Source organism: Microbispora sp. H10670, assembly GCF_014161385.1.
GTDB lineage: Bacteria > Actinomycetota > Actinomycetes > Streptosporangiales > Streptosporangiaceae > Microbispora > Microbispora triticiradicis.
The window spans coordinates 1-113889 of record NZ_JABBWW010000015.1 but is presented as its reverse complement, the minus strand read 5'-3'; the positions used below and the strand labels follow the sequence as shown (position 1 = coordinate 113889).

105 protein-coding genes, 1 tRNA gene, 1 other RNA gene and 1 pseudogene are annotated in these 113889 nt (G+C 71.6%); 46 read left to right on the top strand and 62 right to left on the bottom strand.

Going from position 1 to position 113889, the window contains the following annotated elements:
• Positions 1–245 precede the first annotated feature (245 nt).
• From ssrA to HHX33_RS21355, 3 genes are all read left to right on the top strand, one after another.
• Positions 246–630: a transfer-messenger RNA gene (gene ssrA, locus HHX33_RS21365) on the top strand.
• Between the two features lie 180 nt (positions 631–810).
• On the top strand, positions 811–2931 hold the full coding sequence (locus HHX33_RS21360; RefSeq protein ID WP_182876164.1) for an NACHT domain-containing protein: 2121 nt from the start codon (positions 811–813) through the stop codon (positions 2929–2931).
• Positions 2932–2940: 9 nt separating this feature from the next.
• Positions 2941–3576 (top strand): GntR family transcriptional regulator, encoded by a 636-nt coding sequence (locus HHX33_RS21355; protein WP_182876163.1) that lies wholly within the window; start codon positions 2941–2943, stop codon positions 3574–3576.
• Here the strand turns inward: HHX33_RS21355 and HHX33_RS21350 are convergent.
• Together HHX33_RS21350 and HHX33_RS21345 are read right to left on the bottom strand one after the other, a co-directional pair.
• On the bottom strand, positions 3549–4592 hold the full coding sequence (locus HHX33_RS21350; RefSeq protein ID WP_310741464.1) for an adenosine deaminase: 1044 nt from the start codon (positions 4590–4592) through the stop codon (positions 3549–3551). The genes HHX33_RS21355 and HHX33_RS21350 overlap by 28 nt on opposite strands.
• Before the next feature lie 92 nt (positions 4593–4684).
• Positions 4685–5764, bottom strand: a complete 1080-nt coding sequence (locus HHX33_RS21345) for a S1C family serine protease (RefSeq protein ID WP_182876162.1) — start codon at positions 5762–5764, stop codon at positions 4685–4687.
• A gap of 136 nt (positions 5765–5900) precedes the next feature.
• Between HHX33_RS21345 and HHX33_RS21340 the strand changes: the two genes are divergently transcribed.
• The 6 genes and pseudogenes from HHX33_RS21340 to HHX33_RS36300 form a co-directional block, all read left to right on the top strand.
• Positions 5901–8204 (top strand): acyl-CoA dehydrogenase, encoded by a 2304-nt coding sequence (locus HHX33_RS21340; protein WP_182876161.1) that lies wholly within the window; start codon positions 5901–5903, stop codon positions 8202–8204.
• A gap of 49 nt (positions 8205–8253) precedes the next feature.
• Positions 8254–10014, top strand: coding sequence for a hypothetical protein (locus HHX33_RS21335; protein ID WP_182876160.1), 1761 nt, complete (start codon positions 8254–8256; stop codon positions 10012–10014).
• Positions 10015–10025: 11 nt separating this feature from the next.
• Positions 10026–10154, top strand: coding sequence for a hypothetical protein (locus HHX33_RS36305; protein WP_259402704.1), 129 nt, complete (start codon positions 10026–10028; stop codon positions 10152–10154).
• 10 nt (positions 10155–10164) lie between these two features.
• Positions 10165–10992, top strand: a complete 828-nt coding sequence (locus HHX33_RS21330) for a glycosyltransferase (protein ID WP_182876159.1) — start codon at positions 10165–10167, stop codon at positions 10990–10992.
• Positions 10970–12121, top strand: coding sequence for a glycosyltransferase family 4 protein (locus HHX33_RS21325; protein ID WP_182876158.1), 1152 nt, complete (start codon positions 10970–10972; stop codon positions 12119–12121). The genes HHX33_RS21330 and HHX33_RS21325 overlap by 23 nt, the downstream gene beginning before the upstream one ends.
• Positions 12118–14124, top strand: a pseudogene (locus HHX33_RS36300) (alpha-(1->3)-arabinofuranosyltransferase family protein); the annotation flags it as partial. The gene HHX33_RS21325 and the pseudogene HHX33_RS36300, both read left to right, overlap by 4 nt.
• A 2091-nt stretch (positions 14125–16215) precedes the next feature.
• Here HHX33_RS36300 and HHX33_RS36295 read toward each other — a convergent pair.
• Positions 16216–17442, bottom strand: a complete 1227-nt coding sequence (locus HHX33_RS36295; protein WP_259402703.1) for an acyltransferase family protein — start codon at positions 17440–17442, stop codon at positions 16216–16218.
• A gap of 206 nt (positions 17443–17648) precedes the next feature.
• On the opposite strand from HHX33_RS36295, the gene HHX33_RS21315 reads away from it, so the two are divergent.
• Entirely contained in the window at positions 17649–18590 is a 942-nt protein-coding gene (locus HHX33_RS21315; RefSeq protein ID WP_182876156.1) for a DUF3068 domain-containing protein, read from the top strand.
• Positions 18587–19348: an aspartate/glutamate racemase family protein gene (locus HHX33_RS21310; RefSeq protein WP_182876155.1), complete on the top strand. Its 762-nt coding sequence runs from the start codon at positions 18587–18589 to the stop codon at positions 19346–19348. The genes HHX33_RS21315 and HHX33_RS21310 overlap by 4 nt, the downstream gene beginning before the upstream one ends.
• 8 nt (positions 19349–19356) lie before the next feature.
• On the opposite strand, the gene HHX33_RS21305 is transcribed toward HHX33_RS21310, so the two are convergent.
• Positions 19357–20514 carry a S1 family peptidase gene (locus HHX33_RS21305; protein WP_182876154.1) on the bottom strand — a complete coding sequence of 386 codons (1158 nt, stop codon included), beginning with the start codon at positions 20512–20514 and terminating at the stop codon, positions 19357–19359.
• A gap of 115 nt (positions 20515–20629) precedes the next feature.
• The gene (locus tag HHX33_RS21300; protein ID WP_111699443.1) at positions 20630–21589 is read right to left on the bottom strand and encodes a LysR family transcriptional regulator; all 960 of its coding nucleotides are present in this window, start codon (positions 21587–21589) and stop codon (positions 20630–20632) included.
• 149 nt (positions 21590–21738) lie between these two features.
• Here HHX33_RS21300 and HHX33_RS21295 point away from each other — a divergent pair, with 149 nt between their 5' ends.
• On the top strand, positions 21739–22968 hold the full coding sequence (locus tag HHX33_RS21295; RefSeq protein ID WP_182876153.1) for a damage-control phosphatase ARMT1 family protein: 1230 nt from the start codon (positions 21739–21741) through the stop codon (positions 22966–22968).
• On the opposite strand, the gene HHX33_RS35070 is transcribed toward HHX33_RS21295, so the two are convergent.
• The 5 genes from HHX33_RS35070 to map form a co-directional block, all read right to left on the bottom strand.
• On the bottom strand, positions 22953–23123 hold the full coding sequence (locus HHX33_RS35070) for a hypothetical protein (protein ID WP_220502038.1): 171 nt from the start codon (positions 23121–23123) through the stop codon (positions 22953–22955). The two genes, HHX33_RS21295 and HHX33_RS35070, sit on opposite strands and share 16 nt — an antisense overlap.
• A 252-nt stretch (positions 23124–23375) precedes the next feature.
• A complete protein-coding gene (locus HHX33_RS35065; protein WP_220502037.1) occupies positions 23376–23579 on the bottom strand; it encodes a hypothetical protein in 204 nt (67 codons plus the stop codon).
• Positions 23576–24277, bottom strand: coding sequence for a VC0807 family protein (locus HHX33_RS21285; RefSeq protein WP_220502036.1), 702 nt, complete (start codon positions 24275–24277; stop codon positions 23576–23578). The genes HHX33_RS35065 and HHX33_RS21285 overlap by 4 nt, the downstream gene beginning before the upstream one ends.
• 132 nt (positions 24278–24409) lie before the next feature.
• Positions 24410–25048, bottom strand: coding sequence for a LysE family translocator (locus tag HHX33_RS21280; protein ID WP_182876152.1), 639 nt, complete (start codon positions 25046–25048; stop codon positions 24410–24412).
• A gap of 111 nt (positions 25049–25159) precedes the next feature.
• Complete coding sequence (gene map, locus HHX33_RS21275) at positions 25160–25927, bottom strand: type I methionyl aminopeptidase (protein WP_182876151.1); 768 nt, start codon at positions 25925–25927, stop codon at positions 25160–25162.
• Positions 25928–25980: 53 nt separating this feature from the next.
• Between map and HHX33_RS21270 the strand changes: the two genes are divergently transcribed.
• Positions 25981–26259: a helix-turn-helix domain-containing protein gene (locus tag HHX33_RS21270; RefSeq protein WP_138460285.1), complete on the top strand. Its 279-nt coding sequence runs from the start codon at positions 25981–25983 to the stop codon at positions 26257–26259.
• 169 nt (positions 26260–26428) lie between these two features.
• Complete coding sequence (locus tag HHX33_RS21265; RefSeq protein ID WP_182876150.1) at positions 26429–26995, top strand: hypothetical protein; 567 nt, start codon at positions 26429–26431, stop codon at positions 26993–26995.
• Here HHX33_RS21265 and HHX33_RS21260 read toward each other — a convergent pair.
• From HHX33_RS21260 to HHX33_RS21250, 3 genes are read right to left on the bottom strand one after another with little or no spacing between them, the layout of a single operon-like run.
• Positions 26899–27885: a LysR family transcriptional regulator gene (locus HHX33_RS21260; protein ID WP_182876149.1), complete on the bottom strand. Its 987-nt coding sequence runs from the start codon at positions 27883–27885 to the stop codon at positions 26899–26901. The genes HHX33_RS21265 and HHX33_RS21260 overlap by 97 nt on opposite strands.
• Positions 27882–28655: a creatininase family protein gene (locus tag HHX33_RS21255; RefSeq protein ID WP_310741463.1), complete on the bottom strand. Its 774-nt coding sequence runs from the start codon at positions 28653–28655 to the stop codon at positions 27882–27884. Before HHX33_RS21255 ends, HHX33_RS21260 begins: the two co-directional genes overlap by 4 nt.
• Positions 28652–29377 (bottom strand): GTP cyclohydrolase, encoded by a 726-nt coding sequence (locus tag HHX33_RS21250; RefSeq protein ID WP_182876148.1) that lies wholly within the window; start codon positions 29375–29377, stop codon positions 28652–28654. The genes HHX33_RS21255 and HHX33_RS21250 overlap by 4 nt, the downstream gene beginning before the upstream one ends.
• Before the next feature lie 237 nt (positions 29378–29614).
• Here HHX33_RS21250 and HHX33_RS21245 point away from each other — a divergent pair, with 237 nt between their 5' ends.
• The 3 genes from HHX33_RS21245 to HHX33_RS21235 all read left to right on the top strand — a co-directional run bounded on the left by HHX33_RS21245 (position 29615) and on the right by HHX33_RS21235 (position 34764).
• Positions 29615–32299: an alpha-L-rhamnosidase gene (locus HHX33_RS21245; RefSeq protein WP_182876147.1), complete on the top strand. Its 2685-nt coding sequence runs from the start codon at positions 29615–29617 to the stop codon at positions 32297–32299.
• Complete coding sequence (locus HHX33_RS21240; RefSeq protein ID WP_182876146.1) at positions 32296–33738, top strand: FAD-dependent monooxygenase; 1443 nt, start codon at positions 32296–32298, stop codon at positions 33736–33738. Before HHX33_RS21245 ends, HHX33_RS21240 begins: the two co-directional genes overlap by 4 nt.
• Positions 33739–33816: 78 nt before the next feature.
• Positions 33817–34764 carry a threonine ammonia-lyase gene (locus HHX33_RS21235; protein ID WP_182876145.1) on the top strand — a complete coding sequence of 316 codons (948 nt, stop codon included), beginning with the start codon at positions 33817–33819 and terminating at the stop codon, positions 34762–34764.
• A gap of 103 nt (positions 34765–34867) precedes the next feature.
• Here the strand turns inward: HHX33_RS21235 and HHX33_RS21230 are convergent, their stop codons facing one another.
• Both HHX33_RS21230 and HHX33_RS21225 read right to left on the bottom strand, forming a co-directional pair.
• Positions 34868–35620 (bottom strand): hypothetical protein, encoded by a 753-nt coding sequence (locus tag HHX33_RS21230; protein WP_182876144.1) that lies wholly within the window; start codon positions 35618–35620, stop codon positions 34868–34870.
• 29 nt (positions 35621–35649) lie between these two features.
• Positions 35650–37479: a substrate-binding and VWA domain-containing protein gene (locus tag HHX33_RS21225; RefSeq protein WP_182876143.1), complete on the bottom strand. Its 1830-nt coding sequence runs from the start codon at positions 37477–37479 to the stop codon at positions 35650–35652.
• A 402-nt stretch (positions 37480–37881) separates the two neighbouring features.
• On the opposite strand from HHX33_RS21225, the gene HHX33_RS21220 reads away from it, so the two are divergent.
• Both HHX33_RS21220 and HHX33_RS21215 read left to right on the top strand, forming a co-directional pair.
• Positions 37882–39246, top strand: coding sequence for a cellulose binding domain-containing protein (locus tag HHX33_RS21220; RefSeq protein WP_182876142.1), 1365 nt, complete (start codon positions 37882–37884; stop codon positions 39244–39246).
• Between the two features lie 323 nt (positions 39247–39569).
• Entirely contained in the window at positions 39570–40811 is a 1242-nt protein-coding gene (locus HHX33_RS21215; protein WP_259402702.1) for a pectate lyase, read from the top strand.
• A 181-nt stretch (positions 40812–40992) separates the two neighbouring features.
• Here HHX33_RS21215 and HHX33_RS21210 read toward each other — a convergent pair whose 3' ends face one another.
• Positions 40993–42345, bottom strand: a complete 1353-nt coding sequence (locus HHX33_RS21210; RefSeq protein ID WP_182876140.1) for a M20/M25/M40 family metallo-hydrolase — start codon at positions 42343–42345, stop codon at positions 40993–40995.
• Between the two features lie 248 nt (positions 42346–42593).
• On the opposite strand from HHX33_RS21210, the gene HHX33_RS21205 reads away from it, so the two are divergent.
• Positions 42594–43976 (top strand): aspartate aminotransferase family protein, encoded by a 1383-nt coding sequence (locus HHX33_RS21205; protein WP_182876139.1) that lies wholly within the window; start codon positions 42594–42596, stop codon positions 43974–43976.
• A 67-nt stretch (positions 43977–44043) separates the two neighbouring features.
• Positions 44044–45159: an alanine dehydrogenase gene (gene ald, locus HHX33_RS21200; RefSeq protein ID WP_182876138.1), complete on the top strand. Its 1116-nt coding sequence runs from the start codon at positions 44044–44046 to the stop codon at positions 45157–45159.
• 32 nt (positions 45160–45191) lie between these two features.
• Here the strand turns inward: ald and HHX33_RS21195 are convergent, their stop codons facing one another.
• The 4 genes from HHX33_RS21195 to HHX33_RS21180 all read right to left on the bottom strand — a co-directional run bounded on the left by HHX33_RS21195 (position 45192) and on the right by HHX33_RS21180 (position 49140).
• Entirely contained in the window at positions 45192–46643 is a 1452-nt protein-coding gene (locus HHX33_RS21195; protein ID WP_182876137.1) for a tetratricopeptide repeat protein, read from the bottom strand.
• Between the two features lie 39 nt (positions 46644–46682).
• Complete coding sequence (locus HHX33_RS21190) at positions 46683–47822, bottom strand: sulfite exporter TauE/SafE family protein (RefSeq protein WP_182876136.1); 1140 nt, start codon at positions 47820–47822, stop codon at positions 46683–46685.
• Between the two features lie 2 nt (positions 47823–47824).
• Positions 47825–48025: a hypothetical protein gene (locus HHX33_RS37305; RefSeq protein WP_167521623.1), complete on the bottom strand. Its 201-nt coding sequence runs from the start codon at positions 48023–48025 to the stop codon at positions 47825–47827.
• 212 nt (positions 48026–48237) lie between these two features.
• Positions 48238–49140, bottom strand: a complete 903-nt coding sequence (locus HHX33_RS21180) for a MurR/RpiR family transcriptional regulator (protein ID WP_310737979.1) — start codon at positions 49138–49140, stop codon at positions 48238–48240.
• Positions 49141–49378: 238 nt separating this feature from the next.
• On the opposite strand from HHX33_RS21180, the gene HHX33_RS36290 reads away from it, so the two are divergent.
• Positions 49379–50830 carry an anhydro-N-acetylmuramic acid kinase gene (locus HHX33_RS36290; RefSeq protein ID WP_310741462.1) on the top strand — a complete coding sequence of 484 codons (1452 nt, stop codon included), beginning with the start codon at positions 49379–49381 and terminating at the stop codon, positions 50828–50830.
• Between the two features lie 20 nt (positions 50831–50850).
• On the opposite strand, the gene HHX33_RS21165 is transcribed toward HHX33_RS36290, so the two are convergent.
• From HHX33_RS21165 to HHX33_RS21155, 3 genes are read right to left on the bottom strand one after another with little or no spacing between them, the layout of a single operon-like run.
• The gene (locus HHX33_RS21165) at positions 50851–51756 is read right to left on the bottom strand and encodes a MerR family transcriptional regulator (RefSeq protein WP_182876134.1); all 906 of its coding nucleotides are present in this window, start codon (positions 51754–51756) and stop codon (positions 50851–50853) included.
• Positions 51757–51799: 43 nt separating this feature from the next.
• On the bottom strand, positions 51800–52465 hold the full coding sequence (locus tag HHX33_RS21160; protein WP_182876133.1) for a response regulator transcription factor: 666 nt from the start codon (positions 52463–52465) through the stop codon (positions 51800–51802).
• Positions 52462–53658 (bottom strand): sensor histidine kinase, encoded by a 1197-nt coding sequence (locus HHX33_RS21155; protein ID WP_310741461.1) that lies wholly within the window; start codon positions 53656–53658, stop codon positions 52462–52464. The genes HHX33_RS21160 and HHX33_RS21155 overlap by 4 nt, the downstream gene beginning before the upstream one ends.
• 171 nt (positions 53659–53829) lie before the next feature.
• Here HHX33_RS21155 and ggt point away from each other — a divergent pair, with 171 nt between their 5' ends.
• Complete coding sequence (ggt, locus tag HHX33_RS21150; protein WP_182876132.1) at positions 53830–55611, top strand: gamma-glutamyltransferase; 1782 nt, start codon at positions 53830–53832, stop codon at positions 55609–55611.
• A gap of 85 nt (positions 55612–55696) precedes the next feature.
• Here the strand turns inward: ggt and HHX33_RS21145 are convergent, their stop codons facing one another.
• On the bottom strand, positions 55697–55870 hold the full coding sequence (locus HHX33_RS21145) for a hypothetical protein (protein WP_165900670.1): 174 nt from the start codon (positions 55868–55870) through the stop codon (positions 55697–55699).
• Positions 55871–56028: 158 nt separating this feature from the next.
• On the opposite strand from HHX33_RS21145, the gene HHX33_RS21140 reads away from it, so the two are divergent.
• Together HHX33_RS21140 and HHX33_RS21135 are read left to right on the top strand one after the other, a co-directional pair.
• Complete coding sequence (locus HHX33_RS21140) at positions 56029–56826, top strand: SURF1 family protein (RefSeq protein WP_138462640.1); 798 nt, start codon at positions 56029–56031, stop codon at positions 56824–56826.
• Between the two features lie 56 nt (positions 56827–56882).
• Positions 56883–57227 carry a DUF3817 domain-containing protein gene (locus tag HHX33_RS21135; RefSeq protein ID WP_225311071.1) on the top strand — a complete coding sequence of 115 codons (345 nt, stop codon included), beginning with the start codon at positions 56883–56885 and terminating at the stop codon, positions 57225–57227.
• Between the two features lie 64 nt (positions 57228–57291).
• On the opposite strand, the gene HHX33_RS21130 is transcribed toward HHX33_RS21135, so the two are convergent.
• Together HHX33_RS21130 and HHX33_RS21125 are read right to left on the bottom strand one after the other, a co-directional pair.
• Positions 57292–57486: a hypothetical protein gene (locus tag HHX33_RS21130; protein ID WP_111700734.1), complete on the bottom strand. Its 195-nt coding sequence runs from the start codon at positions 57484–57486 to the stop codon at positions 57292–57294.
• 98 nt (positions 57487–57584) lie between these two features.
• Positions 57585–58178, bottom strand: coding sequence for a hemerythrin domain-containing protein (locus HHX33_RS21125; protein ID WP_259402700.1), 594 nt, complete (start codon positions 58176–58178; stop codon positions 57585–57587).
• A gap of 270 nt (positions 58179–58448) precedes the next feature.
• Between HHX33_RS21125 and HHX33_RS21120 the strand changes: the two genes are divergently transcribed.
• Entirely contained in the window at positions 58449–59138 is a 690-nt protein-coding gene (locus tag HHX33_RS21120; RefSeq protein WP_111700733.1) for a response regulator transcription factor, read from the top strand.
• 28 nt (positions 59139–59166) lie between these two features.
• Positions 59167–62691, top strand: a complete 3525-nt coding sequence (locus HHX33_RS21115) for a DUF4153 domain-containing protein (protein WP_182876131.1) — start codon at positions 59167–59169, stop codon at positions 62689–62691.
• Positions 62692–62907: 216 nt separating this feature from the next.
• On the opposite strand, the gene HHX33_RS21110 is transcribed toward HHX33_RS21115, so the two are convergent.
• Together HHX33_RS21110 and HHX33_RS21105 are read right to left on the bottom strand one after the other, a co-directional pair.
• Positions 62908–63774: an alpha/beta fold hydrolase gene (locus tag HHX33_RS21110; RefSeq protein ID WP_182876130.1), complete on the bottom strand. Its 867-nt coding sequence runs from the start codon at positions 63772–63774 to the stop codon at positions 62908–62910.
• A gap of 129 nt (positions 63775–63903) precedes the next feature.
• Positions 63904–64545, bottom strand: a complete 642-nt coding sequence (locus HHX33_RS21105; protein ID WP_182876129.1) for a tetratricopeptide repeat protein — start codon at positions 64543–64545, stop codon at positions 63904–63906.
• A gap of 110 nt (positions 64546–64655) precedes the next feature.
• On the opposite strand from HHX33_RS21105, the gene HHX33_RS21100 reads away from it, so the two are divergent.
• Positions 64656–65852 carry a hypothetical protein gene (locus HHX33_RS21100; protein ID WP_182876128.1) on the top strand — a complete coding sequence of 399 codons (1197 nt, stop codon included), beginning with the start codon at positions 64656–64658 and terminating at the stop codon, positions 65850–65852.
• Between the two features lie 29 nt (positions 65853–65881).
• Here HHX33_RS21100 and HHX33_RS21095 read toward each other — a convergent pair whose 3' ends face one another.
• Positions 65882–66469, bottom strand: coding sequence for a TetR/AcrR family transcriptional regulator (locus HHX33_RS21095; protein WP_220502035.1), 588 nt, complete (start codon positions 66467–66469; stop codon positions 65882–65884).
• Positions 66470–66562: 93 nt separating this feature from the next.
• Here HHX33_RS21095 and HHX33_RS21090 point away from each other — a divergent pair, with 93 nt between their 5' ends.
• Positions 66563–66901 carry a rhodanese-like domain-containing protein gene (locus HHX33_RS21090; RefSeq protein WP_182876126.1) on the top strand — a complete coding sequence of 113 codons (339 nt, stop codon included), beginning with the start codon at positions 66563–66565 and terminating at the stop codon, positions 66899–66901.
• Between the two features lie 15 nt (positions 66902–66916).
• On the opposite strand, the gene HHX33_RS21085 is transcribed toward HHX33_RS21090, so the two are convergent.
• The gene (locus HHX33_RS21085) at positions 66917–67912 is read right to left on the bottom strand and encodes a LacI family DNA-binding transcriptional regulator (RefSeq protein ID WP_111700726.1); all 996 of its coding nucleotides are present in this window, start codon (positions 67910–67912) and stop codon (positions 66917–66919) included.
• A 75-nt stretch (positions 67913–67987) separates the two neighbouring features.
• Entirely contained in the window at positions 67988–69370 is a 1383-nt protein-coding gene (locus HHX33_RS21080) for a GH1 family beta-glucosidase (protein ID WP_182876125.1), read from the bottom strand.
• Positions 69371–69578: 208 nt separating this feature from the next.
• Here HHX33_RS21080 and HHX33_RS36285 point away from each other — a divergent pair, with 208 nt between their 5' ends.
• Complete coding sequence (locus HHX33_RS36285; RefSeq protein ID WP_182876124.1) at positions 69579–72365, top strand: glycosyl hydrolase; 2787 nt, start codon at positions 69579–69581, stop codon at positions 72363–72365.
• A 153-nt stretch (positions 72366–72518) separates the two neighbouring features.
• On the opposite strand, the gene HHX33_RS21070 is transcribed toward HHX33_RS36285, so the two are convergent.
• Positions 72519–73466 carry an AraC family transcriptional regulator gene (locus HHX33_RS21070; RefSeq protein WP_182876220.1) on the bottom strand — a complete coding sequence of 316 codons (948 nt, stop codon included), beginning with the start codon at positions 73464–73466 and terminating at the stop codon, positions 72519–72521.
• Positions 73467–73547: 81 nt separating this feature from the next.
• On the opposite strand from HHX33_RS21070, the gene HHX33_RS21065 reads away from it, so the two are divergent.
• Entirely contained in the window at positions 73548–74060 is a 513-nt protein-coding gene (locus HHX33_RS21065) for an anthrone oxygenase family protein (RefSeq protein WP_182876123.1), read from the top strand.
• 318 nt (positions 74061–74378) lie between these two features.
• The gene (locus HHX33_RS21060) at positions 74379–75776 is read left to right on the top strand and encodes a glycoside hydrolase family 16 protein (RefSeq protein WP_182876122.1); all 1398 of its coding nucleotides are present in this window, start codon (positions 74379–74381) and stop codon (positions 75774–75776) included.
• 46 nt (positions 75777–75822) lie between these two features.
• Here the strand turns inward: HHX33_RS21060 and HHX33_RS21055 are convergent, their stop codons facing one another.
• Positions 75823–76509, bottom strand: a complete 687-nt coding sequence (locus HHX33_RS21055) for a DUF5666 domain-containing protein (RefSeq protein ID WP_182876121.1) — start codon at positions 76507–76509, stop codon at positions 75823–75825.
• Between the two features lie 486 nt (positions 76510–76995).
• Positions 76996–77385 (bottom strand): response regulator transcription factor, encoded by a 390-nt coding sequence (locus HHX33_RS21050; protein ID WP_244302343.1) that lies wholly within the window; start codon positions 77383–77385, stop codon positions 76996–76998.
• 128 nt (positions 77386–77513) lie between these two features.
• Between HHX33_RS21050 and HHX33_RS21045 the strand changes: the two genes are divergently transcribed.
• Positions 77514–77588 (top strand) — tRNA-Arg (locus HHX33_RS21045).
• Between the two features lie 128 nt (positions 77589–77716).
• On the opposite strand, the gene HHX33_RS21040 is transcribed toward HHX33_RS21045, so the two are convergent.
• The 17 genes from HHX33_RS21040 to HHX33_RS20960 form a co-directional block, all read right to left on the bottom strand.
• Entirely contained in the window at positions 77717–79087 is a 1371-nt protein-coding gene (locus HHX33_RS21040; RefSeq protein WP_182876120.1) for a tyrosine-type recombinase/integrase, read from the bottom strand.
• Between the two features lie 14 nt (positions 79088–79101).
• Positions 79102–79296, bottom strand: a complete 195-nt coding sequence (locus HHX33_RS21035) for a helix-turn-helix transcriptional regulator (RefSeq protein WP_259402698.1) — start codon at positions 79294–79296, stop codon at positions 79102–79104.
• Positions 79297–79625: 329 nt separating this feature from the next.
• The gene (locus tag HHX33_RS21030; RefSeq protein WP_220502034.1) at positions 79626–81260 is read right to left on the bottom strand and encodes a hypothetical protein; all 1635 of its coding nucleotides are present in this window, start codon (positions 81258–81260) and stop codon (positions 79626–79628) included.
• Positions 81257–82153, bottom strand: a complete 897-nt coding sequence (locus HHX33_RS21025; RefSeq protein WP_182876119.1) for a bifunctional DNA primase/polymerase — start codon at positions 82151–82153, stop codon at positions 81257–81259. The genes HHX33_RS21030 and HHX33_RS21025 overlap by 4 nt, the downstream gene beginning before the upstream one ends.
• A gap of 254 nt (positions 82154–82407) precedes the next feature.
• Positions 82408–82686: a hypothetical protein gene (locus HHX33_RS21020; protein WP_182876118.1), complete on the bottom strand. Its 279-nt coding sequence runs from the start codon at positions 82684–82686 to the stop codon at positions 82408–82410.
• Positions 82683–85004: a DNA translocase FtsK gene (locus HHX33_RS21015; RefSeq protein ID WP_182876117.1), complete on the bottom strand. Its 2322-nt coding sequence runs from the start codon at positions 85002–85004 to the stop codon at positions 82683–82685. The genes HHX33_RS21020 and HHX33_RS21015 overlap by 4 nt, the downstream gene beginning before the upstream one ends.
• Complete coding sequence (locus HHX33_RS21010; protein ID WP_182876116.1) at positions 85004–85384, bottom strand: hypothetical protein; 381 nt, start codon at positions 85382–85384, stop codon at positions 85004–85006. Before HHX33_RS21010 ends, HHX33_RS21015 begins: the two co-directional genes overlap by 1 nt.
• Before the next feature lie 26 nt (positions 85385–85410).
• Complete coding sequence (locus tag HHX33_RS21005) at positions 85411–85728, bottom strand: hypothetical protein (RefSeq protein ID WP_182876115.1); 318 nt, start codon at positions 85726–85728, stop codon at positions 85411–85413.
• Positions 85728–86048: a hypothetical protein gene (locus tag HHX33_RS21000; protein ID WP_182876114.1), complete on the bottom strand. Its 321-nt coding sequence runs from the start codon at positions 86046–86048 to the stop codon at positions 85728–85730. Before HHX33_RS21000 ends, HHX33_RS21005 begins: the two co-directional genes overlap by 1 nt.
• Positions 86048–86380, bottom strand: coding sequence for a hypothetical protein (locus HHX33_RS20995; protein WP_182876113.1), 333 nt, complete (start codon positions 86378–86380; stop codon positions 86048–86050). The genes HHX33_RS21000 and HHX33_RS20995 overlap by 1 nt, the downstream gene beginning before the upstream one ends.
• A gap of 1 nt (position 86381) precedes the next feature.
• Complete coding sequence (locus HHX33_RS20990; RefSeq protein ID WP_182876112.1) at positions 86382–87389, bottom strand: hypothetical protein; 1008 nt, start codon at positions 87387–87389, stop codon at positions 86382–86384.
• Complete coding sequence (locus HHX33_RS20985; protein ID WP_182876111.1) at positions 87389–87640, bottom strand: hypothetical protein; 252 nt, start codon at positions 87638–87640, stop codon at positions 87389–87391. The genes HHX33_RS20990 and HHX33_RS20985 overlap by 1 nt, the downstream gene beginning before the upstream one ends.
• Positions 87637–88101, bottom strand: coding sequence for a hypothetical protein (locus HHX33_RS20980; protein WP_182876110.1), 465 nt, complete (start codon positions 88099–88101; stop codon positions 87637–87639). Before HHX33_RS20980 ends, HHX33_RS20985 begins: the two co-directional genes overlap by 4 nt.
• Positions 88098–88322, bottom strand: coding sequence for a helix-turn-helix domain-containing protein (locus tag HHX33_RS20975; RefSeq protein WP_111700267.1), 225 nt, complete (start codon positions 88320–88322; stop codon positions 88098–88100). The genes HHX33_RS20980 and HHX33_RS20975 overlap by 4 nt, the downstream gene beginning before the upstream one ends.
• A 154-nt stretch (positions 88323–88476) precedes the next feature.
• Complete coding sequence (locus HHX33_RS20970) at positions 88477–88614, bottom strand: hypothetical protein (protein WP_182876109.1); 138 nt, start codon at positions 88612–88614, stop codon at positions 88477–88479.
• Positions 88611–88766 (bottom strand): hypothetical protein, encoded by a 156-nt coding sequence (locus tag HHX33_RS20965; RefSeq protein WP_182876108.1) that lies wholly within the window; start codon positions 88764–88766, stop codon positions 88611–88613. Before HHX33_RS20965 ends, HHX33_RS20970 begins: the two co-directional genes overlap by 4 nt.
• The gene (locus HHX33_RS20960) at positions 88763–88927 is read right to left on the bottom strand and encodes a hypothetical protein (RefSeq protein ID WP_182876107.1); all 165 of its coding nucleotides are present in this window, start codon (positions 88925–88927) and stop codon (positions 88763–88765) included. The genes HHX33_RS20965 and HHX33_RS20960 overlap by 4 nt, the downstream gene beginning before the upstream one ends.
• Before the next feature lie 283 nt (positions 88928–89210).
• On the opposite strand from HHX33_RS20960, the gene HHX33_RS20955 reads away from it, so the two are divergent.
• The 5 genes from HHX33_RS20955 (at position 89211) to HHX33_RS36280 (ending at position 94671) form a co-directional block, all read left to right on the top strand.
• On the top strand, positions 89211–89750 hold the full coding sequence (locus HHX33_RS20955; RefSeq protein ID WP_182876106.1) for a GntR family transcriptional regulator: 540 nt from the start codon (positions 89211–89213) through the stop codon (positions 89748–89750).
• Positions 89747–90490 carry a GntR family transcriptional regulator gene (locus HHX33_RS20950; protein ID WP_310741460.1) on the top strand — a complete coding sequence of 248 codons (744 nt, stop codon included), beginning with the start codon at positions 89747–89749 and terminating at the stop codon, positions 90488–90490. The genes HHX33_RS20955 and HHX33_RS20950 overlap by 4 nt, the downstream gene beginning before the upstream one ends.
• Positions 90491–91502: 1012 nt before the next feature.
• Positions 91503–92477, top strand: a complete 975-nt coding sequence (locus HHX33_RS20945; protein WP_182876105.1) for a PIN domain-containing protein — start codon at positions 91503–91505, stop codon at positions 92475–92477.
• A 140-nt stretch (positions 92478–92617) separates the two neighbouring features.
• Positions 92618–93292, top strand: coding sequence for a hypothetical protein (locus tag HHX33_RS20940; RefSeq protein ID WP_182876104.1), 675 nt, complete (start codon positions 92618–92620; stop codon positions 93290–93292).
• Positions 93293–93972: 680 nt separating this feature from the next.
• A complete protein-coding gene (locus HHX33_RS36280; protein WP_310741459.1) occupies positions 93973–94671 on the top strand; it encodes a hypothetical protein in 699 nt (232 codons plus the stop codon).
• Between the two features lie 76 nt (positions 94672–94747).
• On the opposite strand, the gene HHX33_RS20930 is transcribed toward HHX33_RS36280, so the two are convergent.
• The 5 genes from HHX33_RS20930 to HHX33_RS20910 form a co-directional block, all read right to left on the bottom strand.
• Positions 94748–98527: a type I polyketide synthase gene (locus tag HHX33_RS20930; RefSeq protein ID WP_310741458.1), complete on the bottom strand. Its 3780-nt coding sequence runs from the start codon at positions 98525–98527 to the stop codon at positions 94748–94750.
• 16 nt (positions 98528–98543) lie between these two features.
• Complete coding sequence (locus tag HHX33_RS20925; RefSeq protein ID WP_182876102.1) at positions 98544–99620, bottom strand: ketoacyl-ACP synthase III family protein; 1077 nt, start codon at positions 99618–99620, stop codon at positions 98544–98546.
• 18 nt (positions 99621–99638) lie between these two features.
• Positions 99639–99890: an acyl carrier protein gene (locus HHX33_RS20920; protein WP_111700718.1), complete on the bottom strand. Its 252-nt coding sequence runs from the start codon at positions 99888–99890 to the stop codon at positions 99639–99641.
• Positions 99887–100939: a ketoacyl-ACP synthase III family protein gene (locus tag HHX33_RS20915; protein WP_244302346.1), complete on the bottom strand. Its 1053-nt coding sequence runs from the start codon at positions 100937–100939 to the stop codon at positions 99887–99889. The genes HHX33_RS20920 and HHX33_RS20915 overlap by 4 nt, the downstream gene beginning before the upstream one ends.
• 355 nt (positions 100940–101294) lie before the next feature.
• The gene (locus HHX33_RS20910) at positions 101295–102617 is read right to left on the bottom strand and encodes a cellulose binding domain-containing protein (RefSeq protein ID WP_182876101.1); all 1323 of its coding nucleotides are present in this window, start codon (positions 102615–102617) and stop codon (positions 101295–101297) included.
• A 639-nt stretch (positions 102618–103256) separates the two neighbouring features.
• On the opposite strand from HHX33_RS20910, the gene HHX33_RS36275 reads away from it, so the two are divergent.
• Positions 103257–103385, top strand: a complete 129-nt coding sequence (locus HHX33_RS36275) for a hypothetical protein (RefSeq protein ID WP_259402696.1) — start codon at positions 103257–103259, stop codon at positions 103383–103385.
• Between the two features lie 597 nt (positions 103386–103982).
• Entirely contained in the window at positions 103983–104369 is a 387-nt protein-coding gene (locus HHX33_RS20900; RefSeq protein ID WP_310741470.1) for an RNA-binding S4 domain-containing protein, read from the top strand.
• Between the two features lie 33 nt (positions 104370–104402).
• On the opposite strand, the gene gap is transcribed toward HHX33_RS20900, so the two are convergent.
• The 3 genes from gap to HHX33_RS20885 form a co-directional block, all read right to left on the bottom strand.
• Positions 104403–105401: a type I glyceraldehyde-3-phosphate dehydrogenase gene (gene gap, locus HHX33_RS20895; protein ID WP_182876098.1), complete on the bottom strand. Its 999-nt coding sequence runs from the start codon at positions 105399–105401 to the stop codon at positions 104403–104405.
• Positions 105402–105551: 150 nt separating this feature from the next.
• The gene (locus HHX33_RS20890; RefSeq protein WP_182876097.1) at positions 105552–106499 is read right to left on the bottom strand and encodes a GlxA family transcriptional regulator; all 948 of its coding nucleotides are present in this window, start codon (positions 106497–106499) and stop codon (positions 105552–105554) included.
• A gap of 101 nt (positions 106500–106600) precedes the next feature.
• The gene (locus tag HHX33_RS20885; protein WP_182876096.1) at positions 106601–107572 is read right to left on the bottom strand and encodes a helix-turn-helix transcriptional regulator; all 972 of its coding nucleotides are present in this window, start codon (positions 107570–107572) and stop codon (positions 106601–106603) included.
• A 46-nt stretch (positions 107573–107618) separates the two neighbouring features.
• On the opposite strand from HHX33_RS20885, the gene HHX33_RS20880 reads away from it, so the two are divergent.
• From HHX33_RS20880 to HHX33_RS20870, 3 genes are all read left to right on the top strand, one after another.
• Positions 107619–107774, top strand: coding sequence for a hypothetical protein (locus HHX33_RS20880; protein WP_182876095.1), 156 nt, complete (start codon positions 107619–107621; stop codon positions 107772–107774).
• On the top strand, positions 107771–108223 hold the full coding sequence (locus HHX33_RS20875) for a hypothetical protein (RefSeq protein ID WP_182876094.1): 453 nt from the start codon (positions 107771–107773) through the stop codon (positions 108221–108223). Before HHX33_RS20880 ends, HHX33_RS20875 begins: the two co-directional genes overlap by 4 nt.
• 123 nt (positions 108224–108346) lie before the next feature.
• Positions 108347–108841 (top strand): NUDIX domain-containing protein, encoded by a 495-nt coding sequence (locus HHX33_RS20870; RefSeq protein ID WP_182876093.1) that lies wholly within the window; start codon positions 108347–108349, stop codon positions 108839–108841.
• A gap of 35 nt (positions 108842–108876) precedes the next feature.
• Here HHX33_RS20870 and HHX33_RS20865 read toward each other — a convergent pair whose 3' ends face one another.
• Positions 108877–109440, bottom strand: a complete 564-nt coding sequence (locus tag HHX33_RS20865; protein WP_182876092.1) for an ArsR/SmtB family transcription factor — start codon at positions 109438–109440, stop codon at positions 108877–108879.
• 79 nt (positions 109441–109519) lie between these two features.
• Between HHX33_RS20865 and HHX33_RS20860 the strand changes: the two genes are divergently transcribed.
• A complete protein-coding gene (locus HHX33_RS20860) occupies positions 109520–110959 on the top strand; it encodes an alpha/beta hydrolase family protein (RefSeq protein ID WP_220502032.1) in 1440 nt (479 codons plus the stop codon).
• A 13-nt stretch (positions 110960–110972) separates the two neighbouring features.
• On the opposite strand, the gene HHX33_RS20855 is transcribed toward HHX33_RS20860, so the two are convergent.
• Positions 110973–111389, bottom strand: a complete 417-nt coding sequence (locus tag HHX33_RS20855) for a hypothetical protein (protein WP_111700706.1) — start codon at positions 111387–111389, stop codon at positions 110973–110975.
• Positions 111390–111468: 79 nt separating this feature from the next.
• Complete coding sequence (locus tag HHX33_RS20850; protein ID WP_182876091.1) at positions 111469–112182, bottom strand: TetR/AcrR family transcriptional regulator; 714 nt, start codon at positions 112180–112182, stop codon at positions 111469–111471.
• A gap of 325 nt (positions 112183–112507) precedes the next feature.
• Between HHX33_RS20850 and HHX33_RS20845 the strand changes: the two genes are divergently transcribed.
• Positions 112508–113539 carry a 3-oxoacyl-ACP synthase III family protein gene (locus HHX33_RS20845; RefSeq protein WP_138462660.1) on the top strand — a complete coding sequence of 344 codons (1032 nt, stop codon included), beginning with the start codon at positions 112508–112510 and terminating at the stop codon, positions 113537–113539.
• Entirely contained in the window at positions 113539–113769 is a 231-nt protein-coding gene (locus HHX33_RS20840) for an acyl carrier protein (RefSeq protein ID WP_138462661.1), read from the top strand. Before HHX33_RS20845 ends, HHX33_RS20840 begins: the two co-directional genes overlap by 1 nt.
• Positions 113770–113889: the final 120 nt, after the last annotated feature.

Sequence of the window (113889 nt, the reverse complement as noted above, 5' to 3'; positions counted from 1 at the left end):
CATCTCGGGGGGAGCCCTGCCATCCGGACCGGCTCGACCCTGCCGGTCGGCCCCCGGGGCGCCGCGTTTTCACGCCGCGCCCCGGGGGCCTCGGCGTCCCGGCGGGTCCGGGTGAGGCGCGGCGGGTTCCGGCGGGAGGAATCGAAGTCGCGTCGCGGCTGTTGTCATGAGTAAGCTTGTGGTGCCGGGCTCTCGGGTCCGGCTCGACAACCAGGCGGCTGGACGACCGTCCAGCTGTACGACCAGGGGGTGACCGGTTTCGACTTCGGCATTGCAAGTCAGGAGAAGCGGGTCGGGGACTGCGGACATAACCCCGTCAACACTGTGACCGCGACAATTAAGTGCCAATAAGAAGAGCACTGAGGTGAGCCAGGCTTCCCTGGCTCTCGCCGCCTAAGCAGCGAAAAACCTCTGTCAGCCCGGGAGTGCCTCCGGCCCGGAACTGACATCGCTAGGAGGCTCAACCGTCCGACCCGGTCACGGGGCCGTACGGGAAAACAAACAGTGACTGAGCCCGTCGGCGACTCGCCTGTGTGATCGCCGGGGCTGAGAAAAGCACAACAGGCTGCACCCGGAGAAGTCCTGTCTTGGTGTTGAAGGACGCGGGTTCGATTCCCGCCACCTCCACCGGACACGAGGGCCCACGGCCGCGAGCGGATGCTCGCTCCCGTGGGCCTTCGTGTTGTCCGGACGTCTTCTGTGCTGGCCGGCCCTGTTTCGGGCGGCCGAATTACCGCCTGGAGTATCCGGATGGTAACGGTTAGTGCCGATCGGCGGATCCGTCCACCAGGGGATCGCCATCATGTGCGGGTGAACCGGCGCAGATCGTGGATCGTGCTCCCGGCCGCCGCGCTCAGCGTGGCCGCCCTGGGCGCGGCCGTCGTCGTCGTGGTCAGGGCCGTGTCCTCGAAGGAGTCGCCGAACGTCGCCGACGCGGTGGCGGTCGCGCTGGCCGCCGTGACCTCGGGGGTGGCGGTGCTGGGATGGGCGCGGAACCGGGCCGCGCCCCGGGCGACCCGTCCCGATCAGGTGTCCGCGGCCAAGGACACCCTCGTCGCCCTGGTGCGCAACGCGTGGCGGGCCGAATCGATGATCCGCGGACTGGAGCCCGACCCGATTCCGGTGGTCTGGCGGCTCACCGACGACACCGGCCTGCTGCACCACCGGCACCTGATCGGCGAGGGGAGCCTCGAAGGCGTCGGCAACGCGGTCGCGGAACTGGCCGGAGACTTCCTGAAGCTCCGGCGGCGTCGTCTGGTCATCACCGGCGGTCCCGGCGCCGGCAAGACCACCCTGGCCATCCAGCTCCTGCTGGAACTGACGGGGAAGGGGCGCGACCCGGCCGATCCCGTGCCGGTGCTGCTGTCGCTGTCGAGCTGGGATCCCGCGGCCGGGGACCTGCACTCCTGGCTGACCAGGAGCCTGGAGCGCGACTACGAGGCCCTGGGCTCGGCGGAGTTCGGCTCCGGGGTCGCCCTCGAACTCGTCAGGGGCGGCCACATCCTGCCCGTCATGGACGGCCTGGACGAGTTGCCCCGCCCGCACCGGGCCGCGATCGTCAGGGCGCTCAACGCCTCCCTGGACGCGGCCGAGTCGTACATCCTCACCAGCCGTACGGAGGAGCTGGCCGAGGCCGTCGAGGACGCGAAGCAGCCGTTGCCGTCCGCGGCCGTCATCGCGCCGGCGCCGCTCACCCCGGCCGACGCCGAAGGGTACCTGCGCACCTGCCTGCCGCCGGCGCCCGGCCCGGTCTGGGAGAACGTCCTGGACGGCCTGCGTACCGGAGAGCTGAAGGGGTTGTCACAGCTGACGGCCGCCCCTCTCGGCCTGTGGCTCCTGCGCGCCGTCTACATCGACCCCCAGGCCGATCCGGCCCCGCTGACCGGGCGGCTGGGGCAGGATCCCGACGAACTGCGGGGCCATCTGTGGGACGGCCTGATCCCGGTGCTTCTGGCCGCGCGTTCGCCCGGTGCGTCGCCGGCCGGCCGCGCCGGTCCGCCCGAACTGACGCCGAGGCACGTGTGGGACGCCGGCCAGACGCGCCGCCACCTGAGCTACCTGGCCCGTGTGCTCAGCAAGAACGGCACCCGCGACCTGGCCTGGTGGCGGCTGGGCGGGCTGGTGCTCGACGCCGACGAGCGCAGGCGGGCGGCCACCACCACCTGCCTGGTCGTCGGCGTGGTCTTCGGCATGGTCGCCGCGTTCGCGGGCCGGCTCCATCCGCTGGTCACCCTTCCGGTGGGCTTCAGCGCGGGACTGGGGGTGATGACCACCACCCTGCGCGGGTTCACCGGGACACCCGGTCACGTCAGCGTCGAGTTCCGCGGCAGGGTGCGGGATCTGGCACGGCAGATCACGATCGTGCTCCTGCTCAGGATCCTGATCGGGATGGTCAGCGTCACCGGCGCGGCGCTCGTGGCGGACGCGCAGCCCGGACTCGCGATAGAGGCCGGGATCTGGGCGGGCCTCGCGCTCGGCCCGGGCCTCGTGCTCATCCAGTGGATGCAGCAGCCCACCCCTCTCACGGCGGCGACCACGCCGTACCACGCCTGGCGGGCGAGCCGTACGCTCGCCGTCCTGTGCGCCGCGGTGCCGGGAGCCGGGGGCGGGGTGGTCACCGGCCTGGTGAGCGGGCTGGCGGACGGACCGTGGTTCGGGCTCAGGCTCGGCGTCCTGTCCGGAGCCTTCCTGGCGCTCGGGCTCGGGCTCACCATGCTCCGCCACAGCGCGTGGCCCGCCTACCTGATCACCACCCGGCACCTGGCCGAACAGGGGAAGTGCCCGAGAGACCTGATGGACTTCCTGGACGACGCGCACCGGCTGGGGCTGCTGCGGGTGGTCGGCCCGGTCTACCAGTTCCGCCACGCCGACCTGCAGGACCACCTCGCCGCCGGCACCCGGGTGCCCGCGCGGCCGCGCGGAGGGGCCTAGAGTCGTGGCGTGCGTGGGAGGGAGTCCCACGTCAGGAGCCAGGAGGGGAAGCAGGTGGGGGAGCGGTTGGCAGAGCCGGGCGCGGAGCGTGCGGGGGAGCCGCGGGTGGTGGTGCGAAGGTCACTGCCGTCGCAGCCCGCCGTACGGGCCTCGGCCTCGCTGTTCCTGACCGAGGCCGAGCGGCAGGGGGTGCGGGCCGGCCGCACGATGCTGTACGTCGGGCCGGAGCCCGCGCCGGCGCATGTGGCGGCGGGCCTGCGGGTCGAGCCCGGGACGCCGGTGCTGGCCCGGCGCAAGCTGCTGCTCGCCGACGAGGTGCCGGTGCGGGTGGCCACCAGTTTCCTGCGGCTCGACCTGTTCGGCGGGACGCCACTGGTGGAGCCCGGTTTCCTGCGCCCCAGCCTTCAGGCGGCGATCGAGGGCCTGGGACACCGCTTCGGCCGGGCGGAGGAGCATCTGGTCGCCCGGCCGCCGGAAGGGGAGGAGGCGGTCACGCTCGATCTCGGCCCCGGTGAATGGGTGGTCCGGATCGTGCGCGCCGCCTACTCGGCCGACGATCTCCCGATCCACGTGCTGGAGACCGTCTGCGCCGCCTCTCGCCACATCTTCGAGATCACTCAGGTGAGCGGCGCCGACGAGTTCTGAGCGACATAGGCGTCGATCTCCGCGAGCAGGGCCGACCTGCCCGGGCCGTCGAGGAAGGACGCCCGGACGGCGGTGCGCGCCAGGTCGGCCACCCCGTCGGCGTCCAGCGAGAGCAGTTCCGCCGCGACGGCGTACTCCTGGTTGAGATCGGTGCCGAACATGGGCGGGTCGTCGGTGTTGATAGTGACCGGCACCCCGGCCGCGACCAGCGCGGGCAGCGGGTGCTCCGCCAGGTCCGGTACGGCCCCCGTCCGGACGTTGGAGGTGGGGCAGACATCCAGCGTGATGCTGTTTTCGGCCAGGTGGTCCAGCAGCGCCGGGTCCTGCACGCTGTGGATGCCGTGCTCGATCCGCTCCGCGCCGAGATCCCGTATGGCGTCCCAGACGCACTGGGCGTCGGTGACCTCGCCGGCGTGCGGCACCGAATGGAGCCCCGCGGCACGGGCCGCGGCGAAGTGCGGTGCGAACCACGCCCTGGGCACGCCGTTCTCCCCGCCGCCGAGCCCGAAGCTGACCAGCCCGTCCGGCCGCTGGTCGAGCGCGATGGAGAGCGTCTGGTCTGCGGCCGGGATCCCGAAGTCGCCGGGGATGTCGAAGCACCAGCGCAGCACGATGCCGAAGTCCGTCTCGGCCCGGCGCCTGGCGTCCTCGATCACCTCGCAGAACTCCTCGGGCGCGAAGCCGCGGGCCAGATGGGGATACGGGGTGATCGTCAGCTCGGCGTACCGCACCCGCTGGGCGGCCAGGTCGCCGCCGACGCCGTGGATGAGCGTCCACAGGTCCTCGGGCTTCCTGATGAGGTCCACGACCTGCAGATAGACCTGGAGGAAATGAGCGAAGTCGCGGAAGTCGTAGAACTTCTCGACCAGGGCGGGATCGGCGGGCACGGGCGTCGAGCCTTCGTAGCGCGCTGCGAGGTCGGCCACGATGTGGGGTGACGCCGCGCCGACGTGGTGAACGTGCAGCTCTGCCTTGGGCAGACCGGCGATGAACCGGGTGAGTTCGGGGGAGATCACGCCCCCGACCGTAACAACCGCGCGGAGGCTCGCTCCAAGCGATTTCCCGGTATCTCACACCACTTTGTCAGGATCGCGGCTTGGGTTGCGGCTTATTGTCCGGCGGGCAGTTCGCTGAGTACGGCCGAGACCGTGCTTCTGGTGCCGTCCGGGTGCAGGATCTCGACCCGCGCGCTGTCTCCCGGCCGGAGCGTGGCCATGATCTGCGACAGCGCGGTGGCGGTGGGGGTCGCGGTGCCGTTGACCCGCACGATCACGTCACCGGGGCGGATGCCCGCCTTGTCCGCGCCGCCTCCTGGGGTCACCGAGCCGACCACCACGCCGATCGGGTCGCCGTTCGCGTCGACCGCGGTGCCGACCCGTACGCCGAGGGCGGCCCGGCGGGTGTTGACGACCCGGCCGTATTTGATGATCTGCCGGGCGACGTCGGTCGCGGTGTCGCTCGGGATCGCGAAGCCGAGGCCGGGCGCGGTGCCCTGCTCGGGGTCGACGGCGGCCAGCGTGGGGATGCCGATGACCTGCCCGGACAGGTCGACCAGGGCGCCGCCGCTGTTGCCGGGGTTGATGGGCGCGGAGGTCTGCACGGCGTTGGTGATGGTCGCGGCCCCGCCGCCGGCGTGCCGCTCGCCCGTCACGGTGCGGCCGAGTGCCGACACGATGCCGTCGGTCACGCTGCCGGAGAAGCCGAGGGGGTTGCCCATGGCCAGCACGATCTGCCCGACCTTGAGGTTCGCGGAGCGGCCGAACGTCGCGGGTGTCAGCCCATGGGCGTCCTCCACGCGGATCATCGCGAGGTCGCCCGCCGGATAGCTGCTCACGAGCCGGGCCTTCCTGGGCTTGCCGCCGGTCGCCAGCGTGACCCGGAACTCCGTGGCGTTACCCACGACGTGGGCGTTCGTCAGGATGCGTCCCTCCGTGTCATAGACGATGCCGGAGCCCAGCGCCTGCCCGGTGGTGATCTGCACGGTCGACGGAAGGACCTTCTTGATGACCTGCTCGTAGGCCGACTCGAGCTCCACCGCCCGAGTGGGCGCGAGTGGGGTGCTCGGCGCCGTCCCCGCCGGAGGCGGGGTGGTCTCGACGCCGGGGGTCCGCGGCGCGCACCCTCCGACGACCAGCGCCGCCACGGCCGTGCCGGCGGCCGTACGGAGGACCTTCCGTGAGAGCTGCATAGCCCCTGTCTACCTGCGGTGATCGTGGCCGCAAGGCGGCGCGCCGCCGTGCGCGCAGGTCATGACCGGCCCCGGACCCGTTGACGAATATTCCTCTAGAATATGGTTCTACGCGGAGTCGGAGCTGGAGGATCACATGGCGATCGGGCTGAACGAGGAGCATGAGGCGCTCCGCGAGTCGGTGACCGGATGGGCCGAGCGGGCCGTGCCCGCCGACGTCGTACGGAACGTGGTCGGCGTCCTCGCCCAGCCGGGAGCCCAGCCGGGAGCCCGGCCTGGAGCCCGGCCGGGAGCCCAGCAGGGCGCGGAGCCGGGTGCCGAGCCGGGAGCGGAGGAGCGTCCCGCCTTCTGGTCCGCCCTCGCCGGCCAGGGGCTGCTCGGGCTGCACCTGCCCGAGGAGTACGGCGGCTCCGGCTACGGCCTGCTGGAGGCGGCGGTGGCGGTCGAGGCGCTGTCGGAGCGGATGACTCCCGGCCCGATGGTGCCGACCATCCTCGCCGGCGCCGCGATCCTCGCCTCCGAGGCCAAGGGGCGGGCGGATGTGCTGCCCGGCCTCGCGGACGGGTCGCTGACCGGCGCGCTGGCCCTCGACAGCGAGATCACCGGAGAGATCACCGGCGGGGCGACCGGTGGGAGCGAGGGGGGCGGGCTCACGATCAGCGGAACCGCCGCGCACGTCCTCGGCGCGGGGGTGGCCGACGTGCTGGTGCTCCCGGTGACCACGAACACCGGGGAGGAGTGGGTGGCGATCGACGCCGCCCAGGCGAAGATCACAGTGGTCCGGCCGCTCGACCTCACCCGCGGCGTGGCCATGGTCGAGGTGTCCGGTCTCGAGGTGCCCGCCGAGCGCGTGCTGACCGGTCTGACCAGGAACGAGGTGCTCACGACGGCCGCGATAGTCCTCGGCGCGGACGCTGCGGGGGTGGCCGCCTGGTGCGTGGCCGCCGCGGCCGACTACGCCAAGGTGCGGGTGCAGTTCGGCCGGCCGATCGGCCAGTTCCAGGGCGTCAAGCACAAGATCTCCCGCATGCTGGTGGCGTTGGAGCAGGCCCGCGCCACGGTCTGGGACGCCACTCGGGCCGAGGGCGCCGAGCGCGACTACGCCGCCGCGATCGCCGCGGTCATGGCGCCCGACGCCGCCGTGCAGTGCGCCAGGGACGCGATCCAGATCTTCGGGGGCATCGGCTACACCTTCGAGCACGACGCGCACCTGTACTACCGCCGCGCGCTGACGATCCGCGCGCTGCTCGGCGCGTCCTCCGAATGGTCCGATCGGGTGGCCGCGCTGGCGCTGAAGGGCGTCACCCGGGAGATGGAGATCGACCTGCCCGAGGAGTCGCGGCCGTTGCGCGAGGCGATCCGGGCGGAACTGGCCGGGATCGCCGCCCTGGAGGGCGCCGAGCAGAGGAGGGCCCTCGCGAAGGCCGGGTTCGTCATGCCGCACCTGCCCCGCCCCTGGGGCCGCGCGGCCTCACCGCTGGAGCAGGTGCTCATCCACCAGGAGGTCAGGGCGGCCGGGATCAAGCCACCCCAGATGATCATCGGTGCGTGGGTGGTGCCGTCGCTGGTCACGTACGGCACGCCGGAGCAGCAGGAGCGCTTCCTGCCCGCCACGCTGAGCGGTGAGCTGGTCTGGTGCCAGCTGTTCTCCGAGCCCGAGGCGGGGTCCGACCTCGCCTCGCTGCAGATGAAGGCGGAGCGGGCCGAGGGTGGCTGGCGGCTCACCGGCCAGAAGATCTGGACCTCGGTCGCGCACGTCGCCGAGTGGGCCATCTGCATCGCGAGGTCCGACACCTCCAGGCCCAAGCACGACGGCATCACCTACTTCCTGGTGGACATGAAGGCGCCCGGCGTCACCGTACGGCCGCTGACCGAGATGACCGGGGAGAACCTGTTCAACGAGGTGTTCCTCGACGACGTCTTCGTGCCGGACGAGATGGTCGTCGGAGAGGTCAACGACGGCTGGCGGGTGGCCCGGAACACGTTGTCGAACGAGCGGGTCAGCCTGTCGTCCGGCTCGGGCGGCACCGGGGCGTCGGTGCCCGACCTGCTCGGCCTGGCGGGCCGGCTCGGCCGCGAGCTCACCCCCGCCGAACGGCAGGACCTCGCCGGGGTCGTCTGCGAGGCGCACTCCATCAACGCGTTGTCGTTGCGGGTGACCCTCAGGCAGCTCGCCGGCGACGAGCCGGGCGCCGACGCCTCGGTGCGCAAGCTGCTGTCCACCGCGCACGCCCAGCACGTGTCGGAGGCGGCGGTGTCGCTGATCGGCCCGGCCGCCGTCACCGCCGCCGACTGGAGGCTCGGCGACGCCGGCTACTGGAACCGGGCCGTGCTCGCCACCCGCGCGATGACGATCTACGGTGGCACGACCGAGGTGCAGCTGAACATCATCGCCGAGCGCCTGCTGGGCCTGCCCCGCGATCCCGAGCCGGGCAAGTAGTCCCTGTCGTCCGGCCGCTACTGGAACGCCGCTACTGGAACTGGGAGACATGTCTTTCTGGGACGCGGCCGGACGCCGCTGGCCGATCTGGGGCGGGTTGCTGGTCGGCGTGCTCGCTCTCGGCCCGGCGCTCGGGCCCGGGTTCACGCTGGCCTACGACCTCGTGTTCGTCCCGGAGCCGGTGTTCGGCGCGGCGGCCTTCGGGCTGTCCGGCACGCTGCCCCGCGCCGTCCCCAGCGACGCGCTGGTCGCGGCGCTCGGCCTCGTCCTGCCCGGAGCGCTGGTCCAGAAGGTCGTCCTGCTGGGGATCTTCGTGCTGGCCTGCTGCGGCATGGCGGCCCTGACCGAGCGGTGGCCGCCCACGGCGCGGGTGGCCGCCGCCATGTTCTACACCTGGAACCCCTTCGTCGCCGAACGGCTGCTGCTCGGGCACTGGGCGCTGCTGCTGGGGTACGCGGGGCTGCCCTGGGTCGTACGCGCCGTGTCCGGCGGAGAGAGGCGGGCAGGGCGGCGGGCGATCGTGGTGGCGCTGCTGCCGGCGGCGGCCGGCGGCTTCATGGCGATGATCATCACGCTCGTGACCGCCGCGCCCGTGGCGGCGTACGCGCGTGACAGGGCCCGTGACGGAACACCCTGGAAACCGCTGCGCGTGTTCGCGGTGTCGTGGGTCGTGCTGAGCCTGCCCTGGCTGGTGCCGAGCCTGCTGCGGCCGGGAGGGGTGCCCGGCGACCCGGCGGGCGTCGACGCGTTCGCGGCCCGCGCGGACACGCCGTTCGGGACGCTCGGCAGCCTCCTCGTGCTGTCCGGGATCTGGAACGCCGAGGCCGTGCCGCCGGGGTACGGCGCGATGCTGCCGCAGATCCTGCGCCTGGCGGCGGTCGTCGTGACGCTGACCGGTTTCGCCCTGGGGAGAGGGGTTCCGGCGCGGCCGGGTCTGGCGGTGGCGGCGGTGGCGGGGTTCGCCGTGGCCGCGCTGGGCGTCACCGAGGCGGGGCGGGCGGCCCTGCGCGTGCTGGTGACGCACTGGGCGGGGTTCGCCGTTCTCCGGGACGCCCAGCAGTACGTGGCTCCGCTCGCGCTGGCGCAGGCGCTCGGCCTCGGGGCGGTCGCGGCCCGCTTACGTGGGACGCCGACGAGTTCGGTGGCCGGTGTGGTGACGAGTGTGGTGGCGGCGGGAGCTCCGCTGTTACTGCTTCCCACGCTGGCCCTGGGCGGTCTGGGCAGGCTCGCGGCGGTGCCGTACCCGCGGGATTTCGACGAGGTGCGTGCCCGGGTCGCCGCCGACCCCGTCCCGGGGGACGTGCTGCTGCTGCCGTGGGAGGCGTACCGCGCCTACGACTGGAACGCGCGGCGCTCGGTGCTCGACCCGCTGCCCCGCTATCTGACCCGGCGGGTGGTGTGGAACGACATGGTGCGGGTGGGGGACAGAGGGAGAGACGGCGCGGGAGGCGGGGTGGTCGGCGCCGAGGACCCGCGTGCCCTGGCGCTGACGCCGCTGGTGCGGTCGGGGGCTCCGCTGACCGAGGGGTTGCGGCGGGCCGGATTCCGCTTCGTCGTGCTCGACGGCGACCGGTCGAACTGGAACGGGTTCCACTCGCGGCTCCGGGGCGCCCGGCCCGTCTACACCGGCCGGTACGCCGCGCTGTACCTCATCGACGCCCCTGAGCAGGCGCCCGATACGGGCCCGCCCGCCTTCATCGTTATCCTGGGCTGGTTTGTCTCTTTTTCGTATATCTACCTTATGGTAAGAGAATCTGGTTCTAGTGTCGTCAGGCGTCGATCGTCAGACGTCGGTGAAACGGTCGAGTGAGGAGCCCTTCCATGCGCGTGCTTCTGGCGGTGGCCGTCGGCGGTCTGCTCGCCGTGGGTGCCACGGTGGGCCTGGTCAACGTGGCCGACACGGCTCCGAGCCCGGTGAACAAGCCCCTGTACAACTACGGCAGCCGCTGACCGCCCCGCCGTGCCCGCTTCCCAGCCTCGGCAGGAGGCCCGTCCCCTGCTGGAGATCGTGGTCCCCGCCCGCAACGAGGAGGCGCGGATCGCCAGAGGACTGACGGAGCTGTGCGAGAGACTCGCCGCGCTGCCGTACCCCGCGCGGATCGTCGTCGTGGACAACGCCAGCACCGACGCGACGCCGGACGTCGTGCGCGTCCTGCCCCCGCGTACGACGCCGATCCGGCTGATCCGCTGTGAGACGCGCGGCAAGGGCGCGGCGGTCCGGGCCGGGTTGCTCGCCACCACCGCACCTCTCATCGGGTTCTGCGACGTGGACATGGCCACCGACCTCGCCGCCCTCGACACGGTGGTCCGGCTGCTCGGCGCCGGGCAGCCCGCGGTCATCGGCTCCCGCGCCGCGCCGGGCTCGGTCGTCGAGGCGCGGCACAGCCGGGTGCGCAGGCTGGGCGCCTGGGTCTTCCGCGCCCTGGCCCGCCGGGTCACCGGCCCCATCGGGGACACCCAGTGCGGCTTCAAGTTCTTCCACGGCGACCTCGGCCGCCAGGCCGCCCGGCGACTGCGCACGACCGGATTCGCCTTCGACGTGGAACTGCTGGCCCACGTGCACCTGCTCGGGGCCGGCGTCCGGGAGATCCCGGTGGCCTGGAGGGATGTCGGCGGCTCGACGTTCTCGTGCTGGCGGCACAGCTGGGGGGTCTTCCTGCAGATCGCGGTCATCTGGGTCAGGACGCGGCCCGGCGGCCGCGCGGCCCGCCCCCGTCTCTCCCTGTCCTTTGATCACACAGCCTCCGATCACGCGTCATCCGATCATGCTTCCTCCGTCACCGCCTGACCCCTGCCGCGCCGGCCTGCGTGTCGCCCTCGTCAACTGGCGCGATCCCTGGCACGAGCGGGCCGGGGGCGCCGAGGCGTACGCCTGGGAGATCGGCAGGCGGCTCGCGGAGCGGGGGGCGGACCTCACGTTCCGCACCGCGCGCGGCCCCGGGCAGGCGGCCGCCGAGAGCGTGGCGGGGATCAGGATCGTCCGCGGTGGCGGCACCTTCACCGTGTACGCCCGCGCGGCGGCGTGGCTGTGGCGTCACCGCCGCGAGTTCGACGTGGTGATCGACTGCCAGAACGGAATCCCGTTCTTCACCCCGCTGTTCGTGCCACGGTCGGTGCGGGTGCTGTGCGTCGTGCACCACGTCCACGACGCGCAGTTCGGCGTGCACTTCCCCGGCTGGCTCGCCCGGCTGGGGCGGTTCCTCGAAGGCCCGGCGGCCCGCCGGGTCTACCGGCGGCACCTCTGCGTGGCGGTCTCCCCGTCCACCGTCGAAGCCATGCGGCGCAGGCTCGCCTGGACGGGGCCGATCACCGTCGTGCCCAACGGCGGGCACCCGCCCCGGCAGGCCCGCCACGAACGGACCGAGCGGCCCTCCCTCGTCTGCGTGGGGAGGATGGTGCCCCACAAGCGGATGGAACTCGTCGTCGGACTCGCCGAGACGCTGCGCGCGGAGTGGCCGGATCTCACCGTCGACCTGGTCGGCCGGGGTCCCGAACTCGGGCGCCTCACCGCCCTGGTGGCCGAGCGCGGGCTCACCCACGTCGTACGGCTGCACGGGCACGTCCCGGAGGAGGAGAAGGAGCGGCTCGTCGGCCGGGCCTGGGCGCATCTGTCCGCGTCCCAGGGCGAGGGCTGGGGGCTGAGCGTGCTGGAGGCGGCGGCGCTCGGCGTGCCGACGGTCGCCTTCGACGTCGACGGCCTGCGCGACGCCGTACGCGACGGGCGTACGGGCTGGCTGGCGGGGGAGGGCCGGTCGCTGGCGAAGGTGACGTCGGAGGCGCTCGCGCTGCTGTCCGACCCCGCGCGGGCGGCCGATGTCGCGCGGGAGTGCCGCGCCTGGGCGGCCGGGTTCACCTGGGACCGCAGCGCCGCGATGTTCGCCGGGCTCCTGCCGGACGCGCCACGGAAGGGCCGATGAGCAGCCCTCCTAACAGCCACCCGAGCAGCCCCGTGAGCGGCGCCCGGATGCGGAACCGGCTGCGTCTGCTGGCCGCCTCGCTCCTGCTCGTCGCACTCGTGTTCCGCACCAGGCCCGGTGAGCTGCTGGCCGACACGAAGATCGACCTGACGGTCGCGCCCGCGGCGTTCCTCGGGCGGGCGCTCGGCCTGTGGGACCCGGCGCAGTTCGGCCAGTTGCAGAACCAGGTCTCCGGCTATCTCTTCCCGATGGGCCAGTTCTTCCTGGGCGGGAAGCTGCTCGGGCTCGACGGGTGGGTGGTCCAGCGGCTGTGGATGGCGCTGCTCGCCGTGACGGCCTTCGCCGGGATGAACCGGCTCGCGGCCCGGCTCGGGATCGGGACGCCGGAGACCCGCCTCGTCGCCGCGCTCGCCTTCGCGCTGGCGCCCCGCGCGGTGTCCGACCTCGGGGTGCTGTCGGCCGAGGTGCAGCCGATGGCGCTGCTGCCCTGGATCCTGCTGCCTCTGGTCACCGCCGCGCGTGGCGGCAACCGGATGGTCTGCGCGGCCCGCTCGGCGTTCGCGGTGGCGTTGTGCGGCGGGGTCAACGCGGTCGCGGTGGGCGCGGTCCTCGTCGTCCCGGTGCTGTTCGTCGCCACCCGCGACCGGGAGGTCCGGCGGGTGCGGCTGCTGGCCTGGTGGCTGGCGGGGGTGGCCGCGGCGACCCTGTGGTGGACCGTCCCGCTGCTGCTCATGGGCAGGTACGCGTTCTCGTTCCTGCCCTACACCGAGAGCGCGGCGACGACCACCCAGGTGACCTCGCTGCCGAACATCCTGCGCGGCACCGCGGACTGGGTGGCCTCGATCACGGGCGGCGCGGGCCCGGGAATGCCGGTCGGCTTCGAGCTCACGCACGCGACCTGGGCGGCCGTGGCGACGTGCCTGCTGGCCGCGATCGGGCTGGCCGGCGTGCTGCGGGCCGACGTCCCGCACCGGCTGTTCCTGACGCTGACGCTGCTCACGGGCCTGCTCGTCATGTCGGCGGGTCACCTGGGCGCGCTGGAGTCGCCGCTCGCCCCGGCGGTCCGCGAGCTGATCGACGGTCCCCTCGCGCCGCTGCGGAACCTGCGCAAGTTCGACCCCGTGGTGCGTCTGCCGCTCGCCCTCGGCATCGCCCACGCGCTCGCCGCCGTACGGCGTCCCGAATTCAGGGAACAGTTCAGGGCGCGGCTCCTCATGGCCGGAGTGGTGGCCGCGCTGGCGGGGATCACGCTGCCCGTCCTCCAGCTCGGGCTGGCCGGGCCGGGGACGTTCCGGGAGATCCCCGGCTACTGGCACGAGGCCGCCCGATGGCTGAACGGACGGGCCGGCGACCAGGCGGTGCTGGCGCTGCCCGGGTCCGCGTTCGGGGAGTACACCTGGGGACGGCCGCTCGACGAGCCCATGCAGCAGCTGTTCACGGTGCGCTGGGCCGAGCGGCAGATCGGGGCGGCGGGCTCGACCGGGCTCACGAGGGTGCTCGACGCGGTGGACCGGCAGGTGGCCGCCGGGCGCGGGTCTCCGGGCCTGCGCGAGGTGCTGGCCCGCCTCGGCGTCCGGTTCCTCCTGGTGCGCAACGACCTGGACCGCCGCGCCATGGAGGGCACCCTTCCCGCCCGCGTGCACCAGGCGCTCGCCGACACCGGCGGCATCGCCAGGGTCGCCTCGTTCGGCCCCGACGTCGGGTCGAGCTGGGACATGGACGACGCCGTGCTGGGCCAGGACCCGGCCTACCCCGCGCTGGAGGTGTACGAGGTCGGCGGCGCCGCCGGCGTCGTCTCGCTGCTCCCGGCCGGTGACCTGATGCGCGTGTACGGCGCTCCGGAGGGGCTGCTCGACCTGGCCGACCACGGCCTGCTGAGCGGGCGGCCCACCGTGTTGAACGCGGACCCCGGCGACGCCCGTGAGGCCGTCGTCACCGACTCGCTCCGCCGCAGGCAGCGGCACTTCGGCACCATCCGGAGGGGCGTCTCGCCGACGCTCGCCGACGGGGAGTCGCCGCCGAGGACCGGGGTCGTGGACGACTACCTGGAGCCGGGCTGGGCGCCGTTCTCCGCCACCGCCGCCTACACCGGCATAGCGGGAGTGTCGGCCTCCTCGTCGGCCTCCGACCCGGGAACGATCGCCATGCCGCAGTCGCCCGGCCGTCTCCCGTACGCCGCACTCGACGGGAACCCCTGGACGATGTGGCGGTCGGGCGGCACGGACGGGCCGCTCGGCCAGTGGATCAGGATCGACTTCGAGCGGCCGCTGCGGCTCACCCGGATCGGGGTGCGGTTCGTCACCGATCCGGTCCTCGGGCCGCCGCCCGTCCGGGTCGCCGTGGAGACCGCGGCCGGCCGCGTCGAGCAGGACCTCGCGGATGTGTCGGAGACCGGTGACGCCCAGAGCCTGCGGGTGCCCGACGGGCCGTCGTCCTGGCTGCGGCTGCGCGTCCTGCGGCTGGCCGACCAGCCGGAGGACGCGTCCGGCACCCCCTTCGGCAGCTCGGTCGGCATCGCGGAGATCACCGTTCCCGGCCTCGCCCCCGGCCGGACGTACCGGTCGCCCGACGTGTCAGGGCGGACCGCCGGGACGCCCACGACGTACGTGATGACGCGGGCGGCGGGAGAGGAGCCGCCCTGCGTGCTCGGGCCGGTCCGGTGGCTGTGTCAGCCGTCGGCGGAGCGGCAGGGAGAGGAGGGCTACACCTTCGACCACACCGTCACCGTCCCCGCCGCCGGCTCTCCGACGTTGACCGGCCGGGCCGTGCTGCGGGACGCCGCCGCTATCGACCGGTACGCGCGACTGACTGAATTTCCGCGGGTGAGCGGGTCGAGTGTGGCCGTCGACCAGCCGGTGGCGGCGGCCAGGTCGGCCTTCGACGGCGACGCGCGCACCACCTGGATCAGCGGTGAGAACGACCGCCATCCGGAGCTGTCGATCCGGTGGGCGAAGGCCAGGACGGTCGGCCGGATCGTCGTCCAGCGCCCCAAGGGAGCGCGCCCGTGGACGTCGGTGCTGCTCACGGCGGGCGACGGCAGCGTGCGCGGCGGCTGGCTCGACGACGAGGGCGAGGTGCGGTTCCGCCCGGTGAAGACCGACCGTCTGCGCATCCAGTTCTCCCCGGCGGCCCCGCCGCTGCAGGTCACCGACGTGCTGGTCGACGGGGGGCTGAACACAGTCCGGCCGCTGCCGGACATCGCGGGGGTTCCGTTCACACTCGACTGTGGCTTCGGGCCGGCGCTGACGATCGGCGGCGAGCGGGTCGCGACCCGGGTCGAGGGCGTCTACGGTGACGTGCTGACCGGGCGCCCGCTGCGCTTCACCTCCTGCGGCGAGGTGCGCGTCGCCGCGGGCGCCAACCGCATCCGGGCCGTGCCGCTGGACCCGTTCCGGGTGGACTCCGTCGTACTGGACCCCGCCGTACTGGACCCCGTCATACTGGACTCAGCACCCCCCACCGTTTCGAAGCCCTCCGGAAGGGTCTCGGTCGAGTCCTGGGGCGCCTCGCGCCGCACGGTGTCCGTCTCGGCGGAGGCCGACGCCTACCTGGTGGTGGGGGAGAACTTCAACCCGGGCTGGACCGCCACCGTGGCGGGGCACGCCCTGACGGCCGTGCGGATCGACGGCTGGCGGCAGGCGTGGCGGGTCCCCGCGGGCACGTCGGGGGTCGTCCGGCTCGACTACACGCCCGACCGGGTCTACCGCGTCGTGCTGGTCGCGGGCCTCGCCGGTCTGCTCCTGGTCGTGTGCCTCGCGACGCGTCCGGTCCGGCTGCGCGCCCCGCGGGCCGTACGGACCCGGGCGGGGGCGGTGGACCAGCGGCTGCTGCCCGCGGCGGCGGCCGCGGCGGGGTGGTGGATCGCCGGTCCCGTGGGCCTCACGGTGGTCACCGGTTGCGTTCTCGCCGCCCTGTGGGGAAGACCGGCGCTCGGCCGTCTCCTACGGTCGCCGCTGCCGGCGGTTTCGCTGCCTGTGGTGTCGCTGTCGGTGGTGTCACTGCTCGTGCCCGCCGGAGTGCTGGCGACCCTCTCGTGGGGCGACTCCTGGCAGCAGCGGGCCGCGCAACTGCTCTGCCTTCCCGTTGTCGCGGCGCTACTGGTCGCGCTCGCGGCGGCCGAGCCGAAGACCGAGTCGCCGGGCGGGCTGCTCGACGAGGAAGTGGCTCAGGACGGCGACCAGGACCGAGACGGGCACGACCACGAGCAGCACCGGCCAGAACCCGCCCGTTAGGGGCTTCATGTCCGCGAGCCGGTAGAGGACGGCGATCACCAGCACGTGCCACAGGAACAGGCTGTAGGAGACACGGCCGAGGAAGCGCATCACCGGGTTGCCCAGGGCCCGGTCGGCGAAGCTCGCCCGTCCGTCCGAGAGCGCCAGGGGCGCGACGAGGAAGACCGCCGTGATCCCGTAGAGCGCGGTCTTGAAGCACGAGGCCCAGAACGTGTCCCCGCTCAGGGTCCTGGGACCGGTCAGCTCGGTGCTCGCGACGACGAAGGTCAGCGCGGAGATCAGCCAGCAGGCGCCGGCGGAGGACCCGAGCGCGCGGCACAGCACGCTCACCCGGCCGCTCGGCCGCGCCTGCGCCCAGGCGGCGAGCAGGGAGACGGCCATGCCCAGGGAGAACCACAGCAGGTAGCGCGGCAGGTGCATGCCCATCGTCGGCTTCCAGCTGGGCCAGAAGGTCAGGGCGATGTAGGCGAACGAGACCGAGCCGAGGAGGGCGAGCGCCACCAGGGCGCGGGAACCTCTCCGGTCCACGTCACCGTCCTGGCGCGTCGCGAGGTACGCGACCCCCGCGCCGAACAGCGGGAGCGCCAGGTAGAAGGTCGCCTCCACCGGGAGGGTCCACATCTGGTAGAGCCCCTCGGGGCCGGTCCCGGTCCACCACGGGTCGGGATCGTAGATCGAGAGCAGACCGAGCCATTCGATCCACGTCCGCACCGAGCCCAGCCGCGCGGAATGGAACGCGACCAGCCCGGCGATCACTGCCACCCAGTAGGCCGGAAGCACGCGGAGCGCACGCCGCCACAGGTAGACGCGTACGTCGGGGCGTCGCCCCGAGCCGAGGAGGGCGGCCGCCCAGGGGCGGTAGAGAAGCAGGCCGGAGAGCACGAAGAAGATCGCGACGCCCACGTCGCCGTGGGCGACGAGCCAGGAGAACTCCGTGTCCCCGTACATCTCCCCGGTGACCGAGGCGACGTGCAGCGTCAGCACGAGCAGCGCGGCGACCGCCCGGATTCCGTCGAGGGAGTTCAGATGACCGCCGTCGCCGGGGACCGGTCCCGCGGGCGTGTCGAGGTCGACCTGCGTGGCGGTCAAAACTGATCACTCCGGCACATAGGCGTACGATCGGCACACTTTATCTCAGGCCCGGCGCCGCAGACGTCCGTAAATAGAACGTGTTCTTATCGATTTGGCGGCCGTCGCTGGCGGCGGTCACGAGCCCGCACTACGATACGCGGGCCAACCAGACGAATTCGGCATAACAGGTTCCAGGCCGTACTGGGGAGATCCCGGAGGACTTGATGAGACGGACCGGTGGACTCGTTCTCCTCGCGCTAGGGGTGTTCTTCGTCGTGCTGGCCCCGCTGCTCCGCTTCTGGGCGGCGGACCGGCTCGTGCACGCACCCGCGGACCAGGACAGCACGACGGAACTGAGCGCGCCGAACGCCCGTTACTTCAGCGTCGCCGACATGAAGGTCCTCACCGGGAACCTCGCCATCACCGTGACCACCCGCGGCGACACGGCGGAGTCGGCCGGCGACCACGTCGTGTGGGACCAGTTCACCAACGTCAACGACGTCACCAACGAACGCCGCGGCATCTCCTTCAGCCTGTTCCGCAGCGCCTTCAACAAGTACGACGGCACCGGGGTGAACTGCTGCCAGGTCAACGTGGACAAGACGCCGGTGCGGCTGCAGGGGCAGATCTTCCTGTTCCCCTTCGGGGTCGAGAAGAAGACCTACCCGGTCTACAACCCCGCCGCCAAGCAGGCCTTCCCGGCGGAGTTCGCCGGGGAGGAGGTGCTGGACGGGCTGCGGGTCTACCGGTTCGTGCAGAAGATCCCCCCGACCGTCACCGACACGCTCAAGGTGCCCGCCACCGTGCTCGGGATGAAGGGGAAGGGGGACAAGCAGGCCGAGCGCGTGTACGACGGCACGACCACCTTCTGGGTCGAGCCCGAGACCGGCCTGCCGGTGAAGCAGGAGCAGCGGCGCCACGAGGTGCTGAAGACCGGCGACGGCGTCGAGCGCACCCCCGCCCTCGTCGGCACCGCGACCTACACTCCGGAGACGGTCGGCTCGCTCGTCCGCACGGCCAGGGACAACATGAACCAGATCGCGCTGCTGAAGACCACGATCCCGCTGGTCTCGCTGATCGTCGGTCTCGCGTTCCTCCTCGTCGGTGGCTGGCTCATGCGACCGGAGCGGCCGGAGCGGTTCGAGTATTCGGAGCAGCCGTCGTGAGACATCTCGGCGTTCTCGCGCACAGCACGGGAGGAGCCGCCCTCTGCTTCCTCACGTTCTGCGAGGAGGGCTTCCACCGGACCGGCCGCAACGAGCATCCCGACGTCACCCTGGACTACATCGCCTTCGGCTACAGCATGCCCGCCTGGGAGGCGGGGGACCACGCGACCGTCCGCGCCACCCTGGCCAGGAGCGCCGATCGGCTCGCGCGGGCCGGCGCCGACTTCTTCGTCTGCCCGGACAACACCGCCCACCTGGCTCTGGAGGCGCCGGGACCGGACCTGCCGCTGCCGGGCCTGCACATCGCCGAGGTCGTCGCGGACCAGGCGGCGGCCGAGGGGCGCACGCGCGTCGGCGTCCTGGGCACCAGGTTCACGATGGACGGCCCGCTGTATCCCCGTGCGCTCGCCGCCCGCGGGATCGCCGCCGAAGTGCCGGACGCCGGCGACCGCGACCTGGTCGACAAGGTCATCTTCACGGAACTGGTGAACGGCGTGATCAGCGAGGCGTCGCGCCGGGAGTACCTCCGGGTCATCGAACGGCTGGCCGCCCGTGGCTGCGACGCGGTCGCCCTCGTCTGCACCGAGATCCCGTTGCTGATCACGCCCGAGGTCTCCGCCCTGCCGACCCTGGACTCGACCCGTCTGCTGGCCCGCGCGGCCTACGAGGTCGCCGTCGGCGAGCGGCCGATGCCCGTCTGGCGCGGCGGCGGAACGCGGGAAGGCTCCCCCGCCGGTCGGGCGGGGGAGCCTTCCTGAGCTGGCGATCAGCCGGTGACCAGGGTGAGGCCGTAGACGGAGAGGATCTCGTTGACAGGCTGGAAGTAGGTGGTGCCGCCGCTGGAGCAGTTGCCGGAGCCGCCGGAGGTCACGCCCTGGGCCTGGCTGCCGGAGATGAACGAGCCGCCGGAGTCGCCGGGCTCGGCGCAGACGTTGGTCCGGGTCAGCCCGCTGACCGTGCCCTGCGAGTAGCGGACGCTGGCGTTGAGCTGCTGCACGGTGCCGCAGTGCCAGCCGGTGGTCGAGCCGGACCGGCAGATCGAGGAGCCGACGGCGGCCACGGACGAGCCCTTCACGACGACGTTGCCGCCGCTGTAGTTGTTCACCCAGGGCCTGACGGTCCAGTTGCTGTTGACCGCCGCCCAGGAGTAGTCGTTGCCGGGGAACGAGTAGCCCTGGAAGGTGCCCATGAGGACGTGGTTGTAGCCGTACACGGTGCTTCCGGCGGTGGCGCAGTGCCCGGCGTCGACGAACCCGGGCGTGCTGCCCTTGCGCACGGAGAAGCCGATCGAGCAGCGGGCCGAGCTGCCGATGTAGTAGGCGTCGCCGCCGCGGACGTCGTAGAAGGTCTGCGGCGCCTCGCCCGACCGCTCGACGCGTACGGCCGACTTGTCGGCGCCGCTGGCCGCGACGAGCCTCTCGGCCGCGGCGGTGTCGGAGGCCAGCACGACCACGCTGTTGGTGCGCACGTCGACGTACCAGAGGGAGGCGGCGGAGGCGGGCGCGCCGGCGGCGGCCTTGTCCAGCGCGGCCGCGGTGGCGTCGAGGGCGCCCAGGTTGCGGGAGACGACGGTCGGCTGCGCGCCCGCGGACAGGATGGCGCCCGCCTTCGAGGCGTCGGTGGTGGCGACGATCAGGCTGTCGGAGGTGACGCCGGAGACCCAGGATCCGGCGTAGGCGTCGCCGAGCGTGGCCCGGACCTTGGCGTCGGTGTTCATGGCCTTGGCCTCGTTGGCCAGGCGGGCGTTGGCCTGGTCGGCGCTGAGCCCGAGGTCGCGCTGCATCGCCTCGATCATGCCGGGCGACGGAGTGCCGATGGAAGAGGCGGAGGAGTTGCTCGGCTCGGCCAGGGCCGGGGTGGCGACCGTGGCGAGGGCCGTGACGGCCAGGGCGCATGCGGCGGTTACCGTGCGTCTGCGGAGCATGTGGGGCTCTCCTTGTCTTCGGGGGGTGCCGTCAACGTAACCGACCATCCGCGTCACGCGGATCTATCAGTTCGCCCCTATCACGGCGTTATGGAAAGCTCCTCCGCGAAGGATGTCACGGCACGGCACCATAGTCAGGATTGGTGACGAGCCAGTCCGCGTAGCGTGAGCTGCGCCTGACGGCGTCAGCGTACGCGGCTCGTGCCTGGGCCGCCACCACCGGCGCGGCCCGCGCGCCGATCGATCCCGAGTGCCAGCCGAGCAGGTGCCGCCAGCCCAGCGGAGCCCCCGCCAGCGGCATCATCACGAGCCCGGACGTGAGCTGGAACGTGGCCTGGCACAGGGCGACGGCCTTGCCGACGCCGACCAGGTGCAGGCAGGTGCCCACGTCCGTCTCGTAGATGGACTCGGGCACGAACCCGGCACGCGCGCAGGCGGTGGCGAAGCAGTCGGAGAAGCACCCGTCCCCCGGGGCCACCACCCAGCGTTCGTCGGCGAGGCGGGACAGCTCCAGTTCCTTCTCCCCGGCGAGGGGGTGCTCCTCGCCCAGGAGCACGAAGACCGGGTCCATGCCCACCGTGGTCCAGCTCATCGCGTCGGCCGGAGGCGGAGGGCTGTCGCCGCACCTGCCGAGGAGCACGAAGTCGAGCCGCCCGGCCGCGGCCAGCCCGGTCAGCTCGTCGGCCGACCAGGAGGTGCGGGTGGTGATAGGGATCCCGGGCTGCGCCGCGGTCAGCCGTTCGACGAGCCCGCCGAGTATGGGGCCGTGCGTGGCGCCGAGCCGGTAGCCGGGCAGTTTGACCGATGTGTTGGCGAACCGTACGGCGTCCTCCTGGAGGTCGCGTACGGCGGGCAGCAGCACCCGCGCGCGGGCCAGCACCATCTCACCGAGGGGAGTGGGGCGGGCGCCGTTGCGGTCGCGTTCGAACAGCGGCCCTCCGAGTGAGCGTTCGATGCGTTTGAGCTGGGCGGTGAGGGATGGTTGGGCGAGGCCTAGCCGGGTGGCCGCCTTCGTGACGCTCCCGGCTTCGGCTACCGCGTGCACGATCCTGAGGTGGCGGATCTCCAGATCCATACCGGGAAACTACGGCGACAGTGGTATGGCCGCAATCCCACATTGTCATGAAATTTGACTTTAACGCGTGAGCAGAGGGGGCGGTGCGGCTCGTGCGGCGCCCTGCGCTTTACTGACGGTGGAGTGTCACGAGCGGGGGAGGACGCCGGATGAGCCGTGCCCTGGACGATGCCCGAGACGATGCCCGGGACGAGACGCCGGACGCCGCGCCGATCCTCGGCAACGTCCCGGGCTCGTACGCGCTGAGCGTGTTCCGGGAGCGGCATCCCGTCCTGATAAAGCAGGTCAGGGAGGCGTTGCCGTACACACCGGACCGGCGGCGCGCGCTCGACCGGCTCCTCGGCGAGGTCGAGCGCGACGTCATGGAGCCGCTGGAGCCGTCCGCGCACGACGGCGCCTCCTGGGCCGAGTGGGGCCGCGGCAAGATCGGCGGCCGCTGGGTCGACGCGCCGTTCCTGTGGGCCGAGAGCTACTTCTACCGGAAGCTGCTGGAGGCCACCGGATACTTCGGCGACGGCCCGTGGCGGGGGGTCGACCCGTTCGGCCCCCTGAAGCAGGCCGAGCTCGACGGGCCGGACGTGGACGGAGAGCTCGCCGCGCTCGACGAGACCGCCGCGCTGTCCCCGGACGAGCGGGCCGAGGCGCTCCTGCTCGGCTCACTCTGGGGCAACCGCGCGGACCTCTCCCACGGCGCCACAGGCGCCGGCGGCGGCGAGCGGGCCACCGGCCTGGTCGTGGACGACGGCCCCCTGCTCCGGGCGCTGCTCGGCGACCTGGCTCCGGCGAGGATCTGCCTGGTCGCCGACAACGCGGGGCGGGAGCTGCTGCCCGATCTCGTGCTGGCCGACCATCTCCTCGCCCACGGGCAGGCGAGGGAGGTCGCGCTGCACGTCAAGCCGGTTCCCTACTTCGTGTCCGACGCCACGCCGTCCGACGTGCTCGCGTGCCTGCGGCGGCTCGCCGCGGCCCCCGGCCGGGCGGGGGAGGCCGGCGCCCGGCTCTGGGCGGCGACGGAGGACGGGCGGCTCACGCTGCGGGCGCATCCGTTCGCGTGCGCCCCGCTGCCGTACGCGGACATGCCGGACGACCTGCGCGGCGAGTTCGCGGCGGCCGACCTCACGATCATGAAGGGCGACCTGAACTACCGCAGGCTCACCGGTGACCGGATGTGGCCCCCGGCCACCCCGTTCGCCGCGGTCACCGGCTACTTCCCCGGTCCCGTCGTCGCGCTCCGCACGCTGAAGTCGGACGCGCTCGTCGGCGTGCCCGAGCACACCGTGGCCGAGCTGGACGCGACCGGCCGCTCCTGGCGCACCAGCGGCACCCACGCCATGATCCAGGGCCGCGGCGCTCACAAGGTGGGTCAGGAGGCGGCGTAGGCGGCGACGAGCGCCCCGAAGACCTCCTTGGGCTCCCGGCGGCCGTCCTCCAGCACGCGGACCACCCCGTAGGAGGCCAGGTCGAGGTCCCGGCGCGGATCCGGGTGGTGCGGCAGGTTGTAGCCGGCGAAGGTGAACCAGAAGGCGCTGTCCACGCCCTTCCTCGAACACCGTGAGAAGTTCGCGCAGGTAGCGGACCTGCTCGCCCTCGTCGCGGAGGTAGTCGCCGTTCAGCCGGGGCGGCTGGGCCGTGTCGTCGACGATGGCCCACGCCATGCCGCCACGTGCGCCTGCCCCTGTGTAGGCGCACGTGCCGAACTCGGTGACGGCCACCGGCCTGCCGTGCCGGAACCGGGAGCGGAGATCCTCGCGGTAGGTGCCCGCGGTGCGCTCGTCGCGGCAGACGTTCACCGCGACGACGTCGAACGGGCCCCAGTCGACGTCCTCCCAGTCTCCGGAGGCGCGCCGCCCGTGATGCGTACGGCGGTGCAGTTCAGCTCCCCGGCGACGACCCGCATCTCCTCCCGGACCGTCTCCGGGTCGAAGCTCTCCCGCGAGGTGTGCCCACCAGGGAGGAAACCGGTGTCGTAGTTGATGCCTCTGCCTCTCATCGCCCACTCCCGGCCTCAATGCCGACCATCCCCATGATCGGCCCGGAACCGAACGCGCCCGCGAGCACAAGCCCCAGCGCGATGGCGGCGATCAGCAGCACGTTGGACAGCCAGATCATCGTGGCGACCGGCAGCGTGAACGCGCCTGCCAGCCGGACCACGCACTCGGCGAGCAGCACGCCGCCCCAGATCGCGCTGAACCTCCGCTCGGCCCGGCGGAACCGGGCCGAGCCCTCCGCGAGCCGCTCCCAGGCCGCCTCCTTCGCCGCGTTCCCCCTCGTGACGAAGGGGCGCATGCCCGCGGTCATCACCGGCCGCCGCGTGAACGCCGAGAGCAGGATCGCCAGGCTGAGCACCCCGCTGAGACCGGAGTCCTTGGCGATCATCATCCGGGCGTCGCCGGTGAGGAAGCTCAGCGCGATGCCCGCCACGTTGACCACGAGCGTCAGCGCGGCCATGCCGTTAAGGGTCCGTTCGCGGACGATCCCGGCGACCACCCGGACGGCCGGGATCACCCCGCTCACGGCGAGCGCGGCGACCTCGCTCAGCCCGAACGCGCCGTGCAGGACGTAGTAGCAGGCGAGCGGCGCGGCGATGTCCAGCGCCAGCGGGACGAGCATCCGGCGGAGGTTGCTCTGCGGCTGAGCGGCGTCCGGCGACAAGGCCGCGGGGGCAGGGGAGGTCAGGGTCTGCGTCATCGGCGCGGCTCCTCCGGGGGTGGGCGCTGCTGTCTTCCTGCGCCTCAAGCCTCCCGGAACCCGGTTCCGCCGGACAGATTCGCCGATCCCGACTCCGGCAGTACAAATGTCCCGGGTCGTACGACCGGCGGGTCAGGCCTTCGCGCCGCCCTCGCGGGCCAGGGCGGCGACGACGCCGAGACCGAGGTAGACGACGCCGCTGCCCCGGTCGAGCCGCCGCCGGGCCCGCGCCGACGACCGCAGCCGCCCGGCCAGCACCGAGGCCAGCAGCGCGTACGTGCCGTCGCTGGCCATGCCGAGCGCCACCCAGACGGCCCCGAGCACCAGCACCTGCGGCGCCACCGGCCCGCGCGCGGGATCGACGAACTGCGGCAGGAACGCCAGGAAGAACATCGCGGTCTTCGGGTTGAGCACGTTGACCACGAACCCCTCGCCGAACAGGCGGCTGCGCGAGGCGACCCTGACCTCGGCGGCCTCCGTCTCCGGCCGCCGCAGCAGCTTGCGTACGCCCAGGTAGACGAGGTAGGCGGCGCCGAGATACTTGACGACGGCGAACGCCGTGGCCGACGCGGCGAGCAGCGCGGTGATCCCCAGCGCGGCGGCGGCGATGTGCACCAGTGAGCCCGCGTGGACGCCGAGGACCGACACCAGCCCCGCCGTACGGCCCTGCGCGACGCTGCGGGTGACGATGTAGAGCACGGCGGGTCCAGGCACCACGAGCAGGGCGAGCGTGGCGGCGGCGAAGAGGGCGAGTGCGGGCAGCGTAGGCATGTCCGGATCGTACGGACGCCGCCCTCGTGCGGGCATCCCGATTTTTCGCGAGCGCCCGGTCAGAGTGCCCGGTCAGAGTGCCCGGTCAGAGTGCCCGGCCAGGGCGCCCCGTCAGAGCAGGGTGAGCACCCGGGGGCCGTCCTCGGTGATCGCGATCGTGTGCTCCATGTGGGCGGCCCGGCTGCCGTCGGTGGTGTGCAACGTCCAGCCGTCCGCCGCCGTGAGGTAGCCGTCCCGGCCGCCGGCGATGAACATCGGCTCGATGGCCAGCGCCAGGCCGTGCCGCAGCGGATAACCCCGCCCGGGGCGGCCGTGGTTGGGCACCGGCGGGTCCTCGTGCATCCGGCGGCCGATGCCGTGGCCGCCGAAGTCCCTCGGCATGCCGTACCCGGCGTCGCGGGCGACCGCGTCGATCGCCGCGGAGATGTCCCCGATGCGGTTGCCGACGGTCGCGGCGGCGATCCCCGCGTCGAGCGCCCGCCGTGTCGTGTCGATCAGCTCCACGTCACCGGTGCGGGGAGTGCCGACGACGAAGGTGACGGCGGCGTCGGCCGTCCAGCCGTCCAGTTCCGCCCCGCAGTCCACGCCCACGACGTCCCCGTCACGCAGCCGGTAGTCGCCCGGGACGCCGTGCACGATGGCGTCGTTGACGGACACGCAGATCACCGCGGGGAACGGGCGCGGCGCGAAGTGCGGCCGGTAGCCGAGGAAGGGCGAACGCGCCCCCGCCTCGCGCAGCACCTCCCGCGCCGTCTCGTCCAGTTCCCTGAGCCGCATCCCGACGGCCGCCGTCCGGCGCGCGGCGTCGAGCGCGCGGGCGACGACGCGCCCCGCCTCCCGCATCGCGTCCAGCGCGGCGTCGGTCTTGATCTCCACCATGACGCACCCCTCCAAGTGGCACCAATAACTATACCGGTATTAGTATCACGGTCATGGTGAGAGTGCCCCTGACCCCCGAGGAGCGGCAGCGGGGGGAGCGGTTCGGCGCCCTGCTCCGGCAGGCGCGTGGCGAACGCAGCATGATCGAGGTCGCCGCGGCGGCCGGGCTGTCGGCGGAGACGCTGCGCAAGATCGAGACCGGCCGCGCGCCGACCCCGGCCTTCTTCACGGTCGCCGCGCTCGCCGCCGCGCTGGGCCTGTCCCTGGACGAACTCGCCGCCGCCTGTGCGGAAGGCCCGAACGCCGCGGCGGAGTTTCGCCGGGCCGGCTGAATCTTTCACCGGCCCGCGGCCGCATCGCCCGGCCGCCGGCGACCGTCTCGGGCGGCGTTCGCCCAGGTGGACCGGTCCGGCGGCGCGCTGGGCGGCCGGTGGGACGAGAGCGCCAGGCCGCGGTTCCTGTACAGGCCGCGGAGAAGAAACGACGCTGGGAGCACCGCCGGTGACCGCCGGATGGTCCTGCGTCTTCCTCGTGGAGGTGTCGATGCGACTCGCCCCCGCCCGCCTGCGTCGTGCGGCCGTTCTCGCGGCCGTCGTGGCCACGGCGTCCGCCGCGGCCGGGCTCGCCGGTCCGGGTGCGGCCGTCGCCGCTCAGGGAACGGTCTCCAGTTCCTCGTGGAGCCCGTCGCCGACCCCCACCGTCACCCCCACGCCGGGCGTCATCGTCTCGCCGTCGCACATCGCCGTGCCCGAGGGCGGCTCGGCCGTCATCCACGTACGGCTCAGCGGCCGGCCGTCGTACGGCTGGGTGACCGTCGACAGCGAGCGGCTGTCCGGTGACTCCGATCTGCTGATCGGCCCCCGGCTGCTCTTCCCCGCGGACACGTGGAGCACCTGGCAGACGCTCCTCGTCTTCGCGGAGGAGGACGCCGACTCGTCGAACGGCACCGCCTCGTTCCTGTCCAAGATCAGTCAGCTGCCCGGCACCGGGACCGCCGTCTGGAGCGCCACGGAGCTGGACAACGACGGCCCCACGCCGTCCCCCGCACCGTCGCCCGCGCCGAGCTGAGCCCGGAGCAGGGCGGCGACCAGGGCCGCCGTGGCGGGCGGGTCGGGCGGCTCGCCGTACGTGGCGGCGTGGACCCGGCGGGCCGGGCCCGGCAGCTCGCAGGTCAGCACGTCCGGATGACGATGGGCCGACAGCGCCAGCCGGGGGAGGACCGCCACGCCCAGCCCGGCGGCGACCATCGCCTGCACGGCCACGTAGTCGTCCGTCGTGAACGAGACGCGCGGCTCGAAGCCCGCCTCGCCGCACAGCGCGAGCAGATGGGCGCGGCACCGCTCGCAGCCCGCGATCCAGGGGGCGTCGGCGTACGCCGCCAGGTCCGCGCCCAGGTCGCTTCCCGTGGCGGCCCCTGAAGAGACAAGGCCGGGAGTGACGAGCAGGCTCGGATCGTCGAGCAGGTGGACCAGCCGGACGCCGTCGTCCTCGGGGCCGGTCCCGCCGTACCGGAAGACGACGGCCACGTCGACCTCGCCCGCCCGCAGCAGGCGCAGCGCCTCGGGCGGCTCGGCCTCCATCAGGCGCAGGTCCAGCCCGGGATGCTCCCTGGCGAGCCGCTGGGCGGCGGCGGGGACGAACGTGCCCAGGGCCGAGGGGAAGGCGGCCAGCCGTACGCGCCCGGCCCGCAGCCCGACGTGCGCGGAGAGCTCGGCGGACGCCGCGTCGAGGCGGCCGAGGATCTCGGCGCCGCGTTCGGCGAGCAGGCGGCCCGCCTCCGTCAGGCGGACGCCGCGCCCCACCCGCTGCACCAGCTTGGCGCCCGTCTCCGCCTCCAGCCGGGCGAGGTGGTGGCTCACCGACGACTGCGAGTAGTGCAGCTCGTGGGCCGCCGCCGTCACCGTGCCCGCGCGGGCCAGCGCGACGAGGACACGCAGTCGTACGACGTCGATCGTCATCTGTCGGCCATGTCTGTCGGTCTCCTCGAACGCCTTCCGACGGGGTTGCCGGAAAGGTACGCCAGCAGGCGCCCGCATGACGAGCCGAGACTGTCGAGGATCACCCTGCCCTTCTCGGCGGACGCCGCGGAGGGCCGGCCGATCACCCCTTGCGGCGCGTAGGGCTTGATCCCGCGCAGGTGCAGCCCGGACCGCCACTCGTCGGTCTCCCAGTCGGCGGCCTCGTAGCCGGGGCGCACGAGATGAGGCGCGACGTGCAGAAGGAGCGAGACCTCGAACTCCCCGGCGTGCATGTCGGTCCTCCCCACCTCCGTCCGCAGTGCGGCCGCACGGCCGGCGGCCTCCAGGTCCGGGCCGGTCGGGAAGAGCACGACACGAGGGGCGTCCGCGTTCAGTTCCTGGGCGAGATTCGAGAGAACGTGATTCCCGCCGTGCCCGTTCACGATGACGAGTCCCGTCCATCCGTCCCGGTCCAGCGATTTCCAGATGTCCGAGACCACGGAGTGCAGGGTCGTCGCCTGGAGACTGAGCGTCCCCGGGAAAGCGGAGTGTTCGTGCGAGCACGAGATGGTGACGGGAGGGAGGGGAAACAGGTCGTAGTCCAGGCAGATCCGGTCGGCGATCGCCTGCGCGATCACGGTGTCGGTCGACAGGGGCAGGTACGGCCCGTGCTGTTCGAAGCTTCCGACCGGCAGGACGGCGACGCGGCTCCTGTCACGGCGCGCGTCCCCGGACGTCACGGCCGGAAGCGGGTGACGCGCGATCGTCACGAGGTCTCCGCCGTGCCGCCGAACGTGCCCCTGAAACTGTACGAATATCCCCGTGCCATCTTCGCGCTGACCTCCCCTGCGGCCTCATGGGAGAGGGGCCGATCGATTTCGGTGTGCAGCGACACCTCGATTCCGGCCCGCGTCAGGGCCGAGCCCTTCTCCGGATTCCCGGACATCAGGCGGACCCGCCCGACGCCGAGGTGGAGCAGGACCCGGGCGGCCAGATCGTAGCGCCGGGCGTCCTCCTGGGCGCCCACCGCGAGGTTCCGCTGATAGGTGTCGCCGTCCTGCAGCAGGCTCCGTACCTTGTCGAAAAGGCCGATGCCCCGGCCCTCCTGACGCAGGTAGAAGATCATGCCATGCCCGTGCGCGACGATGTCCCGCCTCGCGGCGTCCAGTTGCCCGCCGCAGTCGCACCGGTCGCCCGAGAAGACATCCCCGAAAAGGCATTCCGAATGAATCCGGAAAGGCAGGTCGCCGGGCGGGAGGGCGGGCAGCATTCCTTTCGGCGGTGGCGGGGCCTCCGTGTAGAGCAGCAGAAGGTGATCGGTTCCGGTGTGCCCCTGGTCCGGATCATAGTCGCGTACGCAGGCCGCATACCAGGTGCGGTCCGCGATACGGAGAGCAATTGCATTCGAAATTCGAACGGGCGGGGAGTCCGGGTGTTCGCGACTGTCCGCGGGCCGCTCCGTGTCCTGCAGATACCTGTTCATCCGCAGCATGCTAGGTGTGTCCTGCCAGGTCGTCAACGGCTCGATTATCGGCCGGCGGCCGTTTCCCGCAGAAATATCCGCAGAATCTCCTGCTGAAATACCTGCAGAATCCGATTGGCGAGGCCTGCGTATTGGGAATGGGGGCGGCCTGTGCTAGCTTCCGTGCGGAACCCGATTTCCAGGCTCGTGGACGGTTCGTTTCAGCAAGTGCCTGCCCGTGACCGCTGTGCATTCTTTGGGAGCATCGTGCCGCTCCGGATCCATGACCTGAAGACCGACGCCCGCACCCTGCCGCTGGGCCTCGGCACCCCTGCCCCGGAGTTCTCCTGGCGGCTGAGCGCCGCTCGGGCGGATGTCCGGCAGACCGGCTACCTGATCCAGGTCGCCACCCGCGACGGATTCGGAGACGGGGTGCTCTGGGACTCCGGCCAGGTCGCCGACGACCGGCCGTTCGGCGCGGTCTACGCGGGGCCCGCGCTGGAGTCGGGCCGCCGCTACTTCTGGCGGGTGCGGGTGACCGACGACTCGGGCGCCCGCGGCGCGTGGAGTGAGCCGGCCTGGTTCGAGACGGCCATGCTGGATCCGTCCGGGTGGCGAGCCGGTTGGATCAGCGGCCCACCGGCTCCGCGTGGCGACGACGCCGTGCTGTACCTGCGGGGAAGGGCGGAACTGCCCGCGGAGGTGGTGCGAGGCCGGGCGTACGTGAGCGCGCTGGGCTGGTATCGCTTCTTCGTCAACGGCCGGGACGTCACGGGTGACGCCCTCGTGCCCCGCTGGACACCGCTCGACCACGTCGTCGAATACCAGACGTACGACGTCACCGCGCACTTCCGGGCCGGCACCAACATCGTGGCGATGGCCGTCGGGGACGGGCGTTACCGCGGTCATCTGGGTGTCGCGGAGCGCCGCGCGGTCTACGGCGACCAACTGGCCGGCTTCGCGCAGATCGAGCTGGAACTGGCGGACGGCAGCACCGTGGTCGTCGTCACCGACCGGAGCTGGCACGCCGGACCGGGGCGCATCCTGGGTTCGGATCCGAAATCGGGCGAGCGCGTCGACCTGCGCGTCCCCGATGCCGACTGGCTGACGGGCGAGCGGCCGCCGGCGCGGATGGGGCCGGCCCGGGTGCTTCCCACGGCGGCGCGCGGGCTGGTGGCCGAGGAGGTCGAGCGGGTCCGGCTGATCGACCGGCTTCCTCCCCGGCGGATCTGGCGCTCTCCCTCGGGCCGGCAACTGGTGGACTTCGGCCAGAACCTCGCCGGTGTCGCCCGCGTCCGGCTGTCCGGGCCCTCCGGCGTCCGGGTGCGGCTGACGTACAGCGAACTGGTCGCTCCTGACGGCGAACTCGACACCGGCTACGTGGTGCTCTACGGCGACGTCAGGGAGCAGCGCGACGAGGTGACGCTCGGCGGCGGGCGGAGCTGGTACCAGCCGTGGTTCACCACCCGGGGCTTCCGCTACCTGGAGATCGACGGCCTGGACCACGACGTGGCGCCGGACGACGTCGAAGCCCTCGTGCTGTCCACGGCGGTGCCCCAGACCGGCGTCTTCCACGCCTCGGACGAACGCCTGAACCGGCTGCACCGCAACGTCCTGTGGAGCGTGCGCGCCAACTTCGCCGACACCGCCACCGACTGCCCCACGCGGGAGCGGTCCGGATACACCGGCGACGCCCAGGTGTTCGCCCCCACCGCCGTCACCCTGGTCGACGCGCACGCCTACCTGCGCCGTTACCTGCGCAACCTCGCACTGGAGCAGTTCGAGGACGGGCGGATCCCGCCGATGATCCCCAGCGAGACGTCCGTCTTCAGCGGCGGCCCTCCCGCCTTCGCCCGGGTCGTCCGCGGCTCCGTCGGCTGGGGCGACGCGAGCGTCCTGCTCCCCTGGACCCTCTATCGCTACTACGGCGACGAGCGCGTCCTCGATCGCCAGTACGGCTCCATGCGCCGCTGGATCGGCCACCTGGAACGCACCGCCCGCACCAGGGCGGGCTGGGCGCGCTGGTTCGGCAGGCGGGTGGGGCGCCACGAGAGGTTCGTTCTCGATTCGGGTGTCCACCTGGGAGAGTGGTTCAGGCCGAAGCACAGGACGGCCACGCAGCTCCGCCGCCTCCTGTTCGACCGCCCGGTCGTGGCCACGGCCTACTTCGCCCACTCCACGCGGCTGATGGCGCGGATCGCCGAGGTGCTGGGCCACGACACCGACGCCGCGCACTACGCCGAGCTGTCACGGCGGGTGCGCACGGCCTGGCAGGCCGCCTTCGTCCGTCCCGACGGCCGCGTCGGCGCCGACGGGCAGGACGACTACGTCCGCGCCCTGGCGTTCGACCTGCTGGAGGAGGAGCGGCGCCCGGCCGCCTTCGCCCGTCTGGTGGAGCTCGTCCAGCGGGCCGGGGCGCATCCCGGCACCGGCCTTCTCAGCACGTCCATGCTGCTTCCCGTGCTCGCCGACGGCGGCCGCCCCGACCTCGCCTACGCCCTGCTCCTGCAGGACACGCCCCCCTCGTGGCTGGCACAGGTCGAACGCGGCGCGACCACCGTGTGGGAGACCTGGGAGGGATACGACAGGCACGGCAGGGGCACCCTGTCCCACAATCACTACGCCCACGGCGCGGTGGCGGGCTTCCTCACCGAACACGTCGCAGGGCTGACACCCGACGAGCCCGGATACCGCGTCATCGGCGTCCGCCCGCTGGCCGGAGGCGGCCTCACCCACGCTTCCGCGACGGTGGAGACACCGTACGGCGCCGCGTCCAGTTCCTGGCGGCGGGACGGCGGGACGGTCACGCTGGAGGTCACGATTCCCGCGGGCGCGACCGCCCGGGTGCGTCTGGGGGACGGCCGCCGCGAGCGGACCGGCTCCGGCACGCACTCCTTCACCTGGCAGGACGAGCAGGCGGCGGCGCCCGCCGTGACGGCGGGCCGCCGGTGAACCGGCCGTCCTCCGCTCCGGGCGCGCCTACCACGGACGTCGTCGTCGTGGGCGCCGGCCCGACGGGACTGACGCTCGCCGTCGACCTGGTCCGCCGCGGTGTGGCCGTCCGGGTCCTGGACAAGAGGCCGGAGGGCTTCTCCGTCGGCACCCGCGGCAACGGACTGCAACCACGCACCCTGGAGGTCTTCGACGATCTCGGCGTCATCGGCCCGATCCTGGAGACCGCCGGTGCGCATCCGCCCCTTCTCGTGTACGTCGGCAGGGTGCCGGTGTTCAGGAAGCACGCGCACAGGCCCGTGGCCCCGTCTCCCGCCGTGCCGTACCCGTCGGTCGTCATCCAGCCGCAGTGGCGCACGGAGCGGATCCTGCGCGACCGGCTGACCGAGCTCGGCGGGAAGGTGGACTACGGGACCGAGGTGACGGCGCTCACCCAGAACGCCGGCGAGGTCACCACCGTCACGGGCTCCGGCGAGACGATCCGGTCCCGTTATCTCGTGGGCGCGGACGGCGGACGCAGCGTCGTCAGGAAGACGCTGCGCATCGGCTTCGCCGGGGAGACGCGCGAGGACACCCGCCTCGTACTGGGCGACGTCGAGGTCGGCGGGCTGCGCCGCGACGCCTGGCAGGTCTGGGTCAACCCGATCAGGAAGCAGGTGAGGGCCAGCGTGTGGCCGGTGCCCCATTCGGCCTGCTTCCGGTTCAGCGCGCCGATCACCCGGGACGAGACGCCGGATCTGACGCTCGCGGGGTTCCAGCGCCTGCTCAGAGAGCGGACCGGCCGCCGTGGCCTCACCGTCACCGGGCTCGCCGCCCCCTCGGTGTACCGGGTGGCCATCAGGCTCGCCGACCGCTATCGCGCCGGTCGCGTGCTCATCGCCGGAGACGCCGCGCACGTGCACTCCCCGGCGGGCAGCCAGGGACTGAACACCAGCGTGCAGGACGCCTACAACCTGGGCTGGAAGCTGGCCCGCGTACTGTCCGGAGCGCCCGAGTCGCTCCTCGGCACCTACGAGGCGGAACGGCGGCCGGTCGCGCGCCGGGCCCTCGGGCTCAGCACGGAACTGCTGGACGGCAGGAAGATCGAGCACGACGAGCGGACGAGCCAGCTGGACCTGTCCTACCGCGGCGGTCCGCTGGCGGCGGGCGCGCGGGGCGGTGACCGCGCTCCGGACGCGGCATGCGCGACCGCAGACGGCCGGCGGATCCGCCTCTTCGACGTGTTCCGCGGCCCCCAGCCCACCCTGCTGTGCCTGGGCGCCGGACCCGTACCCGGAGGAGTGCCCGCCTACCGGATCGGCCGGGACCTCCTCGACGACGGCGGGCACATCCGCGCCGCCTACGGCGAGACCGGGTACGTCCTGGTGCGGCCCGACGGGCACATCGGGATCGACACGTCGTCCGTCGCCGAGCTCACCGGCTATCTCGCCGGGATCTGAACCCATCGATCCCGTCGATGGGATCATCGCGGAACATGAGTTGGACCTGACATCGGGCCGTGGGCCACGCTGGTACGCATGACAGGCATTCGCGACATTCTGGACGCCAGGCGGCTCATCGCCCCCCAGCTCCCCGAGACGCCCATGTGGTCCTATCCGGTGCTCAACGCGGCGGTCGGCGCGGAGGTGTACGTCAAGCACGAGAACGTGCAGCCCACCGGAGCGTTCAAGGTGCGCGGCGGCATCACGCTGCTGGCCCGGATGGCCGACCGCGGTCGCGGGGTCGTCACGTACTCCACCGGCAACCACGCCCAGTCGATCGCGTACGCGTCCCGCCTGTACGGCGTGCCCTGCGCGGTGCTGATGCCGGACAACCCGAACCCGGCCAAGGTGGCGGCGGTCGAGGCGCTCGGGGCGACCGTCGAGGTCCGGGGCGCGACGATGGTGGAGACCGCCGGACACGCCCGCGATCTCGCCGAGCGCACCGGGCGCAGGCTGATCGGCCCGGCCGACGAGCCGGACATCATCGCCGGGGTCGGCACGCTCTACGCCGAGATGTTCGCCGCCCGGCCGGACCTGGACGCGGTGTTCGTGCCCGTGGGCAGCGGCACCGGAGCCGCGGCGGCGTGCCTGGCCGCGGCCGCGCTCGCGCCCGGCTGCCGGGTGATCGCCGTCCAGTCGGCGCAGGCCCCCGCCGCGCACGACTCGTGGCGGCTGAACGCCCTGGTGAACCGGCCGGTCAAGACCGTCGTGGAGGGCCTGGCCACGGGCTCGGCGTTCGCGACGCCCCAGGCCGTGATGCGGGACCGGCTGGACGATTTCGTCCTGGTCGGCGACGACGAGATCCTGCGGGCCCAGCGGATGCTGCTGGGCGAGGCCCACACGCTCGCCGAGGGAGCGGGAGCGGCCGCCCTGGCCGGGCTGCTGGCCCGGCGCGAGGAGTTCGCCGGGCGGCGGGTCGCCGTCGTCTGCACGGGCGGCAACGCGGGCCCGAAGGAACTCGCCCGCCTCCTCGCCGTCCTCTGAGTCGCCCTTCGCGCCGTCCTCTGAGTCGCCCTTCGCGCCGTCCTCTGAGTCGCCCTTCGCGCCGCCCTCTGTGCCGCCCTTCGCGCCGCCCTTTGGGCCTCCGTCAGGGGCCGAGGTCGCGGCGGGTCGCCTCCTCGACCTCGTGCAGGCTCTGCCGGGTGAGTTCGAGCTCGGTCGTCAGGTCGTGCAGCGCCTGGCCGCCGCCGTCCGCGCCGCCGGAGGTCGCGGTCATGGCGGAGATCTCGACGGCCCGCGCGACCAGACCCTCCAGGCTGATGGCGCCGGACTCCAGCCGGGCCAGCACCCGCTCCCGTGCGCCCGAGAGCCGGCCGTACACCTCACGCTGCGCGTCCAGCGCGGCGATCGACCGGTCGAGCTCGCCCGCGACCTCCTGACGTGCCGTACGGCGGGCCTGCGTGAGCCGGGCGCGTTCCTGGTCGAGGAAGCGGGGGTCGAAACGGGCGAGGGCGGACCCGGTGACGGAGGCGTGCCCGGCCAGCCGCCGCAACGTGCCGACCGTGTCGTCCACCTGCGGGCGCATGTCCGCGATCCGGTCGAGCAGGATCTGCCCGCGCATCGAGCCGGCCAGGTCGGCGAACGACCCGGCGGCGCGCTCGGCCCGCCGCAGCCAGGCCTCCTCCGCGCTGCCGCGTGCGACCGGCGGCTCCTGCGGTTCGGGGCGGCTCTCGTCTCCCGTGGACTGCCACGCGGAGGCGAAGGCCTTGGTGAGCCACACCGCCACGCCGGCGACGGCCGCCCCCGCCGGATGGACGTCGACCGCCCAGGCCGCGCCGGCGGCCGTGGCGCCCAGGAGCAGCGCCCATGGGTCGCGCAGTTCCTCGGTGAAGCGGGACAAGAGGGCTCCCGGTCAGAAGTCGGAGATCGTCAGAAGTTGGAGATGACGGCGGTGAACACCTGGTCGATGCTCACGGGCTTGCGGGAATCGTAGGCCGCCGCGTCGGTGCTCTGCGAGATGCGCCGCAGCACGTCGAGGTCGGCGTCCCCGCCGTACGCGATGGTGAACATGCGCACCGTGTCCTGGCCGGTCTCCTGACGCAGCTGCGGCAGCAGGTCGTCGAGGGAGATCGAGTTGTTGTCCTCGTTCTTGCCGTCGGTCAGGAACACGACCGCGTTGATGGCGTCGCCGCTCTGGTGCCGCAGCACCTCCTGGTACGACGCGAGAGCGGTGTCGTAAAGGCCCGTGCCGCCGCTGGGGATCAGGCCCTGGATGCGGCTCTTGAGGCGCGACTGGTTGTTCCTGCCCATGGGCACGAGCTCGCGGTAGTCCTTCTCGCCGTCCTGCTTGAGGGAGAACATCCACAGGCCGACGCGGTCGTTCGGGCCGAACTGCGGCAGCGCGTTGACCGCGGCCTGCTTCGCGAGGTCGAGCTTGGTCTTGCCGGTGCCGGCGACGTCGGCGCCCATCGAGCCGGAGACGTCCATCACCATCAGCACGTTGGCGGGCTTGCGCAGCTCCGCCCAGCTTCGCAGCATCCGGTCGAGCACCTGCGGGGTCGGAGTGCTCAGCGTGGTCGCCGGCTGCTTGGGGTCGAGGCCGTCGGCGGCCGTGATGTGGCCGGTCGGCCTGCCGTCGAACGACCGGAAGGCGTACTTCGCGAACTCCTTCTGCTGGTCGGACGCCTTCAGGTACTTCAGGAAGTCGGCCGCCGCGGCCTTCTTCGCCGCGTCCGCCCAGGACAGCACGGCGTACGGATGGTCGGAGAAGAGCGTGCCCTCCTTGGGATAGATCGCCACCAGCGGGACCTTAGGCTTCGCGTGGTCGCCGAGCGTCTTCGGGTCGCCGGTCGGGTTGCCCTGGTTGTAGTCCCACACCGACTTCTCCTCCACGGTCACCGCGGAGATGTAGGACATCGCCGTTCCCGCGTCGTCGGCGCGCTGGAGGTTCGTCAGGAAGGTCAGCGTGGTGTCGCCGTAGTGCACGATGGACCGCTCGACGCCCTTGACGAAGTCGCGCGCCTTCGCCCCGGTGACGTCCCGCTCCGTGAGGTCGCCCGACAGCCCGGTGGCGGCGAAGTAGGCCCCGACGGTCGCGTTGAGGCCCGAGGTGGAGAAGTTCGGGTTCGTCTTGCCGAGGCGGAACCGGCCCCACTCGGGATGGTCGTACTTCGCCCAGCCCTTCGGGTCGTCGGCGAGATCGAGGACGTCCGACCAGCCGATCTTCTTCGACGGCCAGCCGAGCGCCTGCGCCATCGGCTTGGGCATCGCGATGACCAGCGGTGACTTGGCGATCGTGGGGTTGTCGGCGGAGGCCGGCGACTGCCGGTCGCCGCCCTCGACGCGGTGCCGCAGGAGGGCGACCCACCCGGCGGACGCGGGCGTCCACACGTCCGGCTTCGGCCCGTCCTGCCGCGCGTTCCAGCCGCGCGCCAGCGCCTGCATCGCGTCACCGGACGCCTTGGAGCTCACCACGACGTCCACGCACCGGCCGTCCACCTCGTGGCCGCTGTAGCTTCTGGCCATCGTGCGGAGCAGTTCGGCCTTGTCGCTGGAGGCGGAGACGGTCAGGGTGATCCCGTCGTCCCCGCAGGCGCGTCCGGCCGAGTCGCCGCCCGCGTCGCCGCGGAAGGCTTTCCCGACGTCGGGCATCCCGCCGAACACCGTCTTCAGGCCGACGATGAGCGCTCCCGCCACGATGACCGCGACGATGAACGGGGCCACGCTGCGGCGGCGCTTCTGCTGCGGTGGGGGATACACGGATCTCCTTCATGTCAACGGGATACCGGTACTAATCCCGACGAACGGCGGATCACCTTAGTTGCCGATCATCTCGCCCCGCTAACACCGCGGTCATGTTCCCGTACGCGGCCGGCCGCGGCTTCGCGTCCCGAACCTGCAACTTTCAGGTGCGCGCTCCGGCCGATGAGGCCCCCTGTCAGGCAGTTCGCGGGATGCGGCCGTGGTGTCGAAGCGCTTCGTTGACCCGTCCCGTCCTCGTGGTTACGTTCACGCCACCACCACCCGTATGTAAACCGCATCCATGTAGCCGAACGAGGTCGCCGCCTGGGATCCGCGCGCCTCATCTCGGCGCTGCCTGCTCGAACGCCGGTCGGCTGGACCGGTGTCCTCATCATCCTTGGGTCGAAAGGGGACAGGAAGATGTCCGTACGCAGACATCACGCGGCGTTGCTTGGAGCGGTCACCGCGGTGGCCGCGGCCGCCGCCGGGCTCGTCGGGGTGACCTCCTCGGCGGCGAACGCCGCCTCGGGCTGCCGGGTCGACTACAAGGTCGCCTCGCAGTGGGACGGCGGGTTCGTCGCGGACATCGCGATCACCAACCTCGGCGACCCGCTGTCCAACTGGACCCTCGGCTGGTCTTTCGGGGCCGGCCAGACGGTCAGCAGCGGCTGGGGCGCCACGTACGCGCAGAGCGGCGCCGGTGTCACCGCGACGAACCTCTCCTACAACGGGTCGATCGGCACCGGTGGCAGCACCTCGATCGGCTTCCAGGGGACGTCGGGCTCGTCCAACCCCGTGCCCACCGCGTTCACGCTCAACGGAGTGTCCTGCACCGGCGGGGTCACCGGATCGCCGTCCGGCCAGCCCTCCCCGTCGCGTACCCCGTCACCCAGTCCCTCGCCCAGTCCGTCGCCCAGCCCGTCCCAGACCCCGGGCGGCAACGGCAGCGGCCTGGTCGGCTGGGCCACTCAGAACGGCGGAACCACCGGCGGCGGGAACGCCGGCACGGTCACGGTCAGCAGCGCCTCGGCCCTGACGAGCGCGATCCAGGGGACCACCGCCTCCGTGGTCCGGGTGTCCGGCACGATCTCGTGCTCGGGCATGCTCAGGGTGGGGTCGAACAAGACGATCGTCGGCGCCTCCGGGGCCACGATCGTCGGCTGCGGCCTGAACGTGTCGGAGGCCAAGAACGTGATCATCCGGAACCTGATCTTCCGGGACTGGAGCGACGACGCGATCAACGTGCAGTACTCGACCAACGTGTGGATCGACCACAACACGCTGTCACACGGCTACGACGGCGCCATCGACGTCAAGCGGGCCAGCGACTTCGTGACCGTGTCGTGGAACCGCCTCTTCAACCACGACAAGACGATGCTGCTCGGCCACAGCGACGACAACGGAGCGGAGGACCGCGGGCACCTTCGGGTGACCTACCACCACAACTGGTTCGACGGGACCACCCAGCGGCATCCGCGCGTGCGTTTCGGCAACCCGGTGCATGTCTTCAACAACTACTACAACCGCAACAGCGGGTACGGCGTCGCCTCCACCGAGGGGGCGGGTGTGCTGGTCGAGGGCAACTATTTCGAGAACGTGCAGGATCCCTACCACCGCGGTGAGGGGTCGTCGGCCCCGGGCAACCTCGTGGCGCGCAACAACTACCTGGTCGGCTCGGGCAGCGGGGACGCCGGCGGCAGCGTGGCCTCCATCCCCTACTCCTACTCCCTCGACACCCCGTCGAGCGTCAAGTCCGTCGTCACGGCCGGCGCCGGCGCGCGCTGAGCCCTCCCGCACACCGGCCGCCGTCGTGTCCACGACGGCGGCCGGTGGTCGTTGCGGGGGCGCGCCCGCCGGGAACGTCACACCGTGTTTCATGAAACTTTCACCGCGACGGCCGCGGCACTTCGGCTCTCACCTGGTCGGACCCGCGGGTGGCCGGAGCAGACGGTGAGATGCCCGGTGCGGTGCATTGACCCGTATCCGCGTGCTCCGTAACGTGAAGTCAGTTCCGATTCATGAATGTAGTTCACATTCATGAATTCCTCGTGGGACCAGGATTCATCCCCTCGGTCAGGGGTCCTGCACGACACGCAAGGAGCTCGGCCTTGAGAAGGAGCACCAGAAACGCAGCCGGGGTGGCCGGCGCCGTCGCCGGGATCGTCGCCCTGGTCGGCGGTGTGTTCACCGGCGTCTCCAACGCCGCGCCGACCACCGGCGCCTACCGCATCGTCAACGGCGCCGGCGGCCTGTGCCTCACCGTCCCCGGCAGCAGCGGCTCCGACGGCGTACAACTCACCGTCTCCGCCTGCACCGGCACGACCAACCAGACCTGGACCCTGTCGGCCCAGGGCAGCGGCGTCCGCCTCACCGCCGGCAACAGCGGCAAATGCGCCGGCGTCACCGGCGCCTCCACCTCCGCCGGCAAAGCCGTCCAGCAGGAAACCTGCACCGGCGCCTCCTCCCAGACCTGGGAACTCACCGCCTCCGGAGCCAACTACCGGGTAATCAACGCCAACAGCGACAAATGCCTCAACACCGCCGACAACTCCACCGCCTCCGGCGCCCTCGTCCAGCAGAACTCCTGCGACTCGGTCGCCACCAAACAGTGGACCCTCCAGCCCACCGGCTCCACCCCGACGAGCAACCCGACGCCGCCGTCCGGCTGGCCGAGCGCGAACGGATCGCAGGCGGTCACCAGCACGATCAGCGTCTCCGGCACCATGGACGGCAACCTGCGGCGCTACTACGCGGGCGGCGCCATGGGTGACGGCGGGCAGAGCGAGAGCCAGAAGCCCATCTTCGAGCTGGCCAACGGCGCGACGCTCAAGAACGTGATCATCGGTTCTCCCGGCGCCGACGGCGTCCACTGCCTGGGCAGCTGCACCCTGCAGAACGTCTGGTGGGAGGACGTCGGCGAGGACGCCGCGACCCTGCTGGGCAGCTCGTCGTCGCAGGTCATGACCATCGACGGCGGTGGGGCGAGGAGCGCCTCCGACAAGGTGTTCCAGCACAACGGGCCGGGCACCATGGTCATCAGGAACTTCCAGGTGGACAACTTCGGCAAGCTCTACCGCGCCTGCGGCAACTGCACGAACTCCTACCAGCGGCACGTGCAGATGTCGAACATCGTGGCGACCTACCCCGGTAAGGCGCTCGCGGGCATCAACACCAACTGGGGCGACACCGCGCGCTTCTCGAACATCACGATCAAGAACGACCCGAACCACAAGATGATCGTCTGCCTGAAGTACAAGGGCGTGCCCAAGGGCAGCGAGCCCACGGAGATCGGCAGCGGCGCCGACGGGACGAACTGCCTCTACAGCGCCTCCGACATCCACTACCAGTAGGACATTCCGGCACGTGCGAGGAGGCACGTGCGAGGGAAACGGAAGGCCCGGCGGCCCCCCTCAGCCGCCGGGCCCTCCCGCACCCGCGCTACCGACCGCGGTCAGGAAGCGCCGTGGTCGAGAAGCGCCGTGGTCAGGAAGCGCCGTGGTCAGGAAGCGCCGTGGTCGAGAAGCGACGTGGTCAGGAAGCGCCGTGCCAGCCGCCGTAGTCGGCGAGGAAGAGGGCCTCGGTGACGATGGTCCGCCGCAGCTCCTCCAGCACCAGCCGCTCGTTCGGGGCGTGGATCGAGGCGCCGTCGTCCTCCGCGCCGTACAGCAGGATCTCGGCCTGGGGGAACTGCCGGGCGAGGGCCGCGACCAGCGGGATCGACCCGCCCTGGCCGACCTGCCGCGGCGGCCGTCCGAACGCCCGCTCCAGCGCCCGCTCGGCGGCGTTCATGGCCGGGCCGCCCGGTTCGATCTGGAACCCGGAGCCGGTGACGAAGTCGCCGAAGGAGACCTTGACGCCCCAGGGCGCGACCTTCTCCAGGAAGGCCATCACGTCGTCCAGCGCCTGCCTGGCGCTCCCGCTCGCCGGGATGCGGATCGTGACGCGGGCCCGGGCGACGGCCTGGACCGCGTTGATCGCGCCGCTCACGGTCGGCACGTCCAGCCCGGTCACCGTGATCGCGTACGACGCCCACAGGCGGTCGGCGAGTGAGCCGTCTCCGACGAGCGAGACGCCGTCGAGCACACCGGCGAGACCGCGGAACTCCTCCTCCGCCAGTGCCTCGCCGGGGAAGGCACCGGGCTCCAGGCCCGGCACGCGTACGACGCCGTTGTCGTCGTGCATCGCGCTCAGCATGCGCATGAGCGCGGCCAGCGCGTCGGGGGCGGCGCCGCCGAAGGCGCCGCTGTGCAGGGCCTCGGCGAGCGTGCGGACCTCGATCGTGAACGCGGCCATGCCCCGCAGCGAGGTCGTGAGGGCGGGGTCGCCCACCTCGGGGTTGCCGACGTCGGCGATGACCATGGCGTCCGCGCGCAGCAGTTCGGGGTTGGCCGCGACGAAGTCCTCCAGACGCTCCCCGGCGTACTCCTCCTGGCCCTCCACGATGACCTTCACGCCGACCGGGAACCGGCCGCCGAAGGCGCGCAGCGCGGCGACGTGCGTGATGACGCCGCTCTTGTCGTCGGCGACGCCACGGCCGTACACGGCTCCGTCGACGGTCGTGGGCTCGAAGGGCGGGGTGCGCCACAGGGCGAGGTCGCCCGAGGGCTGCACGTCGTAGTGCGCGTAGAGCAGCACGGTCGGGGCACCGTCGGGGGCGGGCGCCTCGGCGAACACGGCGGGGAAGCTGCCCTCGACCGGAATCTGCCTGACGTGGGGGAGACCGGCCGCGCGCAGCAGGCGCTCCACGAGCGCCGCGGCCTCCAGGACCGGGGCCTCAGAGTGGCCGGGGAACGCGACGGACGGGATGGCGACCAGGCGCTTGAGGTCCTCGACCGTCTGCGGCATGCCGGCTTCGACGGCGCGCTCGATCTCCTCAGGTGTCACGGCGTTCTCCCGATGTGCGTGGTTTCGGTCGTTACGGCCGACCGATGGACCCCATTTGACCACACGGCCCGCCGACCCTCCGCCGACGTCTCGACCGCCTCAATCTACCTTGACGGATTTCGTTGCCGTTACAACACGATGTCGCGGAATTCGAACTTCTTGCATAGTGAAGCCACGTAATCACTTGGCAAAACGCAGAAGCGGCGTGCACACTGTGGGCAGCACGGATCACTTCAGGGAAGGTTGCGATGACGCGCCCCGACGTTCTCAAGGCCGCACAGGACAATCTGTGGATGCACTTCACGCGCCACTCCTCCTACGAGGGAGGGGAGGTGCCCATGATCGTGCGGGGCGAGGGGGCCTACGTCTACGACATCCACGGCAAGCGCTACCTCGACGGCCTGGCCGGGCTGTTCGTGGTCCAGGTCGGGCACGGCCGCGCCGAGCTCGCCGAGGCCGCCGCACGGCAGGCCAAGGAGCTGGCGTTCTTCCCGCTGTGGTCGTACGCGCATCCCCAGGCCGCCGAGCTCGCCGCCCGGCTCGCCGAGCTCACTCCCGGCGACCTCAACCGGGTCTTCTTCACCACCGGCGGCGGCGAGGCCGTCGAGTCGGCCTGGAAGCTGGCGAAGCAGTACTTCAAGATCAAGGGCAAGCCGCTGAAGACCAAGGTCGTCAGCCGGTCCATCGCCTACCACGGCACCCCGCAGGGCGCGTTGTCGATCACCGGCATCCCGGCGCTCAAGCAGATCTTCGAGCCGCTGGTCCCCGGCGCGATCAAGGCCCCCAACACGAACCTCTACCGCGCCGACGAGATCTCCGGCTTCCCCGGCCTGGAGAAGGACCCCGAGGCGTTCGGCCGCTGGGCCGCCGACCAGGTCGGCAAGGCCATCGAGATGGAGGGCCCGGACACCGTGGCCGCCGTCTTCGTCGAGCCGGTGCAGAACGCCGGCGGCTGCTTCCCGCCGCCCCCCGGATACTTCCAGCGCCTGCGCGAGATCTGCGACACCCACGACGTGCTGCTCGTCTCGGACGAGGTGATCTGCGCCTTCGGCCGGCTGGGCACGATGTTCGGCGGCCAGAAGTTCGACTACGTGCCGGACATCATCACCTGCGCCAAGGGTCTGACCAGCGGTTACTCGCCCATCGGGGCGATGATCGTATCGGAGCGGCTGTTCGAGCCGTTCAAGCAGGGCTCCGAGACCTTCGCGCACGGCTACACCTTCGGCGGCCACCCGGTGTCGGCCGCCGTCGCCCTGGCCAACCTCGACATCTTCGAGCGGGACGGCCTGCTCGAACACGTCACGGCCAACGAGCCGGTGTTCAGGGCCACTCTCGACCGGCTGCGGGACCTGCCGATCGTCGGCGACGTCCGCGGCTCCGGCTTCTTCTACGGCATCGAGCTGGTCAAGGACAAGTCCACCAAGCAGACCTTCAACGCCGAGGAGTCGGAGCGCCTGCTGCGCGGCTTCCTCTCGAAGGCGCTCTTCGACGCCGGCCTGTACTGCCGGGCGGACGACCGCGGGGACCCGGTCGTGCAGCTCGCCCCGCCGCTGATCTGCGGCCCCAAGGAGTTCGACGAGATCGAGTCGATCCTCCGTTCGGTGCTCACCGAGGCGTGGGCCCGCCTTTAGACCATCAAGCTCGTTCGGCCGGGTAGGGGGCGACCGTGACGAGTGACCGCCTGAAAGGACGTATTCCATGAAGATCGGTGTGCCCGCCGAGGTCAAGAACCACGAATACCGCGTCGCCGCCACCCCGGCCGGCGTCCACGAGCTCGTCCGCCACGGGCACGAGGTCAGCGTCCAGCGCGGCGCCGGTCTCGGCTCCCACATCACCGACGAGGAGTACCTGTCGGCCGGCGCCAAGCTCGTCGAGGGCGCCGACGAGGTGTGGGCCGAGTCGGAGATGATCCTCAAGGTCAAGGAGCCGATCGAGGAGGAGTACCACCGGCTCCGCGCGGACCAGATCCTGTTCACGTACCTGCACCTGGCCGCCTCCCGGCCCTGCACCGACGCGCTGCTCGCGGCCGGCACCACGGCCGTCGCGTACGAGACGGTCCAGGCGGGTAACACGCTGCCGCTGCTGGCCCCGATGTCGGAGGTCGCCGGGCGGCTCGCCCCGCAGGTCGGCGCGTACAACCTGATGCGGTTCAACGGCGGGCGCGGCGTGCTCCCCGGCGGCGTGCCCGGCGTGGCCCCGGCCAAGGTCGTCGTGATCGGCGGCGGCGTCTCCGGCCTCAACGCGGCGCAGATCGCCGTCGGCATGGGCGCGGACGTGACGATTCTCGACATCAACATCGACCGCCTCCGCTTCATCGACGCCATCTACCAGGGCCGGCTGAAGACGCTGGTCTCCACGCAGTACGCCGTCGAGCGGGCCGTGCTGGAGGCCGACCTGGTCATCGGCGCGGTGCTCATCCCGGGCGCGAAGGCCCCGACGCTCGTGTCCAACGAGCTCGTCTCCCGCATGAAGCCTGGCTCCGTGCTCGTCGACATCGCGATCGACCAGGGCGGATGCTTCGAGGACTCGCGGCCGACCACTCACGACGACCCGACGTTCCGCGTGCACGAATCGGTCTTCTACTGTGTCGCGAACATGCCGGGCTCGGTGGCCAACACCTCCACCTTCGCGCTCACCAACGCGACCCTGCCCTACGTCGTCAAGCTCGCCGACAAGGGCTGGCGGGACGCGCTGCGCGGCGACGAGGCGCTCGCGCTGGGCCTCAACACCCACGCCGGGGTGCTGACCAACGAGCCGGTCGCGGTCGCCCACGGCCTGTCGTACACGCCGGTCCCGGAGGTCATCGCCGCCTGACCGGAGTGCCGGGCGCGGCCGGGAAGTGGAGGTCAGCGCAGCCCGAAGTGGCCGCGCAGGTCCCGCGCGGTGCCGAGGACGTGCTCGACCTCGGCGGGAGTGGGCCACGGAGCCGTGCCGGGCCGCATCAGTGTGGCGCGCACCAGGCCGAGATGCTCGATGGCGGCCAAGTGCAGCCCGCTCATCCGGGCGAGCAACTCCACCATGCCACCCACCACACCACCCGCCGCGCTGCCGGTGTGGCCCTCCGTCAGGCCGCGGCTGAGCGACTCGCGGGCGACCAGGTCCCAGGTGCCCAGGATCTCGACCAGGGCGGCGGGCTCGGCCGCGGCGTCGCCGCGCCTGCGCGCCGCCGCCACCGCCAGCTCGGCCCGCGCCGCCTGGTCCGGTTCCGCCGGGCGGGTCCAGTACGGCGGGGGCGGGTCCAGCAGGCAGCCCTCGGTCTCCACGCAGCCGCCGGTGAGGGGCAGCACCTTCCGCAGCTCCGCCTGGGCGGCCTGGTGCCCGCGTTCGGCCGCCCGCCGGAACCAGTGACGCGCGCCCTTCAGGTCGTTGTGCTCGGAGACGAGCAGCGACCCGAACCGGTACGCCGCCTCCGGGTCGTCCGCCGCGGACCGCCCGAACCAGTGCGCCGCCGAGAGGCGGTCGTCCAGCCGCAGGCAGACCAGCCCGGCCATCCGGGGTGCCTCCTGGCTGCCCGTGTGCGCGGCCCGCTCGAAGCAGGCGAGCGCCGTGCGCAGGTCGCCGCGGGTGAGCGCGAGATCGCCCAGCCGGAAGGCGGCGCCGGGGTGGTCGGCCCGGGCGGCGAGCCGGTAGAACCCCTCCGCGCCCTTCTCGTCGCGGGCCGTGTGCAGGAGCAGGGCCAGGTGATAGGCCGCCTCCGCGTGGCCGCCGCGCGCCGCGTACTCCCACCAGTGCGACGCCTCGGCCTCGTCGCCCGCCGTGTAGCCGAGGAAGCCGAGGTCGTGGGCGGACCGCAGGTCGCCGTCCAGGGCGGCCCTGAAGTGCCAGCACCGGGCGCCCATGCCGTCGCCCTGGTCCTCGCACAGCAGGGCCAGCCGCCGGGCCGCGTGCCGGGAGCCGTTCTCGGCGGCCCGCTCGAACCACAGCCGCGCACCGGCCGTGTCGCCGCGCCGCTCCAGCAGTAACGAGGCGAGGTTGGTCGCGGCGTCCGCGTCTCCGGTGCCCGCGGCGGCCTCGAACCAGCCGACGGCCTCCTCGGTCGTGCCGTGCATCCGGTGCCAGAGCCCCAGGTTGTAGGCGCTGTCGACGTTGCCCGCCTGTGCCGCCCGTTCCCACCAGTGCCGGGCACCCAGCCGGTCGTCGCGCTCCGCGCACAGCCGGCCCAGCCGGTGCGCCGCCTCGCGGTCGCCGTCACGGGCTCTGCCGAGCAGATCGGCCTCGCTCGGTTCCAGGGGTCCGGGGATGCGCGAGACCGGTATCCCGATCGACGCGGTCGTCTCCGCTGCTCCCACTAGTGTCATGCCAGACAGGGTGACACGTAACCGGGACGTCACGGAGCGTTATCGGGAAGACGTTGACGTCAAGGGACGCTCGAACTCGATGAAGCCCACGTACATCCCCATCCCGCAGGCGTAGCGCAGCCGTCCCTCCGGCCGGGCGGGCAGGCGCACCGTACGCGCGCCTGTCACGGGGAGCACGACGTCGCGGCCGTCGACGGCGACGGCGCGGGTGCAGCCGCGGTCGCCGGAGGTCCTGAAGACGATCTCGACGGGCCGACCGGCGGTCGCGACGGCGACGCCCGGCCGGAAACCCCGGTCGGTCGCCCAGATCGTGAGCCGCTGGACCCCGTCCGCGCCGATCGACGCGCGGGCCGCCGCGGCGGCGGGGGACCCGATCTCCGGGAGCCAGCTCCCGAGCCGCAGCCCCGATCCGGCGGTGAACAGCCCGGCGGCCAGGGCCGCGACGCCCCCGAGGGCGGCGAGCCGGGTCGTGGCGAGCCCGCGCAGGAGCAGCCCGAGCGCGGCGAGGGCCGGAGCGGTGCCGAGGGCGAGCCCCGCGAGCACGGCGGCGCCGCCCGGCGCGGAGCCCGCCGAGACGGCCACGACCTCCAGGCTCACCGTGACCCCGCAGGGCATCAGGATCGTGGCCAGGCCGAGCCCGGCCGCCCGCGCCGTGCTCGCGTGTGCCGTGCTTGTCCGCGCCGTGCTTGTCCGCGCCGTGCTCGCGTGTGCCGTGCTCGCGTGTGTCGTGCTTGTCCGTGCCGTGCTCGCGTGTGCCGTGTCCTGCGTGTCTCCGTGCGAGCAGCCGAGGTGGCCGGGCGGCGCGGCCGCGCATCCGGCCCGGCCGCGCCGGGCGAGCATCCGTACGGCGAGGGCGGTCACCGCGATCCCGGCGGCGACCAGCAGGGCCGCCCGGGTCTGCGGGCCGAGCCGCACGGCCGAACCGGCCAGGCCCAACAGTGCCCCCAGGGCGGTGTGGGCGGCGAGCCGCCCGGTCAGGAACACCGCCACCGCGGGCAGCGCGTCCCGAACGTCCCAGGTGGTACGGCTGGCACGGCCGGTTCCGGCGGTTCCGGCGGTTCCGGGAGAGCCGGAGGAGACGAGGCCGATGAGAAGACCGCCCTGGACCGCGGCGCACGACGCCGTACCCGCGGCCAGACCGGCGACGAGACCCCCGGCGAACAGGGCGGCCGGGTTCACGGTCAGCCGGTGAGCGCCAGCTCGTCCAGCACGCCGGTCTTCGCGGCCTCGACGAGCGAACCGAGCTGGTCGAGACTCATCTCCACCCTCTGGCCGAAGTCGTCGGTGATCACGACACGGCGCTCGGCCGGGGCGGACACGTCCACGAACAGCTCGGGACAGCCACAACTGCAGTTGCCACAGAATCGGGCGATGGACTTCACGAGTCCTCCTCGTACGGCGGGGCCTTTGCTCGCAACGTAATGTGATCGAATGGACTCGGCCAGTAACAGTTCGCTGACCTGCCAGAGACAGGGCAGAGGCAGGGGAGAGACAACAGCACCATCGCCGGCCCTGATGGAGGGGCCGAGCGAGCGGACCGGGTGAGCCGGCCGGGTGGGCCGGCTGGGTGGGCCGGCCGGGTGACCGGAAGCGCTCAGGCCGTACGAGCGCGGCGGTGGGCGTCGCCGAGGTAGTCGTCGAGCGCGACGCGGGTCGCGCGGAGGGCGGCGTCCGAGGCGTCGAAGGTGCGCTGGGCGACGCCGACGAAGAGGCAGTCGACGATGAGCAGCTGGCTGATCCTGCTGGCGAGCGCGCCCGGGCGGAACGCCGACTCGCGCCCGGCCGAGATCAGGACGTGGCCGGCGAGCCCGGCCAGGGACGACCGCGGGTTGTTGGTGATCGCGACCACGGTCGCACCGGCCCGGCGGGCGGCCCGCATCGGGCCCAGCACGTCAGGGGTCTCGCCGGTGCAGCTCACCCCGACGGCGACGTCGCCCTCGCGCAGCAACGCGGCGCTGGTGAGCGCGAGATGCGCGTCGGTGAAGTGGTGGCCGGGCAGCCCTATGCGCAGCAGCTTCTGCACCATGTCCATGGCGACCAGGCCGGAGGCGCCGACCCCGTAGACGTCCACGCGGCGGGCGGCGGCGACGGCGTCCACCACCGAGGCGAGGTCGTCCGGGTCGAGCTGGGCCGCCGTGTCGGCGAGCGCCTGCGACTCGGCCCGCGTGACCTTCGCGATCACGTCGGTCAGCGGGTCGTCCGGGGAGAGGTCACCGGGGACGAGCCGTTCGGGGGTGTCCCTGGCCACGGCCGCCGCCAGGGCGAACCGCAGCTGCGAGTAGCCGGCGAAGCCCAGCGACCGCGCGGTCCGCACGATCGTCGCCTCGCTGATCCCCGAGATCGCGCTGACCTCGGTGATCGTGCTGCGGGCCACCGAGGCGGGGTCGTCGAGGATGAGGCGCGCGATCGTCTGGGCGGCGGGGGTGAGCGAGGGCAGCACCGCACGCACCGTCGCGATCGGGTTGACCGGCGCGGCGCCCTCGTTCTCGTTGGTCACGTCAGAGCCTCTCCTGTGCGCGATCAGCTTAGGACCCGCAGACTCACCCAGGCGCGACAACGGGAACCGGAAGCCCATATTTCGAGACAAGCCCGCCGTGACGGGCACGGGTGACGCGTCCGAGTGAAGACCTCCTGGGGCAGATTACACGGCCATGACGCTTTCTTTTATCGCCGCTGATTCGCAGGGAGGTTTCCGCCACGGCCTGGCCGGTACAGGACGTGCGGGAGGTGGGCAGGTGCGGGTGCTCGGGCTGATCTCCGGGACCTCCCACGACGGGATCGACACCGCGCTCGTCGACTGGGCTCTGACCGGCGACGTGTTCACCGGCGTTGTGGAGGGGGTCGTCGAGCACACCGGCACGATGCCGTACGCGCCCGAGTCGCGGGCCGCGATCCTGGCCGCGCTGCCGCCGCACACCACGGACATGGGCGCGGTCTGCCGGCTCGACACCCTGGTGGGCCGGGCGTTCGCCGAGGCGGCGGCGGGCTGCCCGCCCGCCGACCTCGTCTGCTCGCACGGGCAGACGTTGTACCACTGGGTGGAGGACGGCCGGGTGCGCGGCACGCTGCAGCTCGGCGAGGCCGCCTGGATCGCCGAACGGCTCGGCGTGCCGGTCGTGTCGGACCTGCGGGCCCGCGACGTGGCCGCGGGCGGGCAGGGCGCCCCGCTCGTGTCCGCCTTCGACCTGCCGCTGCTGGCCGGGCTGGCCGAGTCACCCGCGCAGGCCGATCCAGGCGAGTCACGCGAGCCGCGCGAGTCGGGCGAACGGTCCGGACCGGCGGGGCGGCTCGGCGCTTTGAACCTCGGCGGCATCGCCAACCTCACCGTGGCGGCCGGCGTGAGCCGGCACGACCACGCCGGGAACAGCGCAGGGAACCACGCCGAGAAGCATGCGGTGAGCCGGGACGCGGACAACGCCGAGGCCCATGCGGCGAACCGCACCGAGAACCACGCCGAGAGCCGGGACACGGACCATGCCGGGGACAGCGCAGGGAACCAGGCCGTGAGCCGGAACGCGGACCATGCCGAGGACTCCACCGGGTGGGCGCGGCCGCTCGCCTACGACACGGGACCGGCCTCGGCGCTCATGGACGCGGCCGTGCTCGCCGCCACCGGCAGGCCGTACGACGAGGACGGCCGGCTGGCGGCGGCGGGGCGGGTCCACGACGGACTGCTGGCCGAGTTGCTCGCCGAGCCGTACTACCACCGCACGCCGCCCAAGACGACGGGCAAGGAACTGTTCCACGCGGGGTACCTCGACCGGGTGGCCGGGCCGTACGGGCTCGGCCTGCCCGACCTGACGGCGACGCTGGCCGCGCTCACCGCCGAGACGGTCGCGGCGGAGATCCGGCGGCACCGGCTGGGCACGGTGGTCGTCTCCGGCGGCGGCACGCGCAACCCCGTCCTGATGCGGGAGTTGCGCGTGCGGTCCGGCGGAGTGCGGCTGCTGCCGAGCGACCGCCTCGGCGTGCCGCCGGACGCCAAGGAGGCCGTCGCGTTCTCCTATCTCGGCTGGCTGACCGCGCACGGCCTGCCGGGCACCGTGCCCGCGTGCACGGGCGCGTCGGGGCCGCGGGTGCTGGGCTCACTCACCCCCGGCCGCGGCCCCCTCCGCCTGCCCGCTCCGCTCGCCGCGCCGCCCCGGATCATCCGCATGCGGACAGGCGGGCGCCGTCCCACGCGCTGACGGCCCGGCCGGGGCCCGCCTCAGCGTGCGGCGCGCAGCGCCGCGATGAACCACTCGAACGCCGGCACCGCGGGCGCGAACGGCGGCCGGTCGTTGAGCACGCCGAGCAGCTGCCAGTAACGCTCCACCCGGCGGTCGGTGAACCTCTCCAGCGCGTCGGCGAGCCGCGCGCGCTCGTCGGCGGACAGGCCGGGGCCGACCAGCCGGTCGACGATCTGCCCGCCCTCCGCCGACTCCGGGTCGATCCCCTGGTCCAGGGCCCGCCCGGCCTCGGTCAGGATCGCCTGCGAGTCATGCGGCACCGAAGGTTCGGCAGGGCTGGTGGCCATCTGGCGCACCCGCTCCCGGAAGCCGGGGTCGGCGACCAGCCCGGCGAGCTCGATCCAGGCCTCCACCTGTTCGACGGTGGGCTCGTCCGGCAGCTCTTCGGGCAGCCCGCGCATCGACTGCGCGATCCCCGCGCCGGGCGCGGCGGGGTCGGTGCCGGCGAACACCTCCTCGACGAAGTCGTCGACGATCCGCCGCCGCTCTCGTGCGGACAGCCGGGACAGTTCGTGCATCAGTCTCATCTCCTCAGCGGTGCAGTGGCCTTCCGCGACCGACCGCATGACGGCGCGCCGGGCCTGGAGGACGCGGATCTCCGCGTCGAGCACGGCGACGTGCGTCCGCGCCACCTCCGTCAGGCCCGTCCGCCTGGTCACGACCCGCTCCACGGTGGGCAGGTCGAGCCCGAGGTCGCGCAGCGTACGCACCAGGTGCAGCCGGGCCACGGCCTGCGTGTCGTAGAGCCGGTAACCGCCCGCCGACCGGCCGGCCGCCGGGAGCACCCCGGCGTCCGACCAGAACCGGATCGTGCGAACCGGCACGCCGGTCAGGCGCGCCAGTTCCCCGATCGTGAGCGGATTCGACTCGCTGCGGTCGTTCACATCCACAGCCTGGACCCTCCAGTTGGTGGAGACTCAAGCCCTTTCACACGAGCCAGCCGGGCTTCACCAGACCCGACTCGTACGCGATGACGACGAGTTGCGCCCGGTCACGGGCGTGCAGTTTGGTCATCATGCGGCTGACGTGCGTCTTCGCCGTCGCGGGCGACATGTAGAGACGGGTGGCGATCTCGTCGTTCGTCATGCCGGCGCCCACGAGGGCGAGCACCTCCCGCTCCCGCTCGGTCAGCGGGGTGAGGCCGGTGGTGACGCCCGGTTCCTTGGCCCGGGCGGCGTACTCGGCGATGAGACGGCGTGTCACACCGGGGGACAGCAGCGCGTCGCCACCGGCCACCACCCTGACCGCCTGGATGAGCTCGGCCGGCTCGGTGTCCTTGACCAGGAAGCCGCTCGCGCCGCCGCGCAGCGCCTCGAAGACGTACTCGTCCAGTTCGAACGTCGTGAGCATGATGATCTTCACGTCGGCGAGACTTGGGTCGCCGGCGATGTGGCGGGTGGCGGTCAGGCCGTCCGTGCCGGGCATCCTGATGTCCATCAGCACCACGTCGGGGCGCAGGTCCCGGGTCAGCAGGACGGCCTGCTCGCCGTCGCCCGCCTCGCCCACGACGGTCATGCCCTCCTGTGCGTCGAGCAGGGCCCGGAACCCGGCCCGCACCAGGGCCTGGTCGTCGGCGAGCAGCACGCGGATCACTTCGGTTCCTCCGGTTCCGTGTACGGGGGCACTGATAGCAGGGGTGTCGGTGGCGTGGGTGCCGGCGGCAGGGGAAGGCGGGCCGCCACGCGGAAGCCGCCGCCCGGCCGGGGACCGGCCGACAGCGATCCGCCGAGCGCCGCCGCCCGCTCGCGCATGCCGGGGATGCCGTTGCCGCCCCCCAGCCCCGCCACCGCGCGCGCCGTCCCGGCGCCGTCGTCCTCGATCACCAGGCGCAGCTCCTCGGCGGCGTACGCGACGTTGATCGTCACGCGGGAGCCCGGCGCGTGCCGGGAGACGTTGGTGAGCGACTCCTGGACGATCCGGTAACCGGCCCGGTCGATGCCGGGGGGCAGCGGGCGCGGCTCCCCGGCGACCTCCACGGTCACGGGCAGGCCGCTGCCCGCGGCGAGGCCGTCGAGGTGGGCCATCCCGGCCGTGGGGGACCGCGGCGCGCCGTCCTTCAGCAGGCTGAGCACCCCGCGCATCTCGGTGAGCACGTCTCGCGACGCCTGCTTGATCGCGGTCAGCGCGGTGCGGGCCTGTTCCGGATGATCGTCCAGCAGGTGCAGCGCGGTGGACGCCTGCACGTGGATCAGCGAGATGTTGTGGGCGAGCACGTCGTGCAGCTCCTGGGCCATGGTCAGCCGTTCCTCGCTGGCCTGCCGTCTGGCCTCCTCGCGCGCCACCCGCCGGCGTTCGGCCAGGCGCTCGCGGCGCACCCGGTGCCACTCCGCGACGGTCAGCGTGAGCAGCAGGTACGCGGCCACCGCGGTGTGGTGGAAGAGCCCCGCCCGGTGGGGGATGAACCAGGTGGCGTAGGCGACCACGAACAGGAAGAACGCCCCCGACGCCGACCACGCCGCGCGGCGGTGCCCGTTCCCCACCGCGCTGACGATCACGATGATCGGGCTGAGGAACACCGGTCCGTACGCGTAGCCGAACAGCATGTAGACCGAGGTCGCGGTGAGCGTGACGACCAGCGCGACGACCGGGGCGCGGCGGCGCAGCGCGATGGCGCCCGGCCCGACCAGCAGCAACAGGCAGCCCCACCAGGTCAGCGGCACCCGACCGAGGTCCGGGTTGCGCAACTGCCAATACTGGGCGGCCACCGTCAGGAACACCTGGGCGATCCCGACGACGACCGGCAGAACGGGATCGACGCGGTGATACAAGTCGGAACGGGAGCGCACATCCGCACGCTAGGCCCTTCCCGCCGATGGTCGCATCCGACCGTGGCCGCATGGCCCCGTACGTCCGGGGGAGTAGCCGGGGCGGGCGTCCAAAAGTGGACATTCCCGCTTCGGTTTTACTCGAGTGAGTCATGCTGGAGTGATCGCTCACGTGGTGGAGGTGCCGGGCGCATGAGGAGTGTCGTCGTCACGTCGCTGGGAGTGCTCACGCTGGCGGGGCTGCTCGCCCCGCCCGCCCAGGCGGCTCCAGCCCCGCACGCGCCACCTCCCAAGGAGGTCAAACGGCCCGTCGCGGAGGGGTACGGCGGGGCGGTGGCCACCGTGGACCTGGACGCCAGCAAGGCCGCCCTCACGGTGCTGCGCCAGGGCGGCAACGCCATGGACGCGGCGGTGGCGGGAGCGGCCGCGCTCGGCGTGACCGAGCCCTACTCGGCCGGTCTCGCGGGCGGCGGCTTCCTTGTCTACTACGACGCGCGGCACCGGAAGGTGACCACGATCGACGGCCGCGAGACCGCCCCCCGGGCGATGACCTCGACGGCCCTGGAGGGCATCCCGTTCGCCGAGGCGGTCAGCAGCGGCCTGTCGGTGGGAGTGCCGGGCAGCGTCGCGCAGTGGGACCTGGCGCTGCGGAAGTACGGCACGATGTCGCTGCGGCAGGCGCTGCGTCCCGCGATCGAGATCGCGGACAGGGGCTTCGTCGTCGACCAGACGTTCTACGACCAGACCCAGCAGAACGCCGAACGGTTCGCCGACTTCACCTCGACCGCCGCGCTCTATCTGCCGGGCGGGCAGCCGCCGCCGGTCGGGTCGACCTTCCGCAACCCCGACCTCGCGCGCACCTACCGTGAGCTGGGCATCCGCGGCCCCGCCTGGCTGTACGGGGGTGACCTCGGCCGGGAGATCGTCGCCACGGTGAAGAAGCCGCCGGTGCGCGACGGCGCCACCCGGAACGTCCGGTCCGGGCTCATGGAGGTGGGCGATCTCAGGGCGTACCGCGCGCTCGAACGGCCGCCGACCAAGGTCACGTACAAGGGCCTGGACGTGTACGGCATGGCGCCGCCCTCCTCGGGCGGATCGACGGTGGGCGAGGCGCTCAACATCCTGGAGGCGCTGCCGAAGATCGGCCTGCACGAGTACCTGGAGGCCTCCCGGCTCGCCTTCGCCGACCGCAACGCCTACGTCGGCGACCCCGCGTACACGCGGGTGCCGCTCGGGGACCTGCTGTCGGACGGGTTCGCGAAGGAGCGCGCCTGCCTGATCGGCCCGCGGGCGATGCCGCACCCCGCCGCGCCCGGATCGCCCGACGGCTCCTACTCCGCCTGTCCAGCCGCCGCCCCCGCCGCCTCGGCGCCGGAGGAGAAGAAGGAGGGCCCGGAGACCACCCACCTCGTGGTGACCGACCGCTGGGGCGACGTGGCGGCCTACAACATCACGATCGAGCAGACCGGCGGCAGCGGGATCGTGGTGCCGGGACGCGGCATCCTGCTCAACAACGAGCTGACCGACTTCACCTTCGGCCCGGCGCCCGGCGACCCCAACCTGCCCGCTCCCGGCAAGCGCCCGAGGTCGTCCATGGCCCCCACGATCGTGCTCAAGGACGGCAGCCCGCTGCTCGCCGTCGGTTCGCCCGGCGGCGCCACGATCATCACGACCGTGCTGCAGATCCTGGTCAACCGGCTCGACTTCGGCATGTCCCTGCCCGACGCCGTGGCCGCGCCGCGCGCCTCCCAGCGCAACAGCGCCGCCACCCAGGCCGAGCCCGCGTTCACCCAGCGGTACGGCGCGGAACTGACGGCGCTCGGTCACACGCTGACGGACGTCCCCGGGCCCCCGGCGGGAGAGATCGGCGCGGCGACCGGCCTGGAGTTCCTCCGGAACGGCAGGGTCCAGGCCGTCGCCGAGCCCGCACGGCGGGGCGGAGGCAGCGCCCTCGTGGTCTCCACCCACCGCTGAACCAGCAGGCGACCGCGCCCGAGAGATCGCCCAGGCATGGTGAAGCCGCCGACGGGCGCGGTCGTCGGCGGCTGGTACAGGTATGTCAGCGAACCAGGAGGTACACCACTACGGCGAGGACGACGACGAGCGCCACGCCGACGGCGATCCACATCGGCAGGCGGGACGGCTGCTCCTTGGAGATCTCCGCGTCCTGCTGCTGAGCGAACACCCGGAAAGCCTGAGTGTTTCCGGCCGGGTCGATCTGAGGGTCGGACATGGCACGACTCTAGCGACACGTGCGGTCCCCTGGCCGCGATTTGTCGGATTTCGCGCTCTCCCGGTGCCGGAGCGCGGACGGACGGGCGTTCCCGCCGGTCGCCGGGCAACCACGGCGCGCGTGCGGGACCGCCGCGGGCGGCGGATAGCGTGGTAACCATGCTCCGCACCCTTCTGTCTCCCCGGCTGGTTGCCCTGCACCTGCTGGTCATCGGGGTGCTCGTGTCGTTCACGTTCCTCGGCCGCTGGCAGCTCGGCGTCTTCGAGTCGTCGGGCGCGCCGCGACGGGCCCCCGATCCCGCTCCGGTCGCCGTCACGCAACTGACCCAGGTCGGGCGGTACGTCGGCGTGGACGCCGTGGGCCGCAAGGTGACCGCGACGGGCGCCTACGACGCGGCGAACCAGCTCCTGGTGGCCGACCGGGTCGCCGACGTCGCCGCGCCCGGCGGGCGGGCCGCCCGGGGAGACGGATTCTGGCTGCTCACCCCGCTGCGGCTCGCGGACGGCACGGTCGTCCCGGTCGTACGCGGCTGGGTCTCCTCGGCCGGGGATCCCGCGACCGCTGTGCCGGAGGGCCCGGTCACGGTGAGCGGACGGCTGCGGCCCGCGGAGCAGACCGACGACGTGCAGCGCACCGGGCTGCTCCCGCGCGGCCAGGTGGCGACCGTGTCGACGGCGGAGCTGATCAACATGTGGCCCGACGCGCGGGTGCGGGACGGATTCGTCGTCGCCACCGCCCAGGAGCCGCCCTCCCGCGTGACGCCCGTGGCCGTGCCCGCCCCGACCATCGGCGGTGGCCTGACCTGGCGGAACCTCGCCTACGCGCTCCAGTGGTGGGTCTTCGCGTTGTTCGCCGTGTACATGTGGTTCCACTTCGTCCGCGACACCCTGCGCGGGCGGCGGCAGGAGCCGGCGACGCCGGAGTCCGCGGGGCCGGCCGCGCCCATGGAGGCCTGACGCGCCCCGCTCCGGGCCCTGGAACCGGAACCGGCGGCCGGCACGGATATCGTGTGGTGACCGTTTCCCCAGCAGAGGTGTTGATCGACGTGGAGTCCGCGCTCAACTTCTACCGCGTCATGGCGTACGTCGTCGGCGTCATGCTGCTCGTGCTCTGTGTCGGCATGGTCGTCAAGTACGGCTTCGACAACGGCACGATGGTCGCGGTGGTCGGGCCGATCCACGGCTTCCTCTACATGGTCTACCTGGTGGCCGCGATCAACCTGGGCCTGATCAAGGCGCGCTGGTCGATCGGCTACCTGCTGCTCGTGCTCGTGTCGGGCACGATCCCGTTCCTGTCCTTCGTGCTGGAGCGCAGCGTCACCGAGCGCGTCCGCAGGACGATCGCCGCCACCTCGTGAGAGCGTGAAAGGTCCCGGCCGCATCCCGTACGGGGAGCGGCCGGGACCTTCCTGCGCCGGGGCCTCAGCCGCCGATCTGACGCCGCCGGATGCGCCGCAGGCGCGTCCGCTGTGACTCGTCGAGCATGAAGTAGGCGGCGACCGGGGCACCCAGCACGCCGAGCGTGATCAGCCAGGCCAGGATCGTCGGCACCGGCAGGATGAACACCAGCACGGCCACCACCGCCGCGCCCACGTAGTACTTGCCCAGTGGCGACATCGTCAGGCCTTTCGTGTGGATCCCCAGTGGGGGATCGTCCGCGTCGCCAGGACAACGCCCGGGGCGGGCGGCGAGTTCCGCACGTCCCGGCGGGGAGCTCAGCCCTCGCCGGACTCGGGCTTGCCCATCGCCTTGCGGATCAGGTCGCGGGCGCGATCCATGATCGCGAGTGGGGTGCCCATCAGGATGTTCTCGGTCGGTGAGGTGACCCCAGGGTGCGGGTGCGTGGGTGCGATGGCCTCCGCGGCCTTGACCCCCACGGCCATCGCCCTGCGCTGGCCCTCGGACGTGCACGCCTTCAGTTCGGAGAACTCATAGCGCTCCTCGGCGGCGGCGTGCGCGAACACGGCGGCCCTGAGCCTCTCCAGCTCCTGGGTGAACCCCGGCGCCGTCGCGTCCATCTCGTCGAGACGGCTGAGCAGTTCCTTCGCCTCTTCCTCCTCCTGCAGCCGGTTGTCCACGATCGCGTCCCCGCCGACCAGCTTGCGCCGGGCGAAGGGGTGGACGATCTCCTCCTCCGCCGTCTCATGTACGGCGAGCAGCCGGGCGAGACGGCTGAAGGCCTCCTTGCGCTCCTTCCCACGGCATCTGTCCACCTCGTCGAACAGCTCCCGGATGAGGGCGTGCTGCTGGATCAGGAGATCGATCACGTCGTTCTCCCGCATGGTCTCCGGCCTTGACTGGCGGTCCATAGCGCCTCCTTCCTGGTCATATCCGGGCTACCCGGAACCGGGACCCGAAACCACGACCGGCGGAATCGGCGCGGACGCCGCCGCAGGTCACGGGGGTACGGGCACCTCACCACGCCCGCCCGCCGCGGCGTGATGGGCCGCAAGGAGGACCCGCAGAGGTGCGCCGCAGGTGATCGCGGTGTGCGCCGCAGGGGATCCGCGGTGTGCGCTGCACGGGATCTGCACAGTCGCGGACGGCGCTTCTGCACAGGCGGGTCCTACGCTTCGTGCATGGCCTTCCCCCAGCAACGCCGTGTGCTCGTGGTCGAGGACGACCAGACCATCGCGAACGCCGTACGCCTCAGGCTCCTCGCGGAGGGCTTCGACGTGCGGGTGGCGGGCGACGGCGAGGGGGCGCTCGCGGCCTACGCCAAGGCCGAGCCCGACCTGGTGGTCCTCGACCGGCTGCTGCCCGGCCTGGACGGCCTGGAGGTCTGCCGCAGGATGCAGGCCGCCCGCCCGGTGCCGGTGCTCATGCTGACCGCGCTCGGTGAGGAGACCGACGTGCTGGTCGGCCTCGGCGTGGGCGCCGACGACTACATCACCAAGCCTTTCAGCATGCGGGAACTCGTCGCCCGCATCCACGCGCTGCTGCGACGGGTTGAGCGGGCCGGTTTGCTGGCCCAGGAGGAGACGGTGATCCGGATCGGCGACGTCGAGATCAACACCGCCGAGCGCCGCGTGTTCGTGCGCGGGACCGAGGCGCAGCTCACCCGGACCGAGTTCGACCTGCTGCGGCGCCTCGCCGAGCGTCCCGGCCAGGTCTTCGAGCGGGAGCGGCTGCTCTCGGACATCTGGGGCTTCTCCGAGGCCGCCGCGACCCGGACCGTGGACAGCCACATCCGCGCCCTGCGGCGCAAGCTCGGGTCCGAGGTCGTCCGCACCGTTCACGGCGTCGGTTACGCGCTCGTCCGTCCGTGACGCGCGCCGCGAAAGGGAGAGCCAGGCGATGAGGCCGCTCGACTTCCTCGGCCGGATCAAGGTCAAGCTCGGGATCGTGATCGTGCTCGCCGTGGTCGCGGCGTTCGTCGTGAACGAGGTGGGCATCAACTCCGGCCTGTCCCGCGATCTGAGGATCGCGATCGCCGTCGCACTAGCGATGATCATGGTCCAGTTCCTCGCCCGCGGCATGATCCGGCCGCTGCGCGAGATGGCCGCCGCCGCGCAGACGATCGCCAAGGGCCGGTACGGCCTGCGGGTGACGGCGACCTCCCGGGACGAGGTGGGCGAACTGGCCCGCGCCTTCAACGCGATGGCGGCCGACCTCGCGGAGGTCGACCGGCAGCGGCGCGACCTGGTGGCCAACGTCAGCCACGAGCTGCGCACCCCGATCGCCGGTCTGCAGGCGGTGCTGGAGAACGTCGTCGACGGCGTGTCGCCGCCCGACCTCGACACCCTGGGCACGGCCCTCGCCCAGACGCAGCGGCTGGGCCGTCTCGTGGCCCAGCTTCTCGACCTCTCGCGGCTCGACTCGGGGGCGCGCCTGATCGAGCCGGAGGACCTCGACCTCGCGTCGCTGTGCCGCCAGGCGGTCTCGGAGGCGTCGATCGCGCGTGACGACGTCACCGTCGAGAGCGCGGTGCCGCCGGGGACCGTCCTCGCCGCCGATCCGGCCCTGCTCGCGCAGGTGCTGGCCAACCTGCTCGACAACGCCGTACGGCACAGCCCCCCGGGCGGGAGGGTCCGGGTGGAGACGCGGGCCGCCGGGCCGGCCCTGGAGATCAGCGTGATCGACGACGGCCCCGGCATCCCGCCGGGGGAGCGGGCCCGGGTGTTCGAGCGCTTCTCCCGGCTCGACGCCGGGCGGGCCGCGGACGCGGGTGGCGCGGGGCTGGGCCTCGCGATCGCGAAGGAGATCGCCGAGTTGCACGGCGGGACGATCGGCGTGGCCGACCCGCCGCCGGTGAGAGACGGTCACGGACCGGCCGGGGGATGCCGGATGGTCGTCGCGCTACCACGGCACCGGGAACCGGCGGCCGGCGAGGGCGTGGACGCGCCCGTCCACGCCGGTGAGCGAAGGGGGACCATGAACGCCAGGCAGGCCCGCGGAGGCTGTTCCGACGATCAACGCGAGGGAACCGGTCTGCCGGCTCCACCCGCTGGGGGACTACGGGATGCCGGTACTCCGGCCGCGCTTCGGGATGGCGAGCTTGTGGACGGTGGCGCGGAGCGTGGGGTGGTCGCGGCCGGTCATGCGGAGCGGCACGGCGTGGTCCCGGCCGTGCCTGCGGAGGCGGGGCTTCCGGACGGCGGGCATGTGAACGGCGAGCTTGCGGACGGTGACGCGGAGCGTGGGGTGGCCGCAGCCGGTCATGCGGAGCGGCACGGCGCCGTCCCGGCCGTGCCTGCGGAGGGGCGCGGCGCTGTCCCGGCCGGGGTGCGAGGCACGCACCCCGAGGTGTCCGTGCCCCTGGCGCCAGCGCACCCTGTGCCTCCAGTGCGTCCGGTGAGTTCGGCGGGTCCGGCGGACGACTCCGCCCGGGAGCACACGTGGGGTGACGCGAGGGGCGGCATGCGGGATGACATGCAGGACGACATGTGGGGCGTGGAGCGCGGAGAGGAGCACCGGCGGGGCGTCTCGGCGTCGTCGTGGGGAGGGGAGCGCGGGGGGCCCGTGGGTCCGCCAGTCGATCCACCCGCCAGTCCGCCCGTGACCTGGCCGTACGCCGCGCTCGCCCAGGCTCGGCACGGGCGGTCGGCCAGGGCGGCTCTCGGCGCGGGCCTCGGCATGGTGGGCGGCTTCCTCGCCGGGCTGATCGCGGCGGCCGTCCTCGGGGTGTACGGCGAGGGGTTGCTGGGAGCCGCCGCGATCCTGCTGTTCACCGTCGGAGGCGCGGCCGCGGGCGCCGCTTTCGGCTCGTCCCCGGTCCACCGGTACGCCGGGGCACCGCAGGGGCAGCCGCCGCAGGGCGAGAGGCGGCCGGGGGAGGCGCTGCGGGGCGAGAGACCGTGGGGGGAGACGCCGTGGAGCGAGGCGCCGGCGTACGTGCCGCCGCCGCTGTTCCCCCGGCCGGATCTGCCGGACGCGCCCCGGTGGTTGTTGCCGGCCGCCGGGGCGGCGGGCCTGGTCGCGGCCGTCGCCCTGCCGTACGCGTCGGCCGGGCTCGGTTCCGTGCTGACGGCGGTCGCGCTGGGGGCGGCGGCCTTCCCGGCGGTGCTGCCGCGGCGGCGCGGCCGGCTCACCCCGTGGACGGTGACCCTCGGCCTGCTGGCGTACGCGCTGGTTGCCGTCGCCCTCTTCCGCGACGCGGAATGGCTGGTCGCGCCGGTGCTGCTGGCGGCGTTCGCCGTGGGGTCGCTCGCGCTGTCCGGCGGCGGGCGGGGCTGGCTCGGGGTGATCAGAGGAGGGATCTCGGTCGTCTTCGCGATGCTGCCGGTGCCGTGGTTCCTGGCCGGGCCGGTCCGGAACCTGGCGCGGCGTAGCCGCGTGCTGCCCACCCTGGTCGGCGCCGCCGTCACCGTCGTGCTCCTGGCCGTCTTCGGCCTGCTGTTCGCCTCGGCCGACGCCGTCTTCTCTGCGTTCGTCCGCGACCTGCTGCGGACGCCCGACTGGGCCTGGGACCTGCCGTACCGGATCTTCGTGTTCTGCGTGTTCGCCGTGCTGGCCGTGGCGGCGGTGCTGGTGGGCCTGCGTCCGGTGGCCGAGCCCACCCCGCCCGACCTGCGGATGTCCCTCGGCCGCCAGGTGTGGATGATCCCGCTGATCGGGCTGAACCTGCTGTTCGCGGCGTTCGTGACCGTGCAGATCACGGTGCTGTTCGGCGGAAGCCGCAGGGTGCTGTCGACGGCCGGCCTCACCTACGCCGAGTACGCCAGATCCGGCTTCTTCGAACTCGTCACGGTCAGCGTCTTCGTGCTCGGCATCGTCGCGGGGGCGGTAGCGCTGCTGCGCCGGCAGAGCCGGACCGACCGCCGGCTGCTGGCCGTGCTGCTCGGTCTGCTGTGCGCGTTCACGCTGGTCATCCTCGCGTCGGCGCTGCACCGCCTCGGCCTCTACACCGACGCGTACGGCCTGTCGCGGCTGCGGGCCTCGGTGGAGGCGACGATCTGGTGGCTCGGCGCGGTGTTCGTGCTGGTGTCGGCGGCCGGGGCGGTCCGCCTGGCCGGCCGCGGCGCCGGATGGTTCTTCCGCGGGCTGGTGCTGCTCACCGGGGTGTCGCTGCTGGCGTTCGCGGTCTCGGACCCTGACGCGCGGGTGGCCGAGACCCAGCTCACGATCCGCGGCGTGGAGCGGCTCGACCACGGCTACCTGGGCGATCTCGGGGCGGAGGCCGTGCCGATCCTGGACAGGCTGCCCGAGCCCGACCGCAGTTGCGTGCTGCGGGACGTCGTGGCGGTCAACCGTCTCGACCGGCCGGACTCCTGGAACGACTGGAACCTCGCCCGCGCCCGCGCCCGCGAGGTGCTGGCGAAGCGGCCGGTCCTGCAGGGCGGCGACTGCCCCGCCCCCGACCGCGGATACGCCTACGACTGACACCACGCCCGACTGACACCGTGCTGACACCGTGCCCGAGTGACACCACGCCCGAGTGACACCGTGCTGACACCGTGGCCAAGTGACACCGTGCCTGACCGACACCGTGCCTGTGGTGCGCGGGCCCGGCTCTGGTCGTGCTCAAGCCACGGCCTGGCCGTGCCCGGACGCGCCCGGACGTGGCCTGACCGGGCCCGGACGTGGCCTGGGTGTGGTTCAGCCGGCGAGGACCTCGCGCAGCGTGACGGCGAAGTTGTCGGGGTCGCCCGGCATGCCGAACGTGTCGTCGAGGAACCCGCCGTGGTTGCTGGGGAACGTCACGGCCTTGGTGCCGAGCCGCTCGGCGACCGCCACGCCCGCGCGGTACGCCAGCTGCCCCTCCGACTCGACGCCGACGCCGACGACGACGCGGGCCGGGGCCGCGCGCAGCGCCTCGAAGTCGGGCTCGTAGTGCGTGCAGGTCACGAGGTTCTGCGCGAACAGCGCGTCGTCGCGGGTGCCGTCGTCCTCGGCCGGCAGCCCGAACTCGGCCGGGTTCGGCCTGGGCTGGTCGGCGAAGTCGGCCGGGATCTCGCCCTGGTGGCCGACGACCGCGATGAACTTCACCATCGCCGGGCCGAAGCCCTCCTTGTCGTACGTTTGCCGGATGTCGGCCACGGCGGCGAGCGCCTGCTCCCGGTCGGGCAGCACCTGGGCGATGGGGGGCTCGTGCGCCACGAGCGTGCGCACCTGCTCCGGGTGCCGGGCCACGAGAGCGAGCCCGTTGACCGCCCCGCCGCTGCTGGCGAAGACGTCCACCGGGCCGCCGCCGAGCGCGTCGATCAGCCGGTGCAGGTCGTCGGCGTGCAGGTCGGGCGTCGACTCGGCGGCGCCGTCGGTCCGGGTGCTCCGCTCGATCCCGCGGGGGTCGTAGGTCACCACCGTGCGATCCCGGAAGTGCCCGGCCAGGGCGTTGAACCCCCGGGCGTCCATCGGCGAGCCGATCATCAGCAGGATCGGCGCGTCGCTCTGCCCGGCCTCCCGCACGTCGTAGTGGAGCACGCAGCCGGGCAGCTCAAGGGTGTGCGTCCTGGGTTCGGTCACGTGCTCGCTCCTCTTGGCAGGCGGGATCAGGCCGGCGGAAAGCGAGAGCTCTCCATCACCGTCGGTCACACCCTATATCGAACACTTCATCGAACGCAGCACGTACGGCGAATCGGAGCGCCGCGGTCGTCAGAGGGCCGCGCGGGCCTCCGCGACCTGCCGCGCGATGCCCTCGGCACCGCTCTCCTCCGCGAGCCGGGCCGCCTCGCCGAGCAGCCGCAGGGCGTCCTCCCCGCGGTTCTGCGCGGCGGCGATGTAGGCCAGCCCGACCAGGTTGGCGGCGACGCCCGGCTGGAAACCGATCTCCCGGCGCAGCCGCGCCGACTCCTCCAGGAGTTCCCGCGCCGGCTCCAGCCGTCCGGCCATGTGCTCGGCGACGCCCAGGTGCCTCAGCGCGTACGACATCGTCAGCGTGTCGCCGGTCGCCTCGGCGAGTTCGTACGACCGCCGCAACGCGGTCCCGGCCGCCGCGTGGTCGCGCCGTACGACCTGGTGGAAGCAGCCGATCCAGAAGAGCGCCTCGCCCTCGCCGCGCAGGTCGCCGAGCCGCCGGTAGAGATCGGCGGCCCGTCCGAACAGGTCCGGTTCACGAGGGTCCTCCTCGCCGCCCTCCAGGGACCGCGCGTGGACGACCCGTCCCCGAGCCAGGGCGAGATCGGCCTCGACCGCGTCCAGTTCCCGGTCGGCCTCGGTGAGCGCCGAGGCGTCGCCGCCGAAGACCGCCCGCTCGTAGAGCGTGCCGGCCCGTTCGATTCGTGGGTCGCCGCTCATGCCCGATCCCCTCTGTGATCATCGGTGCGAGGGCGCGAGTCTACTCCCGGGACGGTGTCCAGTACGATCCACCGAGGTGGTCGGGAGAGGGCGAGGGGGGCCGCTGATCGATGGACAGCGCTCTGTACGTCTTCGTCGAGGACCTGCGCGCCGAGGGTGTGCGCGGGCTGCTCGACCGGGCCTCCGCGTACGGCGTTCGCGGCGTCGCGGTGGCCGCGGCCTACCACCAGGCCAGGGACGTCACCCCGCACGGCGCCACGCGGCTGACGCTGCGCCGCGACGGCGTCCACTTCCCCCCGCCGGAGGACCTGTTCGGCGGGCTGCGCCTGGCCCCGCCCGTGCAGCCGGGAGCGGAGGACCGGCCGATCGAGGAACTACGCGCGGCCTGCGCCGAGCGGGGGCTGCGATTGCACGGCTGGGCCGTCTTCCTGCGCAACAGCGCGATCGGCCTGGCCCACCCCGACGTGACCGTGGAGAACTGCTTCGGTGATCGCGGCGCTCCGGCGGACCTGTGTCCCGCGCACCCCGACGTGCGGGCGTACGCGGTGGCGCTGGCCCGGGCCGTCGCCCGGCAAGGGGTGGACACGGTCGTGGCCGAGTCGCTGCACTTCGCGGCCTTCGGCTACGAGCGGTGCTCGGTGCCGCTCGGGCCGATGGACGCCTTCCTGTTCGGCCTGTGCTTCTGCCCCCACTGCATGAGCCGGGCCGCCGACCTCGGGGTGAACGCGGAGACGGCCAGGCAGGAGTGCGCGAGGATCGTCGGGGGCGTGCTGGACGGCGATCCCCCCGCGGAGGGCGAGGTCACGCGGGCGGCGCTGACGGCCTACGCCGGTCCGGAGGCGGTGGCGTACGCGCGGGCCCGCTCCGAGAGCGTCACCTCGCTGGTGGGGGAGGTCGCGGCCGCCGTCACGGCGGAGGGCGCGCGGCTGACGTTCGCGGACGCGACGGGGGCGGCGAAGGGCTACGCCCACGGGCTGCCCTCGGCCGCCCTGGCCGCGCACGACTCCTGGCAGCTCGGGATCGACCTGGTGGCGCTCGGCGACCTCGTCCCGTCGTTCGCGGTCCTCGGCTACGCTCGCGATCCCGCCCGGATCGCCGACGACGTCGCCGCCTACCGCCGCTCGATCGGCAAGAACCCCGAACTGCGGGTCGTTCTGCGTCCGGGCGCCCCGGACACCGACTCGGCCGACCGGCTCGCCGCCAAGGTTCGCGCCGCCCGTACGGCCGGGGCCGGGGCCGTGGACTTCCACGCGTACGGCCTGGCCTCCTTCGACGCGCTCACCCGCATCACCGGCGCGCTCGCCTGAAGACGCAAGTGGGCTGCCGGACGGGCCGATCAACCGGCCGCCGGCCCTGAGACCAGGGCGTCCGCGAGGACGGTCAGACCGGCGGCGACCCGCGCCGCGTCGCACTCGCGCAGCACGGCGGTGACGTGCTCGGCGGCGAGCGGGGCGAGCAGCGCGTGGGCGAGGTAGTCGGCGTCCGCGCCGGGACGTGCCTCGGCGAGCAGGATCGCCAGGTGGCGGTGCCAGAAACGGTAGGCGCCGATCCGATATCTGGCTCCCGGGCTCGCGGTCTCGGAGACGCGGAGCAGATCGAGGTATTCGACGAGGTAGTCGGTGTAGGCCGCGACGAAGGCCCGCACCCGGTCGCCCGCCGGGGCGCCGGGCCCCAGCGGCGGCGGCCCGGACAGGATGCGCTCCTGCAGGTCCCGTTCCTTGTCGTCGAGCAGGGCGGCCACCAGGCCCGACTTGTCCCCGAATCGGCGGAACAGCGTGCCCTTGCCCACCCCGGCCTCCGCCGCCACCGCGTCCATCGAGACGGCCTCGACGCCGTGCTCGCGGAACAGCTTCGCCGCCGCCTCCTGCACCCGTAGCCGGTTGCGGGCGGCGTCCGCGCGTTCGCGGGGCGGGTCCGCCAGCAAAGAGGTGAGGTCCCTTGACGAACCGGACTGTGGTCCGGTAATTTCTGAGGCGTTCACACAAACGGACTGTAGTCCAGTTAATTGGAGGACGCAATGACCGCGCTCATCAGCAGGGACGAGCTCAAGGCCGCGATCGACGCCGGCGTCGTCACCGTCGTCGACGCGCTGGGCGGCGAGTACCACGCCCAGCAGCACCTCCCGGGAGCGATCCCGCTGACGGAGGCGGAGGTCGCCGAGCGGGCCGCCGAACTGCTCCCGGACAAGAACGCCCCGATCGTCACCTACTGCTCGAACCCCTCCTGCCCCAACAGCCAGGCCGTGGCCAACCGGCTGACCGCGCTCGGATACACCGACGTGCGCAAGTACCGGGAAGGCATCCAGGACTGGGTCGAGGCCGGCCTGCCGGTGGAGTCCCTGACCACGGCGTCCTGACCGGTCCCGGGGAGTTCAGGCGGACTCGCGGACGACGAGTTCGGTGGGGAGGACCACGGGCGTGGCCGGGCCACCCCGGAGGAGGCCGAGCAGCAGCCGGACCATCGCGGCGGCCTGCTCGCTGACCGGGTGCCTGATCGTGGTGAGCGGAGGCTCGGTGTAGCGGGCCGCCTCGATGTCGTCGAAGCCGACGACCGCCACGTCGTCCGGCACCCGGCGGCCCGCCTGGCGCAGGGCCTGCAGCGCCCCGATCGCCATGAGGTCGTTGGCCACGAACACGGCGTCGAGGTGCGGGTCGTCCTGGAGCAGGTGGCGCATGGCGACGGCGCCGGACTGCCGGGTGAAGTCGCCGACGGCGACGATCGAGCGGCGGTCGGAGTCGCGCAGCGCGTCGCGGTAACCCGTGAGCCGGTCCTGGCCGCCGATCATGTCCTGCGGGCCGGCGATGGTGGCGATGCGCCGCCGGCCGCTGTCCAGCAGGTGGCGCACCGCCTTCTCCGCGCCGCCCACGTTGTCGTTGTCCACGTACGGCAGGGGAACCGGGACGGCCGGCCTGCCGTACGAGACGACGGGGACGCCCATCCGCGCGAGGGCGGCGGGCAGCGGGTCGGCGCCGTGCATGGAGATCAGCATGACTCCGTCGACGTGGCCGCCGGCGACGTAGCGCTCGATCCTCGCGTGGCTCTTGGGAGAGCCGGCGAGCATCAGCACGACCTGCCTGTCGGCGGCCTCCAGCTCCAGGCTGGCCGACCGGATGACCGTGGAGAACATCGGGTCCTCGGAGAAGACCCGGGTGGGCGGCTCGGACACGACCAGCGCGACCGAGTCCGTCCGCTGGGTGACGAGGCTGCGCGCCGCCGAGTTGGGGACGTATCCCAGCTCGTCGACGGCGCGCATGACGGCATCCCTGATCTGCGGGGTCACCGTCAGCTGCCCGTTGACGACCCGGGAGACGGTCGCGCGGGACACTCCCGCCCGCGCCGCGACCGCCTCCAGCGTGGGTCGTTTCATACGTCCCCCAGTCTCATGCGGTCCCCAGTCTCATGTGGTCCCCAGTTTCATGCGGCCCTCTGTTCCCTACGGCCCCTACAGCCCGTTGCGCCTGATGACCTCGCGATACCACAGCGCGCTGTCCTTGGGAACACGCCGCTGGGTCTCGTAGTCGATGTACACGATGCCGAACCTCTTGTGGTAGCCGTAGGCCCACTCGAAATTGTCCAGCAGCGACCATACGAGATAACCCCTGAGGTCCGCTCCCGCGGCGATCGCGGCGTGCGCCGCCCGCAGGTGGCCGTCGAGGAAGGCGACGCGTTCGTCGTCGTGTACGGCGTCGTCGGTGGCGTGGTCGTCGAAGGCCGCGCCGTTCTCGGTGATGAGCAGCCCGACCTCGGGGTAGTCGCGCGACAGCCGTACGAGCAGGGTCTCCAGACCGGCCGGGTCGATGGGCCAGCCCATCGCGGTCACCGGGCCGGGCGGCGGATCGAACCGGACGCCCTCGCTGCCGGGGAAGGGCGGGGCGGCCGGCTCGCCGGGCGCCACCGACACGAAGGTCGGGTTGTAGTAGTTGACGCCCAGCAGGTCGATCGGCTGGTTGATGACGTCCAGGTCGCCGTCCTGAACGTGGCCGAGACCGCCGTGGCGCGCGGCGATCTCCAGCACCTCCTCCGGGTAGCGCCCGCGCAGGGCCGGGTCGAGGAACTGCCGGTTCAGCAGCCCGTCCACGACCCTCGCCTCGCTCTCGCCGCCGTCCGTCTGGATCACGGGCGAGAGGTTGAGGGTGAGCGCGATCTCGGCGGCGCCGGCCGCGCGCAGGGCCCGCGTCGCCAGTCCGTGGCCGAGCAGCAGGTGGTGGGCGGCGCGGAACGCGGCGGCCGGATCGCGTCTGCCCGGCGCGTGGACGCCGGAGCAGTAGCCGAGGAAGGCCGCGACCCACGGCTCGTTCAGCGTCGTCCAGGTCCGGACGCGGTCGCCGAGCCGCCCGTGGACGACCGCGGCGTAGTCGGCGAAGCGCGCGGCGGTGTCCCGTGCGGCCCACCCGCCGGCGTCCTCCAGGGTCTGCGGCAGGTCCCAGTGATACAGCGTCACGTACGGCGTGATGCCGTGGGCGAGCAACTCGTCCACCAGGCGGTCGTAGAAGCCGAGACCGGCGGCGTTCACCGTGTCCGCGCCGGTGGGCATGACCCGCGGCCAGGCCACCGAGAAGCGGTAGGCCGCCAGGCCCAGGTCCGCCATCAGCCGGACGTCGTCGGCGTAGCGGTGGTAGTGGTCGCAGGCGACGTCGCCGGTGTGGCCGTCGGCGACGTTGCCCGGCGCCTTCGAGAACGTGTCCCAGATGGAGGGGGCCCTGCCGTCCTCGGCGGCGGCGCCCTCGATCTGGTAGGCGGCGGTGGCGGCTCCCCAGACGAAGCCGTCGGGGAACACCGGTCCCGGCGAACCGGCTCCCGGCGTGGTGGTGGTCTCCGTGGTCAACGCTTCACAGCTCCCTGCACGATTCCTCCTAGAGAGAGCGCTCTCGCACTCGTCGTGAAACTTTCCTCACGCGTTGACAGCCTATTTCAGCACGCCTAGCGTCAACCACGCTGAGAGCGCTTCCAGCAATGCTGCCGAGGTCGTTCCGCCGGGTCCCGGACCCGGGTTCCGCCTCCGCAGTCGTTGAACCCCCCAGCGGAGGTCGCCCATGCCGTCTCGTCCCCTCAGAACCCTTCCCCTCAGAACACTCCGTCTCGCGGTCCTGACCACCCTCGCCCTGTCCCTGCCCGTCCTCCCCGCCACGCCCGCCGGCGCCGCCACCGTCCCCGTCGGGGCGGGCGGCTACACCACCGACCTGCCCGCCGGCGCGAGCGGGCCCGCGAACTCCGACGGAGCCCCGGTCACCCCCAAGGTCACCTCGAACGTCACCCGCAAGGTGCCCACCAACGACTGGTGGTCGTCGCTCGCCTTCCAGCGGTACGCCGGAAACCCGTACTCCGAGAACATGTACGGCCACCCGCTGGCCTTCCACGCGGTGGCCGGCGGGCTGGAGGTGAGCTATCCCACCACCCCGCTGATCAGCGCCGACGGACGGCAGTACGAGTTCCCGCACGCCCGCGACCTCACGCTGGGCGTCACCGGCCTCAACTCGCCCGACACCAGGGTGGACGACTGGTCCGACTGGACCGTCACGCCGTACTGGTCGGACGGCGCACGCTCGCTCAGGGCCACCATCGGGCACGGCCTGCCGTACGTCTACGCGACGCCGAGCGGCGGCGACGCCCGGGTCGCGTTCGTGGCGACGCCGACGGTCTGGGCCGACCGGGGCAACGTCCTCGGCGTCACCGTGAACGGCCACCACTACGGGATCTTCGGGCCGTCCGGCACCGACTGGAGCCTCGGCGGCACGGTCGCGACCGACGCGCTCGGCGGGAGGAACTACTTCTCGGTCGCCGTGCTGCCCGACGCCTCCGCCTCGACGCTCGACCTGTTCGCCAAGTACGCGTTCAGCTTCGTCACGGGGACGAGGGTGACCTGGTCGTACGACGAGGCGGCGGCGCGGCTCACCACCACCTACACGGCGACGACGGCGGCCAGGGAGGGCACGCAGACCGGGACGCTGCTGGCGCTCTACCGCCACCAGTGGCTGGCCACGAGCAGCCCGCTGACGTCGTACACGTACGTCTCGCCGCGCGGCACGATGAAGCTGCGCGAGGGCACGTCGTTCACCACCGCCCAGACGTTCCACGGCGTGCTGCCGTCGCTGCCCGACCTCGGCGCGTACGACAGGACGAGGCTCGGCGACTACGTCAGGCAGGAGGCGAACGCCGCCGACCCGTGGAAGGGCGCGACCGACACCTACTGGACCGGCAAGGCGCTCGGCCGCCTCGCCCAGCTCGTGCCGATCGCCGACCAGCTCGGTGACACGGCCTCCCGCGACCGGCTGCTCGGGCTGCTCAAGGGCGAGCTGGAGAGCTGGTTCACCGCAGGGGGCGCCGAGCAGTTCCGTTACGACTCCACCTGGGGCGTGCTCACCGGCTACCCGGCCTCGTACGGCAGCGACACCGAGGTCAACGACCACCACTTCCACTACGGCTACTACCTGATGGCCGCCGCGACCGTGGCGAGGTACGACGCGGCCTGGGCGGCGAGCTGGGCGCCGATGGCGAAGCTGCTGGCCGCCGACGCGAACAACTGGGACAGGTCGGAGACCCGGTTCCCGTTCCTGCGCAACTTCGACCCGTACGCCGGCAACGGCTGGGCGTCCGGGCACCAGGGCTTCGCGGCGGGCAACAACGAGGAGTCGTCGTCGGAGGCGATGAACTTCGCGGCCGGGGCGATCCTCCTCGGCGCGGCGACGGGGGACACCGCCCTGCGCGACCTCGGCGTCTACCTCCACACGACCCAGACGTCGGCGATCGCGCAGTACTGGTTCGACAAGGACGACGCGGTCTTCCCGGCCGGGTTCCGGCACGACACGGCGGGCATGATCTGGGGCTCCGGCGCGGCGTACTCCACCTGGTGGACCGCCAACCCCGAGGAGATCCACGGGATCAACGCGCTGCCGGTCACCGGCGGGTCGCTCTACCACGGGCTGTACCAGGCCGACGTGAAGCAGAACCTGGCAGAGATGGAGGCGGGCAACGGCGGCCCGGCGGTCGAGTGGAAGGACGTCATCTGGGAGTTCCGGGCGCTCGCCGACCCGGCCGCGGCCAAGAGCGCGTGGGACGCCGGATACACGACGCTGACGCCCGAGCCGGGGGAGTCGCTCGCGCACGTCTACCACTGGATCTACAACCTGGCCAGGCTGGGGGTGGTCGACCCCGGCGTGACCGCCGACAGCCCGACCGCCGCCGTGTTCGTGAACGGCTCGGCGCGGACGTACGTCGCGCACAACTTCGGCTCGTCGGCCAGGGTCGTCACGTTCTCGGACGGCAGGACGCTGACCGTCCCGGCCCGGTCCACGGCGACCAGCGCGGGCACGTCCTCCTCCCCGTCCCCGTCGCCATCCGCATCGCCGTCCCCGTCGCGTTCGCCGTCTCCGTCACCCACTCCGTCGCCGTCTCCGTCGTCCGGTGGGGTGGACGCGCGCTCGACCATCCAGGCCGAGGCGTACCAGGCGCAGAGCGGCACGCAGGTGGAGGCGACCCAGGACGCCGGCGGCGGGCAGAACGTCGCCTACATCGGCAACGGCGACTGGCTGCGCTACGACAACGTCGACTTCGGTTCGACGGCGGCGCGGCAGTTCAAGGCGCGGGTCGCCTCCGGCGCGGCGGGCGGGGCGAGCGGCCTGGTGCAGGTGCGGCTCGACAGCCTCACCGCGGCCCCGATCGGTGACTTCGCCGTCGGCAACACGGGCGGGTGGCAGAGCTGGCAGACGATCCCCGCGAACATCACGGGCGTCACCGGCAGGCACACCGTCTACCTCACCTTCACCAGCGGCCAGCCGGCCGACTTCGTCAACCTCAACTGGTTCACGTTCGCCACGTCCTGACGAACGGCCCGCGGTGGGCGGCACGTCCCGAGCGACGTGCCGCCCGCCCATGGCGCGCTTCCCCGGCGCCCCGGCGCCCCGGCGCCCCGGCGCCCCGGCGGCCCGAGGCGGCGGACGCCTGCGCAGGCCGGGGCAGGTATCTCCTCGCGGCCCTCAACCGGCCGAGTGCCGCAGGCTCTCCCGGTACCGCTGAGGGCTCACGCCGTGTTCGCGCTTGAAGGCCGTGCTCAACGCGAAGGCGGTGCCGTACCCCACCTGCCGGGCCACGGCCTCCAGCGTCGCGTCCGTCTCACGCAGCAGGTCGGCCGCCAGCGCCAGCCGCAGCCCGGTCAGGTAGGCCATTGGCGGCTCGCCGACCAGCCTCCCGAACCGCTGCGCCAGCGCGGCGCGGGAGACTCCCGCCCGGCCGGCCAGTTCGGCGACCGTCCAGGGCCGGGCCGGCTCGGCGTGCAGCATCCGCAGCGCCGGCCCCACCACCGGGTCGCCGTGCGCCCGGTACCAGCCCGGAGCCCGCGCGTCCGGCCGGGAGAACCAGGCGCGCAGCACGGCGATCAGCAGCAGGTCGAGCAGGCGGTCGAGCACCACCTCCTGACCCGGTTCGTCCCTGCCGATCTCCCGGCCGAGCAGCGTGACGAGGGAGCCGTCCCAGGAGTCGCCGGGCAGCACCAGCAGCGTGGGCAGCGCCGCCAGCAGTCGCCGGGTGACCGCGCCGCGCGCCTGGTAGGCGCCGACGAGCATCACGGCCGAGCCGTCCGGGTCGTTGCCCCAGCCGCGCGTGCCCAGGTCCATCTCCGCCGACAGGCTTCGGCCGTCCGGGGTGGTGCAGACCTGCCCGGGATGGATCACGACCTGTGGCGGGGTCGCCGGGTCGTCGGCGACCGTGTAGTGGCCCGGTCCGCGCACGACCGCCACGTCGCCGGGTCCCACCCGTACGGTCCGGTCCCCGTCCGGGGTGATCCACGCCTGGTCACGGAGCATCGCCACCAGGCACAGCGGCGCCTCGTCCCGGATCCGTACCGACCAGGGCGGGCTCAGCGTCGCCCGCAGCAGGAAGGCCCCGCGCGCCCGGGGCCCGTCGAGGAGGTCGGCGAGCGCGTCCATGGCCAGATCGTAGACGGCCACGTATGCGGACGAGCTTCTCGGCGATGTCGCCCGGCGCCGTCCGCCGATTGACTGATCACCATGACGACGACACCGGACATCCCGGTCGCTGTTCCGGCCGCCCTGTCCATGCTCATGACCGCCGGGATGGCGGGCACCTTCTTCGGCTTCTCGGTCGGTGTCATGCCGGGCCTGAACGCCGCGCCGGCCTCCTCGGCGATCGACGCCATGAACGCCGTCAACGCCAGGATCCAGAACCCGGTGTTCCTGGCGGCGTTCGTCCTCGCCCCGGTCGCCGCCGCCGCGGCGGGCGCCCTGCTGCTGACCCGCTCCGGTTCCGGCGCGGCCTGGCCCTTCTTCGCGGCCGCGGCGGTGTACGCCGCCGGCGTGGTCCTGCCGACGGCCGTGGTGAACGTGCCGATGAACGACGCCCTCGCCGCCGTGGCGGTTCACGCCGACCCGTCGCGGGCAGCCGGGATCTGGTCGGACTACTCGGCCCGGTGGACCACCTGGAACACCCTGCGGGCCGCGGCCGGCGCGGTCAGCCTGCTGCTGACCGGGTACGGCGCCTACCGCTGGGGCCAGGGCTCCTGACAGGGCGCTTTCCCGTTCGTCGCGGCGCCCCGACCCGGGCGGGAATCTGAGCAGAGAGCGCTCTCGCTGGTCAGCCTTTATGGCCACCTTAAACGGGAGAGAACGCTCTCTCAGATTTCACAGAGCCTCTTGACGCGAGTGAGATTCGAAGGGGACAGTGGCGCTCAAGTGGTCCGCGGTCGCGGTGCGCGGGCCCTCACGGCTCCTCGCCGGACGCCGCCGTCCGGCCGTACCGACGTGCATTCGTCTCCGCCCGTGAGGCCCACCCGCACCCCCCATCCCCTCGCCGCGACGACCGGACCGAGGAGAGAGGTACTCATGCGTGTGCTCCACTCCCCATGGCGGCGCTCGATGATGGCGCTGCTCGCCGCCACCGCCGCGGTCGCGGCCCTCGCCGTACGGCCCGCCGAGGCGTCGGTGCCCGCGACGCCGTCCGGCTGGTCGCTCGTCTGGTCCGACGACTTCAACGGTTCGTCGGGATCGCTGCCGTCGTCCAGCAACTGGATCATCGACACCGGTCACGCGTACCCCGGAGGTCCGGGCAACTGGGGAACGGGTGAGATCCAGAACTACACGGCCGACCCGGCGAACCTCAGCCTGGACGGCGGCGGCAACCTGCGCATCACCCCGATCGGCAGCGGCCAGAACTGGACCTCCGCCCGCATCGAGACGCGCCGCTCCGACTTCAAGCCCGCCGACGGGCGGGTCCTGCGCATCGAGGGCCGCATCCAGATGCCGAACGTCACCGGCAACGCCGCCCTCGGCTACTGGCCGGCGTTCTGGGCCCTGGGCTCGCCGTACCGCGGCAACTACCAGAACTGGCCGTCCATCGGCGAGCTCGACATCATGGAGAACGTCAACGGCGTCAACGCCGTCTGGGGCACCCTCCACTGCGGCGTGAACCCCGGCGGGCCGTGCAACGAGACCAATGGTCTCGGCACGAACCGGGCCTGCCCCGGCTCGTCCTGCCAGTCGGCGTTCCACACCTACCGCTTCGAGTGGGACCGCAGCGTCAGCCCCAACCAGCTGCGGTGGTACGTCGACGGCCAGCAGTTCTTCAGCGTGAGCCAGAACCAGCTCGACGCGACGACCTGGTCGAACATGACCTCCCACTCCGGCTACTTCCTGCTGCTCAACGTGGCCGTCGGCGGCGGGTTCCCCAACGGGGTCGCGGGCTTCTCCACGCCCACCTCGGCCACCGTCTCCGGGCGGCCGATGCTCGTCGACTACGTCGCGGTCTGGCAGAGCGGCGGCGGGAGCAACCCGTCGCCGTCGGCCACCCCGAGCAACCCGTCGGGTGGCGTGGACGCCCGTTCCACCATCCAGGCCGAGGCGTACCAGGCGCAGAGCGGCACGCAGCTCGAGGCGACCCAGGACGTCGGCGGCGGGCAGAACGTCGCCTACATCGGCAACGGCGACTGGCTGCGCTACGACAAGGTGAACTTCGGCTCGACGGCGGCGCGGCAGTTCAAGGCGCGGGTCGCCTCCGGCGCGGCGGCCGGCGTGAGCGGCCTGGTGCAGGTGCGGCTCGACAGCCTCACCGAGGCCCCGATCGGTGACTTCGCCGTCGGCAACACCGGCGGGTGGCAGAGCTGGCAGACCATCCCGGCCAACATCACGGGCGTCACCGGCACGCACACGGTCTACCTCACCTTCAGCAGCGGCCAGCCGGCCGACTTCGTCAACCTCAACTGGTTCACGTTCGCCACGTCCTGAGCCGTCCGGGCGGGGACCATGAGGGTCCCCGCCCGTGCTCGCCCTGTCAGCCGGTGGGCTGGACGGTCGCGGGTGACTCCGACTCGGTCGGCGTGGCGGGAGGGGAGCCGCCGGGCGACTGCCCCGGCGCCTCGCCCGGAGCGCCGGGAGCACCCGGAGCACCGGGCGGAGACGGCGCCGCCGGGCCGCCTCCGCCGTGACCCGGCAGCGGCGGCCGGCTGGCGTCCGCGATCAGGACCGCACGCGGGTTGTCGCCCGGCGTGCCGATCACCCACACCTGGTCGCCCTGCTGGATGCCCTGCAGGCCCTTGTAGTCGGAGACGATCCTGGTCGACTCGTCCACGGCGTAGGCCCTGCCGCCGACGGAGATGGAGTCACTCCGCACCGAGTCCACCGCGCCGGTCTGGCTCGTGAAGGTCTGGTAGTCGTCCTGGCCGGGCCGCCCGGGCTGCGGCTGTCCCTGCCGGAGCCAGGCGAGCTCCGCCAGGCCGAGCTGGCCTGCGCCGAACTGGATCGGTCCGGGCCCCTCCTGTTTCGCGTGATCCACCTGACCGGCCTGGCCCGCTGGTACGGCACGGGACGGCGCGTGGTCGCCGGGAGCGCAGGCCGCGGCGAGGCCGGCACCGGTGGCGATCGTGAGCGCCGCGGCGACTCCGAGGAGAAGACGAGGCCGTTTTCCTCGCGGTGACGGTGGCTTCTCCTCCGCGTTCCTGCGGAATTCGGGACTGGTCATCGGTTCGCTCCCTCCGCTCGGCCTCCAGGCGGCGCGGGCCACGCCGCCCTCGGGCGCGGCGCAGCGCGGTATGAAGTGGCCGGCGTGGCTCGGATATGCGCGGACATGGGCGGCTGTGCCCGTGGCGAAAGGCTCGCGTGTCCGGTGTGTGCGGCCCGCACATGGCAGCGACTGATCGCAGAGCGGCACACGCGGTCTCGCCCAGAAGGGCTGCCCGGCACACCTGGCCGGGCCGCCCGCGATCCGTCCGGTCAGCCGCCGGTCTGCGCCGGTCGCCCTGCCCTCGGATCCCCTCGCCGCCCTACCCCGTCGAGTACGGCGGTCACCGCGTGATCGGTAAAGCCATCGTCCGGAGGCGATTGCCGGAATACGACCCGCAGCCAGCCGGCCCCGGCGAGCATGTACGTGATCGGCGCTGGGTCGACGGCCGGGCGGGCGTTCCTGTGGCCCGGCCTGATCAGCCCGGCGCCGTACGTCCTGGTCGGGTCAGAGCGGTCTGGGACTCTCGACGAGGTCCCGTACGGTCTGGATCAGCTCGGCGGGGTCGAAGGGCTTGGTGAGATAGGCGTGCACGCCGATGTCGAACCCCCGCCTGCGGTCGTCCTCCTGCGCGCGGGCCGTGATCAGCATGACCTTGATGTGCTGGGTGCTCGGATCCCGGCGGAGCCTGGTCGCCGTCTCCCAGCCGTCCATGCGCGGCATCATCACGTCGAGCGTGATGACGTCGGGGGCGACGTCGCCCACCCGGTCCAGGCAGTTCTGCCCGTCGTACGCGGTCTCGACCTCGAACCCCTCAAGGGTCAGGTTGACCGCGATGAGCTGCCGGATGACCTCGTCGTCATCCACCACCAGCACGCGTCCCAGAAGCTCACCCACGGGCGCCAAGTTAGCCAATGAGGAGGGGTGAGCGCGCGGTTTTCGCCGATCCGCCCGCCCCGGCGTCGAGACAGCCGTATTGGTGTGACGAACGGCCCTCAAGTGCTGGTAGCCTTGTTCCCGGTTGAGCCCCCTTAGCTCAGGGGATAGAGCACCGGCCTCCGGAGCCGGGAGCGCAAGTTCGAATCTTGCAGGGGGCACCAGACCTTGACCAGCGGATCAAGCCGCTGACCAGGGCGAACAACAGATGATCGGGCGGGTCTCCAGTCTCACGGAGTCCCGCCCGTTCTCATTGGCGCTCACTGGTTGTGGACCAGTTGTGGACCGGATCTCAGGGGGCCAGCGCGGCCTCGATGCGGAGGTTGTTCTGCTCCTGGCGGCCGTCGAGGCACTTGGCGTAGCGCTTCAGGAGGACCTCCACGCTGTTGCCGGCGCGGGCCGCCACCTCGGTCGCGTCCACTCCGGCGTTGAGCCATGTGGACAGGGCGGCGTGGCGCAGGTCGTACGGGCGGCCGGCCAGCGGAGAGGCCACCTGCTGCGGGGTGAAGGCGAAGCGGCGTGCCTCCTCCCAGGCCCGGGAGTAGGTAGACGCGCCGAGGACGCCGCCGCGCTCATTGCGAAAGAGGCGTCCATCGGGGGCCGTGCCGAACTCCTCCAGATGAGCGCGGAGGATGGCGACGAGCTCGGGCGGGATGGGGACTTCGCGGACGGCGCGGGGGTCTCGCTGCTTCAGGCCGCGCAAGTCATGGACCGTCCCCGTGTCGGTCCACTGCTTGCCGCTGCTCGGGCGGGTCTTGGCCAGGGTCAGCAGGCCCCACCCTTCCTTGGGTAGGTGGCAGTCGTCTCGCCGCAGTCCTACGGCCTCGGCCGGCCGGACGCCCGCGAAGTACAGCGTGGCGTAGAAGGCCACGAGGCGACGGCCCCGGGCACGGCGCCAGCTCCCGACGTACGACACGGCGGTGAGCAGTTCCCGCGCTTGCTCGGGATTGACGACGGCCCGTCGGTCGACGACGTCTTCCTTGGCGACCTTCTTCTGCTTGATTCGCTTGAGCGGGTTCTCCTTGAGTTCACCGAGATCCACGCCGTACTCCAGCGCCGTGTTCAACCCCCGGCGTCGACGGGCTGCGGTCTCGGCCGCGGCGGGCCTCTGATCGAGAGTGAGGCCAAGGGCATCACTCACCCGACGCGCGACGATCGGATCCGCCATCACAGCGAGCGGGATCGTGGACTTCTGGAGAGTCCGCAGAGCAGGAGCCAGCTCGGCCGGTACGGCCTCGCCATGCTCACGAGGGATCAGTGCCCAGTGCATGGCGGCGCGGATCTCCTTTCGCGTCAGGTCGATCGCCTCGGCGCCGAGCATCGCGAATGTGGCCACGGCCAGGCTGTCCACGATGCTCTCCCGTGTCTTCGCGGCGGCGCTTGGCCAGCGCATCGCGGTGTACTTGACGGCGAAGTCGTACCAGCTCATAGGCGGCTTCTCGGCCGCCGTGGGCAGCAAGGAGGCCGGCAGGCCGGTCTCCGTGTCGAAGAGCTCGCCCTTCTTCGCGGCCTTGAGGAGATCGGCGCGGAAGTTGTCGGCGAGTGCCTTGGTCAGGAAGGCTTTCGACTTCGGCTCTGCCCCGACCCGCCATCGGAGCTGGTACGGCTTGGTGCGGCCCTTGCGGTTGCGGATGCTCCAGATCACGACGTCGTGAGTCAGCATGGATGCCTTTGCTCCTAGGCGGTGGTGTTCTCGAATGTGGCGAGCCAGGCGTCAAGGTCGCGGCGTCGGATCTTGCGCTTGCCGTTGGGGAGCTTGAGCGACTTCGGGCCGCGCCCGGTGTTCAGCCAGCGGTAGAAGGTGGACTTCGGTACGTCGATCTCGTCCAGGACCTCGGCGATGGTGAGCATGCTCTTCGCTCGCGTCGTCATGGTCGTGACTGCCTTTCTGCGTTTGATGGCGTGGTCGTTATGGGTGGGCCGGAATGTGCTCCGGATGCGTCTCTGCTGCGGAGGGCTGAAACATCTCCGCATCTCCGCATCTCCGCAGGACCGGCTGTGAGCTGGGCGGATGGTTGCGGAGATGGGAAGGCTCAGGCCGGTCGCATCTCCGCAGGAGGGGGGTCATCTCCGCACCGGGTGCGGAGTTGCGGAGATGGACGGTGATTGATCGTTGGTATCTCCGCGCGCGTTTTGCCTGGTCGCAGGGTGTGTTGCGGAGATGCGGAGATGCGGAGATGCGGAGATGTTTCAGCGCTCTGTCACTCATGGCGCTCGACCCAAAAGACGTTCCGGTCGCCTCGGTCGTTCTTGGCCGAGCGGATGACGTGGTCGCCGCGCCAGCGTCCGATCTGGCCGGTGAGGAGTCGGCCGAGGGCGAGGGGGTTGGGCAGGCGGCCGGTGTGGGTGGTGATGAACTGGCCGTCCCAGCGGTCGTTGTCGTCGTAGCCGGGGCCGATGTGGTCGGGTTCGCCGGAGCGGCGTAGGTCGGCGGCGGTCATGGGCTGGTTCCCGTGGAGGCGGTGCCAGCAGGCGAGGAAGGCGCGCCAGCGGGTTTCGTCCTCGTCGATGTCGCGGACGTCGGCGGCGTTGGCCAGGAACCCGTCGATGCCGTGGTGGGCGAGGAACCCGCCGAGGGATTGCGCCCAGGGGGTGAACTGCCGCATCGAGAGGCCGGCGGCCCGGGGGGCGCCGTTGCCGGTCCAGTCGAGGATCAGGATGAGCAGGTGCCACAGGACGGTGAGCTGGTTGGCCGGGAGGGTGATCCACTGGTCCAGGTGCGGGATGCCGAACCTGGTTTGGTCGCGCTGCTCGGGGCGGGGCATGTTCGGGTCGAGGTGGACGCGGACGGTGCGGGAGGCCATGTCGCCGCCGACTTGGAGGTTGTTGCCGGTGGCCATCCAGAGCCGGTCGTTGACGGTGGCGATGTTGCGGGAGGCGCCGAGCTGGCGGTCGGACCAGACGCCGGCGGTCACCAGCAGGGCCAGGGTGGGCGAGTCGATGACGGTGCCCTCGGCGAGGTTGTCCCAGACCACGACGCCGACCTGTTCGGCCAGAACAGCCGTGATGGATTTGCGGAGTTCTTCTTCGGTGTAGGCCCAGGGCAGGACGCGCTGGCCGTAGAGCATGCCGGGGCCGCCGGTGAGGATGGACTTGCCGGAGGCGGGCATGGTGGCGTCGATCAGCGCGAACGGGGTGAGGCTGCGGGTGTAGTGCCGCAGGATCGGGGTGGCCACAAGGGCGAGGTAGTTGGCCCGGTCGGCGGGCCCGGCCCAGGGGAAGTCCCGCAGGAACCGATTCAGCAGGAAGTCCCGCGCGGTGTCCACCTGCTCCGCGGTCGGCCGGTCGGGCACCTCGGGCAGGGCGACCTTGGCGGCCAGATAGAGGCCGGTGGCGGGGTCGTAGCCGGGCCGCTGGAGCAGGGTGCCGTCGCGGCGCAGCACCGGGGCGCCGATCACCCCGCGCAGTGGCGGCAGCTTGGGCCAGGTCTTCCCGGCCAGCACGGAGGCGAGGATGTCCCGGGGTGGGGTGACCTCTTCTTCGTACATCTCGACTCCTCCGGCGCCGTCTTTGCGGGAGCGGATGCGGTAGACGTAGGCGTGTTCGGCCAGCAGACCGGCCAGGGTGGCCGGGGTGATCGTGCTGGCCGTGACGGGCAGCGGGGAGTCTTCGTCGGCGGCGGGGCTGGCCTGGCCGCCGGAGATGGTCTCCATGTGGACCAGGGCGCCCCCGGACACGTAGGTGTCGGGCAGGAGCTGGTCGGCCAGGGCGGCTTTGAGGACGCGGATCGTCTCCGGACCGGACCCGACCTGCACATGCCTCCACCCGCTCGACCCGCTCGACCCGTCCGATCCGGTCGAGCCGGTGACGCCGTTGGCGTGGTCGGGGGTGCTCACGCGGGCACGCTCCGCGGCCGGTGGGCGCCCGCGCGAAACCCGGACTGGATGGTGCGCCGCGCCTGGATCTCGGGGTGCCCGGCCTGTACGGCGGCCTGCAGCAGCAGGGCCTCTGTGTCGGTCGCGGGCAGGGCGCCGCCGGCGACGAGCTGGCCGAGGGCGACGGCCGCGCCGTACAGGGTGGTGTTCAGGCTGCCGTCGGGTGCGGCGGCAATGGCGTCGAGGCTGGCGCGGATCGCGGCGTCCAGGTAGGCGCCGCGGCGGCCGGTGCGCAGCGGGACGACGACGGGCCGCTGCGGGGGGAGCGGGGCGGGGCGGAGCCGGTCGGCCAGCCAGCCCGGCAGCGGCGCCACCGCGTCGCGGCGGACCACCTCATAGACGCCGGAACCGTCGGGCAGGTCGACGACGCTGCCGGGGCCGACGACGTAGCCACCGGCGGCGCGGGTGTCGATCAACCAGCCCAGGCCGTTGCCTTGGTCGCCGGAGGTGTTGCCGAGCGGCGGGTCACCGGGCGGGGCGGTGAAGTACAGGTGCAGCCCGCCCCGGCGGGTGGCGACGGTGAAGGTGTCGAACGGCAGCACTTGCCCGGTCTGTTCGCACAGGGTGGCCAGGACGTCGGCACCGTCGTTGACGCCGGGCATCGCCCAGGCGGGCGGGGGCGTCTGGCCGGGCTTGGGCGTGTCCAGGTCGACGACCACGAGGTTGGAGGGGCCGCAGGCGATGCCGATGTTGAACGGGCGGCGGCCCCACAGGCGGCGGATCAGTGCGGGGTCGGTGGTGTTGTGTTCTGTCCATGCCCAGCCCTTCAGCGGCACCTTGCCCCCGGGCACGAGCGGGAAGACGTGCCAGCCGCGGGCGGCGGCGGCCAGGGCGTAGCGAAGCTGATCGTTCATGCGGTGAGTGCTCCTTGAGCGTGTGCGGGCAGCACGAGATCGGCGGGCGTGACAGGCGCGGGTGTCACGGAAAGGGGCTGGGGATGGGAGTTACAGGTCAGCGGGGGTGTGACCCCGTGACAGCCACCCCGTGACAGCCCCGTGAACGGCGGCGTGGGGTGGGCGTGACACCCCACGTGACAAGATCATCGGCGCGGGCGCGGATGCTCCCACGCGCAGCCGCACAAGGGCGACGGCCGCGCGCCGGGCGTGACTCAGAGGTCGTTGAGGTCGACGCCGGAGGGCAGGCAGGCGGGGTAGGCCGTGCCGACGTGGCAGGCGCGGGCCTGCCGCTTGTTGACCACGACCTTGTAGGCGGGCCGGTGGGCGGGCTTCACGGTCAGCACGTGCTGGTCTTTGACCTTCGTCACGCGTCCGGGCGGCCCGGCCGGCGGCGCCCAGGCCGTCTCCGAGGTCGGCTGGCAGGCGGTGACGGCCAGGACCACGAAGACCGCGAGGCCGGCGAGGCTGGCGGCAGTGGTGAGGGTTTTCATGCGGCTGTCCTTTCGGCGTCGTCGTGGTCGAGGGGGGACAGGTCGGTGATGGTGTAGGCGCGGGTGGCGCCGGACTTGGTGGCGGTCAGCACGCCGCGGTCGGTGAGGTCGGACAGGACCTTGTAGATCCAGCCGCGTCCGTTGCCCGTCTGGTGCCGTACGGCGGTGAGTTCGTCGTCGGTGGCGGTGAAGGTGGGGTTGCCGGTCTGGTGGCGGTGGCGTAGCCAGGCGTAGACGAGCTGGCGGGCCTGGGCGGGGTCGAGCTTCACCATCGGCCCGTCGACGCGCAGTGCGTCGGCCTGCTCCGGGGTGGGCTGGGGGACGGCGTCGTCCGGGCCGGCCGACAGCGCCGGGTCGGGGTCGTCGCTGGCGGCCAGGGCGGCGGTGACGACGTCCCCGGTGGTGCGCAGGTGCTCGATCAGGCGGGCGGCGTTGCGGTCGTCGGCCGCCACCAGGACCGGCCGGGCGTCGCCGCCCGGGGCGGGCGGGCCGATGATGTCCTTGCGCTGCAGGGCCTCCAGCAGGCGCAGGCAGTCGGTCCAGGCGATGCGCAGCTTGCGCTGCAGCATCGCCGGGGAGGCGTGCTGGGTGGCGATGACCAGCTGCGCGGCGTCGGCCAGCAGCTCCGCGAAGTCCGCGGCGAACTCCTCCCGCTCATCCCGCACCTCGTGCCCACCCCCGCCGGCGGGCCCAAGACCGGGCGCCGGGATCGCGCCATCGGCCGGGCCCTGCCCACCCTGCCCGGCCGGCGCCGGGCCGGTGGGGCGGGCGAGGGCGGCGGTGAAGTCGTCGACTTGCTTGCTCCTGGCGGGGTGGGCGGCGGCGTGGGCGACCATCGCGGCCCGGGCCTCGCCGCTGTTGCGGCCCCAGGTGTAGGTCCGCAGCGGCATGGCGTAGTGGGTGGCGCGGATGCTGCGGGCATCCAGGTAGGCCATGCCGGGGTAGTGGTCTTCCCACTCGTGCGGGACGACGTCGGCCTTGCGCTGCCGCGCGGACACGCCGTATTTGACGTCGTCGGGGTCGGACAGGCCGAAGCACATCTTGGCCATCTGGGAGCGGAACAGGGTGGGGATCTGGGTGTAGTCGGCGCGCTGCAGCGACAGGATCACGCTGCCGCCGGCCGAGCGCATCTCCTTGAGGATCTCCCCCAGCCGCTCCTCATCCTCGCCGCCGATCTCGTTGACGAGCTTGGCGATCTCCTCGATGTGCAGGTACCAGTAGGTCAGCCCGCACCCGGGCTCCCAATCGCTGTAGCCATGATCGGCCAGCCACTTGGTCCGCTGGGGGATCGCCTCATGCATGGCGCGGATCAGCTCCACGGCTCCGGCCTTGCCGGTCTCGAACCGGTGCAGCCCCTCCCGCAGGGGGCCCATCGTCTGGTCATCCTTGCTGATGTCGATGGAGAACACCGCCGCGTCGCGGCGGGTGATGATCTCCCCGATGATGTTCCACGCCCCGCCGATGCTCTTGCCGGACCCGGTGCGGCCCATGATCTGCAGGTGGTGCCCCACGAACCGATACTCAACGTCGTCGCCGTCCTGATACAGCCCGATCCGCAGCGGCTTGTCGATCGAGCCGCCCGGGTGGGACGGGCCGGGCCAGGCGATGGGCTGGCGGATCGCGCGGGGGTCGGACACGGTGATGTGCGCGCGGTCGGCGCGGTCGTCGTCCCTCGCGACGATCACGCTGCCGGGCGGCAGCTGCATCCCCGACTCGATCCGGTCGGCGGCCTTGATGGCGTCGTCGGCGGTCTTCTCCCCGGGCGGAAGCTGCATCTGCCCCTTGACCTTGTGCTCGGTCACCTCGGTCGCCCGGACCTTCGTGCCTTTGAGTCCGGCCTGCTCCCGGGCGCGGGCGAACAGGCTGCCGAGGGGGTCCCCGCCCTCATGCTCGCTGTCACCGTTGGTGTGGCGGATGACGGTGCGGATGTTCCACGACAGGGCCAGGGTGGCGCCGCCGAAGAACAACGCCCCGGACACGACCGGGGGGTGCAGGCCGGTGATGGTCGCGGTGGTGAACCACGCCGAGGCGGCGGCGGTGGTCGCGGTGGCGTGCAACCGTCCGATCAACCGCCGCTGGTGGGTGATCGCCCACGTCAGGGCGGTGAGGGCGGTGGAGCCCAGGGTGCAGCCGACCGCCGCCCAGGTCACCGCCGGGGCCTGGCCCCACATCGCGTGGGAGATGGCCCCTGCGGCGGCCTCCGCGCCGAGGATGACCCACGGGGGGACCAGCACGCCGACCTTGGACAAGGTCGCGGCGGCCAGGCGTTCCATGGTCGCGTCCTGCACCAGCTGCAGGGAGGTGGCGTTGCGAGCCATCACAGATCGACCTTCCCCTTGTAGTCGCTGCGCTTGGTGTCGCGCTTCTCGAGCGCCTCCAGTGCGTCGAGGAACTCCTGGCGGAACTGCAGGTTGAACTTGACCGCCTCGGCCGAGATGCCTTGAGCGATCTCGCGGGCCTCGCGCAGGTAGCGGGCCACCCGCCAGGCGCGGGCGCGCACGTCCACCCCGAGCAGCATGGGGTGCCCCTTCAGTTGGGTCATCGCGGCTTCGGCGGCGGCTTCGGCGTGGTCAAGCTCGCGGGCCAGGTCGTGCGCGAACCGCTGGGTGGCCAGGGTGTAGGCGGCGATTTTCGCCGGCACCTTGCCGTGGAACTCGATATCGGCGATCTCGTCCAGCCGGGCGTTACCGGTCCCCATCAGAACCCTCCTTCCGTCTTCAGGTGTCAGGTGTTGGGGGTGAAGTGCTTGCGGTAGGAGCGGGGGAAGTCCTCGCCGCGCTCGGCCAGGGCGGCGGCCAGGTCCCGGGCCCGCTTGAGCCGCTTGGCGACCCGGCGGGCCCGGACCTTCGAGTCCAGGCCGAACAGCAGCAGGTGCCCCTTCATGGCCGACATCGCGGCTTCGGCGTCGACGGCGGCGATGTCCAGCTCGACGCCCCACCGCTCCCCGAGCGCGGTCAACTGCTTGCCGTAGGCGTGGAACGCCTCCCCCAGGGAGCCGGTGAACTCGATCGTGGACAACTCGGTGATGGTGCGGTCGCTCATCAGCGCCAGACCTCCTGATCGGTATCGATGACCTCGGCGTCGACCACGTCACCGCCGGGACCGAAAGCGTGGTCGGTGCAGGCCCGGCACTCCGTGATGACCACCCGGGCGAGTACGGCGGCCAGGCGGCGCACGCGGGGCAGCATCGGGGGCAGGCCCACCAGCGCGGTCAGCCACGCGTCCACGGCGGTGGCCAGCAGGACCAGCACACACACCGCCACCCGCAGCGCGAGCCGCAGCCAGGCGAGGACGGCCGGCCACATGCCGGGCCGGGGTCGACGACGGCCAGCCCCGGGGCCGGGGCCGGGGACGACGGCCATCACCGGGACTCCCGCACGGCCGGTCCGGTCAGGCCGAACAGGGCTTCCTGCCCCTCACACAGCGCGCACGGCTCCCACGGGCGGCAGTCGTGCCGGTGGGGGTCACGGCACTGCTGGTGTTCGGGCACCAGCGGCAGCGTGGTCAGGTGCCGGTCCAGGTCCGTCCGGGCCAGGCTCCGCACCTGGTGGGCCTCGCCGGTCCGGCCGCAGGTGCACATCAGCCGGTAGGTCGCGCCGAACTCGTCGGCCCCTCGCGTGACGGCCGGGCGGTGCCGCACCAGAGCGGCGGCGGCCGCGCTCGTGCTCGTGTTGGTGCTCTTCGCGGCGGGCATCTCAGGCGCCCTCGCCCAAGACGCGCTTGACCTTGCTCGCGGTGTCGGTGCCGATCCTGAGCGCGGCGCGGATCTTCTGCACGCCCGGGTCCGCCGGCAGTTCCCCCGCCGCGATCATCTCCCGCACCCGGGCAGTCAGCGTGTCGATCCGGTCCTCGCTGTGCGGGGCACGGTCGCCGCTGTACTCCCCGAGCACCGCCGCAAGGGCGTTTTCCCTGATACTCCCGCCAGTACGGGCCGGTACGGGCAGGGCCGCCAGCACCGACCACAGCGTCGGCAGGAGCCAGATCGCGGTCACCGCGCCGAGCGGCCCCAGCGCGTGGACGATCAGCGGCAGCAGGTCGAACCCGCTCCATCGGAGGGCGGGCCAGCAGTTGAGCACGAGCGTCAGCCCGAGCAGCAGCGCTTCCGCGCGCAGCAGCCTCTTGCCCTCCGGGCTCGATCGGTCGACCCGGCGCCCGCGCATCGCGGCGTAGGCCTGCACCACCACGGCCGCCAGCAGCGGCAGCGACAGGATCGGCTCCACCCCGTAGGCGGCCCACCAGCCGATCGACCCCTCTCTGAGGGCGAGGCCCTTGGCGACCGAGGCCTGCACGCCGATCGAGGACACCCCGAGCGCGATGACGGCCGCCGACATGGCCATGACCGAGGTGATCCGGCGGACCCTCGCGTCGGACCACGCCAGCGCGGCCGGGTCCTGGCTCAGCGCATACAGCCGGGCCGCCTCGGCCACCTTCCGCCGGCGCTTACCGACCTTCGCGGTGTCCACCAGCAGCGGCGTCTCGTCTTCCTGCAGCTCTACCAGACGGTGCGCCTCAGCCACCCGGGCGCGCATCGCCTTGACCCGCTTGGTCTCCCCCTCGCCCTCTTCCTCCGACTCCTGGTCCGGTACGACCGGAGCGAGGCGCTTGGGCGGTGCGACGTCGGCCAGGTGCCGCTCGATGTCGGCCAGGCCGCGGGCGACCTCCTCCGGCGTCGGGTCCGGCGACGGAATCGCGGCACCGTTCATCAGGACACCTCCGCACCGGCGGCGTGGGCGGCGGCCTCGCGCAGGCGGGCGGCGGCCTCGGCCGCCAGCTCCGCGAGCCGGTCCATCGCGGCGGCCTCGGCGGCCAGGTCGCTGCCGGCGGCCCCCAGGGCGAACCAGACGTGCCGACTGGAGACGGTGAGGAACGACACCTGCCGTTCGGCGTTGAAGTCGAGGCTCATCTCCTCGGCGCGCGGCCGGTAGATGGCCACGCTCGTGTGGATGTCGCTCACCGGGACACCTCCGGGTCGTTCCTCGTGGCCTCGGCGGCGGCCTGCTCCTCGTGCCAGGCCTGCTCGCGGTCGTCGATGCGCTGGCGGGCCTCGTCCATGGCCCGCAGGCGGGCCGTGACCACGTCCAGGCCCTTGCCGCGCAGTTCCTTGACGCGCTCGTGGTAGATCTCCAGGTCGCTCACTCCGGGCCCGTGGGCCGGGGGCTCGACCTCGGCGGAGGTCGGCTGGATCTGCTCGGCGGCCCACGCCGGAGCGGGGCCGTGGACGGTGGTCAGCGCGTTGCCGAGCGCCACCCACACCGCCCACGCCTCGTCCGTGGTCAGCGGCAAACGGCCGTTACCCACGCAGAGGTAGGCCGGGTACGCGCCGCCGAGACGCACCGTGATCCGGGCGGTGCCGGACTTGTTGTGCGGGGCGGGGGCGCTGACGGAGAAGTACCGGGGGAGGGCGGGGTCGGTCACTGGCCGGCCTCCTGGGCCTCGCGCGCCAGGGCCGCGGTGTACTCGCGGATGGCGGAGGCGGGGATGAGCCGGGCCCGGCCCTGGCGGACCGAGCGCAGCCGGCCGGACCGGATGAGCTCGTAGACGGTGCTGCGGCCCAGGCTGAGGAGCTTCATCGCGTCCGGGACGCGGTAGTGCTGGATGTCCTCGGTGGTGTTGGTAACGACGAACGCGGTCGCCATGATGGGTGTACCTCCGTTGGTGGGGGCGCGGCCCCGACGCTGCTTTGGTCGGTGAGGTCGGGGCCGCTTTTCTCGACGTGGGGCAGAGCAGGCGCTCCAGGGGGATCGCCCGGCCGGTCAGGCCGGGCCGCTCCCTCGCGCGCCGCTCGTCCGGCTACCGCCGCGACGGCTTGGCCGGGGTCCCGATCGGCTTCGGCGCCGGGGCCTTGGGCGGCTTCGGCGGCGTGGACTGCTGCGCCTCCGCCTGTGCGATCAGGTCCTGGGCGTAGCCCTGCACGTCCCGGCGTGTCACCGCTTGCCGCCGGTGTGGTCGTGCTTGATCGGGGCCGAGCTGACCGCGCCGCAGCTGCAGCTGTAGACCGGCCGCACCGGCCCCGAGTTCGCGCCGGCGGGCCACTGACCGTGGCCCGACTTCTTGGCCGTCTTGCCGCTGTCGCCGCTCACCGGGAGACCTGACCCGGCTGCTGGGCCGTGTCGGCCTGCTGCTTGTCGTACTCGTCCCGCACGTTCCGGCCCGGGTCGGTACCCGGCCAGCCCGAGGGGCGCTCACCGTCCGGCCAGCCCGCGTGCTTCGGGATGTGGTGGACCACCGTCTGTCGTGCCATCCTGGACACTCCTTGTTTGACGACGTGGGGCGGCGTCTTGCCGGATGGACGCCCCACGTCAAGGGACAGGGGTTGTTTGATCAGGCCCTGGCGGGGTGCCACCCGCCAGGGCCTTTCTTGTGTCCGCCGGAGTCCACCGGCGTACGACTCAGACCTTACTGCCTTCCATAAAAGCTAGCAAGGTGGCCGAGGGCTCTGGGTGCACAAGGTCCGGCGCAGAACGCCTTACTGCCCTCCGAGTAAGGTGAGGAAGTAGGTGATTTGGCGGACCGCAGGAGGCAGCGTGCCGGAGCAGAAGTGGGCGAGCGTGTCGACGCCGTACATCCAGCCGCACACCGCTGGGCAGGCGGACGCATGGGCGGAGGAGGCGGCCCTGCATGGCCGTACAGGGACGCATCGGCTTGGCGAGGTAGGGGAGCAGCCGGCACCAAAGGATGTTGCAGAGCGCCTTCAGCTCACCCCTGGCGACCCGGTTGTCGTCCGACGTCGGATCGTGCTCCTGGATGAACGGCCCGTAGAGCTGGCGGACTCCTATTACCCCGCGGTGATCGCCCGGGGCACCCGGCTTGCCGAGCCGCGCAAGGTCGTCGGCGGCGCCGTCGCGCTATTGGCTGAACTGGGTTATGAGCCCCGGCATGCCGAAGAGGACGTCTACGCTCGGCCGGCGTCAGAAGACGAGCGGCATGCTCTCGGCCTCAACGAGCACGGCTGGGTCCTGGTGCTGACCCGTACGCTCCAAGCTGAGAACGGCAAACCGGTCGAGGTCAGCGTGATGAAGATGAACCCGCAGGGCCGCTACCTGCGGTATGAGACAACCCTGTGATTAGAGAGGAAAACCCGGCCGTGGCGCGAAAGTCCGACGAGCGACCCCCGCAACTGAAAATTGCCGCCGACCTCCGGGCAAAGATCATGTCGGGAGAACTCGAGCCGGGCCAGAAGCTCCCCTCTACGGCGGAACTGGCAGAGACGTACGGCACCGCTCCGGCCACCGCCCACAATGCAACCAAGCTCCTCCAAGCCGAGGGGTTCGCTTACGGCCAGGCCGGCAAAGGCGTCTTTGTTCGCGACCGGCGCCCGTTCGTCGTCCGAACTGCCGCCTACTTCGACCCGGCCGAGCGCGGTGTCACCTACCGGCTGCTCGACGTCGCAGAGGTCGACGCGCCCAAGACCGTGGCGGCCGAGCTGGGGGAGAAGCGGGTCGTACTGCGGCACCGGTTGATGTTGCGAGACGAGGAACCCGTCGAGGCGTCCTGGTCGTACTACCCGCACAGCTTGGTCGCCGGCACCGCGCTCAGCCGTCGCGGACGCATCCGAGGGGGCGCGCCGGCCGTGCTCGCCGAGCTCGGCCACCCCGAGCGCGAGTTCACTGACAGCGTCTCCGTACGACCGCCCACCATAGAAGAGGCCGAACTTCTGGAGCTTCCCGAGGGCATCCCAGTGATCCGGCAGTTCCGCGTCGTCTACTCCGACGGAGCGCGCCCGGTCGAGGCGTCCATCCTTATCAAGGGCGGCCACCTCTATGAGCTGAAGTACCAACAGCTAATTCCGAGTGAGAGCTCCTGACGCTACTCCGACAGCCCTCTTGACCCCCAGGAGGTAGGGGTGGACGTTTTTCCAGCTCAACGGCCTTCAGATGGCGACACATGACGTGCAACGACATGTGGATTGTTCGCCTCCGCGCAAGCCGTGTGGTCCCCATGTGGTCCCCCAGTTCGGCACCTGTTGGTCGGTCTGTGAGGTGCCCTAAAGTGCTGGCCATGAGCGAAGCCCCTGACCCCGCTGAGGACCCACGCGCGCCGAAACGTGCAGCGAGAGCCGAAAGGCGGAAGCAGGAAAAAGAGCGACTGAAGCCGCTACTTGCCGAGGAGGCTGCCAAGGAACGAGCAAAGATGGCGCGCGCAATGCGGGAGCAAGGCTCGACTCCTCCGCGTCGATGGTCTGAACGCCCGGCAGCCAAGAAGTACTAACCTACGGCGCCGAGCCTGGCGATGAGCCCGCCTGCCGGGCCCCTGCTGGTGAGTAAGTGCCCCCGGGTGCACCTCGGGGCGCAGCTTTTACCTATGGCCGCTGTGCAGGCCCAAGATGCCTCTACTTCCACTGGAAGTGACCGGCCGCCGTTCTGGCCTGCGGCGACCCTGAGAACCACCTCGATGACCTGCAATGGTTGTCTCGGTGGTTCTCGTCGTTTCGCGGCTGATCATGATGTCATGTGCCCTCGTTGTGCCCTCGTGGATCGCGAGGACGAGCACCCGGCCGACAGTGCCGGCGACAGTCTCAGGAGACGTGCGGCCGTTGAGGTCCATACCGAGACACACCTCTGACCAAGGCGCACAGCCGTGGGGCCACGCTACGCACGTCCGAGTAGAGCTCGAACTTACTCCTGCCACTTCTTCACCTGGGCCTATGGTATGAAGTAGGGCTCTGACCAGGTAATACAGCTCTCGACGTCTCTCATAAATACTTGGCGTCTTCAAGCCTCGGGCGGAACCAGGACGGAACTGGGGCTGCGCTGAACAGGTGCGGCAATCGATGTGGTCACACTACGGCGGGAAGACTTGGCGAGTACCCTCTACCTGTGCTCCGGTTGCTGGTTGATACATCGGTCTGGCTCGACATGGCGAAGCATCGAGACGGTCAGAAGCTGATCGTGCCAATTCGCGTGTTCTACTTTCAGAAGCGCCTCAGATTGATCGTGCCTTCGCTGGTTCTTGACGAGTTTGAGCGGAACCGACCTCGGGTTGAGGCGTCTGTTTCGGCGAGTGTTGTAGAGCGTGTTCGGCAGTTGAAGAATGATCTAAATGAATATGGCGGGGGTCAACGAGAGCAGTGGCTCGAAGAGATGAGCCACCGTCTTCCCCTACTCTCGGCTCTGTCGCTCAGGAATTTCAAAGAGATTAAAGAGCTGTTGAGTCATCCGGCTGCGGTAGAGCCTACTGTCAACCAAAGAGCGTCGGTGACACAGAGAGCATTAGACAAGAAGGCTCCCTTTCATTTGCCAAAAAACAGCGTCGCCGATGCTCTTTTGATTGAGATATTCCGGTCTGTGCTGAAAAAGAGTCGAGCGTCGGATGTCTGCTTGTTTGCTACCTCGAATTATCAAGACTTCTCCCTTCCGAACGGCGACCGCAGAAAGCCTCACTCGGACTTCGATGACATCTTCACTGATCGGCGTGCCCGCTATCTGCTGGGCCTGGAAGAACTTGCTAACGGACTGCGAGAGCATTTCGGCGAAGAATTTGAAGAGCTTGCTGAGGAGGTGGAGTTCTTCCAGGAGGAGCCGCGTACTCTTGTTGAAATCCTCGAAGCGGAGCGTGAGTACTTCGACAAGGTCTGGTATGGGCGCAGCCTAGGCTCAAAGGAGGAGGGTGAGGCTGACCCGGTGCCGGACAGTGTCGCTGCCCAGAGAGCAGCTGCCATGCGACGGATTGAGGAGCGCTACGGTCTCGACAACTTAGGCCCTTGGGATGACTGGGAATGGGGTTTCATGCATGGCAAGCTTTCGGCTCTCCGATGGGTTCTAGGAAGCGAATGGGACTTTCTAGACACCTAGATGGTATTACCTGTGCGAGATTTGAGTCGTTGGCTCTTGACTCGGTCTAGCGGACACGAAAACAAGATCGGGAACCCTTCGGACGCCACAATCGTTGTTCCGTCAACCAAAAGACTGGTGTCCGGTGAAGGGGCTGAAGCATGACCAAGGTTAAAAAGGTGCCGCTACACCTACGGAGAGCTGCCGAGTTACGTCGAGCAAAGAGTGATGATAAAGGATTTAGGCGGACCATAGTCTTTCCCACTATGGTCTCTTTGGTTTCCGCCTTACTTGGAGCACTAATTGGCGGGGGTATTACTGCTTATACTTCACAGCAAGCGATAGAGGCTCAGCAAGCACAACAACTCCAGCAACTTGAAGAGCAGCATAGCGACTCGATTCGCGCTACTCGCATCAAGGTGTATCAACGGTTTCTTGCAGCCGCAGATAAAATGCTAACACTCGGGCAAAGTTTCAGCTCCTGCGTTATCAAAAAGCATGACACTTACCTGCGCGGAAACACAGGTGCTCTAGATAAGCTCCATCACTGCAAGAAGGCGTTCAAGACATATATTACGAGCATGCCACCGTCGGCTACGGACAATCTGGCTATATATGGCTCTAAAGATGCTTTAAACAGAGCTTTCAGTCTTATTGCGGGAGTGCAATTCTTTGTCGACGATATGGCGACCAACGGAATGGTAACCGTGGATAAGGCGCAACTCCTAGAAGCCTCTCGTGCGGGGTTTGCTCAGGTCATGTGTAAAGACCTGAACCCAGTGCCTCGGGCTGACTGTTTAGCACAGCCGTCTTATAACTGGCCGCTTCCTTCGTAGGCCAACCGAACCCCTGACGCAAAGACACGCCCTGCCCATCCCGTCTGCCGTCGACCCCACCGCGGAGCGGCAGCGGGCCGGCGACGGAGGTGCAAGCCCGGCTTGACGTGTCCCTTCGCCTGTGCACCTTCCACGGTCATTGGACGCCAACGGTCACAGCCGGGCTTGCGGCGGCGGAGGCGGTCTGCTGGGCTTGCCTGGGGTCGATGGCGGGCGGGATGGCTCCCACCTCAGCCACCCCATAACCCGCACATGTGTTCGGGGCCATCCCGGAGTCGGAGCGCCCCCCCGCCGGAGGCGCCACCCCATGCCGGGCGGCACTGGCGGCTGTTCCAGCTCAGCTGACCGCCCAAGAGCAAAGCTGTACTGTCGCGCGGCGGCCCGTTTCGACTCGTCCGCGCCAGCCGTCCGGCGTGGTTTTATCCGGCCGCCGGGAGCGCCAGCGGGAGGCGGCGGCGTTGCCGTGACGGCGGCGCGTGCGGCCCGGCTTCGGGCCGCCTTGAAGACGTGTGGAAAGTGCGCCCAGCCCTCAGGCGAGTCATGGTCGTGTGCCTCGACTGCCGACGGCATGCGGAGAGGACGACGACTCGGCCTTCTTTGTGGACCTACTGTGGACCAGAACACCAGCCGGACGGCGATTCGACGTCTTCTCCCAGCTCAGGGAGATGTGAGGCGCGGATGTGACGCCCTCTCCGGAGCCGGGAGCGCAAGTTCGAATCTTGCAGGGGGCACCACCCAGAGGCCAGGTCGGACATCGTCCGACCTGGCCTTTCGTATCCCCGGCATACTGGCGGTTCCGCCACCCTGTGACGCCGTCCGACACCTGGCGGTGCGATGGCTGGGTCGGACAGGCCCGTGTGAGGCGTCCGGGGTGGTTCCACCTCGGAGGCCGGGAGCGTCCTCCCGTGTCGCGGATCACGGCCGGGAGGTCGTGCCACACCATCCAGGTAACCCGATCCCCGACTGGAGAGGGAGTGTCTGGCGAAAGGTGTACTGGCAGTACAACGTTCTCGGCGCCCAGCAACTCGCCCGACTGGTCCGCGTCACTGGAGCGCAGGCTGGGCCGGCCGGTGACCGCGTGGAGTTCGGAGCCGAAGCTCGACGGGCTGGCGATCGCCGCGCGTTACCGCGGCGGGCGGCTGGCGCAGCTGGTCACCCGGGGCGACGGCACCAAGGGTGAAGACGTGAGCCACGTGATCGGCACCATCGTGGGACTGCCCTCCAGGCCGGCCGAGTCACCGTCCAGCCTCGACGCCCCGGGACGGCCGGTGCCACGAGAGCGCCCGGGCGCTCCCGGACGGCAGTCCAGCCTGTCACTCCAGGTAGTTGTCCTGTGGCGCGTAGTGCATCAAGGTCTGGCACCTGTGGACCAACGCTGAGCCGTCGGAACCAGAGCCGACGACGACAGCCGGGCGGCCCGAGGGGATCGTCCCTCGGGCCGCCCGGCCGGCGGCCTCATCCCCCGATCGCGGGCATGCTCTCGGGAACGGTCTCCGCCGCCGCGTCCTGTTTCGAAGTCGAGAGAAGCTCCACCAGGTGATTCGCGATGGCGGAGATGGTGGGCTGCTGCCACAGCAGGGTCGTGGGGAGACGGCAGCCGAAGCGCTTCTCCAGGCGCCGCCGGACCATGACGGTCATCACCGAGTCCAGCCCCTGTTCGACAAGGGGACGCCGGATCGCCAGGTCCTCGGGGGCCAGCCTCATCACGGCCGCGATCTCCGCGCAGACCTCGGGCAGGACGCGCTCGTGCAGGACCTCGGGCGCCAGGCCGCCGAACGACTCCGCGGGCTGCCGGAAATCCTCCTCGTCCGGGGCGGGCGCGTCGATCACCGGATAGCGGAGCCCCGAGAGGTGTCCCACCACCCGGCCGTCCAGGTCGGCCACCAGCGCTCGCACGGTGTCGTCGGCGGCCGGGTCCACTGCCGCGTCGATGATCACCGTTGTGGGCGGCGTCCCGGTCAGCACCACCTCGTCGATGTGCACCACCATGCGCAGCACCGGATCGCCGGGGAACACGCAGGGCGCCACGGACATCGCCGCGTCCAGAGCCGAAGCCCAGCCCCCCGGTTTCTCGGTGCGGACCGTGGCCCGCAGCACGCCGTCTCCGCTCAGCAGCGTCTCGATCGTCCAGTCGAAGCCCGTCGAGGGCACGCCGACGGTGGCCAGCCGGTTGTGCACGAAGCCGGGGTCCATCGGGGTGAGACCACCGGCGTCCGGCAGCACGTCGGGCTTCACCTGTCCCGGAGCGGCCACGTCCGCGGTGACGTGCACCAGCCAGGCGGGTTCGGGCTCGTCGGGGCCGGCCGGCGTACGGGCCGCGAGCCGTATCGCCGGAGGCTCGTGCACGACCTGGATCTGCCTGCGCTGCGCGGTCATCAGCGGATGCATCATCTCCACGTCTGTGAGCGTGACGTCCTCGTCCTCGACCGCGTGCAGGAACGTGTTGACCAGCACGGCGGCGGGCACGATCTCGACCCCGTTGAGGGCGTGGCTGCCCGGGTAGGGCCGGTTGGCGTCCTCCAAGCAGGTCCGCCACACCCGGGTACGGCTGCCCGCGAGGCTGGTCCCGGCTCCGAGCAGGGTGTGAGAGTCCACGTCATGCCCTCGGTTGCCTTCCTCGTTGTAGGACTCGCGCCAGTGGCGGCGGTGCTGCCAGGCGTACGGCGGCAGATCGGTCAGGCCGCCGGACGGCTGCAGCCGGCTCCAGTCCACATCGACGCCGTGACAGTGCGCCGTGCCCACCGCGATGAGGAAGGTCTGTAGCTCCGGCTGGTTGCGGCGCAGTGACGTGCCGACGAAAACGTCCTCGAACCCGTTCTCCGAGAGCGTCTCGGTGACGGAGTGCGCGACCACGGGGTGGGGAGAGATCTCCAGGAACACACGGTAGCCGTCCTGCGCCGCAGCCGTCGTCGCCGCGGCCAGCCGCACGGGCTCCCGGAGGTTCGCCGCCCAGTACGCGCTGTCCAGGACGGGCGTGGACCGGGGGTCCGCCAGCGCGGTCGTGTACATGGGGATGCGGGGCGCGCCGAACGAGAGATCGGTGGTGGCGGCGGCCAGTTCGACGGCCAGAGGATCCATGTGCGGGCTGTGGAAGGCGACGTCCGACGCCACCCGCCGCACCACGATGCCCTCGGCCGGCCACTCGTTCACCACCACCTCGACCGCGGCGACGTCGCCGGACAGCACGGTGGAGCCGGGCGCCGACGAGATCGCCGCCACCAGGTCGGTACGGCCGGCCAGCCTGTCGGCCGCCTCCTCGAAGGACAGGTCGACCATCACCATGGCCCCCTTGCCCTCGGCCTGACGCAGCAGCCGCGAGCGGCGGCAGATCAGGCGGGCGCCGTCGGCGACGGTCATCGCGCCGGCCGTCACCGCCGCCGCGATCTCACCGACGGAGTGGCCGATGACGGCCTTCGGAGCGACCCCGTACGCGTTCCACAGCCTGGCGAGGCCCAGCTGCATCACGAAGATCATGTTTTGCACGCGGTCGATCGTGTCGAGATCGCCGTCGGCCAGGACCTGCCGGGGAGAGAAGCCGATCTCCTCAGCGAAGATCGGCTCCACCTCGTCGACCAGGGACGCGAACTCCGGCACGGCGAGCAGCTCCCGCCCCATCCCGCGCCACTGGCATCCCTGCCCGGAGAAGACCCAGACCGGACCGGGACCGAGCTCGGGCAGCACGTCCCCGGTGAGGACGGCCTCGGCCGGCACGTCGTCCGCGAGCCTGCGCAGGCCGGCCGCGAGCTCGTCCCCGTCAGCCCCGATCACGACGGCGCGACGGGGCAGATGGGTGCGCCGCAGCGCCAGCGTGTGCCCCGCCGACGCCAGGTCGAGCCCTTTCTCGAAGTGGTCGGCGAGCCTGCCCGCGTACTGCCGCAGAGCCTGCTCCGACGCGGCCGACAGCGGGAACAGCCGCTCTCCCGTCTCCTCGTCCCGGGGCACCGGCTGGGCCGGAGGAGCCTGCTCCAGCACGATGTGCGCGACCGTGCCGCCGTACCCGAAGCTGGAGACGCCCGCCCGGCGGGGGTGGTCGCGCTCGGGCCAGGCCGACCGCTCGGTCACCACGCGAAGGCCCGAGGTCTCCCACGGGATGGCCGGGTTCGGGCTGTTCAGCACGCTCGGGGGGATCTCACCCCGGTCGAGGGCGAGCACCGCCTTGATGACGCCGGCGATGCCGGCGGCGCCTTCGAGGTGACCGATGTTGGACTTGACCGAGCCGATGAGGCACGGGTCGCCGGGGGGCCGCCGCGTGCCGTACACGGAGGAGAGCGCCCCCGCCTCCAGCGGGTCGCCGAGCCGGGTCCCGGTGCCGTGCGCCTCGATGTAGTCGACGGTGGACGGCTCGACGCCCGCCTGCCGGCAGGCCCGGATCATCACGTGTTCCTGAGCCTCCCCGCACGGCGCCATGATGCCGTTGGTGTGCCCGTCCTGGTTCACGGCGCTGCCGATGACGAGCGCGAGGATCCGGTCGCCGTCGCGCCGCGCGTCGGACAGCCGCTTGAGCACGACCACGCCGCAGCCCTCGCCGCGTCCGTAGCCGTCGGCCGAAGCGTCGAACGACTTGGACCGCCCGTCGGGGGCCAGGGCTCCGGCCGTGCCCAGCGTGAGGGTCTGGCCCGGGGAGACCAGCAGGTTGACGCCGCCGGCGAGGGCGACGTCGTTCTCGCCGAGCCGCAGACTCTGCGCGGCCAGGTGCAGCGCGACCAGCGACGCCGAGCAGGCGGTGTCGATCGCCATGCTGGGCCCGCGCAGGTCCAGGGAGTAGGAGATGCGGTTGGCGACGGCGCAGGTCGCGGCGCCGATCCCGGTCCACGCCTCGATCTGGGGCAGGTCCTCCAGGAGGCGGCCCCCGTAGTCGGCGGTGCAGACCCCCATGAACACCCCGGCGTCGGTGCCGGCCAGCTCGTGCGGCGGCAGGCCGGCGTTCTCCAGGGCCTCCCACGCGGTCTCCATCAGGATCCGCTGCTGCGGGTCCATCAACTCGGCCTCGCGGGGCGACAGGCCGAAGAACTCCGCGTCGAAGCCCTCGATGTCGCTCAGGAAGCTGCCGTGACGCACGGCGCCGCGCAGCGCGGCGGCGTATTCGGGGCTCCGGTTCTCGTACCGGCGCCAGCGTTCGGCGGGCAGCGATCGGGTCGTGTTCCGGCCGTCGCACAACAGGTCCCAGAACTCGTCCGGTGAGTGGGCGTCGCCGGGAAGACGGCATCCGATCCCGATCACCGCCACTGGTTCCACCCGGGCTCCGCGCGGACTATCGACCATCTGCGTTCATTTCCCTTCGATTTCCGACCCATTGAGGAAGATCGAGCATCTTGATCACGGCGCTGGAGACGGTCACTCCCGGCCCTGTGCCGAGCATCAGCATGTGGTCGCCGGGGCGCAGTTGCCCGGTCATGAGCAGGTGATCGAGGGAAAGGACCTGGTCGCTGGCCCCGCAGTGGCCGATGGTGCGGCCGTAATCCCAGGTCGAGCGTGACATGGGCAGGTCGAGCACGGCCATGCACCGCTGTTCGACGATCTCTTCGGAGTAGTTCATGAACGCCACCCGGGTGAGATCGCCGGCCTCGATCCCGCTCTCGTCCAGCGCGCGCTCGACGACCTCCATGAGGGCCCGCTGGATGTTGAACAGCGCCGAGGTGGCCTCGCCCTTGGGCATGACCTGCTGCCGGAACTGCTCGTTCCGGGCCGCGAAGCTGATCCGGCGCCCGACCGTGACGCCCGGGGGGAACAGGGGTTCGCTGCCCCGGTGCAGTTCCTCGGCCTCGGCCACTGTCGTGGTGCAGACCGACATCAGGCGCGCGAAACCCGCCTCCTTGGTGAGCACGAGCGCGCTGGCGGCGTCCCCGCCTATGTAGCCGGGGCCCATCCGCCACCGGTCCATCAGCGGCGTGCCGTAATTGTCGGAGGCGACCAGCAGGGCGGCCTGCCGGCCGGGAGCGGCGCCCAGGTAGCTGGCCGCGAGTTCCAGGGCGATGAACATTCCGTTGCAGCCCTGCCGGATCTCGGTGGCCAGGACGTCCCCGCCGACCAGATGACGCTGCAGGTAGGAGTGCGGGGGCCAGCCGTCAGGTCCCTGGTGCCACGTCGAGGCGTACAGGAGGAGATCCAGGTCGGCCGGTGCCCGCCCGCTGCGCTTGAGCGCGCTCTGCGCCGCGTGCAGGGCCATCTCCGGAGCCGGCAGGTCACCGGCCACCGCCGTCCCCGCCAGGTTGTGCAGTTCGGCCTCTTCAGCCGGGTACCAGCCTTTGGCGACGGCCTTCTCGACACTGACGACGGTCCGCGGGAGGAAGGCTCCCACTCCGCTGATGTACGTGTCCGCCCACTGCATGACTCTGCCCTCGCTCCGCTAGACGGATTCGAGTTCTCTGACCATCGCCACGATGGTCAGGACGTCCTTGAAGTTCTCGGGGTCGAGCTTCGCGGCGGGGATCGGGACGCCGATGTCCCTCCGGAGGAAGTTCAGCAGCCGCGCCGTCCGCAGGGAGTCCAGGAGACCCGACTGAAGGAGCGGGGTCGTCTCGTCGACCTTGATGTCGTCGCCCTCCAGGACGAGGTTCTCCTGGATGTAGTCGATCAGCCTCTGGGTGATCTCGGTCATGCGCGTGCTCCTCTCTTGACGGGAGAGGTGGAAAGGACCCTGAACACCGCAGCGGCGACGGACGTTCCGGAGCCGAACCCGACCATGAGCAGGTGATCGCCGGCTACGAGCCCGCCGGTCGCGATCAGATGCTCGAAGGCGATGAACTGGTCCACCGCGCCGCAGTGGCCGACGCGCCGCCCGTAGTCCCAGGTGGTCTGGTCTTCGTCGACGCCCAGCCAGGACATCTGCCCGTCCAGGTCCTCGCGACGGCCGTGCGGGAACGCCACCCGTGTGATGTCGGCGAGTCCGATCCCAGCCTCGTCCAAGGTCTTTTCGACCTGTTGCATCATCGTTTTCTGAATCGTCAGGTGGATCCCGGTTCCCTGCCTCTGGAGCAGCCGCTGGCGGAATTCCTCGTGCCGGTCTCCGAAGCTCAGCCCCCTGCCGACGGTGGCGTCCGGGGGGAACAGGGGGTAGGCGCCGTCGTTGACCGCGTCGGCCTCCGGGATCACCGTCGCGTTCACCGACAGGAGCTCGGCCATGCCGTACTCCTTGCCGAGGAGGAGCGCGGCCGCGGCGTCGCCGATCAGCGCTCCGGGGGTCATCCGCCAGCGGTCCACCAGCGGGGTGCCGTGGTTGTCCGAGGAGACGACCATGGCCGTCTCCCGGTCGGCGTCGGCCTGCAGGTAGCTCGCCGCCAGCTCGAGTGAGCTGATCATCCCTACGCAGCCGCTCCGGATCTCGAACGCCGGCACGTTCCCGCCGAGGAGGTGCATCTGCAAGTAGTGCTGGGGCTGCCAACCGTTCGGGCCCTGGTGCCAGACCGACGGGTAGAGCAGAAGGTCGAGGTCGCGCGGGGAGGACTCACCCCAGCGGTCGTACGCGTCCAGGACCGCGAGCCGCGCCATCTCGGGCGCGGGCATGTCGCCGGCCACCGCCGCGCCGATCTGCTGGAACTTCTCGGCCTCGTCGGCCGGGTACCAGCCCTCACGAACCGCCCGCTCGACGCTCACGCTGTCAGGCACATAGACGCCGAGGCTCCTGACGAACATGTTGGATGTACGCACACGTCCCCTAACTCATCGACGATCCCGGACAACGGCCTTCGACAGGGGAAGGCGGCTTACCCGGTTTATTCGGGTCCCGGGATATCACGTGACTCCCGGCCGGTCACTGCAAGCGTGGAATAAGCCGGCGAGCCGCCACTGGCAAGGATAGGGGCGGCCCTCGGGTGAAGCAATATGAAAGCCCGCGATCTGGTCAGCGACATTACGTGATCGAGGCCGGACGGATCGTGTTTGAATTTGGACATCGCTTTTTCGCTTCACGTCGCGATTTCCCGAATGCGATAGGCCGCAATCCGGACGGCGGGAGAACGACGCCGGGCCGTCGCCATTCGGCTCAGGCCCGGCGCGCGTCGTCTCAGGCGGGCACTGTCGTGCAGGCGATGTCGTTGAGTTTGAACTGGGCCGGAATGCCGTTCGTGCCGGTGAAGCTCGCCGTGAAGCCGAAGCTCTGACTGGAGCCGGGGCCGATGTAGGAGTTGTAGCCGAGGTCGCGTGCGGTCACCTGGGTGCCGGACTGGGTCACCGTGGCGTTCCAGGCGCTCGTGATCTGCTGGTTGCCCGGCCAGGTCCACGTCACGGTCCAGCCGTCGATGGGGGCCGTGCCGGTGTTCCTCATGGTCACACTGCCGTTGAAAGTGCCGCTCCCGGAGCCGCGGGCGTAGGTGACCTCGCAGGAGGTGCCCATTTTGAGCCCGCCGCGCAGGAAGGTGGCGAAGTTGGCCCAGGTGGGGTTCAACGTGCCGGTGCCGACGGTCTCGGTGCAGTCGGTGGTGGTGCGGACCGTCTGCGTGCCGTAGTGGGCAGGGTCCATGACCTGGGGCATCATGTGATCCGCTCCGGGCACCGAGATGAACGTGGCGTCGCCGCACTGGGCCTTGATCTTGTTGTAGAGAAGGACGCTCTGCCCGTGCGGCACCAGGAAGTCGGCCTGGCCGTGCAGGAACATCAGCGGCGGGTCGTTGCTGTCGACGTAGGTCATCGGATTGGCCTGGGCCACCGTGGCCGGACAGGTCTGGATCGGGCAGCCGACCAGGAGGGATTCCGGGGAGGCGGGAGAGTTGTGGTCCAGCCCGCCGGTCGGCAGGTTCTGCGCGTTCATCTGCAGGAAGTCGGTCGGGCTGTAGAAGGCGAGTCCCACCTGCACGGCGCTGGAGACGCCGGTCGTGCCGATGGTGCCCTCCAGCGCCGCCACGCCGCCGGACAGGGTGGCCATCTCCGTCAGCCAGCCGCCCGAGGAGTCACCCATGATCGCGATGCGATTGGGGTCGATCTGGTACGTGGCGGCGTTCGCGCGCAGCCAGCGGATGGCCGCCTTGATGTCGTGCACCTGGGCCGGGAAGATCGCTTGAGCGCTGGACCGGACGCTGACGCCGGCCACGGCGAAGCCAAGAGGATTGAAGACGGCCGCGATCGCGTCCGCGCCGGTCTTGCCGTCGTCGCTCGACCACGCGGAGCCACTGTGCCAGATCAGCAGCGGCCGGGGCGTGATGCCGGTGGACGGCAGATATAGGTCCAGCATGTGCCCCCTGCTGCCGGCCGGCTGCGCGGGCGCGTAAGAGATATCAGTGATCACCTGCGCAGCGTGAGCCGGCGGCGCGAAGACCGCTGAGACACCGACGGCGGCCAGCATGGTCATCGCCATGCCGACGATCATGGCCTTGGTGATTCGAGCTTGCATGGTGCGACTCCGTTGGTCGGATGATCGCCGCGTCCGTGGTGGCCGTCCATGTCTCCTCCCGGCGCCGGGGCGGCCGCGACCAGCACGCGACCGTAGCGCTGCGAGAACAACGTCCTGCTCGAGTGTCGCGGCTCACATCGATATGGGCGGGGCGACGATATGACACGTCGTGACGATGGTCAAAATTTTCGTTGTATCGCTCTAATCGAACAGGGAACGCGGCATAAATCGTGCTTTATGGACACGAAGTGCGATTAGAGTCTCAGATCGCCTATGGCATGCACAGGCAGTCGGATACGTACCCACGAGGTCTTTCAAGGCCGCCCAGCCCCGAATTGACAACGGCAGAGATTGCCGGTAGTCAGCCGATCTCGGAGGCAACAGCGGCGTTACCGGCGGTAAACACCCGTGAAACATGTCTCGTTCCACGAGAAGGCCGGTGAAAGTTTCACGCTCTTCCCCGCGACCGAGCCGGACGTGACAATCTCTCTGGCGCGTAGTTGAGTGATAATGTCCACCGTCATGATCTCCCCAGTCGCAGGAGGACGAATGCGAAAGGCACGCGCTGTTCTCATCTCGGCCGTCATGGTCCTTGGAGTGTCGTCAACGATCGGCGCCACCCCGGCGCAAGCCGCAAGCTTGGTCGGCGCTTTCAGGGACTACTCGGAGTGCCAGCGAATCGGAAGCCACGGCGTCGCCCAGGGCTGGTGGGAGGGCTATTCGTGCGTGTGGGAGAGCCGGTACCGCTACTACTTCCTCTACACGTGACCCCGTGAAACGCACGTGCCCCCGGCCCTGAGGAGCCGACCCGGGGGCGCGTGCGCTCCAGTACACGCGGAGCCGCCGCTTGGAGAGACGACGATCTCGTGACGCACGTCGGTCTCGCGCAGCGCGTCCGCGATCTCTCGTTGCTGTCCGGAAGGGACGACGTGGTCGTTGTCTCCGACGGGGAAGAGCACATGCCCGATGATCCGCGAGGTCGGCGACAGCGTCGGCTCGAGTCGGCCGATCGGGATGTCGGCAGCCGGCCGCCGTAGAAGACGGCCACCGCGGCGAGGGTCCTGTCACCTGGGCCCATGCGATAGACGCCCACATTTCCCGTGGCGCCGGTGACGCAGGGGCTACCGGTAACCGTGGACCTGCCATGGAGGGGAATGGTGCTTCTTCGCGGCAGCGCGATTCCCCATGCCCGTCCTGTCACCCGTACGGAGTGCCGCATCGCCACCTTGTGTTTCGATGCCCGCTGACGGCTCGGCCGCCATCGACCTCGACGTGCCCAGCATCGACCACACCCGCGCCGGCACGTCGGCGGCGCGCCGGTCTCAGTACAGTGGCGGGGTGCCGGGTGAGCAGGTGAGTGCGCGGGTGGACATCTGGATCTGGTCGGTACGGCTGACCAGGACCCGTTCGATCGCGTCCGACGCCTGCCGGGGCGGTCACGTCCGGGTCAACGGGGCGCGGGTCAAGCCCGCGCACGTCGTCCGGGCCGGTGACGAGGTCCGGCTGCGGCACGAGGGGCGCGAACGCATCGTGGTCGTCTCCCGCGTCATCACCAAGCGCGTCGGCGCCCCCGTGGCCGCCGAGTGCTACGTCGACAAGAGCCCTCCGCCCCCTCCGCGCGAAGAGGCCGTGACGGTGGCCGTCCGGGCTCGGGGCGCGGGACGTCCCACCAAACGCGAGCGCCGCAGCATCGACAAACTGCTCGGGCGCCCGCCGGTGGAGGAGCGGGACCGCCGGCCACGGGGTGACTGACGTGAAGATCCGCGACTTGTGCGTACGGCGGGCTCAGTCGCGGGCGAGCAGCTCCAGTGTGTCGACGACCCGGTTCGAGAAGCCCCACTCGTTGTCGTACCAGGCCACCACCTTGACGTGCCTGCCCTCGACGCGGGTGAGGGCGGCGTCGAAGATCGCCGACGCCGGCTGGCCGGTGATGTCGCTGGAGACCAGCGGTTCGTCGGCGTAGTCGAGGATGCCCTTGAGCCTGCCGTCGGCGGCGGCGCGGTAGGCCGCGAGCACCTCGTCGCGGGTCACCTCGCGTGAGACGGTGGTGTTCAGCTCCACGATCGAACCCACCGGGACCGGCACGCGGATCGCGTCGCCCGACAGCTTGCCGTCGAGGTTCGGCAGCACCAGGCCGATGGCCTTGGCGGCCCCTGTGGTGGTGGGCACGATGTTCACGCCGGCCGCGCGGGCGCGACGCAGGTCGCGGTGCGGGCCGTCCTGCAGGTTCTGCTCCTGGGTGTAGGCGTGCACCGTGGTCATGAAGCCGTGCTCGATGCCGGCCAGGTCGTCGAGCACTGACGCCAGCGGAGCCAGCGCGTTCGTGGTGCACGAGGCGTTCGAGACGATCACGTGCTCGGCGGGGTCGTACGCCTCGGTGTTCACGCCGTAGGCGAGCGTGACGTCGGCGCCGTCGGAGGGGGCGCTCACCAGCACGCGCCTGGCGCCCGCGTCGATGTGCGCGCGGGCGGCACGCGCCGCGGTGAAGCGGCCGGTGGACTCGAGCACGATGGCGACGTCGAGCTCGGCCCAGGGCAGCTTGGCGGGTTCGCGTTCGGCGAGCACCTGGATGCGGCGGCCGTCGACCACGAGGTCGGCGCCGTCGACCTCGACGGGGAGGCCGAGGCGGCCGAGCGCGCTGTCGTACTTGAGCAGGTGCGCGAGGGTCTCCGGGGCGGTGAGGTCGTTGACGGCGACCACTTCGAGGTCGTTGTCGCGTTCGAGCAGGGCGCGGAGGGTGTTGCGTCCGATGCGGCCGAATCCGTTGACGGCGATGCGGGTCATGGGCGTTCCTTTCGTTCCGCTCGTTCTGGGCTCCATGATCGGCGCCCGGACGCCGGGCCGACAGTGGCCCGAATGACAGCATGCGCAAGAATCCAGCCAGAAGTTTCGCCACCGTCCGCAAGGATCTCGCCACACCCTGCCCAGCCGGGTTCAGGCCGAGAAGGTGTGGCGGTACTCGGTCGGGGAGGTGCCGAGGATGCGTTGGAAGTGCAGGCGCAGGTTGGCGCCGGTGCCGAGCCCGACCCGGTCGGCGATCTGCTCCACACCCAGGTCGGTGCGTTCGAGCAGTTCGCGTGCCAGGTCCACGCGTGCCCGGAGCACCCACTGCATCGGCGTGTGGCCGGTGTCCTCCACGAACCGCCGGGAGAAGGTGCGCGCCGACACCCGGGCGTGGCGGGCGAGGGTCTCGAGGGTCAGCCGTTCGGACAGGTGCGCCAGGGCCCACTCCCGCGTGTTCGCGAACAGGTCGCCGAGCGGCTCGGGCACGCTGCGGGGAACGTACTGCGCCTGACCGCCGCTGCGATAGGGCGCCGCCACCAGCCGTCTCGCCACGTGGTTGGACAGCCCGACGCCGTGGTCGCGCCGCACCAGGTGCAGGCACAGGTCGATGCCGGACGCCGCGCCCGCCGACGTCAGCACGTCGCCTTCGTCCACGAACAGCACGTTCTCGTCCACCCGTACGAGCGGATGCTTGCCGGCGAGGGCCTTCGTGTAGTGCCAGTGGGTCGTCGCCCGCTTGCCGTCGAGCAGGCCCGCCGCCGCCAGCGCGAACGCCCCTGTCGAGATGGCGGCGAGCCGGGTTCCGCGCTCGTGGGCGGCCATGAGCGCGCCGAGGACAGCGGTCGGCGGCTCCGTTGTCGCCGGCTCCCGATAGCCGGGGATGAAGACGGTGTCGGCGTGCTCGAAGGCGTCGAGGCCCTCGGCCACGTGATAGGAGAGGCCGTCGCCGCCGGTCACCAGTCCGGGCGCGGCGCCGCACACCCGCACCTCGTACGGCATGCTCGGCCGGCTGGAGAACACCTGCGCGGGGATGCCGACGTCGAGCGGCTTCGCGCCCTCCAGCACGAGCACGGCGACGCGATGGTTCTTCCGGCTCATCTGCCTCCTTCGGCTCTTCCACGGTGCGGCGCGTCCCGTCGCGCCGTGACCGTCGTGACCCCTACCGCAAGCATCCTGCCATCCGCCTGCTCGGCCACGCTTCACCGGTAGAGGACGGCCAGGGCCGCGGCGGTGTCCGCCAGCTTGCGCCGGAGTTCGGCGGGCTCCAGGATTTCCACCTCGGCGCCGAGCCTGAGGAACTCGGAGTGGGCGTGCGTCAGCGATTCGATCGGCACGGTGGCCCTGATCCAGCCGTCCGGGTCCGGGCCCTCGGCCGTGTCGTCCACGGCGGTCACCACGGCCGAGCTCATCGTCTCCCGCAGCCGCTCACACCCGTCCGGCGAGAGCCGGATCACCGCGTGCCCCTGGAACAGCCGCGACCGGAAGCCCGCCAGGTGCTCGCGCCAGTGCCCGGCCAGGTCGAAGCCCTCGGGGCGCTCGAACGTGTCGTCCGTGACCCGCAGCCGCAGGATCTGGGTGACCCGGTAGGTCCGCAGGGCGCCGTCACAGAAGGCCACGAGGTACCACTTCCCGCCTTTGAGCACCAGCCCGTACGGCTCCAGCCGGCGTTCGACCTCGGTGGGGGCGGCCCACCGCCGGTAGAGCACCTCGATGACGCGGCCGTTCCACACGGCCTCGGCGACGTCGGGCAGGTGCGGCACGTGGTCGCCGTCGTGGTACCAGCCGGGAGCGTCGAGGAGGAAGTGGTCCCGGATTCGCCTGACGCCGTCCCGCAGGGCGGCGGGCAGCGCGGCCTCGATCTTGAGCTCGGCCGCCGCCGCGAGGGAGCCGAGCCCGAGTTCGGCGGCCGGTCCCGGCAGCGGGGCCAGGAACAGCGCCTCCGCCTCCCTCGGGGTCAACCCGGTGAGCCGGGTGCGGAAGCCGTCCATCAGCCGGTATCCGCCCTCGTGCCCGGCCTCGCCGTACAACGGGATGCCGGCGGTGTGGAGCGACTCGACGTCGCGGTAGATCGTGCGGACGCTCACCTCCAGCTCTTCGGCGAGCTGGCGGGCGGTCAGGCGCCCCCGCGACTGGAGCAGCAGAAGGATGGACAACAGCCGGGACGCGCGCACATCCACTGACAATAGGTGTCAGTGGAGGGGTCGTACGGTCCCGGGCATGGCATTCATCCACAAGATCACGCGGCTCGGCCCGATCGCGGCCGACGGCCGGTACCACGACGACCAGCGCGGGCGGGCGTCCGAGTCGGGGGACGGATCCCCGGACCGCGGCGACCACCTGGCCGGCGCCCGGCCGGAAGGGGCGGGACGGTGAACGACTTCGACTTCTTCGTCGGCACCTGGGACGTGGCCAACCGGAGGCTGCTGAAGCGGGGGGTCGGCAGCGACGAGTGGGAGGAGTTTCCCGGCCGCTGCGTCGCGTACGGCTTCTTCGACGGCGCGGGCAGCTTCGACACGCTCACGCTGCCCACCAAGGACTTCGACGGCGCGACGGTCCGGACGTACGACGCCGAGCGGGACGAGTGGTCCATCTACTGGATCAACAGCAGGCGCGGCCTGGATCCGGTCCCGGTCGTCGGCCGCTTCGTCGACGGGGTCGGCACCTTCTACGCCGACGACACCGACGACGGCCGCCCGATCCGCGTCCGGTTCACCTGGTCGGGGATCACCCCCGACTCGTGCCACTGGGAGCAGGCCTTCTCCTACGACGGCGGCCAGACCTGGGAGACGAACTGGATCATGGACTCCACCCGCGTCGCGTGATGCCGGGCCACGACAGCCGAGTCCACCGTGGGATCCCGGCCGGTGGTGGGTGAACCGCCTCCGCGTGAGGTTTGGAGATACACCGGCGCCGGGACGTGCGCGGCTCGTAGTGTCGGAGCCGTCATGAGCGACTCCGCGTCCTACCTGGCCTACGTCGCCTCCGTACCGCGCCTTCGTGCCGCGGCAGGCGCTTTGCTCCGAGACGACGAGGGGCGGGTGCTTGTCGTGCACCCGGTCTACAAGGACGAATGGGACATCCCCGGCGGAATCGTCGAGGCGGGGGAGTCCCCCGTCAGTGCTCTGCTCCGTGAACTGCAGGAGGAGTTGGGCATCGCGCCGTCGGTGGGCCGGCTCGCATGCGTCGACTGGGTGCCACCGGCACCGCCGTGGGACGCCGGGCTGATGTTCGTCTTCGACGCGGGCGTGCTCACCGATCCTCAGATCGCGGCGCTCCACCTGCAGCCCGAGGAACTCGACGAATACATGTTCGTTCCTCCGGCGGACCTCGGCACGCTCCTGCCGCCGGGCCTGGCGCGGAGGATGAACGCGGTGGTCTCGGCGGCGGACGCCGGGCACACCGTTTACCTGGAGGACGGCCTCATCCGCCCGCTCCCGTAGCCGGCCTCGTGCGCCGAGGCTGTCACGAGCACGAATCAGGACTCGTCGGCGGGGAAGGCGAACATCCGGACGTACATGGGCCGCGCTCCCGGCGGCGCGTCCTGTGCCCGGTGGCTGTACTTGAGCAGCAGCGCGATGTAGGCGTCGAAGAACTCGGCGAACTCCTCCTTGGTCATCCTGCCGAGACCGCGTGAACCCTTGGCCCAGTCGGGGTCGCGCCGGTACGCCTCGGGGAAGCGCTCCATGAGTGCCCGGTCCTCCTCGAAGCCGACGCGGTGGAACTCCTCCAGCACCGGGCGGTCCTCGGGCGCGAGCTGTCCGGGGGCCGGGGCGCGCATGTCGCGTGGGGTCTCGGTCCTGCGCCACCACCGCTCCCGGCCGGCCGATCTCTCGGGGATCTCCTCGATGAAGCCGTACTTCTCCAGCTGGCGCAGGTGGTAGCTGGTCGTGCCGGTCTTCGCGCCGAGCAGCTCGCCGATCGTCGTGGAGGTCGCGGGCCCGTGGATGTTGAGGTGGCGCAGGATGAGGCGCCGCATGGGGTGGGCCAGAGCCTTGAGACGGCCCGGGTCGTCGAGCAGGAACGGCTCCTCGTCCTTCATGAGGATCACCCTAGTCCTCCAGAACGATATCTGCAGAGATGTCTTTGCCGAGACTTCTCTGCAGACTAGTTTCGGCAGCATGCGTCGAATCGCCCTGGCCCTTGGCCTCGCTCTCACCCTGACGGCCGCCCCCGCAATGGCCCCCGCAATGGCCGCCGCCTTAACGCCCTCCGCCGCCGGGGAGGCGGTCGCCGTTCCCGCCGACCTGACCGGAAGGGAGGTGAGTTTCGCGGGCGGCGGAGGCCTCACCCTGCACGGCACCGTGCTGTCGCCCGTGAAGGCGTCGCCGGGGCGGCCCGGCGTGGTGCTCGTCCACGGGGCCGGCACCGGCACGCCACGCGCCAAGCTCATGGGCGAGGCCGTGGAGTTCGCCCGCAGGGGCATGTCCGTGCTGGTCTACGACAAGAGGTCGGAGGGCTACTCGCTCTTCCGCCGGTCCTACTCGGCGCTCGCGGACGACGCGCTGGGCGCGGTGGCCACGCTGCGGTCGCAGCCGGGCGTGGACCCGGCGAAGGTGGGCGTCTGGGGGCTCAGCGAGGGCGGCTGGGTCGCGCCCCTGGCTGCCTCCCGCTCGCGGGACGTCGCGTTCGTCGTGGTCGTCGGCGCCAACGCGCTCACGCCGCTGCGGCAGCAGACCTGGGCCGTCGCCGCGGGCCTGCGCAAGGCGGGGGTGGCGGGGTCGCTGGTGGACCGGGCCGAGCCGAACCTCTACCGGACCATCGCCGACGGCGGCATGTTCCCCGAGCCCTGGTACGACCCCGAGCCGGCCCTCGCCGCGGTGCGGCAGCCGGTGCTCGCGATCTGGGGAGTCCATGACCTGCTGACCCCGCCGAAGGAGACCCCGCCGATCTTCGCGCGGGCGCTGGAGAAGGGCGGCAACCGGCACTACACGTTCCGCTTCTTCCCCGGGGCCGACCACGCCGCCCACCTCACGCCCGACGGCGGCGTCACCCGGCTGCCCGCCCTCGCTCCCGGGTACGCCGACCTGGTCGGCTCCTGGGTCCGCGAGGCCGTCTCGGGACGGCCGCCGCTGGCGAGCATCTCGGGCCCCGCACCCGAGCAGGCGACGCCGACCGTGCCGGTGGACCGTCCGGCGCCGTGGGAGTCGGCCCCGGTGCAGGCGGCCGTGACGCTGCTGCTGATCGCCCTCTTCGCCGCCTACCCGTTGACCGCCCTCGTCCGCCGGCTGCGCGGGCGGTCCCGTACGGCCCTGCCGGCCGCGCCGCGCGTGCTCAGCGCGGCCGGGCTGATCGCCTTGCTCGGGTCGTTCGCCTTCCTGTTCTACCTGCTCATGACCGGGGGCAAGCTGGCCGCGCCGGGACCCGTGCTGCTCGGCCGCCCGATCGTCTGGCTGGCCCTGCAGGCCCTGGCGCTGACCACGGTGGTCGCCGCCGTACGGACGGTCCGGGTGTGGCGGAAGGCCGGGACGAGGAGTGAGCGGGTCCGCCTCGGCCTCCTGCTCGCCGGCGGCGTCGCCTTCCTCCCGTGGGCCCTCTACTGGGGCCTGCTGCTCCCGTGAGTGGCGAAGACGCTCAGCTCGTCAGCAGGCCGATTCCGAGGGAGAGCACCCCGGCGGCCAGGCACAGCGCGCCGATCCAGAGCAGGGCGATCAACCGGTTCGGGCGGGTGGTTCCCTGTCCCAGCGAGGACAGGAAGAAACCGGCGGACATCAGCACGGCGGCGGCCGGTACGCCGAGGCGGGCGATCCACACCGGGACACCGCTCAGGCCGGTGGCGTCGACGAAGAGCAGGCACACGAGCCCGAGGGTCACCAGCACCCCCGCGTGCGCGTGCCCGGCACGGGCGAATGCCTGTTGGAAGGGGGTCATCGACACCTGGCCGCGGACGATTTTGGAGAGGAACCATCCGCCGAACTCGATGGTCACGATGGTCAGCAGGACGACGCCCGCGATCCACCGGGTCTCCTGGCTGAGCTGCAGGGGGGTCATGGCTCTCCTGTGGCAGAGGTTGCCGGTCGAGGGTCGGGGCCGCGTACGGCCCGAGGGGAGGAAGTGCCGCGGAGACCGGTCACCGGCCGGCGCCCAGCGCGGTCGCGGGGAGACCGAGCGTCCGCGCGAGATCGGCGAGTTCCGCCTCGAACAGCTCGCCCGCGTCGTCGCCGATGGCCCGGGTCAGGCCGAGCGACTCGACGCTGACCATGCCGTACAGCCGCAGCCAGCACCGGGTGAACGCGACCGCGGCCGAGGGGGAGGGGAGTTCCGTCTCCAGTTGTTCGAGGAGCCGCCGGGCCGGCCTCTCGGTCGCCGGGGAGAGCTGTTCGGGCGGCAGGGATGCGGGCCCGTAGTCACGCCAGACGCCGGAGAAGACGTCCGCGAAGAGCCTGCCCACCTGACGTCGTGCCCGGCCGACCGACGCGCCCTCGTCCGGCGAGGACACGAACCAGGAGAGGTGGAACTCCGCGCCGTGTCCGACGGCCCAGTTCCGCAGCGCCCTGCTGGCGGCGATGAGCCGGCCCGCCGTGTCGGCCGCGTCGACGTTGTCGACGGCGCTGACGATGTGCTCGGTCAGCTCTTCCAGAACGGCCACGACGACCGCGTCCAGCAGGGTGCGGTGGCTGTCGAAGTAGCGATAGACCCCGGGAGGGGTCATGCCCATCTCGCGGGCGACCGCCCGGATCGTCAGCGCCTCGGCTCCCTGGTCCGTCAGGATGCCGCGGCTCACGGAGATCAGCTCACGCAACGTGGCGTCGCGCACGCGCTGACGCCGGAGCGAAACCGTCATCGAGCCCCTCCAATGCTCGTACCTCTCCCGCGGCGACCCGTGGGAGATGAAGCTCTGTAGCAAAAGTTGTCACATGTTAACTCTAGCGTCTAGTCGTAGCGGAAGATTCCCTAGGGCGCTTCAGTTATCGGCAATCCCGCCCAACGGGATGTGCGGCCTTCCTCCCTTGGCGATCTTGTCGGCGTTCCTGCCCGTTATCGGGGGCTTAGGGCTGCTTTAGGGGTTGCTCTTAGCGTCTGAACCGTCATCAGCAGTGCCGGGGCTCGCGTCCCGATCCGCTGCGCGCAGGGCGCGGTGACGCGGACGCGGCTCGTTGGAGGAGCGTATGGCGGAGACACCGGTACGACTTCTGTCGGTGGGAACGGCGTTGCCGGGACCTCCCATCGACACCGCCGCCCTGGCCGGGGCGTTCGGCATGGACCAGGTGTGGCGGCAGTGGGTCGACACGTTCATCGGCACACGGACGCGTCATCTCGCGGTCGACCTGTCCACCGGCGAACGGCGGGACAGCCTGGCCGACCTCGGCGAGCGCGCCGCCGTCCAGGCCCTCACCCGGGCCGGAATCTCCGCGGAGGAGATCGACGTGGTGGTGCTGGGCACCGCCACTCCCGACACGCTGATGCCGGCGACGGTGAACGTCGTCGCCGAGCGGCTCCGCATCGACGGCGTGCCGGCGTTCCAGCTCCAGTCGGGCTGTTCCGGCGCCGTGCAGACGTTCGACGTCGCGGCCTCGCTGCTGGCCACCGGCCGCTACCGCACCGCGCTCGTCGTCGGCGGCGACGTCATCGCCAAGCACTACGACGTCAAGGCCGACCTGACGGCACTGCCGCCCGACGAGCTGGTCAACTACGTGCTGTTCGGCGACGGGGCCGGGGCCGCCGTGCTGAGCACCGCGGGCCCTCCGGAGGCGCCGGTGCTCCGGTCGGTGCTCACCCGGCTGTCCGGCCTCGACCGCGCGCCCGGCCAGATCCTGCGCTGGTACGGCCTGGCCGACCGTGACACGTCCGAGGCCCCGGCCAGCGAGGACTACAAGGCCATCGAGGAGTTCGTTCCCGTCCTCGCCGAGGAGACGGCCGACGAGTTGCTGGACGACCTCGGCTGGGACCGCGCGGAGGTCGACTACCTGTTGCCCCCGCAGCTGTCCGTCGCGATGACCGGGAAGATCACCGCGCGGCTCGCCTTCCCCGCGGCCGAGGAGGTCTCCTGCGTCGCGGAGACCGGCAACAACGGCAACGCCCTGGTCTTCTTCCAGCTCGACCGCCTGCTGCCGCGGATGACGCGGCCGTCGCGGGCGATCGCGGTGGCGATCGAGTCGAGCAAGTGGATCAAGTCGGGCCTGGCCCTGGAGCGTGCCTGATGGCCGCGATCAGCAGGGAGGAGTTCGTGGACCTGCTCCAGGACGAGATCGGCCTGGCCGTCGGTGGCGACGACCTCGCCCGCGCCCTCGACGAGGTGCCCGGATGGGACTCGCTGCACCTGCTGACGATGCTCGTCCTGCTGGAGAAGCGGGTGCGCCGGCCGCTGTCGCTGCCCGACTTCCTCGAGGCCGCGAGCCTGGAGTCGGTCTACGAGCTGGTGAACCGATGACACCCCCTGTGTCAACCTCAGGCCGCGATCTGGTCGATGAGGGCGGCAGCGGCGCCGTGTCTGCGTGGGTCGTACGGTGTGCCGTCGCGCCAGCATCGGTAGATCACGCGGATCCAGGCG

What these genes read in the sequence shown, in the direction of transcription:
- gap (WP_182876098.1), bottom strand. Translation starts at nt 105,401, where the DNA reads ATGACCCGCATCGCCGTCAACGGATTCGGCCGCATCGGACGCAACACC.
- HHX33_RS21105 (WP_182876129.1), bottom strand. Translation starts at nt 64,545, where the DNA reads ATGAGCGGCGACCCACGAATCGAACGGGCCGGCACGCTCTACGAGCGG.
- HHX33_RS21010 (WP_182876116.1), bottom strand. Translation starts at nt 85,384, where the DNA reads ATGGGGACCGGTAACGCCCGGCTGGACGAGATCGCCGATATCGAGTTC.
- HHX33_RS21140 (WP_138462640.1), top strand. Translation starts at nt 56,029, where the DNA reads ATGCTCCGCACCCTTCTGTCTCCCCGGCTGGTTGCCCTGCACCTGCTG.
- HHX33_RS20860 (WP_220502032.1), top strand. Translation starts at nt 109,520, where the DNA reads ATGCGTCGAATCGCCCTGGCCCTTGGCCTCGCTCTCACCCTGACGGCC.
- HHX33_RS21130 (WP_111700734.1), bottom strand. Translation starts at nt 57,486, where the DNA reads ATGTCGCCACTGGGCAAGTACTACGTGGGCGCGGCGGTGGTGGCCGTG.
- HHX33_RS21305 (WP_182876154.1), bottom strand. Translation starts at nt 20,514, where the DNA reads ATGCTCCGCAGACGCACGGTAACCGCCGCATGCGCCCTGGCCGTCACG.
- HHX33_RS21040 (WP_182876120.1), bottom strand. Translation starts at nt 79,087, where the DNA reads ATGCTGACTCACGACGTCGTGATCTGGAGCATCCGCAACCGCAAGGGC.
- HHX33_RS21300 (WP_111699443.1), bottom strand. Translation starts at nt 21,589, where the DNA reads ATGGATCTGGAGATCCGCCACCTCAGGATCGTGCACGCGGTAGCCGAA.
- HHX33_RS20960 (WP_182876107.1), bottom strand. Translation starts at nt 88,927, where the DNA reads ATGGCACGACAGACGGTGGTCCACCACATCCCGAAGCACGCGGGCTGG.
- HHX33_RS21000 (WP_182876114.1), bottom strand. Translation starts at nt 86,048, where the DNA reads ATGGCCGTCGTCCCCGGCCCCGGCCCCGGGGCTGGCCGTCGTCGACCC.
- HHX33_RS21295 (WP_182876153.1), top strand. Translation starts at nt 21,739, where the DNA reads ATGAGCCGTGCCCTGGACGATGCCCGAGACGATGCCCGGGACGAGACG.
- HHX33_RS21280 (WP_182876152.1), bottom strand. Translation starts at nt 25,048, where the DNA reads ATGCCTACGCTGCCCGCACTCGCCCTCTTCGCCGCCGCCACGCTCGCC.
- HHX33_RS20925 (WP_182876102.1), bottom strand. Translation starts at nt 99,620, where the DNA reads ATGCAGTGGGCGGACACGTACATCAGCGGAGTGGGAGCCTTCCTCCCG.
- HHX33_RS20870 (WP_182876093.1), top strand. Translation starts at nt 108,347, where the DNA reads ATGAGCGACTCCGCGTCCTACCTGGCCTACGTCGCCTCCGTACCGCGC.
- HHX33_RS21250 (WP_182876148.1), bottom strand. Translation starts at nt 29,377, where the DNA reads ATGCTGCGGATGAACAGGTATCTGCAGGACACGGAGCGGCCCGCGGAC.
- HHX33_RS20880 (WP_182876095.1), top strand. Translation starts at nt 107,619, where the DNA reads ATGGCATTCATCCACAAGATCACGCGGCTCGGCCCGATCGCGGCCGAC.
- HHX33_RS21335 (WP_182876160.1), top strand. Translation starts at nt 8,254, where the DNA reads ATGTCTTTCTGGGACGCGGCCGGACGCCGCTGGCCGATCTGGGGCGGG.
- HHX33_RS21020 (WP_182876118.1), bottom strand. Translation starts at nt 82,686, where the DNA reads ATGAAAACCCTCACCACTGCCGCCAGCCTCGCCGGCCTCGCGGTCTTC.
- HHX33_RS21025 (WP_182876119.1), bottom strand. Translation starts at nt 82,153, where the DNA reads ATGAACGATCAGCTTCGCTACGCCCTGGCCGCCGCCGCCCGCGGCTGG.
- HHX33_RS21145 (WP_165900670.1), bottom strand. Translation starts at nt 55,870, where the DNA reads ATGTCCGACCCTCAGATCGACCCGGCCGGAAACACTCAGGCTTTCCGG.
- HHX33_RS21235 (WP_182876145.1), top strand. Translation starts at nt 33,817, where the DNA reads ATGACAGGCATTCGCGACATTCTGGACGCCAGGCGGCTCATCGCCCCC.
- HHX33_RS21100 (WP_182876128.1), top strand. Translation starts at nt 64,656, where the DNA reads ATGGACAGCGCTCTGTACGTCTTCGTCGAGGACCTGCGCGCCGAGGGT.
- HHX33_RS21065 (WP_182876123.1), top strand. Translation starts at nt 73,548, where the DNA reads ATGACGACGACACCGGACATCCCGGTCGCTGTTCCGGCCGCCCTGTCC.
- HHX33_RS20855 (WP_111700706.1), bottom strand. Translation starts at nt 111,389, where the DNA reads ATGACCCCCCTGCAGCTCAGCCAGGAGACCCGGTGGATCGCGGGCGTC.
- HHX33_RS20840 (WP_138462661.1), top strand. Translation starts at nt 113,539, where the DNA reads ATGGCCGCGATCAGCAGGGAGGAGTTCGTGGACCTGCTCCAGGACGAG.
- HHX33_RS21015 (WP_182876117.1), bottom strand. Translation starts at nt 85,004, where the DNA reads ATGGCTCGCAACGCCACCTCCCTGCAGCTGGTGCAGGACGCGACCATG.
- HHX33_RS20845 (WP_138462660.1), top strand. Translation starts at nt 112,508, where the DNA reads ATGGCGGAGACACCGGTACGACTTCTGTCGGTGGGAACGGCGTTGCCG.
- HHX33_RS20890 (WP_182876097.1), bottom strand. Translation starts at nt 106,499, where the DNA reads ATGAGCCGGAAGAACCATCGCGTCGCCGTGCTCGTGCTGGAGGGCGCG.
- HHX33_RS21125 (WP_259402700.1), bottom strand. Translation starts at nt 58,178, where the DNA reads ATGGACCGCCAGTCAAGGCCGGAGACCATGCGGGAGAACGACGTGATC.
- HHX33_RS21005 (WP_182876115.1), bottom strand. Translation starts at nt 85,728, where the DNA reads ATGAGCGACCGCACCATCACCGAGTTGTCCACGATCGAGTTCACCGGC.
- HHX33_RS21325 (WP_182876158.1), top strand. Translation starts at nt 10,970, where the DNA reads ATGCTTCCTCCGTCACCGCCTGACCCCTGCCGCGCCGGCCTGCGTGTC.
- HHX33_RS21315 (WP_182876156.1), top strand. Translation starts at nt 17,649, where the DNA reads ATGAGACGGACCGGTGGACTCGTTCTCCTCGCGCTAGGGGTGTTCTTC.
- HHX33_RS21070 (WP_182876220.1), bottom strand. Translation starts at nt 73,466, where the DNA reads ATGGACGCGCTCGCCGACCTCCTCGACGGGCCCCGGGCGCGCGGGGCC.
- HHX33_RS20975 (WP_111700267.1), bottom strand. Translation starts at nt 88,322, where the DNA reads ATGGCGACCGCGTTCGTCGTTACCAACACCACCGAGGACATCCAGCAC.
- HHX33_RS21115 (WP_182876131.1), top strand. Translation starts at nt 59,167, where the DNA reads ATGAGGCCGCTCGACTTCCTCGGCCGGATCAAGGTCAAGCTCGGGATC.
- HHX33_RS21270 (WP_138460285.1), top strand. Translation starts at nt 25,981, where the DNA reads ATGGTGAGAGTGCCCCTGACCCCCGAGGAGCGGCAGCGGGGGGAGCGG.
- HHX33_RS21220 (WP_182876142.1), top strand. Translation starts at nt 37,882, where the DNA reads ATGTCCGTACGCAGACATCACGCGGCGTTGCTTGGAGCGGTCACCGCG.
- HHX33_RS21055 (WP_182876121.1), bottom strand. Translation starts at nt 76,509, where the DNA reads ATGACCAGTCCCGAATTCCGCAGGAACGCGGAGGAGAAGCCACCGTCA.
- HHX33_RS21260 (WP_182876149.1), bottom strand. Translation starts at nt 27,885, where the DNA reads ATGACGATCGACGTCGTACGACTGCGTGTCCTCGTCGCGCTGGCCCGC.
- HHX33_RS21035 (WP_259402698.1), bottom strand. Translation starts at nt 79,296, where the DNA reads ATGACGACGCGAGCGAAGAGCATGCTCACCATCGCCGAGGTCCTGGAC.
- HHX33_RS21205 (WP_182876139.1), top strand. Translation starts at nt 42,594, where the DNA reads ATGACGCGCCCCGACGTTCTCAAGGCCGCACAGGACAATCTGTGGATG.
- HHX33_RS36285 (WP_182876124.1), top strand. Translation starts at nt 69,579, where the DNA reads ATGCCGTCTCGTCCCCTCAGAACCCTTCCCCTCAGAACACTCCGTCTC.
- HHX33_RS21285 (WP_220502036.1), bottom strand. Translation starts at nt 24,277, where the DNA reads ATGACGCAGACCCTGACCTCCCCTGCCCCCGCGGCCTTGTCGCCGGAC.
- map (WP_182876151.1), bottom strand. Translation starts at nt 25,927, where the DNA reads ATGGTGGAGATCAAGACCGACGCCGCGCTGGACGCGATGCGGGAGGCG.
- HHX33_RS20920 (WP_111700718.1), bottom strand. Translation starts at nt 99,890, where the DNA reads ATGACCGAGATCACCCAGAGGCTGATCGACTACATCCAGGAGAACCTC.
- HHX33_RS21345 (WP_182876162.1), bottom strand. Translation starts at nt 5,764, where the DNA reads ATGCAGCTCTCACGGAAGGTCCTCCGTACGGCCGCCGGCACGGCCGTG.
- HHX33_RS20865 (WP_182876092.1), bottom strand. Translation starts at nt 109,440, where the DNA reads ATGAAGGACGAGGAGCCGTTCCTGCTCGACGACCCGGGCCGTCTCAAG.
- HHX33_RS20995 (WP_182876113.1), bottom strand. Translation starts at nt 86,380, where the DNA reads ATGCCCGCCGCGAAGAGCACCAACACGAGCACGAGCGCGGCCGCCGCC.
- HHX33_RS20850 (WP_182876091.1), bottom strand. Translation starts at nt 112,182, where the DNA reads ATGACGGTTTCGCTCCGGCGTCAGCGCGTGCGCGACGCCACGTTGCGT.
- HHX33_RS20990 (WP_182876112.1), bottom strand. Translation starts at nt 87,389, where the DNA reads ATGAACGGTGCCGCGATTCCGTCGCCGGACCCGACGCCGGAGGAGGTC.
- HHX33_RS35065 (WP_220502037.1), bottom strand. Translation starts at nt 23,579, where the DNA reads ATGAGAGGCAGAGGCATCAACTACGACACCGGTTTCCTCCCTGGTGGG.
- HHX33_RS21085 (WP_111700726.1), bottom strand. Translation starts at nt 67,912, where the DNA reads ATGAAACGACCCACGCTGGAGGCGGTCGCGGCGCGGGCGGGAGTGTCC.
- HHX33_RS21120 (WP_111700733.1), top strand. Translation starts at nt 58,449, where the DNA reads ATGGCCTTCCCCCAGCAACGCCGTGTGCTCGTGGTCGAGGACGACCAG.
- ggt (WP_182876132.1), top strand. Translation starts at nt 53,830, where the DNA reads ATGAGGAGTGTCGTCGTCACGTCGCTGGGAGTGCTCACGCTGGCGGGG.
- HHX33_RS20910 (WP_182876101.1), bottom strand. Translation starts at nt 102,617, where the DNA reads ATGCAAGCTCGAATCACCAAGGCCATGATCGTCGGCATGGCGATGACC.
- HHX33_RS20940 (WP_182876104.1), top strand. Translation starts at nt 92,618, where the DNA reads ATGACCAAGGTTAAAAAGGTGCCGCTACACCTACGGAGAGCTGCCGAG.
- HHX33_RS21060 (WP_182876122.1), top strand. Translation starts at nt 74,379, where the DNA reads ATGCGTGTGCTCCACTCCCCATGGCGGCGCTCGATGATGGCGCTGCTC.
- HHX33_RS36305 (WP_259402704.1), top strand. Translation starts at nt 10,026, where the DNA reads ATGCGCGTGCTTCTGGCGGTGGCCGTCGGCGGTCTGCTCGCCGTGGGT.
- HHX33_RS21340 (WP_182876161.1), top strand. Translation starts at nt 5,901, where the DNA reads ATGGCGATCGGGCTGAACGAGGAGCATGAGGCGCTCCGCGAGTCGGTG.
- HHX33_RS21195 (WP_182876137.1), bottom strand. Translation starts at nt 46,643, where the DNA reads ATGACACTAGTGGGAGCAGCGGAGACGACCGCGTCGATCGGGATACCG.
- ald (WP_182876138.1), top strand. Translation starts at nt 44,044, where the DNA reads ATGAAGATCGGTGTGCCCGCCGAGGTCAAGAACCACGAATACCGCGTC.
- HHX33_RS21090 (WP_182876126.1), top strand. Translation starts at nt 66,563, where the DNA reads ATGACCGCGCTCATCAGCAGGGACGAGCTCAAGGCCGCGATCGACGCC.